This is a genomic window from Metabacillus sp. SLBN-84, assembly GCF_053629595.1.
In genome coordinates, this window is sequence record NZ_JBRJIP010000001.1 from 806,149 (window position 1) to 921,491 (window position 115,343).

113 protein-coding genes and 5 pseudogenes (2 of these 118 only partly in view) are annotated in these 115,343 nt (G+C 43.8%); 79 read left to right on the top strand and 39 right to left on the bottom strand.

The features are described 5' to 3' along the window. A protein-coding gene (locus tag RKD52_RS03905; protein WP_454098750.1) for a YhcN/YlaJ family sporulation lipoprotein crosses the window boundary here: on the bottom strand, positions 1-238 show its 5' end (the start). Its footprint begins 437 nt before the window's first position; only the first 238 of its 675 coding nucleotides appear in the window; its start codon is at positions 236-238; its stop codon lies beyond the left edge, outside the window. 109 nt (positions 239-347) lie between these two features. Between RKD52_RS03905 and RKD52_RS03910 the strand changes: the two genes are divergently transcribed. Next, positions 348-623, top strand: a complete 276-nt coding sequence (locus RKD52_RS03910; protein WP_029284183.1) for a YutD family protein — start codon at positions 348-350, stop codon at positions 621-623. Positions 624-655: 32 nt separating this feature from the next. On the opposite strand, the gene RKD52_RS03915 is transcribed toward RKD52_RS03910, so the two are convergent. Further along, positions 656-943 (bottom strand): cytosolic protein, encoded by a 288-nt coding sequence (locus RKD52_RS03915; protein WP_454098751.1) that lies wholly within the window; start codon positions 941-943, stop codon positions 656-658. Between the two features lie 50 nt (positions 944-993). After that, positions 994-1,260 carry a DUF3055 domain-containing protein gene (locus RKD52_RS03920; RefSeq protein ID WP_029284179.1) on the bottom strand — a complete coding sequence of 89 codons (267 nt, stop codon included), beginning with the start codon at positions 1,258-1,260 and terminating at the stop codon, positions 994-996. A 121-nt stretch (positions 1,261-1,381) separates the two neighbouring features. Here RKD52_RS03920 and RKD52_RS03925 point away from each other — a divergent pair, with 121 nt between their 5' ends. Continuing rightward, the gene (locus tag RKD52_RS03925) at positions 1,382-1,819 is read left to right on the top strand and encodes a DUF86 domain-containing protein (protein ID WP_454098752.1); all 438 of its coding nucleotides are present in this window, start codon (positions 1,382-1,384) and stop codon (positions 1,817-1,819) included. Between the two features lie 76 nt (positions 1,820-1,895). After that, positions 1,896-2,666 (top strand): TIGR01457 family HAD-type hydrolase, encoded by a 771-nt coding sequence (locus RKD52_RS03930; protein ID WP_454098753.1) that lies wholly within the window; start codon positions 1,896-1,898, stop codon positions 2,664-2,666. Positions 2,667-2,722: 56 nt separating this feature from the next. On the opposite strand, the pseudogene RKD52_RS03935 reads toward RKD52_RS03930, so the two are convergent. Continuing rightward, positions 2,723-3,224 (bottom strand): annotated as a pseudogene (locus RKD52_RS03935) (phosphatidylglycerophosphatase A family protein). Positions 3,225-3,387: 163 nt separating this feature from the next. Between RKD52_RS03935 and yutH the strand changes: the two are divergent. The 7 genes from yutH to RKD52_RS03970 all read left to right on the top strand — a co-directional run bounded on the left by yutH (position 3,388) and on the right by RKD52_RS03970 (position 11,262). After that, on the top strand, positions 3,388-4,386 hold the full coding sequence (yutH, locus tag RKD52_RS03940) for a spore coat putative kinase YutH (RefSeq protein ID WP_454101131.1): 999 nt from the start codon (positions 3,388-3,390) through the stop codon (positions 4,384-4,386). A gap of 63 nt (positions 4,387-4,449) precedes the next feature. Beyond that, on the top strand, positions 4,450-5,415 hold the full coding sequence (locus tag RKD52_RS03945) for a 2-hydroxyacid dehydrogenase (protein ID WP_454098754.1): 966 nt from the start codon (positions 4,450-4,452) through the stop codon (positions 5,413-5,415). A gap of 54 nt (positions 5,416-5,469) precedes the next feature. Then, the gene (locus tag RKD52_RS03950; RefSeq protein ID WP_158001668.1) at positions 5,470-5,643 is read left to right on the top strand and encodes a hypothetical protein; all 174 of its coding nucleotides are present in this window, start codon (positions 5,470-5,472) and stop codon (positions 5,641-5,643) included. A 232-nt stretch (positions 5,644-5,875) separates the two neighbouring features. After that, the gene (locus RKD52_RS03955) at positions 5,876-7,174 is read left to right on the top strand and encodes a homoserine dehydrogenase (protein ID WP_369734242.1); all 1,299 of its coding nucleotides are present in this window, start codon (positions 5,876-5,878) and stop codon (positions 7,172-7,174) included. After that, on the top strand, positions 7,174-8,232 hold the full coding sequence (gene thrC, locus RKD52_RS03960; RefSeq protein WP_454101132.1) for a threonine synthase: 1,059 nt from the start codon (positions 7,174-7,176) through the stop codon (positions 8,230-8,232). The genes RKD52_RS03955 and thrC overlap by 1 nt, the downstream gene beginning before the upstream one ends. Further along, positions 8,229-9,164, top strand: a complete 936-nt coding sequence (thrB, locus tag RKD52_RS03965) for a homoserine kinase (RefSeq protein ID WP_454101133.1) — start codon at positions 8,229-8,231, stop codon at positions 9,162-9,164. The genes thrC and thrB overlap by 4 nt, the downstream gene beginning before the upstream one ends. A gap of 124 nt (positions 9,165-9,288) precedes the next feature. After that, a complete protein-coding gene (locus RKD52_RS03970) occupies positions 9,289-11,262 on the top strand; it encodes a S9 family peptidase (protein ID WP_454098755.1) in 1,974 nt (657 codons plus the stop codon). 197 nt (positions 11,263-11,459) lie between these two features. Here RKD52_RS03970 and RKD52_RS03975 read toward each other — a convergent pair. Further along, positions 11,460-11,793, bottom strand: a pseudogene (locus RKD52_RS03975) (NifU family protein). Positions 11,794-11,897: 104 nt separating this feature from the next. On the opposite strand from RKD52_RS03975, the gene RKD52_RS03980 reads away from it, so the two are divergent. Further along, positions 11,898-12,224 (top strand): YuzD family protein, encoded by a 327-nt coding sequence (locus RKD52_RS03980; protein ID WP_454098756.1) that lies wholly within the window; start codon positions 11,898-11,900, stop codon positions 12,222-12,224. 80 nt (positions 12,225-12,304) lie between these two features. Here the strand turns inward: RKD52_RS03980 and RKD52_RS03985 are convergent, their stop codons facing one another. Next, positions 12,305-13,372: an NAD(P)/FAD-dependent oxidoreductase gene (locus tag RKD52_RS03985; RefSeq protein WP_454098757.1), complete on the bottom strand. Its 1,068-nt coding sequence runs from the start codon at positions 13,370-13,372 to the stop codon at positions 12,305-12,307. 236 nt (positions 13,373-13,608) lie between these two features. Between RKD52_RS03985 and RKD52_RS03990 the strand changes: the two genes are divergently transcribed. The 5 genes from RKD52_RS03990 to RKD52_RS04010 all read left to right on the top strand — a co-directional run bounded on the left by RKD52_RS03990 (position 13,609) and on the right by RKD52_RS04010 (position 17,614). Continuing rightward, positions 13,609-13,893 carry a YuzB family protein gene (locus RKD52_RS03990; RefSeq protein ID WP_369734239.1) on the top strand — a complete coding sequence of 95 codons (285 nt, stop codon included), beginning with the start codon at positions 13,609-13,611 and terminating at the stop codon, positions 13,891-13,893. 1,116 nt (positions 13,894-15,009) lie between these two features. After that, complete coding sequence (dapF, locus tag RKD52_RS03995; RefSeq protein ID WP_454098758.1) at positions 15,010-15,870, top strand: diaminopimelate epimerase; 861 nt, start codon at positions 15,010-15,012, stop codon at positions 15,868-15,870. Positions 15,871-15,953: 83 nt separating this feature from the next. Next, a complete protein-coding gene (locus RKD52_RS04000) occupies positions 15,954-16,316 on the top strand; it encodes a HesB/IscA family protein (protein WP_029284144.1) in 363 nt (120 codons plus the stop codon). Positions 16,317-16,458: 142 nt separating this feature from the next. Then, the gene (locus tag RKD52_RS04005) at positions 16,459-17,316 is read left to right on the top strand and encodes a hypothetical protein (protein WP_454098759.1); all 858 of its coding nucleotides are present in this window, start codon (positions 16,459-16,461) and stop codon (positions 17,314-17,316) included. Between the two features lie 25 nt (positions 17,317-17,341). Continuing rightward, on the top strand, positions 17,342-17,614 hold the full coding sequence (locus tag RKD52_RS04010) for a hypothetical protein (RefSeq protein ID WP_454098760.1): 273 nt from the start codon (positions 17,342-17,344) through the stop codon (positions 17,612-17,614). A gap of 60 nt (positions 17,615-17,674) precedes the next feature. Here the strand turns inward: RKD52_RS04010 and yumC are convergent, their stop codons facing one another. Next, positions 17,675-18,670, bottom strand: coding sequence for a ferredoxin--NADP reductase 2 (yumC, locus tag RKD52_RS04015; protein ID WP_454098761.1), 996 nt, complete (start codon positions 18,668-18,670; stop codon positions 17,675-17,677). A 385-nt stretch (positions 18,671-19,055) separates the two neighbouring features. Here yumC and RKD52_RS04020 point away from each other — a divergent pair, with 385 nt between their 5' ends. The 5 genes and pseudogenes from RKD52_RS04020 to RKD52_RS04040 all read left to right on the top strand — a co-directional run bounded on the left by RKD52_RS04020 (position 19,056) and on the right by RKD52_RS04040 (position 22,358). Continuing rightward, positions 19,056-20,279 carry an NAD(P)/FAD-dependent oxidoreductase gene (locus RKD52_RS04020; protein WP_454098762.1) on the top strand — a complete coding sequence of 408 codons (1,224 nt, stop codon included), beginning with the start codon at positions 19,056-19,058 and terminating at the stop codon, positions 20,277-20,279. 103 nt (positions 20,280-20,382) lie between these two features. Next, positions 20,383-20,725 (top strand): annotated as a pseudogene (locus tag RKD52_RS04025) (NUDIX domain-containing protein); the annotation flags it as partial. A 301-nt stretch (positions 20,726-21,026) separates the two neighbouring features. Next, the gene (locus RKD52_RS04030) at positions 21,027-21,155 is read left to right on the top strand and encodes a YuiA family protein (RefSeq protein ID WP_158001666.1); all 129 of its coding nucleotides are present in this window, start codon (positions 21,027-21,029) and stop codon (positions 21,153-21,155) included. Between the two features lie 91 nt (positions 21,156-21,246). Beyond that, on the top strand, positions 21,247-21,537 hold the full coding sequence (locus RKD52_RS04035) for a YuiB family protein (protein WP_454101134.1): 291 nt from the start codon (positions 21,247-21,249) through the stop codon (positions 21,535-21,537). Positions 21,538-21,683: 146 nt separating this feature from the next. After that, on the top strand, positions 21,684-22,358 hold the full coding sequence (locus RKD52_RS04040; protein WP_454098763.1) for a 3D domain-containing protein: 675 nt from the start codon (positions 21,684-21,686) through the stop codon (positions 22,356-22,358). 110 nt (positions 22,359-22,468) lie between these two features. Here RKD52_RS04040 and RKD52_RS04045 read toward each other — a convergent pair whose 3' ends face one another. Both RKD52_RS04045 and RKD52_RS04050 read right to left on the bottom strand, forming a co-directional pair. After that, complete coding sequence (locus tag RKD52_RS04045; protein ID WP_454098764.1) at positions 22,469-23,284, bottom strand: cobalamin-binding protein; 816 nt, start codon at positions 23,282-23,284, stop codon at positions 22,469-22,471. 12 nt (positions 23,285-23,296) lie between these two features. Then, positions 23,297-23,776: a divergent PAP2 family protein gene (locus tag RKD52_RS04050; RefSeq protein ID WP_369734230.1), complete on the bottom strand. Its 480-nt coding sequence runs from the start codon at positions 23,774-23,776 to the stop codon at positions 23,297-23,299. 157 nt (positions 23,777-23,933) lie between these two features. Here RKD52_RS04050 and RKD52_RS04055 point away from each other — a divergent pair, with 157 nt between their 5' ends. From RKD52_RS04055 to RKD52_RS04065, 3 genes and pseudogenes are all read left to right on the top strand, one after another. Further along, entirely contained in the window at positions 23,934-24,317 is a 384-nt protein-coding gene (locus tag RKD52_RS04055; protein ID WP_454098765.1) for a DUF309 domain-containing protein, read from the top strand. Positions 24,318-24,347: 30 nt separating this feature from the next. Next, positions 24,348-25,839: pseudogene (locus RKD52_RS04060) on the top strand (leucyl aminopeptidase). A 682-nt stretch (positions 25,840-26,521) separates the two neighbouring features. Continuing rightward, complete coding sequence (locus RKD52_RS04065) at positions 26,522-27,850, top strand: Na+/H+ antiporter family protein (protein ID WP_454098766.1); 1,329 nt, start codon at positions 26,522-26,524, stop codon at positions 27,848-27,850. Between the two features lie 38 nt (positions 27,851-27,888). On the opposite strand, the gene RKD52_RS04070 is transcribed toward RKD52_RS04065, so the two are convergent. Next, a complete protein-coding gene (locus tag RKD52_RS04070) occupies positions 27,889-28,047 on the bottom strand; it encodes a hypothetical protein (RefSeq protein ID WP_369734226.1) in 159 nt (52 codons plus the stop codon). 184 nt (positions 28,048-28,231) lie between these two features. Between RKD52_RS04070 and RKD52_RS04075 the strand changes: the two genes are divergently transcribed. Together RKD52_RS04075 and RKD52_RS04080 are read left to right on the top strand one after the other, a co-directional pair. Continuing rightward, positions 28,232-28,765 carry a DUF6241 domain-containing protein gene (locus RKD52_RS04075; protein WP_454098767.1) on the top strand — a complete coding sequence of 178 codons (534 nt, stop codon included), beginning with the start codon at positions 28,232-28,234 and terminating at the stop codon, positions 28,763-28,765. A 225-nt stretch (positions 28,766-28,990) separates the two neighbouring features. Beyond that, the gene (locus RKD52_RS04080; protein ID WP_454098768.1) at positions 28,991-29,818 is read left to right on the top strand and encodes a hypothetical protein; all 828 of its coding nucleotides are present in this window, start codon (positions 28,991-28,993) and stop codon (positions 29,816-29,818) included. Positions 29,819-30,014: 196 nt separating this feature from the next. Here the strand turns inward: RKD52_RS04080 and RKD52_RS04085 are convergent, their stop codons facing one another. Both RKD52_RS04085 and RKD52_RS04090 read right to left on the bottom strand, forming a co-directional pair. Further along, positions 30,015-30,569, bottom strand: coding sequence for a restriction endonuclease (locus RKD52_RS04085; protein ID WP_454098769.1), 555 nt, complete (start codon positions 30,567-30,569; stop codon positions 30,015-30,017). A 224-nt stretch (positions 30,570-30,793) separates the two neighbouring features. Continuing rightward, complete coding sequence (locus RKD52_RS04090) at positions 30,794-31,378, bottom strand: biotin transporter BioY (RefSeq protein ID WP_454098770.1); 585 nt, start codon at positions 31,376-31,378, stop codon at positions 30,794-30,796. A gap of 104 nt (positions 31,379-31,482) precedes the next feature. On the opposite strand from RKD52_RS04090, the gene RKD52_RS04095 reads away from it, so the two are divergent. Together RKD52_RS04095 and RKD52_RS04100 are read left to right on the top strand one after the other, a co-directional pair. Continuing rightward, on the top strand, positions 31,483-32,079 hold the full coding sequence (locus RKD52_RS04095) for a sulfite oxidase-like oxidoreductase (protein ID WP_454098771.1): 597 nt from the start codon (positions 31,483-31,485) through the stop codon (positions 32,077-32,079). Positions 32,080-32,205: 126 nt separating this feature from the next. Then, positions 32,206-33,972: an ATP-binding protein gene (locus RKD52_RS04100; RefSeq protein WP_454098772.1), complete on the top strand. Its 1,767-nt coding sequence runs from the start codon at positions 32,206-32,208 to the stop codon at positions 33,970-33,972. Here the strand turns inward: RKD52_RS04100 and RKD52_RS04105 are convergent. Then, entirely contained in the window at positions 33,969-34,898 is a 930-nt protein-coding gene (locus RKD52_RS04105) for a DMT family transporter (protein WP_454098773.1), read from the bottom strand. The two genes, RKD52_RS04100 and RKD52_RS04105, sit on opposite strands and share 4 nt — an antisense overlap. A 148-nt stretch (positions 34,899-35,046) precedes the next feature. On the opposite strand from RKD52_RS04105, the gene RKD52_RS04110 reads away from it, so the two are divergent. Further along, positions 35,047-35,769: a DsbA family oxidoreductase gene (locus tag RKD52_RS04110; RefSeq protein ID WP_454098774.1), complete on the top strand. Its 723-nt coding sequence runs from the start codon at positions 35,047-35,049 to the stop codon at positions 35,767-35,769. Positions 35,770-36,129: 360 nt separating this feature from the next. On the opposite strand, the gene ald is transcribed toward RKD52_RS04110, so the two are convergent. Together ald and RKD52_RS04120 are read right to left on the bottom strand one after the other, a co-directional pair. Then, positions 36,130-37,260, bottom strand: coding sequence for an alanine dehydrogenase (gene ald, locus RKD52_RS04115; RefSeq protein WP_454098775.1), 1,131 nt, complete (start codon positions 37,258-37,260; stop codon positions 36,130-36,132). Positions 37,261-37,400: 140 nt separating this feature from the next. Next, a complete protein-coding gene (locus RKD52_RS04120) occupies positions 37,401-38,630 on the bottom strand; it encodes a PucR family transcriptional regulator (RefSeq protein WP_454098776.1) in 1,230 nt (409 codons plus the stop codon). A 282-nt stretch (positions 38,631-38,912) separates the two neighbouring features. Between RKD52_RS04120 and RKD52_RS04125 the strand changes: the two genes are divergently transcribed. The 4 genes from RKD52_RS04125 (at position 38,913) to RKD52_RS04140 (ending at position 46,721) form a co-directional block, all read left to right on the top strand. After that, positions 38,913-40,316, top strand: coding sequence for an amino acid carrier protein (locus tag RKD52_RS04125; RefSeq protein ID WP_442504691.1), 1,404 nt, complete (start codon positions 38,913-38,915; stop codon positions 40,314-40,316). A 360-nt stretch (positions 40,317-40,676) separates the two neighbouring features. Next, positions 40,677-45,203, top strand: a complete 4,527-nt coding sequence (locus RKD52_RS04130; RefSeq protein WP_454101135.1) for a cell wall-binding repeat-containing protein — start codon at positions 40,677-40,679, stop codon at positions 45,201-45,203. A gap of 71 nt (positions 45,204-45,274) precedes the next feature. Further along, positions 45,275-46,027, top strand: a complete 753-nt coding sequence (locus tag RKD52_RS04135) for a (S)-benzoin forming benzil reductase (RefSeq protein ID WP_454098777.1) — start codon at positions 45,275-45,277, stop codon at positions 46,025-46,027. Between the two features lie 151 nt (positions 46,028-46,178). Further along, positions 46,179-46,721 (top strand): hypothetical protein, encoded by a 543-nt coding sequence (locus RKD52_RS04140; RefSeq protein WP_454098778.1) that lies wholly within the window; start codon positions 46,179-46,181, stop codon positions 46,719-46,721. A 111-nt stretch (positions 46,722-46,832) separates the two neighbouring features. On the opposite strand, the gene RKD52_RS04145 is transcribed toward RKD52_RS04140, so the two are convergent. Beyond that, positions 46,833-47,306: a helix-turn-helix domain-containing protein gene (locus RKD52_RS04145; RefSeq protein WP_454098779.1), complete on the bottom strand. Its 474-nt coding sequence runs from the start codon at positions 47,304-47,306 to the stop codon at positions 46,833-46,835. 186 nt (positions 47,307-47,492) lie between these two features. On the opposite strand from RKD52_RS04145, the gene RKD52_RS04150 reads away from it, so the two are divergent. Then, positions 47,493-48,026 carry an HD domain-containing protein gene (locus tag RKD52_RS04150; RefSeq protein ID WP_454098780.1) on the top strand — a complete coding sequence of 178 codons (534 nt, stop codon included), beginning with the start codon at positions 47,493-47,495 and terminating at the stop codon, positions 48,024-48,026. Positions 48,027-48,094: 68 nt separating this feature from the next. Here the strand turns inward: RKD52_RS04150 and RKD52_RS04155 are convergent, their stop codons facing one another. Then, on the bottom strand, positions 48,095-49,600 hold the full coding sequence (locus RKD52_RS04155; protein WP_454098781.1) for an esterase/lipase family protein: 1,506 nt from the start codon (positions 49,598-49,600) through the stop codon (positions 48,095-48,097). Positions 49,601-49,782: 182 nt separating this feature from the next. On the opposite strand from RKD52_RS04155, the gene RKD52_RS04160 reads away from it, so the two are divergent. Then, positions 49,783-50,004: a YuzF family protein gene (locus RKD52_RS04160; RefSeq protein WP_369734210.1), complete on the top strand. Its 222-nt coding sequence runs from the start codon at positions 49,783-49,785 to the stop codon at positions 50,002-50,004. A 72-nt stretch (positions 50,005-50,076) separates the two neighbouring features. Here the strand turns inward: RKD52_RS04160 and RKD52_RS04165 are convergent, their stop codons facing one another. After that, a complete protein-coding gene (locus RKD52_RS04165; protein WP_454098782.1) occupies positions 50,077-50,631 on the bottom strand; it encodes a TVP38/TMEM64 family protein in 555 nt (184 codons plus the stop codon). A 598-nt stretch (positions 50,632-51,229) separates the two neighbouring features. On the opposite strand from RKD52_RS04165, the gene RKD52_RS04170 reads away from it, so the two are divergent. The 6 genes from RKD52_RS04170 (at position 51,230) to RKD52_RS04195 (ending at position 58,350) form a co-directional block, all read left to right on the top strand. Next, on the top strand, positions 51,230-51,643 hold the full coding sequence (locus RKD52_RS04170) for a MerR family transcriptional regulator (RefSeq protein ID WP_454098783.1): 414 nt from the start codon (positions 51,230-51,232) through the stop codon (positions 51,641-51,643). A gap of 83 nt (positions 51,644-51,726) precedes the next feature. Further along, positions 51,727-53,064, top strand: coding sequence for a hemolysin family protein (locus tag RKD52_RS04175; RefSeq protein ID WP_454098784.1), 1,338 nt, complete (start codon positions 51,727-51,729; stop codon positions 53,062-53,064). 421 nt (positions 53,065-53,485) lie between these two features. Then, the gene (locus RKD52_RS04180) at positions 53,486-54,634 is read left to right on the top strand and encodes an AI-2E family transporter (RefSeq protein ID WP_454101136.1); all 1,149 of its coding nucleotides are present in this window, start codon (positions 53,486-53,488) and stop codon (positions 54,632-54,634) included. A gap of 104 nt (positions 54,635-54,738) precedes the next feature. Further along, positions 54,739-54,960 (top strand): spore germination protein, encoded by a 222-nt coding sequence (locus tag RKD52_RS04185; RefSeq protein WP_454098785.1) that lies wholly within the window; start codon positions 54,739-54,741, stop codon positions 54,958-54,960. Positions 54,961-55,048: 88 nt separating this feature from the next. After that, positions 55,049-56,017, top strand: coding sequence for a LacI family DNA-binding transcriptional regulator (locus tag RKD52_RS04190; RefSeq protein WP_454098786.1), 969 nt, complete (start codon positions 55,049-55,051; stop codon positions 56,015-56,017). A gap of 284 nt (positions 56,018-56,301) precedes the next feature. After that, entirely contained in the window at positions 56,302-58,350 is a 2,049-nt protein-coding gene (locus RKD52_RS04195; RefSeq protein ID WP_454098787.1) for a molybdopterin-dependent oxidoreductase, read from the top strand. Positions 58,351-58,352: 2 nt separating this feature from the next. Here RKD52_RS04195 and hpaB read toward each other — a convergent pair whose 3' ends face one another. Next, positions 58,353-59,807: a 4-hydroxyphenylacetate 3-monooxygenase, oxygenase component gene (gene hpaB, locus RKD52_RS04200; protein ID WP_454098788.1), complete on the bottom strand. Its 1,455-nt coding sequence runs from the start codon at positions 59,805-59,807 to the stop codon at positions 58,353-58,355. A gap of 466 nt (positions 59,808-60,273) precedes the next feature. On the opposite strand from hpaB, the gene RKD52_RS04205 reads away from it, so the two are divergent. Further along, entirely contained in the window at positions 60,274-60,663 is a 390-nt protein-coding gene (locus RKD52_RS04205) for a YueI family protein (protein WP_454098789.1), read from the top strand. Between the two features lie 463 nt (positions 60,664-61,126). After that, positions 61,127-62,377, top strand: a complete 1,251-nt coding sequence (locus tag RKD52_RS04210) for a S8 family peptidase (RefSeq protein WP_454098790.1) — start codon at positions 61,127-61,129, stop codon at positions 62,375-62,377. Positions 62,378-62,575: 198 nt separating this feature from the next. Here RKD52_RS04210 and RKD52_RS04215 read toward each other — a convergent pair whose 3' ends face one another. Beyond that, positions 62,576-62,716, bottom strand: a complete 141-nt coding sequence (locus RKD52_RS04215; RefSeq protein ID WP_282034695.1) for a hypothetical protein — start codon at positions 62,714-62,716, stop codon at positions 62,576-62,578. A gap of 136 nt (positions 62,717-62,852) precedes the next feature. Here RKD52_RS04215 and RKD52_RS04220 point away from each other — a divergent pair, with 136 nt between their 5' ends. From RKD52_RS04220 to RKD52_RS04290, 15 genes are all read left to right on the top strand, one after another. Next, positions 62,853-64,124 (top strand): tetratricopeptide repeat protein, encoded by a 1,272-nt coding sequence (locus tag RKD52_RS04220; RefSeq protein WP_454098791.1) that lies wholly within the window; start codon positions 62,853-62,855, stop codon positions 64,122-64,124. Positions 64,125-64,224: 100 nt separating this feature from the next. Beyond that, entirely contained in the window at positions 64,225-65,457 is a 1,233-nt protein-coding gene (locus tag RKD52_RS04225; protein WP_454098792.1) for an EAL and HDOD domain-containing protein, read from the top strand. A 61-nt stretch (positions 65,458-65,518) separates the two neighbouring features. Then, positions 65,519-66,421: an aldo/keto reductase gene (locus RKD52_RS04230; RefSeq protein WP_454101137.1), complete on the top strand. Its 903-nt coding sequence runs from the start codon at positions 65,519-65,521 to the stop codon at positions 66,419-66,421. 102 nt (positions 66,422-66,523) lie between these two features. Continuing rightward, positions 66,524-67,135 (top strand): pyroglutamyl-peptidase I, encoded by a 612-nt coding sequence (locus RKD52_RS04235; protein WP_454098793.1) that lies wholly within the window; start codon positions 66,524-66,526, stop codon positions 67,133-67,135. An 87-nt stretch (positions 67,136-67,222) separates the two neighbouring features. Then, a complete protein-coding gene (locus RKD52_RS04240) occupies positions 67,223-69,196 on the top strand; it encodes a methyl-accepting chemotaxis protein (RefSeq protein ID WP_454098794.1) in 1,974 nt (657 codons plus the stop codon). A 151-nt stretch (positions 69,197-69,347) separates the two neighbouring features. Next, complete coding sequence (locus RKD52_RS04245) at positions 69,348-69,575, top strand: hypothetical protein (protein WP_369734196.1); 228 nt, start codon at positions 69,348-69,350, stop codon at positions 69,573-69,575. A gap of 227 nt (positions 69,576-69,802) precedes the next feature. Then, positions 69,803-69,943 (top strand): degradation enzyme regulation protein DegQ, encoded by a 141-nt coding sequence (gene degQ / locus RKD52_RS04250; protein WP_029284053.1) that lies wholly within the window; start codon positions 69,803-69,805, stop codon positions 69,941-69,943. A gap of 145 nt (positions 69,944-70,088) precedes the next feature. Then, positions 70,089-71,015, top strand: a complete 927-nt coding sequence (locus tag RKD52_RS04255) for a polyprenyl synthetase family protein (protein WP_454098795.1) — start codon at positions 70,089-70,091, stop codon at positions 71,013-71,015. Between the two features lie 3 nt (positions 71,016-71,018). After that, positions 71,019-71,180, top strand: coding sequence for a competence pheromone ComX (gene comX / locus RKD52_RS04260; protein ID WP_081414235.1), 162 nt, complete (start codon positions 71,019-71,021; stop codon positions 71,178-71,180). 1,054 nt (positions 71,181-72,234) lie between these two features. Continuing rightward, positions 72,235-73,506, top strand: a complete 1,272-nt coding sequence (locus RKD52_RS04265) for a sensor histidine kinase (protein WP_454098796.1) — start codon at positions 72,235-72,237, stop codon at positions 73,504-73,506. Between the two features lie 80 nt (positions 73,507-73,586). Then, on the top strand, positions 73,587-74,228 hold the full coding sequence (locus RKD52_RS04270; RefSeq protein WP_369734192.1) for a response regulator transcription factor: 642 nt from the start codon (positions 73,587-73,589) through the stop codon (positions 74,226-74,228). Positions 74,229-74,320: 92 nt separating this feature from the next. Continuing rightward, positions 74,321-75,019: an SIMPL domain-containing protein gene (locus tag RKD52_RS04275; RefSeq protein ID WP_454098797.1), complete on the top strand. Its 699-nt coding sequence runs from the start codon at positions 74,321-74,323 to the stop codon at positions 75,017-75,019. 260 nt (positions 75,020-75,279) lie between these two features. Continuing rightward, entirely contained in the window at positions 75,280-76,335 is a 1,056-nt protein-coding gene (locus RKD52_RS04280; protein WP_454098798.1) for a PQQ-dependent sugar dehydrogenase, read from the top strand. A gap of 13 nt (positions 76,336-76,348) precedes the next feature. Continuing rightward, complete coding sequence (locus tag RKD52_RS04285) at positions 76,349-76,741, top strand: hotdog fold thioesterase (protein WP_369734189.1); 393 nt, start codon at positions 76,349-76,351, stop codon at positions 76,739-76,741. A gap of 24 nt (positions 76,742-76,765) precedes the next feature. After that, positions 76,766-77,335 carry a GNAT family N-acetyltransferase gene (locus RKD52_RS04290; RefSeq protein ID WP_454098799.1) on the top strand — a complete coding sequence of 190 codons (570 nt, stop codon included), beginning with the start codon at positions 76,766-76,768 and terminating at the stop codon, positions 77,333-77,335. Positions 77,336-77,383: 48 nt separating this feature from the next. On the opposite strand, the gene RKD52_RS04295 is transcribed toward RKD52_RS04290, so the two are convergent. The 8 genes from RKD52_RS04295 to RKD52_RS04330 are packed head-to-tail and all read right to left on the bottom strand — an operon-like array spanning position 77,384 to position 83,828. Next, positions 77,384-78,043, bottom strand: a complete 660-nt coding sequence (locus RKD52_RS04295; protein WP_454098800.1) for a DNA alkylation repair protein — start codon at positions 78,041-78,043, stop codon at positions 77,384-77,386. A gap of 33 nt (positions 78,044-78,076) precedes the next feature. Further along, complete coding sequence (mnhG, locus tag RKD52_RS04300; protein ID WP_029284035.1) at positions 78,077-78,442, bottom strand: monovalent cation/H(+) antiporter subunit G; 366 nt, start codon at positions 78,440-78,442, stop codon at positions 78,077-78,079. Further along, complete coding sequence (locus tag RKD52_RS04305; protein ID WP_369734185.1) at positions 78,420-78,710, bottom strand: Na(+)/H(+) antiporter subunit F1; 291 nt, start codon at positions 78,708-78,710, stop codon at positions 78,420-78,422. The genes mnhG and RKD52_RS04305 overlap by 23 nt, the downstream gene beginning before the upstream one ends. Beyond that, positions 78,710-79,186, bottom strand: a complete 477-nt coding sequence (locus RKD52_RS04310; RefSeq protein ID WP_454098801.1) for a Na+/H+ antiporter subunit E — start codon at positions 79,184-79,186, stop codon at positions 78,710-78,712. Before RKD52_RS04310 ends, RKD52_RS04305 begins: the two co-directional genes overlap by 1 nt. A 5-nt stretch (positions 79,187-79,191) precedes the next feature. Further along, positions 79,192-80,673, bottom strand: coding sequence for a Na+/H+ antiporter subunit D (locus RKD52_RS04315; protein ID WP_454098802.1), 1,482 nt, complete (start codon positions 80,671-80,673; stop codon positions 79,192-79,194). Beyond that, positions 80,666-81,007 carry a Na(+)/H(+) antiporter subunit C gene (locus RKD52_RS04320; protein WP_369734182.1) on the bottom strand — a complete coding sequence of 114 codons (342 nt, stop codon included), beginning with the start codon at positions 81,005-81,007 and terminating at the stop codon, positions 80,666-80,668. Before RKD52_RS04320 ends, RKD52_RS04315 begins: the two co-directional genes overlap by 8 nt. Next, entirely contained in the window at positions 81,007-81,441 is a 435-nt protein-coding gene (locus RKD52_RS04325; RefSeq protein WP_454098803.1) for a Na(+)/H(+) antiporter subunit B, read from the bottom strand. The genes RKD52_RS04320 and RKD52_RS04325 overlap by 1 nt, the downstream gene beginning before the upstream one ends. After that, positions 81,438-83,828, bottom strand: a complete 2,391-nt coding sequence (locus RKD52_RS04330) for a Na+/H+ antiporter subunit A (protein ID WP_454098804.1) — start codon at positions 83,826-83,828, stop codon at positions 81,438-81,440. The genes RKD52_RS04325 and RKD52_RS04330 overlap by 4 nt, the downstream gene beginning before the upstream one ends. A 216-nt stretch (positions 83,829-84,044) precedes the next feature. Between RKD52_RS04330 and RKD52_RS04335 the strand changes: the two genes are divergently transcribed. The 3 genes from RKD52_RS04335 (at position 84,045) to RKD52_RS04345 (ending at position 85,246) form a co-directional block, all read left to right on the top strand. Beyond that, positions 84,045-84,272, top strand: a complete 228-nt coding sequence (locus tag RKD52_RS04335; RefSeq protein WP_454098805.1) for a hypothetical protein — start codon at positions 84,045-84,047, stop codon at positions 84,270-84,272. A gap of 55 nt (positions 84,273-84,327) precedes the next feature. After that, positions 84,328-84,597 (top strand): hypothetical protein, encoded by a 270-nt coding sequence (locus RKD52_RS04340; protein ID WP_454098806.1) that lies wholly within the window; start codon positions 84,328-84,330, stop codon positions 84,595-84,597. 91 nt (positions 84,598-84,688) lie between these two features. After that, positions 84,689-85,246 carry a DUF5366 family protein gene (locus RKD52_RS04345; RefSeq protein WP_454098807.1) on the top strand — a complete coding sequence of 186 codons (558 nt, stop codon included), beginning with the start codon at positions 84,689-84,691 and terminating at the stop codon, positions 85,244-85,246. A gap of 49 nt (positions 85,247-85,295) precedes the next feature. On the opposite strand, the gene RKD52_RS04350 is transcribed toward RKD52_RS04345, so the two are convergent. From RKD52_RS04350 to RKD52_RS04360, 3 genes are all read right to left on the bottom strand, one after another. After that, positions 85,296-85,694, bottom strand: a complete 399-nt coding sequence (locus RKD52_RS04350) for a thiol-disulfide oxidoreductase DCC family protein (RefSeq protein WP_454098808.1) — start codon at positions 85,692-85,694, stop codon at positions 85,296-85,298. Between the two features lie 58 nt (positions 85,695-85,752). Further along, the gene (locus RKD52_RS04355) at positions 85,753-87,579 is read right to left on the bottom strand and encodes a transglycosylase domain-containing protein (protein WP_454101138.1); all 1,827 of its coding nucleotides are present in this window, start codon (positions 87,577-87,579) and stop codon (positions 85,753-85,755) included. Between the two features lie 567 nt (positions 87,580-88,146). Further along, positions 88,147-89,325 (bottom strand): MFS transporter, encoded by a 1,179-nt coding sequence (locus RKD52_RS04360; protein WP_454098809.1) that lies wholly within the window; start codon positions 89,323-89,325, stop codon positions 88,147-88,149. Positions 89,326-89,550: 225 nt separating this feature from the next. On the opposite strand from RKD52_RS04360, the gene kapD reads away from it, so the two are divergent. Then, complete coding sequence (kapD, locus tag RKD52_RS04365) at positions 89,551-90,174, top strand: 3'-5' exonuclease KapD (RefSeq protein ID WP_369734175.1); 624 nt, start codon at positions 89,551-89,553, stop codon at positions 90,172-90,174. A 27-nt stretch (positions 90,175-90,201) separates the two neighbouring features. On the opposite strand, the gene RKD52_RS04370 is transcribed toward kapD, so the two are convergent. After that, positions 90,202-90,591 carry a kinase-associated lipoprotein B gene (locus RKD52_RS04370; protein WP_454098810.1) on the bottom strand — a complete coding sequence of 130 codons (390 nt, stop codon included), beginning with the start codon at positions 90,589-90,591 and terminating at the stop codon, positions 90,202-90,204. A gap of 145 nt (positions 90,592-90,736) precedes the next feature. Between RKD52_RS04370 and RKD52_RS04375 the strand changes: the two genes are divergently transcribed. Further along, positions 90,737-90,946: a hypothetical protein gene (locus RKD52_RS04375; RefSeq protein WP_411333737.1), complete on the top strand. Its 210-nt coding sequence runs from the start codon at positions 90,737-90,739 to the stop codon at positions 90,944-90,946. Between the two features lie 130 nt (positions 90,947-91,076). Here the strand turns inward: RKD52_RS04375 and RKD52_RS04380 are convergent, their stop codons facing one another. The 3 genes from RKD52_RS04380 to RKD52_RS04390 form a co-directional block, all read right to left on the bottom strand. After that, complete coding sequence (locus tag RKD52_RS04380; protein WP_454098811.1) at positions 91,077-91,490, bottom strand: hypothetical protein; 414 nt, start codon at positions 91,488-91,490, stop codon at positions 91,077-91,079. Next, complete coding sequence (locus RKD52_RS04385) at positions 91,487-92,785, bottom strand: ATP-binding protein (RefSeq protein ID WP_454098812.1); 1,299 nt, start codon at positions 92,783-92,785, stop codon at positions 91,487-91,489. Before RKD52_RS04385 ends, RKD52_RS04380 begins: the two co-directional genes overlap by 4 nt. A gap of 305 nt (positions 92,786-93,090) precedes the next feature. Then, the gene (locus RKD52_RS04390) at positions 93,091-94,257 is read right to left on the bottom strand and encodes a MalY/PatB family protein (protein WP_454098813.1); all 1,167 of its coding nucleotides are present in this window, start codon (positions 94,255-94,257) and stop codon (positions 93,091-93,093) included. A 112-nt stretch (positions 94,258-94,369) separates the two neighbouring features. On the opposite strand from RKD52_RS04390, the gene RKD52_RS04395 reads away from it, so the two are divergent. Then, positions 94,370-94,624, top strand: a complete 255-nt coding sequence (locus tag RKD52_RS04395; RefSeq protein WP_369734473.1) for a DUF1871 family protein — start codon at positions 94,370-94,372, stop codon at positions 94,622-94,624. Positions 94,625-94,661: 37 nt separating this feature from the next. Here RKD52_RS04395 and RKD52_RS04400 read toward each other — a convergent pair whose 3' ends face one another. Next, positions 94,662-95,489 carry an alpha/beta fold hydrolase gene (locus tag RKD52_RS04400; protein WP_454098814.1) on the bottom strand — a complete coding sequence of 276 codons (828 nt, stop codon included), beginning with the start codon at positions 95,487-95,489 and terminating at the stop codon, positions 94,662-94,664. 235 nt (positions 95,490-95,724) lie between these two features. On the opposite strand from RKD52_RS04400, the gene RKD52_RS04405 reads away from it, so the two are divergent. The 5 genes from RKD52_RS04405 (at position 95,725) to yugI (ending at position 100,380) form a co-directional block, all read left to right on the top strand. After that, on the top strand, positions 95,725-96,225 hold the full coding sequence (locus RKD52_RS04405; protein WP_454098815.1) for an Lrp/AsnC family transcriptional regulator: 501 nt from the start codon (positions 95,725-95,727) through the stop codon (positions 96,223-96,225). Then, on the top strand, positions 96,222-97,391 hold the full coding sequence (locus tag RKD52_RS04410; RefSeq protein ID WP_454098816.1) for an aminotransferase: 1,170 nt from the start codon (positions 96,222-96,224) through the stop codon (positions 97,389-97,391). Before RKD52_RS04405 ends, RKD52_RS04410 begins: the two co-directional genes overlap by 4 nt. A 196-nt stretch (positions 97,392-97,587) precedes the next feature. Then, positions 97,588-98,145 carry an RNA polymerase sigma factor gene (locus tag RKD52_RS04415; RefSeq protein ID WP_454098817.1) on the top strand — a complete coding sequence of 186 codons (558 nt, stop codon included), beginning with the start codon at positions 97,588-97,590 and terminating at the stop codon, positions 98,143-98,145. Continuing rightward, positions 98,138-99,778: a hypothetical protein gene (locus RKD52_RS04420; RefSeq protein ID WP_454098818.1), complete on the top strand. Its 1,641-nt coding sequence runs from the start codon at positions 98,138-98,140 to the stop codon at positions 99,776-99,778. Before RKD52_RS04415 ends, RKD52_RS04420 begins: the two co-directional genes overlap by 8 nt. Positions 99,779-99,981: 203 nt before the next feature. Continuing rightward, on the top strand, positions 99,982-100,380 hold the full coding sequence (yugI, locus tag RKD52_RS04425; protein WP_369734164.1) for a S1 domain-containing post-transcriptional regulator GSP13: 399 nt from the start codon (positions 99,982-99,984) through the stop codon (positions 100,378-100,380). Positions 100,381-100,639: 259 nt separating this feature from the next. Here the strand turns inward: yugI and RKD52_RS04430 are convergent, their stop codons facing one another. Then, the gene (locus tag RKD52_RS04430) at positions 100,640-100,873 is read right to left on the bottom strand and encodes a DUF378 domain-containing protein (RefSeq protein WP_029566094.1); all 234 of its coding nucleotides are present in this window, start codon (positions 100,871-100,873) and stop codon (positions 100,640-100,642) included. 159 nt (positions 100,874-101,032) lie between these two features. Between RKD52_RS04430 and RKD52_RS04435 the strand changes: the two are divergent. The 3 genes and pseudogenes from RKD52_RS04435 to RKD52_RS04445 all read left to right on the top strand — a co-directional run bounded on the left by RKD52_RS04435 (position 101,033) and on the right by RKD52_RS04445 (position 104,580). Continuing rightward, positions 101,033-102,197, top strand: a pseudogene (locus RKD52_RS04435) (iron-containing alcohol dehydrogenase). Positions 102,198-102,340: 143 nt separating this feature from the next. Then, positions 102,341-103,690 (top strand): glucose-6-phosphate isomerase, encoded by a 1,350-nt coding sequence (locus RKD52_RS04440; protein WP_029566092.1) that lies wholly within the window; start codon positions 102,341-102,343, stop codon positions 103,688-103,690. Positions 103,691-104,175: 485 nt separating this feature from the next. Beyond that, positions 104,176-104,580: a YugN-like family protein gene (locus RKD52_RS04445; RefSeq protein ID WP_454098819.1), complete on the top strand. Its 405-nt coding sequence runs from the start codon at positions 104,176-104,178 to the stop codon at positions 104,578-104,580. Here RKD52_RS04445 and RKD52_RS04450 read toward each other — a convergent pair. Beyond that, positions 104,577-105,569 (bottom strand): potassium channel family protein, encoded by a 993-nt coding sequence (locus tag RKD52_RS04450; protein ID WP_454098820.1) that lies wholly within the window; start codon positions 105,567-105,569, stop codon positions 104,577-104,579. The two genes, RKD52_RS04445 and RKD52_RS04450, sit on opposite strands and share 4 nt — an antisense overlap. Before the next feature lie 14 nt (positions 105,570-105,583). Then, a complete protein-coding gene (locus RKD52_RS04455) occupies positions 105,584-105,826 on the bottom strand; it encodes an atypical membrane-integrating protein (Mistic protein) (protein WP_454098821.1) in 243 nt (80 codons plus the stop codon). Between the two features lie 140 nt (positions 105,827-105,966). On the opposite strand from RKD52_RS04455, the gene RKD52_RS04460 reads away from it, so the two are divergent. The 7 genes from RKD52_RS04460 to RKD52_RS04490 form a co-directional block, all read left to right on the top strand. After that, entirely contained in the window at positions 105,967-107,274 is a 1,308-nt protein-coding gene (locus tag RKD52_RS04460; protein ID WP_454098822.1) for a glycosyltransferase family 2 protein, read from the top strand. Positions 107,275-107,386: 112 nt separating this feature from the next. Then, entirely contained in the window at positions 107,387-108,700 is a 1,314-nt protein-coding gene (locus tag RKD52_RS04465; protein ID WP_454098823.1) for a hemolysin family protein, read from the top strand. Positions 108,701-108,808: 108 nt separating this feature from the next. After that, the gene (locus RKD52_RS04470) at positions 108,809-110,044 is read left to right on the top strand and encodes a dicarboxylate/amino acid:cation symporter (RefSeq protein ID WP_454098824.1); all 1,236 of its coding nucleotides are present in this window, start codon (positions 108,809-108,811) and stop codon (positions 110,042-110,044) included. 245 nt (positions 110,045-110,289) lie between these two features. Next, entirely contained in the window at positions 110,290-111,951 is a 1,662-nt protein-coding gene (locus RKD52_RS04475; protein WP_203288655.1) for a glycoside hydrolase family 13 protein, read from the top strand. Between the two features lie 196 nt (positions 111,952-112,147). After that, a complete protein-coding gene (locus tag RKD52_RS04480; RefSeq protein WP_454098825.1) occupies positions 112,148-113,773 on the top strand; it encodes a GGDEF domain-containing response regulator in 1,626 nt (541 codons plus the stop codon). Then, entirely contained in the window at positions 113,773-114,825 is a 1,053-nt protein-coding gene (locus RKD52_RS04485) for a HEAT repeat domain-containing protein (RefSeq protein WP_454098826.1), read from the top strand. The genes RKD52_RS04480 and RKD52_RS04485 overlap by 1 nt, the downstream gene beginning before the upstream one ends. After that, positions 114,800-115,343 carry the start of a glycosyltransferase family 2 protein gene (locus RKD52_RS04490; RefSeq protein ID WP_454098827.1) on the top strand. It continues 863 nt past the right edge of the window, so 544 of the gene's 1,407 nt are visible here — the first part of the coding sequence; it begins with the start codon at positions 114,800-114,802; the stop codon falls past the right edge of the window. The genes RKD52_RS04485 and RKD52_RS04490 overlap by 26 nt, the downstream gene beginning before the upstream one ends.

The following is a 115,343-nucleotide window of genomic DNA, read 5'->3' on the forward strand; positions in this document are numbered from 1 at the left end:
CTTTATTGTAGTCAATATCTCTGGCGAGGTTGCTTTTTTCGTGACGGACATACCCAAAGTTTGAAGTTGTGTTCTTCTCTCCTTTTTTCATCCCGTCTTCGTTGTACAATTCGTTGCGGTCGTTGACATTGACCGTATTTCCGCTTTCTTCAAAAAGGTCGTTTTCACTAGCTGTATTCTGGCATCCCGTGATGATGGCCATCCCGATTATGGATGCCGTGAACGCGATTTTCTTCATCGCAAACACCTCCGTAACCTTAGGTTTGCCAAAACATATCCAAACTTTCTTAGCAATTGATGGGGAAATCGATTATGATAGTAAATAATGCGGTTGAGAGGTGATAGTTGTGATAACTGTTCAAAATCATACTTTTGAATTGATTAAGGACGAGCGAAACGGCTTTAATGAAGAAGCATTCAAAGCGCGCTACTCTGAGATCCTGAACAAGTACGATTACATCGTGGGGGATTGGGGCTATAATCAGCTCAGGCTGAAAGGCTTTTTTGATGATCAGAACCAAAAAGCTTCCTATGACACGAAAATCAGCACGCTTGACGAGTACATATTTGAGTACTGTAATTTCGGCTGTGCGCATTTCGTTTTGAAACGAATAAAGAAATAAGCCGCTGCGTATAACAGCGGCTTGTATTTTTTCTATTTGGCTGTATAGGGAGGCTCTTCATTTTTCTCCGGATCATCATGAGTCGGATGTGCTCCGGGATACTGCCTTGGCAGATTCTGATGAAGAGATTTGAACTCATAGTTAAACGCGCTGTAATAGCGCTGGCCTTCTTTCCACTCCGTGCTTTTATTCTCTACCGGCGTATTCTTTCCTCTTGGAGCGCCGTAAGGGCCTTCCGGCGTAATTTCCGGCAGGATGAAATTCCGCATGCTTTCCACATTCGAAAAATCCGTATACTCCCGTTTTTCTTTATCATCCATTCAGATCACCTGCTTTTTTTCTTATTGTGCAAAAGCAGGACACATCTTAATCAGACAATTTCATACAAAAATTCTCTAAGTTCATTTGCCTCATTTTCATCAAGGCCGTAAGCATGTTCAATATAACCCGGCTCATTCAAATCATCTTCGCCGATAATGGCAAAGCGGCTGCTGAGCAGGTTGAGGACAAGGTGCTTCCCGTAATAACGGTCGGATCTGACAATCGCCAGGTCAAACCGGCTGTTCTCTCCCATAAAGCTGACAAATCGTGTCTTTGTTTCAACCGTATCATCATATAAAAAAAATCGTTCAGACATCCGTAAATCCCCTCTCATGTATCTTTGTCCCTTAATAATAGCAGACGTCATCCAATCCTGAAACAAAGTGCTGTGAATGTGGTAAAATAAAAGCATTCAACTGTGCTGGGAGTGTAATGGGATGTATTTTGTCGACCGTGAAAAGATAGAAGAAACGCTTGTTTATTATGAAAAAAACCTGACTCTTTTTTCTGAGCAGAAGAACTGGAACACTGACCTTGAATTGAAAGCGCTTGAACGGCTTGCCCACATGCTGATTGAAGCCATTTTGGATACAGGCAATGCCATCATTGACGGATTTATCATGCGTGACCCCGGGAGCTATGAAGATATAATCGACATTATGCTCGATGAAAAAGTAATCGGGGCTGATGAAGCAGACGGTCTCAAAGCAGTGATCGGTTTCCGCAAGCAGCTGGTGCAGGAATACCTGGGGATTAACCATGGGGAATTAACACACTGCCTAAAGGAGCATGCAGACGTGCTAGCTTCGTTTCCGGCCCGCGTAAGAACCTATCTGGAAAATGAACTCGGACCCGTCTCTGCTTTTAGACATTAACAAACGGGCGGATTATAATGAAGAGACGCAATGATGATATTGCGTCTTATTTTTATATACAGGGAGTGCACACACTTTGAAAACATACAACGGCTACTTAATTGACCTCGACGGCACGATGTACCGCGGCAAAGAGCGGATTGAAGAAGCAAGCGACTTTGTCAAATTGCTGATTGAGAAAAAGATTCCCTATCTGTTTGTGACCAACAATTCATCAAGAACACCAAAGCAGGTAGCAGAAAAACTCAATACATTTGATATTCCAGCAAGTGAAGATAAAGTGTTTACAACAAGCCAGGCAACTGCCAATTTTATCTGGGAGAAAAAACCTGATGCATCCGTGTATGTCATAGGCGAAGAGGGGATTCAAAAAGCTCTCATCGAACGCGGTCTGCAGCTTGTAGATGAAAACCCTGATTTTGTAGTATCGGGAATTGACAGGGAAATCACTTATGAGAAACTCGCTCTCGGATGCATTGCCGTCCGCAATGGTGCGACGTTTATCTCTACAAACGGGGACATTGCGATTCCGACAGAACGCGGCCTTTTGCCTGGCAACGGTTCTCTCACGTCTGTCATCGCTGTCAGCACAACTGTAGATCCAATCTTTATCGGCAAGCCTGAAAGCATTATTATGGAGCAGGCTTTGAAAGTGCTCGGCACAAAACCTGAGGAAACGCTGATGGTAGGGGACAACTATGACACAGATATAAAAGCGGGAATGAATACTGGCCTTGATACCCTGCTTGTCCATACTGGCGTAACTCTGCGGGAGCACCTTGTGAACTATGATGAAAAGCCGACCTTTACGGTTGATTCTCTTTCTGAGTGGTTTGATAATATATAAGAAAGCCAATGTTAAAAAGCTGCATCCTATTTCTCTGGATGCAGCTTTTTTCGTGCTCATTCAGTATTCTTTGCCCTATGCGCCAGTCTGCTTGAAGCAGCTGCCGCGATGGCTCCAACGATGTCATCAAGGTAGGTATGGACCATGCCGGATGATTTATCGTTCAGGAATTTAAGGATGCCCGGTTTTTTCTTTATCAATGTATCCGTAGTTGGTGAATCCTATTGACCCGTAGATATTGACGATTGAGAGCGCGATGATTTCATCAACCCCGTACAGGCTTTCGTCACTTTCGATGATGGCTTGGAGGGGTTCTTCAAGCATTTTCTTTTCAGCCAGGATATCTAATTGAATGCCGGTAAGGATGGCATTTTGAACTTCGCGTTTTGCAAGGACTCGATCTATATTTTCCAAACATTGATCGATTGTTAATGAAGGATGATATTTGACTTGCAGGAAATATACGAGTTCTGCGATGTCATTTAATGTTACTCCGCGGTCTGTTAGCCATTGACGTGCTGTTTTTTCGACTATGTCCATCTGTTCTTTATCTTTCATCCATTTCACCCAATCTTTTTTACCATTTTACGCAAATGGCTCTCTTAGTGTGTAACGAAATTGACAATCATTAAAAAGTGTTTAACCGCAGGGCCAAATTATACATAAATCGGCTAAGTTGCGATTACGATAGGATAAGGACTTTTTATACATGGGGGAGAATCTGGTGGAAAAATTGATTCGGGAACAGTACGGGCTTAGAATTGGAGAGACATTCCGGGTAGGTCACTACGATGCGTTTTCGCATCATCAGCATGTGTATTTAATTGTGCCGGTTTCCCACTATGAAGATGAAGAACTTTATGAGCTTTACCATATGAGCCAGTACCTGCTTGAGCGGGGAGATCCGTTCGTGGCCGTCTTTTTGCTGACAAAACAGGGGAATTTGTATATAGAATGGGAAAAACGGAAATTTGGCATTCTGAAGACATCATATGTTCAGGGCGAGCGGGTGTTTCAGGTGGGCAGAGAGCTTGCGCGTTTTCATCAGAAGGCAAGAAGCTATCCGTATCAGGTGTCTAAAATCAGCCGGATCGGGCAGTGGAAAAATCTTTGGGAAAAGCGGACAGATCAGCTGGAAGGCTTCTGGAGGGGAAAGGTGAATTCCCAGCCGCTTGATTCATTTGAGAAGATGTTTGCTGAATCGTTTCCATATTATATGGGGATTGCGGAGAATGCCATTCAGTATTTGGTCGACACAGAGCTTGATGATGAGCCGCAGCCGATTGATTCTGCGACAGTATGCCACAATCGCTTTTATTCCCATACGTGGAGGTCGTCAGGTCTGGTGAAGGTTCCTACAGACTGGGTGTTTGATCATTGCAGCAGGGATATTGCGGAATACTTGAGAAACCAGTTTTTTGAGGAGCCAGAGTTGCTCCGCCAGGATGGTTTTCAGTTTTTAGAGGACTATGACAGGACAACGCCGCTTTCGCCTTTTTCCTGGAGGCTGATCTACAGCAGGCTGCTGCTTCCGATTCATTATTTCGAGTGCATTGAAGATTATTACTTATCTGCTGAAACGGATAAGCCTTATTATGAGGCGAAGCTTGCAGATATGCTGAAAAACTCTTCAAGATACGAAGGATTCCTGAAATCCTATGAACAGCTTCTGTCGATGAGAACGAAAAAAATTTATTTGCCCTCCATTCACTGGCTGTAGGCTTATTTCCTCCCTCTCATCCCTGATATGATAAGATAAAAGAAAATGGTAAAGGGTGAGAGGATGGAAATGCCGGCTGTATTTGTTGCGAGAAAGCTTCCGGAAGAAGTTTTGAAAGCGCTTAGAACGTTCGCTGATGTCGAGATGTGGGATAAAGAAGATGAAGTGTGCCCGAGGGATCTGCTGCTCCAAAAAGCAAAAACCTCTGATGCTCTGCTGACCATGCTTTCCGACCAGGTCGACAAGGAGCTGCTTGATGCGTGTGAAGGGGTAAAAGTAATCGCCAATCTTGCTGTCGGCTATGACAATGTGGATGTGGAATATGCGAAGGAAAAAGGCATCATCATAACCAATACGCCGGATGTTCTGACGGAAACAACAGCTGATTTAACCTTTTTGCTGCTCATGTCTGCTGCTAGAAGAGTGACTGAAGCGGCAGCTTACATAAAAGAAGGAAAATGGACAAGCTGGAGCCCGATGCTGCTTGCTGGGGCAGATGTCCATCATAAAACAATCGGCATTGTCGGGATGGGGAACATCGGACGGGCTGTTGCCAAGAGAGCAAAAGGGTTTGATATGGACATTCTGTATCATAACCGTTCAAGAGACAGGGAGGCCGAAGAAAGTCTCGGAGCAGAATACAGGTCATTTGAGGACCTGCTGCAAGCGTCTGATTTTGTCGTCTGCATGACGCCATTAACGAGCGAAACAAAAGGGATGTTTGATGCCGGCGCTTTCCAAAAAATGAAGCAGGAGGCCATTTTCGTCAACACCTCGCGCGGAGGCACTGTTGTCGAGGAAGACCTGATTGCGGCACTTCAGAACGGTGTGATTGCAGGAGCGGGGCTGGATGTATTCGAAACCGAACCGATCCGTGCAGATCATCCCATTTTGCAGCTGGAAAATGCTGTGGCGCTGCCCCATATCGGAAGTGCTACACGGGAAACGAGATTTGCCATGATGGCATGCTGCATAGAGAATATTAAAAAGGTTCTTGAAGGAAATGAGCCGCTTACACCTGTCCGTTAAGATTAGCCGATAGAGAAAAAGGGTATATGACCTCCAAAACGGGAGGGATCTGACGTGAACAGTTTTTTAGTGCAGTATACGGATAAAGAAACGATGGAGCGGGTTTTTGACGGCCCTGTTTTTCCTACAGAGGAAGAAGCGATGAGGGAAAAAGAAAAACTCGAAATGAAGGGTCACATGGATGTGGTTGTCGAAAGCGAGAACGACATTCAGCTTGACCGCGAATAAAACGGCGTGCGGGAATTTCCCTGCACGCTTTTTTTAATGGAGGACAATCCAACCAGCTTTACAAAAAATATAAACAGCGGTCCAACAGGAAAGAAAGCGATTACAATAAAATTACTGAAAATTCTCTATTGATAAGCAATGGCACACTGTTTATAATGACAATAATAGAAAATGTCTATCATACATAAACAAATGTATTTCTAAGAAAGACATCAAGGGAGTGGAAGAAATCATGAATGCGATTCACGTTGGATTATTGGGACTCGGGACAGTCGGAAGCGGCGTTGTGAAAATTATTGAAGATCACCAGGATAAGCTGATGCATCAGGTAGGCTGCCCTGTTAAAGTGAAAAAAGTTCTTGTTCAGGATATAGATAAGAAACGGCAAATTGAGTTTGGAAAAGATCTTTTGACGAAAAATGCAGATGAGGTCATCCAGGACCCTGACATTGATGTTGTAATAGAAGTCATGGGCGGCGTTGAGCATACGAAAGAATATATCCTTCAGGCTCTGAAGGCGAAAAAGCACGTAGTGACGGCCAACAAAGATCTGATGGCGGTTTACGGCACGGAGCTGCTGGATGCTGCGACTGAGAATGGGTGCGACTTATTCTATGAAGCAAGTGTCGCGGGCGGCATTCCTATTTTAAGAAGTTTAGTAGACGGGCTTGCATCAGACCGGATTACGAAAATGATGGGGATCGTAAACGGCACGACGAACTTTATTTTAACAAAAATGAGCAAGCAGGGCAGTCCGTACGGGGAAGTGCTGAAAGAAGCGCAGGAGCTCGGCTATGCGGAATCTGATCCGACTGCGGATGTGGAAGGGCTTGATGCTGCCCGCAAAATGGCCATTCTGGCACGCCTCGGTTTTTCTATGCACGTAGATTTAGAGGATGTCAGCGTAAAAGGCATCAGCGAAGTGACGGATGAGGATATCAGCTACAGCAAACGCCTCGGCTACACAATGAAGCTGATCGGGATTGCAAACAGAACGCGTGACAAAGTTGAGGTCAGCGTTCAGCCGACACTTCTTCCTGACTTCCATCCGCTTGCATCTGTAAACAATGAATACAATGCTGTATATGTGTACGGTGAGGCAGTCGGCGAAACGATGTTTTACGGTCCGGGGGCAGGCAGCCTGCCGACCGCAACGGCCGTTGTTTCAGATCTTGTCGGTGTAATGAAGAACATGAGACTTGGAGTAAACGGCCGCAGTGCCGTACTTCCTCAATATGAAAAGGCGCTCAAGAAGAGTGATGAAATTTATGCGCAGCATTTCCTGCGCATTCATGTAAAAGACCAGGTCGGAGCTTTTTCAACAATTACATCCCTGTTTTCAGAACGCGGGGTCAGCTTTGAAAAAATTCTTCAGCTGCCGCTTAAAAACAGCAGTCTTGCTGAAATTGTCATTGTGACGCATCAGGCTTCAAATAAAGATTTTGATGAAATTCTCGGAAACCTGCTTGACCTTGAAGTTGTGCAGGGCATTAAGAGTTCATACCGCGTAGAAGGGAACGGATATTCATGATGTGGAAAGGTCTTTTAAATCAATACCGCAATTACCTGCCTGTGAACGACCAGACTCCTTTGCTCACGTTGAACGAGGGCAACACGCCTCTTCTGTTTCTGCCGGTGCTTTCAGAAAAGCTGGGTCTTGAACTCTATGCAAAAACGGAAGGCGCCAATCCGACCGGTTCGTTTAAGGACCGGGGAATGGTCATGGCTGTTGCCAAAGCAAAAGAAGAAGGCAGCGATACAGTCATCTGTGCTTCAACGGGGAATACATCAGCTGCTGCGGCAGCTTATGCAGCGCGTGCGAAGATGCGCTGCATCATCGTTATTCCTGACGGCAAAATTGCGTTCGGCAAGCTTGCCCAGGCGGTTATGTACGGTGCTGAAATTATTGCCATCAAGGGCAACTTTGACCAGGCACTTACAATGGTCCGCAGCATGTCAGAAAAGCTCCCTATTACCCTTGTAAACTCTGTTAACCCTTATAGACTTGAAGGCCAGAAAACAGCGGCATTCGAGCTTTGTGATGCTTTGGGATCAGCTCCAGATGTTCTGGCAATTCCAGTCGGCAATGCAGGCAACATCTCAGCTTACTGGAAAGGTTTCAAAGAATATCACGAGCATCATCAGACAGGTCTTCCCCAGATGCACGGCTTTGAGGCGGAAGGTGCTGCGGCGATCGTACGGAATCAGATCATTGAAGAGCCTGAAACGATTGCAACGGCTATCCGGATCGGAAATCCTGCAAGCTGGGACAAAGCCGTACAGGCAGCGGAGCAGTCAGGCGGTTTTATTGATGAAGTAACAGATGCAGAAATCGTGGAAGCCTACCAGCTTCTTGCCAGAACGGAAGGCATTTTTGCCGAACCGGCATCCTGTGCTTCCATTGCAGGGCTGATTAAAAATGCTAAAAAAGGAGTTTATAAAAAAGGAGCAAAGGCAGTAGCGGTTCTGACCGGAAACGGCTTGAAGGATCCGAATACAGCCATTGATGTATCATCTATAAAGCCTGCCGTACTGCCGAATGACGAGCGTGCTGTCATGGAGCAGCTTAAAGGAGTCGGTGCATGGTGAATGAAGGTGACATGCTTAAAATAAGGGTGCCTGGCAGCACGGCGAACCTCGGCCCCGGCTTTGATTCTGTCGGCCTTGCAGTCAGCAGATATCTTGAACTGAATGTCACAAGGGACCGCAGCTGGACATTTGTTCCCCTGAATGATGAAATGGCGGATATTCCGGAAGGCAAGGAAAATTTGATCTATCAGGTGGCTGAGCAGGTTGCCGGCACCTGTAATGCAAAGCTTCCACCCTGCAGAGTTGAAGTATGGAGCGATATTCCGATGGCAAGGGGGCTCGGCAGCAGCGCCGCGGCCATCGTTGCAGGCGTAGAGCTTGCAAATGAGCTGTGCAGACTGGAGCTTACGATGAAAGAAAAGCTTCATTTTGCAAGCCTGATCGAAGGTCATCCCGATAATGCAGGTGCTTCGCTGTACGGGGGTCTGGTTGTAGGTATTCATCAGGAGCAGGAAACAGAGCTCGTGTCTGTGCAGCAGGTGGATGTTGAACTGGTTGCGGTTGTCCCCCCGTATAAACTTTATACAAAGGATGCGAGGGATGTACTTCCAGGGTACCTTGAGTACAGCGGGGCAGTTGAAGCAAGTGCAGTAAGCAACGTTCTCGTCGCAGCCGTGCTTTCTAACAATTGGACGCTTGCAGGGAAAATGATGCAGAAGGATTTGTTTCATCAGCCTTACAGAGGAACGCTCATTAAAGAACTTTCCCGAGTGCAGGAAGCTGTTCTCGAAGCAGGTGCTTACGGTGCTGCCCTAAGCGGTGCAGGCCCGACCGTTCTTGCGTTTGCTGCAAAAGGCAAAGGGAAGGCCCTTGCAGATGTGCTCAAAATGAAATTTCCCAAATGTGAAGTGGATGTGCTTGAACCCGTTCTTGAAGGAGCAAACGTTTACTATGAAAAAGGTGCGGGACAAGTTCATGACTCGATCGGCTGAAAGCATTCTCAGGATGAGGATGCTTTTTTTAGTTTAAAATCAAAGGCGGAGAAGGAAAACTATTTAGCTTGTCGAAATAAATAGAATAAGAGCAAATTTAAGAGAAAGAATGGTGTGAGTGAAAATGGAAAAAAGGGTCATTGCTGCAGAAGATTTATACAAACTGAAGTCTGTCAACGATCCGCAAATGTCACCCTGCGGAACGAAAGCTGTATACGTTGAGACATCGATTCAGGAAGAAAAACATCACTACATATCAAACCTGTTTTTGCTTGATTTAAAAACAGGCGAGAAGGTTCAATGGACATTTGGTGAACACAGAAACACATCGCCACGATGGTCCCCCGATGGCAGCAGGCTTGCCTTTTTGTCCAACAGAAGCGGGAAAAATCAGCTTTACGTTATGTCAGCAGGAGGTGGAGAAGCAAAAGCACTGACAGAAGAGCATCTTGCCGTTTCCCAGCCTGTGTGGAGCCCGGATAGTGCGAGTATCCTTGTTTCTCTTGCACTTGCTCCTGAAGATACATTGGAAAAAGCGAAAGAAGAGGAAAAGCAGCCGGAACCGCTCGTTGTTGAAGACAAGAGATATAAGTCGGATGCTTCAGGCTTCGTCAGAAACAAAAAAAGACAGCTTGCTGTTGCAGATGCGGAAACCGGAGAACTCAAACTGCTTGGGTTCAGAGAATATGACTGCAGCGATGCAGCTTGGTCGCCTGATGGAAAGGCCGTAGCTTTTACATCAAATATGACGGATGATCCTGACCAAAACCTGATCTCAGATGTCTATATTCTGTCTCTTGACGGGCAGGACCTGACAAAACTGACAAACAGCAATGGATTTTACGGCAATCCATCCTGGTCGCCTGACGGCAGGTATGTAGCCTTTTTAGGACATGAAAAAGAATATCTTGGGGCTACGTTTTCAAAAATATGGCTGTCTAATCGTGAAACTGGGGAGCTTTCCTGCTATTCTGCAGACTGGGATGTTCATATCAGCGATGCGGCGGTGGCAGATTTTATTTCGGGAAGTGTCTATCCGGGACTTATCTGGACGGAAGACAGCCAGGGCTTTTATTTCATTGTGACGGATCAGGGAAATACAGGCGTTTACTACGGTTCGCTTGAAGGCCAGACAGTTCCTGTCCGCTTTGAAAACGAGCACGTCTATGGGTTGTCCGTTCATGTTCAAAGCCATACGGCTGTCCTTGGCATCAGCCGTCCGGATCATCCGAGCGACCTGTACTTTTTCGATTTCAGCACAGGTGAAAACAGGCAGCTGACAAGCATTAATGAAGCTTTTATAAACGAAGTGGAGCTCTCTGTTCCGGAAGCAATTGCATATAAAGCGGAGGACGGACTTGAGATTCACGGATGGATCATGAAACCGGCAGGCTACGCGGAAGGCGTGAAGTACCCGCTTGTTCTTGAAATTCACGGGGGTCCGCACGCGATGTACGCCAACACCTATTTCCATGAATTCCAAATGCTCGCTGCAAGCGGAAAAGCGGTTCTTTATACAAATCCGCGTGGAAGCCACGGATACGGCCAGCATTTCGTTGACCAGGTTCGGGGAGATTATGGCGGAAGCGATTATACCGACTTGATGAGTGCTGTAGATTATGTGCTGAACACATATGATTTTATCGATGAGGACAGGCTCGGTGTAACTGGAGGCAGCTACGGAGGCTTTATGACAAACTGGATTGTCGGCCATACAAACCGGTTTAAAGCAGCAGTGACACAGCGTTCAATCTCCAACTGGATCAGCTTTTACGGAGTGAGCGACATTGGATACTACTTCACTGAATGGGAGCTTGGCGGGAATTTGATTGATGATTTCGAGAAGCTGTGGCACCATTCACCGTTAAAATACGTTAAGAACGTCGAGACTCCTCTTCTTATTCTTCACGGCGAAAAGGACTACCGCTGTCCTGTTGAGCAGGCAGAACAGCTTTACATCGCTCTGAAGCAACTGAAAAAAGAGACTAAGCTCGTCCGTTTCCCTGAAGCGAACCATGAACTGTCAAGAAGCGGGCATCCAAAGCTCAGAATTGACCGCCTGAATCATATTAAGGAATGGTTTGATAAATACCTGTAAATAAAAAAAGATGGTGAGCGGGCTCACCATCTTTTTTGCACTATTATGAAAATTTGTGGACAACATAAGTCATCCACGTCCAGCTCCAGCGCCTAGATCCTCTGTCAGAACAAATCCGCCAAAAAAGTCAAAACCGGACTTTTCTGACGGATTCTTATCTGCCTATCGAATCTAATCAAGGCGCTTCCGCTTTTGCATTAAAATACTTGCTCTACCTCAACAACGCCAGGAACTTCTTCTAAGAGAGCACGTTCGATACCGGCTTTAAGTGTAATAGTTGAACTCGGGCAGCTTCCGCATGCTCCAAGAAGACGCAACTTGACAATACCGTCCTCTACATCAACCAATTCGCAGTCTCCGCCATCGCGAAGAAGGAACGGACGCAGTTTATCTAGTACTTCCTGAACTTGTTCAACCATTTGAGTTTCTGTTGTCATTTGAAATCGACTCCTTCCTTATCTTGCTATTATATTCAAAATACGTGTGAAAATCTATTGTTTTGACTGGTGCAAATTCTGTAATTAGTTTCATTTTATCACATTCTGGCGGGAATAAAAATGGAAAGCAGCCTGTATTTTTCGTGGCAAAAATGAACGCTGTCCCTTACAATGAAAGAAAAGAACAGGGGGAGAACGATGGAAAAACGACTGAAGGTTTTTGTGTACGGTGCTGAAGTGCTCTGTCCGAGCTGTGTAAACCTCCCTTCAACAAAAGATACATGCGAATGGCTCGAAGCGGCTCTTTCACGCAAATTCCCGCAGCAGCCCTTTCATATTGAATATGTGGATATTTATCAGGAGCACGAAGATGCGGAGAAAAAGGAATTTGCAGAAAAGATTGCGAATGATGAATACTTCTATCCGCTTGTCGTCATTAATGGAGAAGTGGTAGGGGAAGGCAGCCCGAAATTAAAAGTGATTTATGCAGAATTGGAAAAGCACGGCTACGTTTCCGCATCGTGAAAAAAACAAAGAAAACGCAAGGCTGCAGACTGCCTTGCGTTTTTTTTAGTTGAGGACAGTCAGGAATTGCATCCTGTCCTTTACCCATTATGATACTTGTACATCCAAAGAATCCCTGATTTTAATAGTCTAGGGACACGTCCAATCAGAGGACGGTCATTTACAAGGCCAAAGCCATGTTTTTTTCCAAGTGATCCGAGCACGCCTTTTAATTTGAAGGCAGGGAAGTTTTGCGGAAGTTCTTCACCATTCCATTTTTTCAGCAGAACCTGAACAATCTGCTCGGCCTGTGCTTCAGCAAGCTGGGCACTTGGAGCATGAGGGAGACTCGCGCAGTCGCCGACAACGAAAGCATCCTCATAATCAGGAAGAAAATGCTGCTTCGTCAGGATGACCCTTCCCTGCGGATCTTTTTCAACCGGAAGGTCTCTGACTACTTTATTTGGCTGAATGCCTGCTGTCCATACGATGGCATCATATGTAAGCGGCTCATCATGATTGTAGAGAACGTTTTGCTCTACTTTTGTCACATTCGCGCTGTTCACGATTGTCACGCCATGGTCTTCAAACCAGCCTTGTACATATTTGCTCAAACGTTCAGGGAAGCTTGAGAGAATATTCTTGCCGCGGTCATATAATGTGATTTTCAAATCTTTGCGGCTTTCTCTGAGCTCACTGGCAAGTTCAACTCCGCTTAGGCCTGCGCCAACGATTGCAACAGATGCTCCGCCGCTCAGGTTGTTAAGCAGCTGATATGTTTCCCGTGACTGGTCAATGGTCTGGATGCTGTGTGTATATTCTTTTGCTCCCGGAACATTGTGATACTTGTCCTCACAGCCCAGGCCGATAATCAGATCATCGTATGAAATCGGTTCCTGATTGGACAGATAAACCTTTTTTTCCTGAAGGTCAATGGAAGTGATTTCCCCGTAAGCTGTGTTCAGACGCTCATGCTCAGGAAAATCGACGCGTATGTGATGGTCTGAAATCGTTCCCGCAGCAAGCGCGTAATATTCCGTTTTTAAGCAGTGATAGGGATTTTTATCTATGAGTGTAATTTGCACATCATCAGGCAGCTGTCCAGGAAGCAGCCTGTGAAGGATGCGCATTCCGCCGTATCCGCCGCCAAGAATAACTAAGTTCTTCATTGCAGATTCCCCTTTTTCTCCTCATTAAGCGAGTATATTCTAATCTATTTTATGGGTGATTCATAAGAAAACCTTTGCAATATGCCATATAAAAGTATAACGAATTTGCAGATAAACCACAATATGTTATGAAAAAGTCATCTAATAATCTGCAAAGTCCGCCAATAGTAAATCACTTTTATAAATATGTGTTGTTATTTACTGAAAAGTATATCATAAAACGTTAAATATTGACGATGGGGCATGAAAAGAGTAGCATTGGTTGCAGGTGCGAGGTGATAAGGTTGAAACCAATAATTGAATTTTGCATAAGCAATCTGGCGAACGGGTCCCAAGCTGCTTTAGAACAGCTCGAAAAAGATCCGAATCTGGATATTATTGAATACGGGTGTTTAGGGTACTGCGGCAAATGCTATTCGTCACTCTATGCCCTTGTCAACGGAGAGATTGTAACAGGGGAGACATCAGACGAACTCGTAAAGAACGTTTATGAGTATCTGGAAGAAAATCCTATGTTTTAATAGATGCATTTTTAAAAAACACGTACTTCGGTGCGTGTTTTTATATGTTTGATGGCACTTATCTGTGGGTTCGGAACCATCAAGCGGATGATATTCTATTTTGATGTCACTTATCTGTGGGTTCGGAACCATTAAGCGGAGGATATTCTATTTTGATGGCACTTATCTGTGAGTTCGGAACCATCCAGCGGAGGATTTTCTATTTTGATGGCACTTATCTGTGAGTTCGGAACCATCAAGCGGAGGATTTTCTATTTTGATGTCACTTATCTGTGGGTTCGGAACCATCAAACGGAGGATTTTCTATTTTGATGGCACTTATCTGTGAGTTCGGAACCATCAAGCGGAGGATTTTCTATTTTGATGGCACTTATCTGTGGGTTCGGAACCATCAAGCGGAGGATTTTCTATTTTGATGGCACTTATCACTGAGTTCAGAACCATCAAGCGGAGGATTTTCTATTTTGATGGCACTTATCTGTGAGTTCGGAACCATCAAGCGGAGGATTTTCTATTTTGATGTCACATATCTCTGAGTTCGGAACCATCAAGCGGAGGATTTTCTATTTTGATGTCACTTATCTCTGGGTTCGGAACCATCAAGCGGAGGATTTTCTATTTTGATGTCACTTATTTCTGGGTTCGGAACCATCAAGCGGAGGATTTTCTATTTTGATGGCACTTATCTCTCAGTTCAGGATCATCAAACGGAGTAGTGCAGGAGATTAAGTATCCTTTCTTGCATAATGGCAACTAATCAGTAGCGCTCTAAAATGTAGCAAGTACTGAATATCGTTTTTTGTCAAAAGTATATGGACACTGCTGAAATCGGCTGTTAATTTAGACACATCAAAGTTTATTGTCTAAGTTTGAAGAAATGACGAATTTTTTATGGGGAATAATGGGGGTTGCCGTGCTTTTTGCGATTGCGGCTTTGCAAACCTGTTGAGTGCTGCAATTGCAGGAATGTTTATGTTTTAAGACTGCCGTAACGAATAAAAGCTCCCTGCATGAAGCAGGGAGCTTTTATTATCTATAACAAACGGGGGATATTTCTATTGTGCTCCGGTTTCCAGCATTTTATACTTATAAAAAGAAAAAAAACGGGAGACTCTTATGAACCAATTTAACTTTACCAAAATGCACGCACTTGGAAATAACTATATATATGTAAATATGTTCGAAGAAAAGATTGAAGAATCACGTATATCCGAAATCGCCGTAAAGGTATCGAATGTCTATACAGGGATAGGATCAGACGGCATGATCCTCATTTGTCCTTCAGATAAAGCAGCCGTAAAGATGAGAATTTTCAACAGTGACGGCTCTGAAGGGAAAAACTGCGGAAACGGACTTCGCTGCGTGGCGAAATACGCGTATGAGAATAAACTGACAGAAGAAAGAGAGTTTTCAATTGAAACCCTCTCAGGCCTTGTCTATGCAAAACTTGAAGGCGAAGGTTCCGTTATCAGCAAAGTGACAATTGACATGGGAGAACCTCTGCTTACCCGCAGCGAAATTCCGATGCAGGGAAATCCGGATGAAAGAGCGGTAAACGCACCTCTTGAATTTAACGGAAAACAGTATATGGGCACTGCTGTTTCAATGGGGAATCCTCATCTGGTCTTTTATGTGGATGATATTGAGACGGCACCTGTTTTAACCCTTGGTCCGGTTGTTGAAAAAGCCCCTCTATTTCCTGAAAGTGTGAATGTCGAATTTGTAGAAGTCGTATCTGAAAACGAGCTTCACTTCAGAGTGTGGGAGCGCGGTTCAGGCGTAACGATGGCTTGCGGTACAGGAGCATGTGCCGCCGTTGTTTCTTCTGTTTTAAATGGGTTCACTAAAAGAGGAGAAGATACGACGGTTCATTTAGCAGGCGGAGATTTGCTTATTAATTGGTCTGAAGAAGGAAATGTTTTTATGACAGGACCAGCTGAGGTAATCTGTACAGGAGTCTATTACTACAGCAGCTGACAGGCTGAATCATTTGAGACTTCTTTCCGGATTGGGTATACTGGTAGCATAGCCTTTGGATAATCGGCAAAGGAGGAATAAAGATGAGCGATTTAGTAACAATTACGGAAGCAGCAGCTTTTCAAATAAAAGACATGATGAAAGAGAACGGCGAGGAGCAGGCTTATCTGCGTGTAGGCGTAAAAGGCGGCGGATGCAGCGGCCTTTCTTACGGGATGGGCTTTGAGCAGGAGCCGGGCGAAGACGACACGCAATTTGAGCTTCACGGCATTAAAGTTGTAGTGGATAAAGAGAGTACGGCTATCCTGAAAGGCACGATTATTGACTTTAAAGAGTCCCTGATGGGCGGCGGCTTTACAATCGACAATCCGAATGCCATTGCTTCATGCGGCTGCGGTTCTTCTTTCAGAACAGCAACAAATACTGGTACTCCTGAGGAGTGCTGATAAAAGGACATTTCCCTGTAACGACAGGGGAATGTTTTTTTTTGCTTGTTTTACATAATAACCCCTGATTCTTTTCTCTGACACTGGACAAAAACCCAGCATATAGTATGGGTGTGAAAACGATAAGGGGGCAGAGCAAAGTATGTATTATCATCCATATACGCCGTATCACGGCTATTATTCTTACCGTCTGAATTCAACAGACGAATTAAATGAAGGTCTGTATAAATGGGGCAAGTTCACATTTTCAAATGATGCTGAAAAAGAGGCCTTTATTTTTTACTTAGACAAAGAGTCGGGAGATGCGTATATCCTGTCTTTTCCTGCTTTAACTACAAGCAGAGTAAACGTTAGCGATATAAAATCATTTAAAGTAATGGAGAAACCTCCGAAGGCTGAAGGCGAAGGGCAAAATGGAGGCGGTCAGTCAGAGCAGGGGCAGCAAGGCGGCTCTTCAGAAGGCGGACAGAACGGCGGACAAGGCGGATCCGGCGGTCAAAATGGCGGATCCGGAGGGCAAGGCGGAACTGAAGGGGGTCAGAACGGCGGAACAGGAGGTCAAAATGGCGGTTCCGGAAGCGGACAGAGCCCATTTGGCGAGATGCCGGGAATGGGTCAGAACGGAGGCTCACAAGGCGGTCAAGGGGGATCGCCTGGACAGATGCCTGGCATGGGTCAGGGCGGAAGCTCACAAGGCGGTCAAGGGGGATCGCCTGGACAGATGCCGGGAATGAGTCAAGGTGGAGGCATGCAGGGAGGCCAGCAGAGTCCGTTCGGCCAAATGCCCGGAATGGGTCAAGGTGGAGGCATGCAGGGAGGTCAGCAGAGTCCGTTCGGCCAGATGCCTGGAATGGGCCAGGGCGGAGGCATGCAGGGAGGCCAGGGAAGTCCGTTTGGCCAGATGCCCGGATCAGATCAGGGGATGATGCAGTTTGACGGCCAGCGGTATCAGCAGCCGCAACCGTATTTTTATAACCCCTACAACCAAAACTGGCAGTAAATAAAGATAGAGAAAAACTAAGTGGTTGGTTGCTAAAAAGGAAGAGTTGGCAGTAAAAAAAGGGAAGTTGGTAGTAAAAAAAGGGAAGTTGGTAGTAAAAAAGAAAGAGTTGGCAGTAAAACAAGGGAAGTTGGCAGTAAAACAGAAAGAGTTGGTAGTAAAGCCGGAAAAGTTGGTTATAAAACGGCAATCCTGGCAGCAAAATTCAAGTGTTGGCAGAAAAACTGACTTATCATGCAGTGAGCATGTAAAACTTGCCGCTCTCATCATTTTTTTCTGGATTAAACCAAAAAATTAACGCAAATAAAAAAAGATTGCAGAGAAATAAAAAATTTCTCTGCAATCTTCATTATTTCCCTTATTTTTCAAACAAGCTTGTGCTGTGAAGAGGCTGCACTCTTGCTTTTGGATCCATATAGGCTTTTGCATTGTTAACGGCAGTTGGAGCTTCTCCAAATCCGCTTGCAATCAGCTTGACTTTTCCTTCGTACGTGCAGATATCTCCTGCAGCATAAATGCCTTCAACATTTGTCTCCATTTTGCTGTTGACGAGGATGGAGTTTTTTTCGATTTCAAGTCCCCAGTTTTTAATTGGGCCGAGAGAGGAAACAAATCCGAAGTTTACGATGACAGCATCAACGTCCAATACTTCTTTGCGGTCACCTTTTACTTCTTCTAATACGACCTGTTCAATCTTGTCTGATCCAGTCAGTTCAGTTGGGATGAAAGGAGTCAGGATTTGAACTTTCGAGTTGTTTAAATTTTCTACACTGTGCTCGTGGGCGCGGAATTTATCTCTTCTGTGGACAAGGGTCACTTTTTCTGCAATCGGTTCAAGCATAAGTGACCAGTCTACTGCTGAGTCTCCGCCTCCGCATACGAGTACGCGCTGTCCTGCAAACTGATTCAGGTCATCGATGAAATAGTGAAGATTTGATTTTTCAAATGAAGCCGCTTCTTCAAGCTCGATTTTACGCGGCTGAAAAGCACCGTTTCCGGCAGTAATGATGATGGTTTTAGAGTAATGGACTTCTTGATCGGTTGTCAGTTTGAAAACGCCGTCTGCCTGTTTTTCAACATCGGCAACTGCCTGTTCAAGACAAACCGTTGGTTCAAATTGAGCCATTTGTTCTTTTAAGTTGTTGACAAGCTCCTGAGCGAGGACTTTTGGGAATCCCGCTACATCATATATGTATTTTTCAGGATAAAGGGCAGAGAGCTGTCCCCCAAGCTGCGGAAGGCTCTCAATAATTTTAACAGATGCCTGGCGCATGCCGCCGTAGAATGCCGTGAACAATCCTACCGGTCCGCCTCCGATAATCGTGATGTCGTATACTTTTGTGTCTTCCTTCACAAAGATAACCCCCAATTGTAATTGATAATGATTCTTAATGTTAACATATTGTCACTCGTTCGTCATTTCAGCCGGCAGCCGCCTGCAGTGCGAAAGAGTCATTCACTGTTTGATTATGATTATTATAGAGAATGTTTTTATTTTTGTAAAATTCTTAACGTTTTTAATCCTTTAATTTGGTCTTGAAAAAATCAGTACAGGTGCTATTATGGAATATAGGCATTATTTCTATCATATTTAATTATTTGCTTCTTTCTGAAAAGTTAAGTGAACATTTTCACAAACTTTTTTGCGGAAAACAAAATAAAAAGCTGTAAAGCGGAGGAAGATAAGGAATATAGACATTATTCTATCCTTCACAGCAAAAAAATCAAAAAAGGTGGATGTGATTCGGTTGAGAAAGCCCAAAATAGTAGTACTAGGTGCAGGTTACGGCGGATTAATGGCAGTTACGCGTCTTCAAAAAATGATCGGTGTAAATGAAGCAGATCTTACACTTGTGAACAAAAATGATTATCATTATGAAACAACATGGCTTCACGAGGCATCAGCTGGTACGCTGCATCATGACAAAGCAAGATACCAAGTAAAAGATGTCATCGATAACAGCCGCGTGAAATTTGTGAAAGATACTGTTGTATCGATCAACAAAGATGAGAAGAAAATCGTCCTTTCAAATGGTGAGCTTGAGTATGACTATCTTGTTATTTCTCTTGGTTCTCATCCTGAGACATTTGGAATTAAAGGTCTTAAAGAATATGCATTCGGCATTACAAATATTAATGCTGCACGTCAATTGCGCGAGCACATCGAATATCAATTTGCTACTTACAACACAGAAGAAGTAAAACGCGACCAGCGTCTTGCAATTGTTGTGGGCGGAGCAGGCTTCACCGGCATCGAGTTCCTTGGAGAGCTTGCAAACCGTGTTCCTGAGCTTTGCCGCGAGTACGATGTTGATCATAAGAAAGTGCGCATCATCTGTGTAGAGGCTGCTCCAACAGCGCTTCCTGGATTTGATCCTGAGCTGGTTGAGTATGCTGTAAATCATCTTGAGCGCAAAGGTGTTGAATTTAAAATCGGCACTGCGATTAAAGAATGTGTTGAAGACGGCATTATCGTTGCAAAAGACGATGTAATGGAAGAAATTAAAGCTGACACAGTTGTTTGGGCAGCAGGCGTACGCGGAAACAGCATTGTAGAAGAAGCCGGATTTGAAAACATGCGCGGCCGCGTAAAAGTTGACTCTTACCTTAGAGCTCCAGGCCATGATGATGTCTTTATCATCGGGGACTGCTCTCTTGTGATCAACGAAGAAATCAACCGTCCATACCCTCCTACAGCTCAAATCGCTATGCAGCAAGGTATCACAGCTGCTAAGAACATTTCAGTTGCAGTCCGTGACCAGGGCGAAATGGAAGAGTTCAAGCCTGACATTAAAGGTACAGTAGCTTCTCTTGGCGAAGACGATGCAGTAGGCATGGTATTCGGCAAAAAAGTAATGGGTACAAAAGCTTCATTCATGAAGAAAATGATTGATAACCGTGCTCTTATGATGGTTGGCGGAGCAGGTCTTGTAGTGAAAAAAGGAAAATTTAAGTTTTTCTGAGAAATCGATTAAACTAAAGACAAGAGCTATATGCTTTTGTCTTTTTTTTTACGCAAAAATTGATATTTACATAAAGGATTTTCAAAAGGAAGGGGAGTTTTAAATGTCATCCAAACGGGGACATGTGTGGATTGCCGTTTCAGGGCTTGTTGAAAATGAGAATGGTGAATGGCTTGTCGTTAAAAAGCGTTATGGAGGTTTAAAGGGCAAATGGTCATTTCCTGCCGGCTTTGTAAACGAGGGAGAAACAGTGGATGAAGCTGTTTCAAGGGAGATCTTAGAAGAGACAGGGATAGAAACGGCTGTACTTGGTGTGATTGGGATCAGGTCAGGTGTCATCCATGAAAAAATCAGCGATAACATGATTATTTTCAGGCTTAAAGCCATCTCTTCAGACATTACCGTTCAGGAAAATGAACTGTTTGAAGCAGCCTTTATGCACCCCAATCTACTAAGGGAGCATAGTGATTCGTCTTTGCTTCTAAAATCATTCGCAGATGAAACGTTTGAAAAAATGCTGAACAAAGTGGACGGGGCGAATCCCGGAAATCAGTTCGGATACACAGCTTACCGTTTATTTTTATAATTTTCAAAATAATAAGAAAAGTTAAGGAAACGAGAGGAAGAAGTTGATGTATTCGCTTACATCAGGAATCTCGTCAGATTTTCTTCCTTTATCCTTTACAAAGAACCTGATATAGTATCTTCAATATCTAAAAAGAGATTTTTACCGGGAGGGAAATATAGATGATCAATGGATCTGTTATCGAAAAGAAAGAGTGTCCTTATTGTTCGGGTAAAGGATATTTCCAGCTGCTTCTTGGAGGTTCCGAAACGTGCGACTGCTGCAACGGAACAGGGAAGAAATCAGCATAGATTTTAAGATTGACGGGTTATCCCTTGTTCAGTACACTAAAAGAGGTGTATTGGAGGGGATAACTTGTTTTTGCCTGTATTAATCATTTCAATGCTTTTATTTTTTGTTTTGTTTTTTGGAATCGGTTTCTTGCTGAACATGCTGCTCAGAATGTCATGGATCATGGCTATTATTTATCCGATTGTCTGCATCTTTATCGTAGATTCAGTTAAATTTACGGCCTACTTCACAGCTCCCGGTTCATCTATATCTTCGCTTGGACAGCGTTTTGCGTCATTGGCCCTTGCAGATATCCTGATATTAGTAAGCGGACTCGCCGGAGCCATCGTGTCCGGAATCGTCATTAACATGCTGCGAAAAAGAGGATATCAAATGTTTTAGTCCTGATCTGTACGATGCGTGCAGGTCTTTTTAGTATGTTTATACTCTTTTTTATAAGATCTAGAAGAAATTGGATTCCTCTTCATTCTGAATATTTCGCTTCCTGATTGGAAACGATTATGAGTGTGAGAGGAGTGACACATAAGATGAAAAAAATGATAAGGCGCCTGCTGATGGCTATTATGCTTCTGCTTGCGCTTGGCACGACGTTCAAGGCTTTTTCAGGTGCAGAAGCGACAGATATAACGGGCTGGACCGGATTAGCAGAAGGTAGATTAAAGGCAGAAAATCACCCCTACAAACTGTCAGGACTTACATTCAAGTCATTAAAAAGCAAAGAAACGGCGCTTGCGATTTCAGCCACAGGTGAAACATCAGAATCGCTGGAAGACCAAATGGCGCACTACCCCAAAAAAGAAGTCACGGCTACCGGATACACTGCAGGCTTCGAATCAACGGGTAAACATCCCGAACATCCGGAATACGGCATCACTTATTCCGGCGTAAAAGTGAAAAGAGATTTATATTCTACAATTGCAGCTGACCTTAACGTCTTTCCTATCGGCACCATTCTTTTTATACCAGACTACGGCTTCGGCGTCGTAGCGGACAAAGGCGGAGCCATCAAGGGAAATGAGCTCGATCTCTACTACGACACCGTAGATGAAGTCTATGAGCTCTGGGGCAAAAAGACATTAGACATATACATCGTCCAGAAAGGAAACGGACGGTTAACTGAAAAACAGCTGACGGAGCTTAATGAAAACAGTTCCATGCAGGCGTTCCGTCAAAAATACATGAAGCCTAAAACAAAGAGTTAGAGACTGGGCAAAAAACAGCATCCGGAGGGCTGCTGTTTTTTTTGCATGATTTTTATATGAAGGAAGCTGAATAAATAAAAAAAGTCCTGGCCGCGGCCAGGGACTAAATGTTATATGCGCAATTGTAAATCATCCATTGCTTTCGGTTTTGGATAAACGCCAGGATGCAAGATGTCAGCAAGCTTCGCAAGCCCGTGCAGCAGGCGGGGGGAAGGACGGCAATAAAGCTGTTCTTCGAGCAGATGTATACGGTTCTCTCTTACAGCTGCAACGCTCTCTGCATGCTGTCTCTTTAAAACATGTGAGATTTTCATCCGGCTTTGTTTCACTCCGACCCAGGCAAGGCAGATATGGTCAGGGTCTCTCTCCGCTACATCGCTCCAGTCCGTTTGAACGCTCGCTAAATCGACATCTTTAAATAGATTCGTACCGCCTGCAAGTTCACACATTTCTGTGAGCCAGTTGACTCCGCCCGGTGTGAAAATCGGATTCGGCCACCATTCAAAATAGACGGTCGGGCGTACGTTCAGCTTCTTTGAAATTTCCCGGTATTCATCCAGGAACTGATGATACCGGGAAACAATGTCTTCAGCTCTTTTTTCCGCTCCTGCTGCTCTTCCGACTGCAAGCAAATCATCGCCAATGTCTTTAAAAGACTGCGGATTAAGAACAAGATGCGGGATGTTTCGCTTTTTTAGCTCTTCAATGTTTTTTTCCATTCCCGGCACACTCAATGAGGCAAGAACCAGGTCTGGCTGATGCTGTTCAACAAGATCCATATTTATGGACAAGTCAGGGCCAAGCTTTGGGAGTTCAGTTACCCGTTTTGGCCAGTCTGAAAAGTCGTCTATAGCTACAAGAGAATCTGCAAGCCCAAGATAGGCAGCAAGTTCTGTATTGCTTGGGCAGATTGAAATCAGGCGCACGCAATCTCTCCTTTATAAGATGATCAGATAATGGAGGAACAGAGTCAGAAGAATACCTGTCAGTCCTCCGAAGAACACCTCGATTGGCTGATGTCCGAGGAGCTCTTTTAATTTTTCCTGCTTTTTTTGTTCTTCCTGTTTTGGCCAGTTTTTGGCTTCGCCTACAAATGTATTAAAGTCGGTGACAAGCTTATTGAGAACGGTTGCCTGTTCACCGGCATGTCTTCGTACTCCAGTTGCATCAAACATCGTAATGATTGCAAAGACGGCTGAAATAGCGAAAAGGGAGGAAGCAAGGCCGTTGTCAATCGCTACCCCTGTTGCAAGGGCCGTTACGGCTGCAGAGTGAGAGCTCGGCATTCCGCCTGTGCTTGTGATAAGCGACCAGTCAATCTTACGGGTGGCTATGTAGGTGATGGGCACTTTTACAAATTGTGCAAAAAAGATGGCTGCAAGTGAAGCCAGTAAAGGGAAGTTAAGAAATGTCTCCATGAAGTCTTACATCCTTTCGGTTTCGTGATGGTATGCTGGTATCGCTCTCAATTATAGTTCCATGTATTCATGCCCTTATCCTTTGTCATTTGTTCAAATAGTATAAAAACTTTTTGTGCTTTGATACAATGGGAACAGAGGGGAGTGTGCCTGCTTCATGACTCTTTATCCGATGGAATATTATCAGTTTTTTATCTCATTTAATGAAGGCGATTATTATACGTGCCATGATCTGCTCGAATGGATCTGGCTGACTGAAAAAGATAACCTTTTTTTAAAAGGGCTGCTTCAGATGACGGTCGCTATTTATCATTACGAATATGGCAATATTAAAGGAGCAAGGCTTATGATGCAAGCAGGGCACTCTTACATACAGCCTTACCGTCCTTCATACTGGGGCGTCGACCTTGAAGAGATAAATGAGTTTATGGAACGTTCGCTTGAGATCATTCCATCTGACGTACAGTCGGTGCCTTTTGAGGAAGCGGGACGGCTCCCAAAACTGCCAGCTCTTTTTCTTTACCTGAAAGAGCAGGAATGAAAACATAATATATGATGGAGGTGTGCTTGGATGTTTCATATTAAATCACATGCATCCTGGGAAGAAGAAACAATCGTAATCGGTCTTTTCCATAAAAACGGTCCGTTTTCAGGCGTTCTTGAAGAACTTGACCGCAAGCTTGACGGACAGCTTGCAGAGCTTAGCAAAGACGGAGATCTGCCAGCGAAAAAGAAAGCCATTACCAAAGTACATACACTTGGAAAACTGGCAGTAAAGCGAATCTACTTTGTCGGGCTCGGCAAGGAAAAAGAATATGATTTTGATGCATCAAGAGAAGCTTTTGCCAAGCTTTTCAGAACGGTTCAGGACGCTAAAATTCAGTCTGTAGCTGTATGCCTTGATACGTTTACAAACGAAAACGTCGACGGGAATGAGGCCGCACATGCGCTTGCCGAGGTGCTGCCGCTTTCTACATATAAAGTTCAGGATTATAAACAGCGTTCAAACGAACCCGAGCGGAACATTCATCAGGTCACAGTCATTTCACAGGCAGATGAAGATGAAATACGTTCAAGTCTGACAGTAGGATCTGCATTTGGAGAAGGAACAAATGCTGCAAGAACGCTGGTCAACATGCCTGGGAACATTTTAACAGCAACAGAGCTTGCCAAGTATTCTGTAGATCTTGCGGGGAAATACGGATTTGAGTATGAAGTGCTTGAAAAGGAAGATATGGAGAAGCTTGGAATGGGAGCGCTTCTTGCTGTAAACAAAGGCTCTGAGGAACCGCCGAAGATGATCGTCCTGAAATATCAGGGAAAAGAAGAATGGAAAGATGTCATTGGCCTGGTCGGCAAGGGCATCACATTTGATACCGGAGGCTACTCGATTAAGCCAAAGGACGGCATTGTCGGCATGAAAACAGATATGGGCGGAGCGGCCGCCGTTCTTGGAGCGATGGAAATCATCGGAAAGCTGAAGCCAGAGCAAAATGTACTGGCAGTGATTCCATCAACAGACAACATGATCAGCGGCAATGCGTTTAAGCCGGACGATGTCATCGTATCACTAAGCGGAAAAAACAATCGAGGTGCTGAATACAGATGCAGAAGGCAGGCTGGTCCTTGCGGATGGCATCACGTATGCCAAGCACCACGGAGCAGACTATTTAGTGGACGTAGCGACTCTTACAGGAGGAGTCATCATCGCACTCGGCACTCATACTACTGGAGCCATGACAAACGATGAAGCCCTGTTTGAGCAGGTTCTTGAGGCTTCGCATGAATGCGGCGAGCCAATCTGGAGACTGCCGATCACAAAGAAGGACATTGAAAAAGTGCGCGGAAGCAAAATGGCAGACTTGAACAATTCTCCGGGACGCGAAGGGCACGCCATTATGGCAGGCACATTCATTGGTGAATTTGCAGAAGGCACGCCTTGGGTTCACCTTGATATCGCAGGAACAGCAACATCATCCAAAGGGGACGAATTTGGTCCTGCAGGCGCTACAGGTGTTATGGCGCGTACACTGGCAGCTTTAGTTGAACGGTTTGAAGCATAATTGATAAGAATGTCCGGCAGAAACAAGCTGCCGGGCATTTTTTTTTGCCTGCCGGACTAATGGTGAAGCTCGCTGGAAATTGAATACAGGAGAAGCGAGCTGGAAGATAGCATAGGGAAGCGGAAGAATCGTACGGTAAAAGCGGGTCCGTGTGTGAAGATGGCGTAAGGAAGCGGAAGAATCGTACGGTAAAAGCGGGTCCGTGTATGAAGATAGCATAGGGAAGCGGAGGAATCGTACGGTAAAATAGGCTCGTGTATGAAGATAGCATAAGGAAGGGATGGAATCGCACGGTAAAAGCGGGTCCGTGTATGAAGATAGCATAAGGAAGCGAAGGAATCGTACGGTAAAAATGGGGTAGTGTATGAAGATAGCATAAGGAAGGGATGGAACCGTACGGTAAAAGCGGGTCCGTGTGTGAATATGGCGTAAGGAAGCGAAGGAATCGTACGTTAAAAACGGGTCCGTGTATAAAGATAGCATAAGAAATCAAGAGAATTGCAATATTGCTCCCCGGAAAATCATGGATCTAAACCCATCTATTCAACAAATCCTTTAGTCTGCTAATATAATAAAATTTTAACATTGACACCAAAATTAAAAGTATGTTATTTTATCTCTATTGAATTTATTTCTCTAATACATTACCAAACTAAAGTGAAAGATTTCGGAGGTTTTATTGATGAATGCAGTGATTTTGGCTGTCGTTGTGATGCTGATTTTGAGCCTGCTGCGGGTAAATGTTGTCTTTGCCCTTGTTACTGGAGCTCTTGTCGGCGGATTGACAGGCGGTCTTGATTTAAAAGCAACAATTGAAACATTTACGGGCGGTCTTGGCAGCAATGCCACAGTTGCCCTGAGCTACGCTTTGCTCGGTGCGTTTGCTGTCGCTCTTTCAAAAACAGGATTGCCTGATGCAATGGTCGACGGAGCGATTAAACTGGTTGGCAAAGAAGGAGAAGAGAGAAAGAAATCTCTATCCAAAGTACTTATTATTTTAGTGATCCTGATTATTTCAATCTTTTCACAAAACGTGGTTCCGGTTCATATCGCGTTTATCCCTGTATTAATTCCACCGCTTCTTAAGGTTCTTAATCAGCTGGAAGTAGACCGCCGCTTAATTGCAGTAGTCATTGCATTCGGATTGATTACACCTTATATGCTGCTTCCGGTGGGATTCGGCGCAATTTTTCATGATATTCTTCAAAAAAACATGGCATCCGGCGGATTAACTGTAAGCCTGAAAGATATTCCTGAGGCGATGCTGATTCCATCTGCAGGTATGGTGGTAGGTCTGATTGCGGGTTTCTTCACGTACAGGAAAAAACGTACCTATCAAACAAAAAACGTTGCTGATCAGCAAATGGCTGTTTACACGAAAAAGAGTGTCGGATTTGCTGTGCTTGCCATTGCAGTTTCGTTAACTGTTCAATTGATCCTGTCTCAAAAACTTGAGGTAGAGGGAATGATCTTCGGTGCGCTAGCAGGAATCATCGTCCTTTATGCAACAGGTTCGATGAAATGGAATGAAGCAGATGAACTGCTTACAACGGGTATGAGAATGATGGCGTTTATCGGATTTGTCATGCTTTCTGCAGGAGGATTTGCAGCTGTTATGCAGGAAACGGGACATATTGAATCTCTTGTAAAAACGTCAGCCGATCTGATTAACGGAAACCAGTCGCTTGCTGCATTGCTGATGCTTCTTGTTGGTCTGCTTGTAACAATGGGGATCGGATCTTCGTTCTCTACTGTTCCGATTATCGCTACCATTTTTGTACCGCTTTGTCTGGAGCTCGGTTTCAGCCCGATGGCGACAATCGCTTTAGTCGGTACCGCGGGAGCATTGGGGGATGCAGGTTCTCCTGCGTCTGACAGCACGCTTGGGCCAACTTCAGGATTAAATGCCGACGGTGAGCATAACCATATTTGGGATACCGTTGTACCTACTTTCCTTCACTATAACATTCCGCTTATTATTTTCGGATGGATTGCGGCAATGGTTTTATAAACATGAAAAAGCCTCCTGCTCATGCAGGAGGCTTTTGACTATTTTTCAGATAAGTTGTTTATCCGCTGAACAAGCTCTTCGTCATCCATTTCAAGAATAACGTCTTCTAGCTCAGGCTTTTCGGCAGCCAGTTTGCTTTCATATGTTTCGCGCTCAAGCTCATTCAAAAAGTAGCGCTTCATTTGAAGAACGGTCATGACGTTCACCTCTTTCATTAAATTTCAATATAATTTTTTCCATAATAGGAATCTACTATACATGAAATCTATGATACTGTAAGATTTTATCGAATTTTGTCTAGTTGTGCAAGGATTCAATCTGCGGCAGGAGATTGAAGAAAAGAAATCGAACTAGACAAGAAAAAATGAGAGGGGTGCTGTCATGAAGTGGACGAAGCAAAAGCGGATATTTGCTGGCGTTCTTTTTATTGTTCTCGTGTGCGGAGGAGCGGCGGCTTATGTTTTTACCGATTTGAATCCAACACCTGTGCAGAGTGCTGAACAGGTAGACAGCAAGATTGATAAACATGCAGACAAGCTTGCAAAAGTAGACTTGAGCAGCAATCCGTTTCCGGTCGGCGGCGAAACGGTAACAGAAGATCAAATTCAGAAGTACCTGCACGGCATGTCCCACCAGAAGGTTGAGGCAAAAGATAAATGGATCCATTTTGAAATAACGGAAGAACGGATTCTCTACTTAATGAAGCAGATTGAAAGCAACAAAACTGCATTCGGCCATGCAGATCTGTATCTTGACATGTTAAGCAGGTGGCTCGAGGGGGATTACTCAGAAGCGGACCGGGACCATAATGCAGTGTGGAATCTTCAGGGAGGAACAATAGGCAAAGCAACTGGTGTGCTGACGGATGCTGAAGAGGCTCAGTATCTGGAGGAGAATAAGGAAGATAGGAAATGATTAGTTCCTAAACGGCAGACTGCGCTCAATTGGCTGACTGGGTCGGTTCAGAAGTCCCAAATATAGCCCACGAACACACCAATCAGTATATGAGGTGTGTTTTATTTTGTGAAATTTAATCGGTATGTTAACTTATTCATCAATCTGGGTATTTAATGGAAGAAGTGATGAGGTGCGCTTCTTTTATATGGTTACATAAAAGGAAATAAGATGTGAAGGAGATGAATGATGTCGGCTGAATTGGCATTTAAAAAGTACAAACGTTTTCTGGAAAAAATCGACACAGCAAAATATGCTGTCCTCTGTGATCAATCCCGCTTCAGGGCATCTGCCTACAACAGACTGGGCAGTACCAAAGGATACCTGATAGTCCGCGAAAACGGAGAAATACCTCCGAGAGAGGAGGCCATTCCTCCTTACCGAATGTTTATAGAATTTAATTCTTTTATGTTTGGGATTGATGAACAAGCTCAAGCCGAAAGCAGGAAACCGACTGCTGTCTTTCAGGATACGATAAACCTTTTGGAACAAATAAAGCCCTTCGTTCAATCAAGCAAACGTGAGGCTGATCTTGCTGCATCCCAAATAAGAGAGCTGGATAGAGGCTTTCAAAGAATAAGAGAGATTCGTCCGGAAGCCTTGAAGATTCACGGAGAAGTAGTTGATACAGGGGTATTAGATGAAAACGTCTTAAAGAATGTCAGAGCTCTTATGAAAGAATTTACAGAGCTTCAATATAAGCATTTACATATTCAAATCGATGCCAGAGAAAATTTTTTAATCATAACGAAAGAACTCACCAACAGTGTAAAAGGTTTATCCGGCAAAGAGAAAAGGGCGGCAAAAAAAGCTGAGGATGTATTTACATTTCTGACTGAAGAGAAATATCAATCCGGTTTGAGAAAAAGTTTAATAGAGTTTGAAAAAGATCCTGACGGAAATCAGAGATCCTTTTATAAACTGGGAGATTGGGAAGAAAAATTAAGTAAAAATTCTGACAAAATAAACGATTTGATATTTCAAAACGAATTACTTGCTCAATTAAGAAATTAATATCAAAGAAGTTAGCGATTGCTGTGCTGCTGTATACAGATACAATACAAACCTTTTGAAAATCAATAAAAAGCATATCGGCAGCTATGCTGTCTGATATGCTTTTTTATGTGCTAAAGTAGATCAATGGTTAAAATGTTTAGAGCAGGATGCCCTTTAATTGGTATGGAGGTCGACTGAGAAGATCAGCCTGCATTCACATTTCAGTAGAGGCTTTTCCCTTATTAACCTTTAATATCCACGAAATAAGCTGATTACGGCCATAAAGCCTGATGTTATTCTCCCTGGCGAATTCCTTTGCCTGTAAAGTGAAATCATTATTGGAAATAATCCAGCACTCCTCCGTTTTAAGTGTGAGGGATTCTTTGGAGGCTTTTTGCACGAGCCTGATTCCGACCAACCGTTTATGGCACTTTACCTTAACAGCAGCTGTTTTTCCTGAAGGTGTACTCAATAAAAAGCTGATTCCCTCATGCTCAGCTGAATTGTCAGCATGATAGCCCTGCTTTACGAGGAGATCAGCGACAAATTGCTCAAGTTCCCCGTCTGACATCTTATCTGTTTTCCAGATTTCAGATTGACTCTGCCTTGTTAAGTCTCTTTTGATTATGAACAGCCCGAATGACATAAAGACTGCCAGTAAAAGAAAAAAAGTGATGAATCCTGCATCAAAGCTTTTAGTCACAGCCCATGCTGCAGCTGGTACTGAAAATTGCACCAGCAGAATCCATTTTAATAATCGTTCTCTCAAATGGCCACATCCCCTTCTGAAAAACGAATTTTTCTTAGTTTAATAATGATGGATTATTAGAAGATTGACAATTTATAATCATGTTCATCATCTCTTCAGTCCATAAGCATTTTTCCTTCTGCCGGATGATATCCGAATCTGTTTATAAGCAGTGTGCAGGGTTATGGGCATGCACGACATAAAAGCAGACGGAATGAATACCGTCTGCTTTTAAAGAGAAAGAATCAGGCCGCACTGTGTCTTCCAGCGCCGGCTTTTCTGTGAACAGCGTAATAGATTCTTGGCGCGATAAGCGCACCAATCAAGGTAAAGATAACATCTTTAACCATAAACCATGTCATGACTGCCCATGCCCCTATGTAGCTCATATCTACATTCAGCCAGTAGTTCAGAGCCGCATACATGTAGGTGGTTCCTATTATATAGATGAGAGCAATGCCTGCAAAGGATGCCAGCATGAAAACTGGCAGAGCAGGTTTTTTGTTTGCCTCCAGAATTTTACCTGCTGCATATGCCGCTGCAATATAGGAAAGAATAAATCCGCCCGTGCTGCCGAACATGACGCCGATCCCGCCGCTGAATTGGGCAAACACAGGTGCGCCGGCAATTCCAATCAGTGCATAAACGATCATGGAGAGTGCCCCAAGCCTGCTTCCAAGAAGCAAACCTGCTAAAATAGCAAAAAAGGGCTGCATGGATAATGGAACGGTTCCCACGGTTAAAAAGGAAGTAAGATTTGCGCCGATGGCCATCAGTGCTGCAAACATCCCGACAAGCGCCAGGTCATAAGCTTTTAATTTTGTTTTCATATTCTCATCCCCCATAGATGCTATGTATGTTCCATTAAAGAGTAACTGAAAAAGCGCAAATATGTCAACTTCATTTTTATTTAGTTAACAAAGGTGGTGTTTAGATGTATTTTGGCAAGGTAAGATCGAAAGGCGACCCGGACCGAGTGCCGCCAAATCAGCATGTCACTACGACATTTCCTGTCCTGCATGCAGGGAATGTACCGTATTATGAAGACATCAGCAAATGGGATCTTCAGATTTTCGGGCTTGTCAAACAGCCGAAGCGGTTTACATATGAAGAGCTCATGAGCCTGCCTCAGTCAGAGCAGGGAAACGATATTCACTGTGTAACCGGCTGGTCGAAGCTTGATAATGTCTGGACAGGAATTAGATTGAAGGAACTTGCTGAAGCTTGCAGCCTGCTGGAAAACGCAAATTACTGTATCCTTCATGCCGAAGAAGGATGGACGACAAACCTCCCAATAGAGGACTTTCTGAAAGAATCGAGTCTGCTTGCCCACTCCCATAACGGTGAACCGCTCACACCAGAGCACGGATATCCGTTCAGAGCCGTTTTTCCTCACCTGTATTTTTGGAAAAGCGCCAAGTGGCTGCGCGCAATCCAGTTTACAGAGCACAATCACCCTGGATTTTGGGAGAAGAATGGGTATCACATGTATGGAGACCCGTGGAAAGAAGAAAGGTTTACATGGGACTGAAAAAGCACCTGCTGCAGGTGTTTTTTGTTTTCTTAAATAAGACAATGATAAATTGAATGAGCGCACCGGCAGATTATCGTCTATAATGGGGATTGCTTACACAATTAAACCGGAGTGAACGCCATTATGTATTTCACCATTCTTGGACTAGTGTCCCTCATTCCAATGCTTCTTGGGATGATTATTTATATAAACGAAAAAACCATTCTCTCAAAGGCGATCGTTTCCTTTTTAATGATGCTGTTTATTTGGCAGATTGATGTTGCGGTTCTCTACGGAACGGACATATTTTCAGCCGGAACAGCCGAATGGTTATTTAAAATCGGGCGCTTTGGCTCCATTTTTATCCTGCCTGTGGTTTTTTATTTCATGTACCTGCTTTTAAAAGACGAGAACTTTGTTTCCAAAAAAAACTGGTTCAGTGTCATTAACGTAAAAACATTCCGTATCTTTATGCTTTGGAGCACCCTTGTTTTTACTGTCAACCTTACGTCTTACGGAATCTCAGGCATGAGAATGATTCAGGATGATTTTTTCCCTGACCACTACTATCCTGTGTTCGGAGGGCTGAACTGGACGTTTTTTCTGAACATTGCGGCTGTTTTTTTCACCATCCTCATGCTGATCAGGGTTTCCATGCACCTTGCTGACAGAGACGTGCGTTTCTTCAGTATCTTTTTCTGCACATCAATTTTGTTTGTTTTCATGAATGGGATGCTTGCAGGCTACCATGTTCTTCCCTTGTTTTTATCAAGCTTTGGTTCAGTTCTGTCGACGCTTATCATTTTTATGGCATATTTTATTATGCACTCCAGGCGGATTCAGCGGATGAACAGGGATTTAAACGATCAGAAGGACTTTCTCATGAAAGTAATGGACTTGAATCCAAGCTACATTTACGTGAAAAATCAGCAGCTGAAGTTCGTATTGGCCAATAAAGCGATGTCTGAGCTTTACGGCAGGGAAGTAAGTGATCTGATCGGAAAAGAAGACTCCGATTTAAATGACCAGCCGGATCAAATAAAAAAAATCCGGGATGAGGAGCTTCGCATCCTGTCGTGGGAAACCGAAAAATGGGCAGAGCCTGAGCTTGCAATTGACTCGACCGGAGGCACGAGATGGATCGAAGTCACGAAAATACCGGTAAGGCTTGAAGGCGAAACGTACATACTCTGCATAGGGAACGATGTCACTCAAAAGAAGCGGGATGCCGAGCTTATTTTAAAATCAGAAAAGATGAGTGTCATAGGAGAACTTGCGGCAAGCATTGCCCATGAAATCCGAAATCCCCTTACTTCTATTAAAGGTTTTGTCCAGATTCTTCAGGAGGATGAGAGTCTGCGTGCAAGGCGGGATCATTTAAGAGTCATGTCAGAAGAAATCGACAGAATCAATGAAGTTGTCGGAGAATTGCTGCTGATTGCAAAGCCGCAAATGCAGACGATGACTTCTGTTGAGATGAAGACGGTGATTGAAGATGTCATGATGCTTATGAGAGGCAGTGCCGAAACAAAGGATATTCGCTTTAAGCTTGCTGCAAGCGAACCTTTCTGGATACAAGGCTACAAAAATCACTTAAAACAAGTGTTCATTAATCTGATTAAAAATGCAATCGAATCCATGCCGGGCGGAGGCACAGTCTCTGCATCTATTAAAAGACTGCCTGACGGCCGGATTCAACTATCTATAGCAGACGAAGGCACCGGTTTAAGCAGAGCGCGGCTCGAAAAGCTTGGCGAGCCTTTTTATACGACTAAGGAGAAGGGCACAGGGCTCGGGCTGACAGTGTGCTATAAGATTATCAGGGAAGAGCATCAGGGAGACATTCAGTTTGAAAGTGAGGAAGGGCAGGGAACCGTGGTTCATGTTACCCTTCCGGAAAAACAGGATTAAAGGCTGCGGCTTTTTGATCCTGTTTTTTTACTGGCATTTGTGCCGATTACTCCTGCAATAATAAGGAAAGCGCCGATCCAATGGTACAGGTAAATCGTTTCATTCAGCACAATTGCCCCGGCTGCAATGGAAATAACAGTAGAAAGATTCACAAATACACTCATTTGGGAAGCAGGCAGCTTCGAAAGAATATAGTTAGACAGAAAAGAGGTCAAAAAAGTAGCAAAAACCCCTAAAAAGCAGGTGTACAGCAAGAATGGAACATTTGTCCACAGAGATGCATAGCTCATCAAATCACCTGCTGCGGCATGCTGAATAATGGCATAGGCATTAAAAAAGATAAAGCCGAACGTAACCATAATAAAGCTCAGCTGCAGGGGAGAATAAGAGACTGAAAGAAACCTTGCGAGCACCGTATAACCGGCAATAGAAAGGCAGGCTATAAACAGCAGCAGATAGCCGAGATAGCTGCCCATATCAATGCTCGCGCCTTTCATGTAAAAAATGGAGACAACCCCGGAAATGGACATAAAAATAAACAGTACCTGAACGAAGTTTGTACGTTCTTTTAAAAATAAGGCAGCAAGAAGAGCAGTTAAAATTGGAGCAAACGCCATCAGAATACCGCCTTCAGCTGAAGTGGTATAAAGAAGGCCAAAAGCTTGAAAACTAAAAAACATTGTTGGGTAAAACAGGGCAAGCAGCAATAAATAGCCTAGGGATTTTTTGCTTTTGATTGCCGGAAGCTTCACTTTAAAGATGATCTGGATCAGAATAAGAACAATAAAACCAAGGGTAAAACGGTAAGACAGCGTATCGGACGGGGAGGCATCCTCGAGCGCAAGTTTTGTAAATAGGAAGGTCAGCCCCACAATGGAGGCATTCAGAATTGCCGCCAAATAAGGCAGGAGTATTTTTTTGTTCATCTTTTGCACCCCTTTCATTCTTCACCATACCATGTTTCCGGACAGTTTGGGTAAGATATCCAATGGAAGGATAAAAGTCAATGCTTCTGTTCTGCTCTTTTCTGATGATTATGCTACTATAGGACTATCTTTGAAATGAGGTGCTGTGATGAAAATCGAGATTTGGTCTGACTACGTCTGCCCATTCTGCTATATAGGAAAAAGAAGGCTGGAAGAGGCTCTTGAATCTTTTCCGCATAAAGAACACGTGGATGTCGAGTTTAAAGCATTTGAACTTGATCCGAATACTCCGCTGAAAACGGATCAGACGATTCACGAACAGCTTGCTGCCAAATACGGCATGACGGTTGAACAGGCAAAAGAGGCAAGTGCCAATGTCGCCCTGCAGGCGAAAAGTGCAGGCCTGAATTTCCGGTTTGAGAATATGAAGCCTGCAAACACATTCGATGCCCATCGCCTGGCGAAGTACGCTGCTTCAGAAGGAAAAGAGAAAATGATCTCAGAGAAGCTGCTCCAAGCTTACTTCACGGAATCAAAGGACATTTCCGACCACGGAGTGCTCGCAGATCTCGCTGAGGCATCGGGAATGGAGCGGACGAAAGTTCTTGAAATTCTGAGCGATAAAGCAGCTTTTGGCGGTGAAGTCCGCGGAGATGAAGCGGCTGCGCGCCAGTACGGCATAAGCGGGGTCCCGTATTTTATCATTAACAATAAATATGCGATTTCAGGTGCACAGCGAACAGAAACCTTCTCAGGCGCCCTTGAAAAGGTGTGGGCCGAAGAACAGGCTGCTTCAAAGCTGCAGGACCTTTCCGGCGGAGAGGGCGATGTATGCGGCGATGATGGCTGTGACATTGCAGGAGAAAAATAAGAGGTGGACGACTCGCAGAGGAAGCGGGTCGTTTTTTTGTTATCTAAATGCATCCTTATTAAAATGGAATGCGGAAATATAGGGGAAATGCTGCCCCATAAAAACGGACACCTGAAATATGGGGCAGTAAAACCCGAAAATGCTGCCCTGTAAAAGTGGACACCTGAAATATGGGGTAGTAAAACCCGAAAATACATCCCTATAAAAGTGGACTCCGGAAATATGGGGCAGCAAAACCCGAAAATGCTGCCCTATAAAAAAGAACACCAAGAATATATGATCCCAACGCATACCCGAAAATATGGAACAACGAAAAAACCGGCCCAAAAGGCCGGTTTCATCTTTATCATTTATAAACCATTACTTAACCGCAATCTCTTTATCAAGAGCTACGTCAACTGGCACATATGTGTATCCAAGGTCGCGTGCTACGGCTTCATACGTGATGTCGCCTTTCGCAGCGTTCACGCCGGCTTTCAAAGCTGTGTTTTCTGCAATCGCTTTGTTGACGCCTTTGTTTGCAATTTGCAGCGCGTAAGGCACGGTTACGTTTGTAAGAGCTAGCGTAGATGTTCTTGGCACAGCACCTGGCATGTTAGCAACTGCATAGTGCACAACACCGTGTTTTACGTATGTTGGATTGTCATGAGTTGTGATGTGGTCAACAGTTTCTACGATACCGCCCTGGTCGATGGCAACATCAACGATGACTGAGCCTGGTTTCATGGATTGAACCATCGCTTCAGATACTAGAGTAGGAGCTTTTGCACCAGGGATCAGCACCGCGCAGATTAGTAGATCAGCTTCTGCAACTGCGTTTGCGATGTTCACAGGGTTTGACATCAGGGTTTTGATCTGGTTTCCGAAGATGTCGTCAAGTTCACGCAGTCTGTCTGCGCTAAGGTCGATGATTGTTACGTCTGCGCCAAGGCCGATTGCCATTTTCGCAGCGTTTGTTCCTACAACTCCGCCGCCGATGATTGTTACTTTTCCGCGGCTAACGCCAGGGACGCCGGCAAGCAGAATGCCTTTTCCGCCTTTAGGTTTTTCAAGGAACTGCGCACCGATTTGTGCAGCCATTCGTCCAGCCACTTCACTCATTGGTGTAAGAAGAGGCAGTGTGCGTCCTGCTGATACCGTTTCGTACGCAATAGCTGTAACCCCTTTGTTTTTAAGCGCTTCTGCAAGAGCAGGCTCAGCAGCTAAATGCAAGTATGTGAAAAGAATAAGTCCCTCGCGGAAGAAGCCGTATTCAGATGGCAGCGGCTCTTTTACTTTCATCACCATTTCAGCAGCCCAGACGTCTTTCACGTCTTCTGCAATGACTGCACCGGCAGCCGCATAGTCAACGTCAGTGAAACCGCTTCCAATTCCAGCGTCCTTTTGTACAATCACTTTATGTCCAGCAGCTGTAAATTGTGTAACCCCGCCAGGAGTTAACGCTACTCGGTTTTCGTTGTTTTTAATTTCTCCGGGAACTCCAATAATCATTGAAATCCTTCCTCCTTTTGAAGAAGCCTTAAACTGGCTTTTCTCTCAAATGTGTTGATTTCCTGACATCAGTATAAAGCGTTTTCTCACACATTTGTTTGTTTAAAAAAGAGAAAGGATTTCAGATCATTTGTGAAATTTCACAAATTCATTTTATCGAGCTTCAGGCTGAGATAAATCGTGATTTTCTGATTTGGATTCCGCAGATCAAGCTCTGCGATTTGAGAAATCCGCTTCATTCTGTAGCCAAGTGTATTGACATGAACATTCAAGGCTTTTGCTGCTTCATTCACATTGCTGTCTTTATCCAAATAGGTTTCAAGCGTCTCAACCAGATCCGTGTGATGAACCTGATCATATTCCTTCAGCCTTCTCAGGGAATAGTGAACAAACCCCTCTTTTTGCTGTTTTTCATGAAGCAGATCTAAATACTGATAGATGCCAAGCTCTGAAAAACTGTTCAAGCCGTCTGTTTCTTCAGTAAACCGCTTTTTTATGTTTTGGACAGAAAGGGCCTCTTTGTAGCTGAGTTCAATTTGATCAATTTCGCGGTAAATGCTTCCGATCGCTGCTTTCACACGGTCAATTTTGAACCGTTCGCTTAGCTGAAGAATGGTCCAGTCGACAAACTGCTTGATGTCATAGAGAGGCTGATCGCTTTTTGGCGAAAGCAAAACAATCAGCTCGTTTTGGTCAAGGGTAGAAAGCAGCACGTGTACCTGCTGAGTCGTCTGAAGCAGATAGTTGATCTGTTTTTCGGTCGGCTCTTTGATCTCCTCGCTGAAGCGGAAAAGAACGACAGAATGCTGTGAAGGAGGCGTGACGCCAATTTCATGAAAGCCATTAAGGATCTCATCTTTTTGCTGAATATGCCCCGTCAGCAGTTTCCAGAAGAACTCCTGGTTTCTTTCTTCTTTTTTGGATGTGCGGTTATGAAAGTTCAGCAGCTTCCCTTTTACAACCTGAGCTGCCTTTTTTAAAAGGCCAAGTTCTTCGTCCGTAAGCTTTTTATCAATTTCAAGCGCCCAAATAAACCCAAGCACTTCTTCGTTTTTCCAGATGGAAATGGCTATCCGGTTCCCGAGTCCTACTTCATCAATGTTTTTGACGCGGATTGGATCATCAGTCTGGAGAAGCATAGGGATCGTGCCGTCCTTCCAGAGGCTGTTGATGACCTTCTCCGGAACCCGTCTGCCGATAATGGTGGAGATCCGGGCCTGGTCTGTGCAGTCATCATGTGTACTGTAGGCTAAAAGCCTGTGGTTCACATCTTCTATTGTAATCGGGCACTGCAGAACCTCACTGATGCGGTCCGCTACATCTTCAAGTCTGTCTGAATGGTGGTGAAAAGGATCTATTGAACGGTTCATCTGAAAATCACCTGCTTTTTTTACGTTTATAAAATGAACAATGAAATATTATTCTATCTTATCTTTCTGAAGAGTTTAATTTAAGCGAAAAAAATTGGTACTTTTTTAGTTTTGACAACGGAGACCCTTATGGATATTATGTAACTAGCCTTTGTAAAAATCAACAAAAAGGATGTACTTGTTTTATGGAATTCAACAATTACATAGTAGTATCTTAAAATTTATTATAGTGATATGGTGTGAAAGCGTTAACAAAATGACACAGCACAGGGGTGACGGCACATGATGGATATACTTTCAAAGATTAACGGGATCCTTTGGGGAACTCCAAGTTTAATTCTATTATTTGGGACAGGCTTATTTTTAACATTTGTGTTAAAAGGTTTGCAGTTTAGAAGACTGATTTATGCGTTTCAGCTTGGCTTCTCAAAAAAACATCAGGAAGATGATGGGGCCGAAGGGGATGTCAGCAACTTTAAAGCGCTGATGACAGCTCTTGCCGCTACCATCGGAAACGGAAATATAGCCGGGGTAGCAACAGCCATTACGCTTGGAGGACCCGGTGCAATTTTCTGGATGTGGGTTGTCGGACTGCTCGGAATGGCGACGAAATATTCAGAGGCGCTTCTTGCCATGAAATACCGGGTTAAAAATGATAACGGAGAATATTCCGGAGGACCGATGTACTATGTAGAAAAAGGACTCGGGAAAAAATGGAAATTCCTTGCACTTGCATTTGCCCTGTTCGGAGCATTCGCAGCTCTGGGCATTGGAAACAGTGTGCAATCCAATACCATTGCACAGGTCATGGATGACAGCTTTGGAATTGGCGGATTGACAACAGGCATCATTCTGGCAGCTCTCACAAGCTTGATTATTTTCGGCGGTATTCAGAGAATCAGTACAGTTGCAAGTTTCTTTGTTCCGATTATGGCATTTCTGTACATCGGAGGTGCCCTGATGATTCTTGCTGTAAATTACGATCAGATCCTTCCTGCTTTCGGAACCATTTTCCACTATGCCTTTAACCCTGTTGCCGCTGCCGGCGGATTTGTCGGGGTTGCAGTGGTGGAAGCGATTCGAAGCGGAGTTTCCAGAGGAATCTTCTCAAACGAAGCTGGTCTTGGTACGGCAGCATTGATTGCCGGTAATGCTAAATCAGATCATCCGGTTAAACAGGCGCTTGTGGCTATGACCGGCACATTTATTGTGACGATCATTGTTTGTACAATGACTGGTCTTGTCCTTGTTATCACAGGCTTCTGGGATCCATCAGGCGGTTTGATTTCAGGTGTGGAACACAATGCAGCACTTGACGGCGGCGCGCTGACATCAGCAGCTTTTGCATCTGCACTTGGGGCAGTTGGAGAATATATCGTAGCATTTTCTGTTATCTTCTTTGGATTTTCAACAATCGTCGGCTGGTATGTTTACGGTGAAAAATGCTTTGAATACCTGGTTGGCACAAAGGGTATTCTCGGCTACAGGCTGATCTACATCTTTGCCTGCGGATACGGAGCTGTTGCGCAGCTTACAGTAGTATGGGCATTTGCTGATATGGCGAATGCGCTTATGATGATTCCTAACTTAATTGCCTTAATCTTACTATGGAAAGTAATCGTAAATGAAACAAATGATTATTTTGAAAATCACTATAAAATGGCAGAATACAAGAAAGCCAGTTAAGAAAAAAAAACGCGGACAATTGGGTCCGCGTTTTTTTTTAGGTCAATTTGTTCATTCATTTGAATGTAACAGGTAAAAATTATTTACATTGTGTAAATGAATTGTGGTTTTTTTGCAAATCATCTGTAAATTCCTTAATATTTGACAAAAAAGTGATATATTAAAAGGGTGCTAAATTACATGATTCGACCGGAGGTGTATGTGAAGACAATAATTCCAAAGGGGATAACATTTAGTTGCTTATTAAACATGTCTATGTAAGTAAACGCTTACATTATTGTGGTTAAAATAAGCCGGCCAAGGTTACATACGCTTATTTCATTATTTTAGTTATTTTGAGGGGGAACCAGTTTGAAGATCATGAAAAAACAGCTGATCGCTCTGACAACGATTTTTGCTTTGCTTGTTTCGCTGATGGTGCCGTTTGGTGCACCCGCGCAGGCAGAAGGCAATATGACTGTTGCGGAAGCCATCGCGAATAATACCGGAAACGGGACAGTTGAAGGTTATATTGTAGGATATACAAGCAGTACATCAAGTGTTGATTTTGAAGCGCCTTTTTCAGCTGATACAAACTTTGCAATTGCTGACAGCGCAGATGAAAAAGATGTATCAAAACTTCTTCCTGTGCAGCTTCCAACAACTTTCCGCAGCAAATTCGGGCTGTTAACAAATCCCGATAATGTTGGCAAGAAAGTAGTCGTTACAGGCTCACTTGAAGCATATTTTTCAAAGCCGGGCCTTAGAAATCCTACAGCCATGGTATTTGACGGCGAAACACCTGAAGAGCCAAAACCATTTGAAGGTGTTGAAGGACTGCGTATCCATGATATTCAAGGCGCAGGCCATAAATCTCCTTATGACACTCAAAACGTGAAAGCAGTTGAAGGAATTGTTACTCACGTCAAGGATGCAAGCAATTTCTACATGCAGGATGCTTCTCCCGATGACAACCCGAATACGTCCGAAGCTGTTCTTGTTTACAAACCTTCCCATGGCGCTAAAGAAGGCGACCTCGTCTCTGTGGACGGTCAGGTAAAAGAATGGGTGCTTGACGGTTACTCCGAAAAACTTCAGACAGACCTTGCCATGACTGAAATCAATGCCCAAAACGGCAATGTAACAGTCAAGTCAGGCGGACAGGCACTTCCTGCTGCTGTTGTGATCGGCAAAGATGCCATCCCTCCGACTGAAGTCATCGATAACGACCAGTTCAGCAAATTTGACCCTGAGGAAGACGGAATCGATTTTTACGAAAGTCTTGAAGGCATGCGTGTTTCTCTTGAAAGCCCTACAGTAACAGGACCCCAGAACTACGGTGAGGTAACGGTTATTACAGGCAAAACAGAAGGAAAAGCGTATACGAAAGAGGGAGCTCCGCTTCTGACAAAGGAAAACCAGAATCCTGAAAGAATGTTCCTGCTTCTTGATAACCGCAATTATGTTGCGAAAGCGGGAGATAAGTTTGACGGCACAGTAACAGGCGTTGTCAGCTATGGTTTCAGCAACTTTAAAATTCTTGTAAAAGAAGCAAATCTTCCAGCATTGAATGAGCGTGCATTTACACCGGAAGTTACGACAATTGAAAAGGCTGAGGACAAGCTTACGGTTGCAGGCTATAACATTGAAAACTTTGCAGCTTCAGATGCTGAAAAGCGCGACAAACTTTCTAGATCGATTGTTGATAACCTGAAGTCTCCGGATATTATCGGACTTGTAGAAGTACTTGACGAAAGCGGAACGACAGATGACGGAACGGTTAAAGCAGATGCAAACTATAAAGCATTAAGCGATGCTGTTAAAGGCTTCGGCGGTCCTGCTTACGCATGGACAGAAATCGCTCCTGAAGATAAAAAGGACGGCGGAGTTCCTGGCGGAAACATCCGTGTCGGATTCCTTTACAACCCTGAAAGAGTCACTTTGAAAGAAGGCACAAAAGGAACGGCAACAGAAGCAGCCGGCTATGAAAATGGCTCTTTGACACTTAACCCGGGACGCATTGCTCCTCAGGATCCTGCGTTCACAGACAGTCGCAAGCCTCTTGCTGCAGAGTTTACTTTTAAAGGCGAAGATGTTGTTGTCATCAATAATCACTTCAACTCTAAAGGCGGAGACGAGCCGTTATTCGGCAAAAAACAGCCTCCGGTTCTTGGCAGTGAAGCTCAGCGCATGGAAATTGCCAAAATTGTTAATGAGTTTGTAGCTGATATTCATGCTAAAAACGAAAATGCAAATGTCATCGTAACAGGTGACTTGAACGACTTTGAATTCTCAGCTCCTCTTCAGACATTAAAGGGCACTGAGCTTACAAACCTTGTAGAAACACTTCCTTTATCTGAGCGCTATACGTACTCTTATCAAGGAAACGCACAGGTTCTTGATCACATGCTCGTGTCAAACCGCTTAGCTTCAAAAGCTGAATTTGACATTGTGAACTTCAACTCTCCATATATGGAAGAGCATGGCCGTGCAAGCGACCACGATGCACTTGTTGGACAATTTGATTTAGCAGCAGAAACGAAAGATGAATACAATCTTTCTATTATGCACACGAACGATACTCATGCACATGTAGAGAAATACCCACAGCTTTTCACAGCTGTGAACAAGTTCCGCGGAGAAAAGGACAACAGCCTTCTTGTTGATGCGGGAGATGTTTTCTCAGGTACATTGTATTTCCGTCAATACCTTGGTTTAGCGGATCTTCATTTTATGAATCAGCTGAACTTTGATGCGATGACTCTTGGAAACCATGAGTTTGACAAAGACTCAAAAACGCTTGCAAACTTTATTAAAGTCATGGAATTCCCAATGGTTTCATCTAACGTAAACGTTAAAGATGATGCAGATCTTGGACCTCTTTTCAAAGATGAAGTGGCAGCATCTGGTGAAGGCGGCAACATCTACCCTGCCATTATTAAAGAAATCGGCGGGGAAAAAGTAGGGATTTACGGTTTAACGACTCCGGATACGGCTTTCCTTGCAAGTCCTGGAGAAAATGTTGTATTTGAAGACGTTGTCCAAAAATCAAATGAAACAATCAGCAGACTGAAAGAGGAAGGCGTTAATAAGATTGTTGTTCTTTCTCACTTAGGATACGCACCAGACCTTAAACTTGCTGAGGAAGTGGACGGAATTGACGTGATTGTCGGCGGACACTCCCACACGAAGCTTGAAGCTCCTGTTTTAATTGAAAAAGAAGAACCGACGGTCATCGTACAGGCTGGTGAATACCTGAATTTCCTTGGAATGCTTGATGTTACCTTCAATAATGAAGGTGTTGTGACAGGACACAACGGTCACTTAGAAACGCTTGCAAACTATGAAAAGGATGCAGCAGCTGAAGCGAAAGTCTTGGAATACAAAGCACCTCTTGAAGAAATTAAGAATGAAGTCGTAGGAAATACATCGGTTGCCCTTAACGGACTTCGCGCTGATGTCCGCACGAAAGAAACAAACCTTGGAAACCTGATTGCTGACGGCATGGCTGCTAAAGCAAATGAATCTATTAAGACGCATATTGCCCTTCAAAACGGCGGCGGTGTACGTGATTCAATCAACGAAGGTGAAATTACTCTTGGCGAAGTTCTTACAGTACTTCCTTTCGGAAATAACCTAGTAACACTTGATCTGACAGGACAGGAACTCCTTGATGCACTTGAGCACAGCGTCAGCGGAGTGGAAACAGGAGAAGGACGTTTCCTTCAAGTTTCAGGCCTGAACTTCAAGTACGACATAAACAAGCCTGTCGGAGACAGAGTCTGGTTTGCAGAAGCAAAAACAGACAGCGGTTTTGAATCAATTGATCCGGAGGGAACATACCGCGTGGCTACAAATGCATTTACAGCTGACGGCGGAGACGGATACACAATGTTCAAGAAAGCAAAAGATGACGGCCGCATGACTGAGCTGTTTGTAGTCGATTACGAAGTATTCACTTCTTACCTTGCTAAGAACAATCCTGTATCTCCTAAAGTAGAAGGAAGAATTGTTCAGGCAGAAGAAGTAAAAGAAACTCCGGTAACACGCATTGAAGGCAAAGACCGTTACAAAACGGCTGTTGAAATCTCGAAAAAAGGATGGGAAACAGCAAAAACAGTCGTTATTGCACGCGGAGATTCTTTCCCTGATGCACTAGCTGGAGCACCGCTTGCCAAAAAATTTGATGCACCAATTCTTTTAACACAAAAAGATGGACTGAATGCTGCAGCTAAAGCTGAGATTAAGCGTTTAGGAGCTGAAAAAGTCATCATTCTCGGCGGCAAAGAAGCAATCAGCAATTACGTTAAAAACCAGCTTCAAGGTATTGATAACGTTGAAAAAGTTCAGCGCATCGGAGGAGAAAACCGCTTTGAAACAGCTGCCAACATTGCAGCGAATCTTGGCGGAGACCCAGAAAAGGCGGTAGTGGTTAACGGAAGAAACTTCCCTGACGCTTTGGCTGTTTCCTCTTACGCAGCGAAAATGAAGTATCCGATCCTTTTGACAGATGCTGAAAATCTTCCAGCAGCATCCACTAAAGCATTAAAAGAGATTGACAGTGCCATTGTTGCCGGCGGAGAGAATGCAGTTTCAGAAAATGTATTCAAGAAGCTGAAAAATGCTGAGCGTGTTGCAGGGAAGGACCGCTATGCGACAGCAGCTGAAGTTGCCAAGAAACTGAACCCTTCAAACAAAGTGTTCATTGCAACCGGCACAACTTTTGCAGATGCTCTTACAGGCTCTGTTCTTGCTTCAAAACATGAAGCTTCTATGCTTTTAGTGAAGAAAACAGCTGTTCCATCTGCAACTAAAAATGCAATTGAAGCATTGAAAGCAGATGACTTTACAATCCTTGGCGGCAAAGAAGCTGTAGGAGAAGAAGTTGTAAACGAACTGAAAAAATAAGATCCATGCTGCCGGGAGGTGTTCCCGGCAGTTTTTTGATAGAATGTAAGTAGAAAGAAAGGAGCGGGAAAATGAACACTACGATTATTACAGGAGCTTCAAGAGGACTCGGGGAAGCAATTGTCAAACAGCTTCTATCACCCGGCCATCACATCATTTATCTCTCGCGTTCAGAAAACCATTCCCTGCGGCAGCTTGCATTTGAAAAAGACGCTGTTCTTCAATTCGTTCCGTGCGATCTGTCTAATGCTCATCAAACTGAAGCAGCGATTACGGAAGTATTTGAAAAAATCAATTGGGATGCTGCCGAACAGCTGACGCTTATTAACAATGCGGGAACGGTTCATCCAATGAAGCCTGTAGGAAAAGCGGAAGTGTCTGAAATTGAAACGCACATTCAGCTTAATTTGACAGCTCCGATGGTTTTAAGCCATGCTTTCGCAGCGAAAACAAAAGATCTTCGCGTGAAAAAAACAGTTGTAAACATATCTTCCGGTGCAGCGAATTATTCATTGTTCGGATGGAGTGCCTACTCCAGCTCAAAAGCGGGCCTTGACATGTTTACAAAATCTTTCGGTCTTGAACAGAAGCAGGAGAACCATCCTATTACCGTTCTATCCTTCTCGCCGGGCATCATGGATACAGAGATGCAGGGGAATATTCGAAGCACAAAGCCTGAGGATTTTGCGGATGTGGCAAGGTTTCAGGAGTATCATAAAACAGGAAAGCTCAGGTCAGCGGATTTTGTTGCAGGCGTCCTCCTGAATCTGCTTGGAGAAGAGCCTGAAAACGGCAGAATTTATGATATCAAAGAATTTCTATAAGAAGCTTCGGCACTCATTCATTGAGTGCTTTTTTTTTATGTTGAACTCTTGCAGGACACCATATTTTCACATGATTTCACACAATTCTTTTCTTATGGTTTTCCTTCTGTCGGACAAGATAAGACTAATCAGCAAAAAGGAGTGGTAAACCATGGGAAAAAGAAAATGGCTTTTTATCTTCTCGGCCGCAGGGCTGCTCTTGTCAGCAGCGCCAAATGTTCAGGCAGAAAAAGCAGAAAGCCGTCATCACGAAAAGGAAGAGTGGATTGCGGAAAGAGAAAAACTGGATCAGCAGCTGCTGGAGCTTGCGGATAAATACTCTCCCGAAACAAAGAAAGAGTGGGAGGATGTACTCAGTGAAAGAAAGCGATTATTAGATAGGATGGGAAAGCAGGGTCTGCACAAAAGACATCATCACTTCAAAGCTCATAGGCAAAAAGAAATCACTGAAATGAAAGAGAAAGTAAAGAACGGTGAAATGACAGAAGCGCAAATGAAGGAAAAAATAAATTCGTTCAAAGCGAAAAGAGAACAATTCAAACTCAAAAGAGCTCAAGCCCGAAAACAATGGGAGGCTGCCGTCAGAAGCAATGATGGGGCAAAAATAAAAGAACTGCTCGATGCCAGACTTCAGTACATGAAAAAGCATAATGATAAAATGAAGCAGGTGCTAGACAGCGAACCTGCCCGTTAAATGGAAAGAGGGAGGCTTTTTGGCAACCCTCTTTTTTCTTCAAAAATAGTGATTATTTCTATGCCAAAATGTTTGCAGCCGCATATACTTAATAAAACGCCGGCCTTGTACTTATTGGCGCGTTTTTCCGGGAGAATCACCCGTCAATTCGGCCCATTTTCTGTCCAATTCGTCTTTATCGAAAGAGGAAAACCAGCGGTAATCATCATGGTCAATGATTCTGTAGTGAAAACTGATAATGTTTTGCTGCATTTTATACTTGCTGCTGCTTGCAATATCCCTCCACCAGACTTTCCCTCCCATCGTCTTCTCTTTGCGGGAATGAATTTTCTGGTGGGCAACCAGCTGAACGACATCCAGAGGATCCCCGCCGATTGCGGAATGAAGTGCGGCATTGTCTCTGAAAAGGGTGCAGAGAACGACGATTGTTGCCCAGGATGCTTCCTGCCGCCCTTTTTCAATTTGCACAAGTGTTTTTTTGGATAGGCCGAGCACTTCAGCCATTTCTTCTTGTGTATAACCGCTTTCTGTACGGATGGAAAGAATTTTGCCTGATAGTGCGGAAATCAGTTCATGCTTTTTCATAGATCCTCCCCAGCTCATCTTTTAGTGTAATTCTACACGAAGAGTCAGCCTAAATCTATCAGGAAGAGGAAGATTATGTTATGCCATGTAACAGGATTGTTGCGGCTGCATGAGTAATATGATAATGTATATAGAAATATTTTTAACGGTTCCGTTATTATCATTATTTTTCAGGGAGGAGATTACATGCGAAATGTCACTTTGACAGAGGTTTATTCCCATCCGATTGCTCAAAAATATCTGCAGCGTTCAGGCTTAGCGCATGCAATTGCAGTAACCTGTCATGCATATAAATTAGCGGTAAAATACGGGGTGAATCCTGATTTAGCGACGAAAGCAGCCCTTCTCCATGATATTGGACATTATGAATGGTATACAGACGGAGAATGGGATTTTGAAAAGTACAAAGAAAACGATATTCATGCCATTAAAGGGGCAGAACGCGCCCATAAATTGTTAATTCGCCTGGGAGAAAATCCCCAGTCTGCAAAAGAGATTGCCCTTGCGATCCTGCTTCATACAGATTCCTATCTTCCTGAAGGTTCATTGAACCAAAGCACGCTTCAGAAAGTTGTCAGATTAGCGGATGAAATGGATGAAGAGCCGGGCGGAGGGCATCACTACCGTAAAATAAATGAAGTGACAGCGCTCAAGACCATTCAAAAGCTGGATGAAAAAATAGACCGGCTGCCGAATTCTTCATTAAAAGAATCCGTTTAATGTGTATTTATCCTGCTGTCTTCATCAGCAGAAAAAATCCACCAATGAAACTGGTGGATTTCAGCTGCTTACTGAACAAACCATTTGCCGTCAGTGTCAACATACACCGATTTAATAAACGTCCGTTCAATGATTTCTCCTTTTTGTATTTTCCCTCGAGCTTCTACTGTAATGTTATAGAGACCTTCCTGCACTAAATGAATTCCTGCTGAAGTTTGCTGTTTTGTTTTCGTTAGTTTCTGTGAACGGATTTTCATTTTATTTTTATAATGATCAATCGTAATAGTTGCTTCTGTTTCTTTTAGAGCCTTTGCGGAATTTGTTTTAAAAGAAATTTTCTGGTTTTGCTTTGAGAGCGGCAGCATGGAAATGGCGTCATGATTGTCAGAGCTGTAAGAGACGTGCAACAAATAGGCTTCTTTATCCTGATTCTGTGCAGTGAGCTGCCATTTTCCGCTTACAGGAAGCGTCAAGACAGCCTGATGATGATAGGCTCCACTGAAAATCCCATCAGCTGCCGCTGTTTTAAATGATGTGATGACCTTCTTTCCGTCAGGTGAGTGAAGAGAGAGGTTTGTTTGTTGTGAGCTGCTCAGCCAGTCAACGGTTACTTTCTTTACACCGTCTTCTGCATAGAATGACTCCTGCTTGACTCCAGAGAACTCGCCGCCTCTAATGTAGAAGGCAGAAGAGGCATCTGAAGCAGATACATCTTCGCCTTTGCTTGTTGTGAAGGATGCTGTTCCTGCCGTTCTTAAATACGGTTCAAATAGAAGAAACGTGGAGCTTCCTTTATTTACAGAGTAGTGATCCCAGCTGCCGATTTTAATCTCCCTGCCGTACCCGAGGCGTGAAGATTGTACCGTCACAGCTCCGTCATTGCTTCCATAAGAACTTAAATACAACCCTCCCCAGTATAGCGAAGATCCGAAGCTTCCCCATTTGGTGCCGCCGAACGTATATATCGGATTTTTTCTTGCATTCGCATGTGCATCTGTCTGGGTTCTGAACTGACTCATATATCCTGTCTGAAGGGAATAGACAGCATCGTTTTTACTGCCGAGAATGCCTGAGAGCCATCCCGCCCAGCTGCTGTATGCAAGATCTGCAAGCTGTGAACCTGAGTGAGGGGTGGACAAAGTGATCAAATTGCTCACATATTGATGGGCGCCGTAATGAACCAGAGCTGATTGCGCATCAATTCCGCCTTTGCTGTGAGTGACCAGGACAAGTTTTTTACCCCCAAAATACTGGTAGATTTCGCTCAGCTTCTGTGAAAGAAGTGCGCCATTGTCCCACATGTTCTTAGTGGGATATAAATCAACAAAGGCTGTCTGATAGCCATTTGCTAAGGCAGTGCTGTACATATCATTTCCGTTCCACCACGTATTTGAAGAGCTGTTGAGTCCGTGCACAAAAACGACCGGTGATTTAGAAGTGCTTTGTGATGCCGGTGCATCGCCAACATACCACTGGCCAGGCGTACCTGTATAATCTCCTCCAAAAGAGCCGGCATATGTACTTCCAGGCAAAATGAGCAGAAAAACAGCAAACAGCAGAATCCACTTTTTCAAGTTCCATCTCCTCCTTCTTTATGAAAACCTTTACAAATATATGGATGCTGTTTTCAAAAAAGAAGAAGGCCATTCAGCCTATTTTGATGCAAGTCCCGATTATTAATTGGGGAAGGTTTTTGTATTAAATGGGTAAATGCCTTCATATAGTGACAATGAACTTCAGAAGAGGATGTGACACGATGCAAAACCAATCACAGGTACCGCAAATGATTACAATAGTGGATCCTTATGTTTTCCAGACTCTCCAAAGCGTGCTCGGAAAAACCCTCGTCATTCAAACGGTCAGAGACAGCATCCGCGGCGTGCTGAAAGATGTAAAGCCGGATCATATCGTGCTTCAGGCCGGAGATTCAACATTCTTTATCCGCACCCAGCAAATCGTCACAATTATGCCGGATTAAGCTTGGGTCCTTTAAGGGCCTTTTTTATTTTTCATAAAAAACAAAAGCTGCAGGAAATTCCCGCAGCTTTACTTAATCGTGCATTCTTTTCTTCATCCAAATTCCAGCAAGGATCAGCAGAGAGCAGATCACAAGAAAGAGCTGCACGCGCCATCCTGCATTCAAAACCTGATGCACTGCGAAGCCCTCTATCAGAATTGCCGGTATTTTCCCAAGAAAGCTGGCTGCCAGAAACGTTCCTGCGCTGACACTGCTGCAGGCAGCTGCGAGTGTGATTGCGCCTGAAGGAACAAAAGGAAAAATCCGCAGGGAAAGGATAACAAAAAAAGCGTCTTTCTCAGTTATGCCGGATAGCTTTTTTAATACGGAGCTGCTGTGAACAGACGTTTTCTTGCTTAAGAAGCGAAAACCTTTCCTGTAGACATAAAAGCTTACCATGACACCAATGACTTCACCCGAGAAGGAAAGTATCAGTCCGTTGATCAGCCCGAAGAAAGAAAGGTTTGCCGCCGTAACAAATACACTTGGCACAAAGGCCAGGAGGCTGATTGCTGTATTGGCAAGAAGGCTGATAAGAAAGGCGAAAGGACCGCTTTCCTCAAGCCAGGCAAGTAAAGTATCTTTCATGATTTCACCGCTGTCTTTTAAGGTTATAAAGAATAAGTGTAATGGAAATGGGCTGGTTTTTAAAGGGATTGCGGGTAATTCGGTTTTATCCAGTTTTTGGTGATTTTTCATCTACCTGTCGGAGCTAAACGGCTGATTCCGCATTTCGTGTTGTCCAGCTCCGCCTCCCAGTCCTTCCGTCAGAACAAAATCCCCGAAAAAGTCAAAACCGGACTTTTCCGGTGATTTCTTTTCTGCCTGTCAGGCCTAAACGGTCGGCTCCGCTTTTCGTGGTGTCCAGCTCCATCGCCTAACTCCTCGGTCAGAACGGATCCGCCGTAAAAAGCAAACCCGGCTTTTTACGGCGGATCCTTTTCTGCCCTTCGGAGCTGACCAAGGCGATTCCGCTTTTCGTGGTGTCCAGCTCCATCGCCTAACTCCTCGGTCAGAACGGATCCGCCGTAAAAAGCAAACCCGGCTTTTTACGGCGGATCCTTTTCTGCCCTTCGGAGCTGACCAAGGCGATTCCGCTTTTCTGATAACCAGAACGTTTGACTGTACACTTAGATTAAAAGTATAATAGATGTAACTATTTAGATTGGGGTGATAAGATGGGGCATTGTATCGAATTGGCGAGGTAGCAAGGCTTGCGAATGTTTCTAAGAGAACGATAGATTACTACACTCAAATTGGACTGCTCCATGCGGACCGTACGTCTGGGTCCAATTATCGCCTCTATTCGGAACAGGCGCTGGATGATATTCACTTCATTGAAGAATGCAAGCTCTTCAATATGTGCCTTCAGGATATTAAAGATAGACTGGAGCTGAAACGAAGCCAGACAAATGAAGAAGATAAGCTTTTGAAACAAGCTGAAATTCTTGCTTCTCATATGAAGCAGCTGGACCATGAAATAAAAGAATTAAAGCCGATATTTGATAAATTAAACGGCGAAAACCAGGAGATGATCGCGAGCCGTATTTCTCCGCAGAGAATGGCACTCATACAGTCTTTAATGGTTTTGCTTCATTAATAGTTAAAGAATTCGGCTGAACATGCATGAACTTACTATTTTAGGAGGTGACTCCTTATTCTCCACCGGGGGGTAAGGGTGTTTTGGACATAGTTAACTTGATATTCGTGGCGATTTTAATTGCTTTAACAGCTTTTTTCGTTGCATCAGAATTTGCGATTGTTAAAATTCGCAGTTCACGATTGGATCAATTGATTGCAGAAGGCAAAAAAGGGGCAGTTGCTGCCAAAAAGGTAACGACTCATCTGGATGAGTACCTTTCAGCCTGTCAGCTTGGTATTACGGTTACAGCTTTAGGACTTGGTTGGCTTGGTGAACCTACGGTAGAACGTCTTTTGAGACCGGTTTTTGATAATTTCAGCATTAACGAATCACTCTCGCACGTTCTAACGTTTGGTATTGCTTTTGCTTCCGTTACGTTTCTTCACGTTGTCATTGGAGAACTTGCTCCTAAAACGGTAGCCATTCAGAAAGCTGAAGCTGTCACATTGCTGTTTGCAGTTCCTTTAATCTGGTTTTACCGTATTATGTTCCCGTTTATCTGGGTATTGAACGGATCGGCTCGTGTCATTACGGGACTTTTTGGATTAAAGCCTGCTTCTGAGCATGAGCTTGCCCATACTGAGGAAGAACTGCGCATCATTCTTTCCGAAAGTTATGAGAGCGGGGAAATCAACCAATCTGAACTGAAGTACATGAATAAAATTTTCGAATTTGACGATCGTGTCGCAAAAGAAATTATGGTGCCGCGTACAGAAATTGTAGCTGCTTCAGTAGAAAAATCGTTCCAAGAAAACCTGGAGACGATGAGTATGGAAAAATACACTCGTTATCCGGTCGTTAACGGAGACAAAGATCACGTCCTTGGCATGATTAACCTTAAGGAGATCTTTACCGATATTTTTTCACTTTCTGAAGAGGAACGGAAGAAAAGCACGATCGAGAAATATATCCGCCCTGTCATTCAGGTCATTGAGTCGATTCCGATTCATGATTTGCTTATAAAGATGCAGAAAGAACGTGTTCATATGGCAATCCTTGTCGATGAATACGGCGGAACGGCAGGTCTTGTAACGGTTGAGGACATCATTGAAGAAATCGTTGGAGAAATCCGTGATGAGTTCGACCAGGATGAAGTCCCTGAAGTGCAGAAAAAAGGCGAGGGACATTACCTTCTTGACGGCAAAGTTCTTATTTATGAAGTTAATAATCTTCTTGGCCTTGAAATTGATGATGCAGATGTTGATACAATCGGCGGCTGGATGCTCACTGAAAATATCGATATTAAACAGGGTGAAAGCATCATACTCGATGGCTATGAATTCTTCACAAAAGAAATGGATGGCCACTTGATCCGTGTCATCGAAATCTTTAAGCTTGAAGAGGCAGAAGAAGAAGAACTGCTTGCAAAAGAGAGCTGATACAGCCATAGAAAATCCGGACTAAGATTCAATTAGTTCGGATTTTTTTCTGTTTAAAAGGGCTTTTTTAGCTGGAACTATCCGTTATCGGTGCCACTTTTGCCTGTGATGAACGTTCATATGTGGCGCCACTCTCCAACTGCTGTCAATTTACCCAATCTTTCATTGACCTTCCGGCTTCTAAATACAGGTTTTGTCCCAGCCAATTTTATTAGAACAGACGACCGGAGAATCTTTTGAGAGGTTACCACTCAACCTCTGTATCATGAGAAAATGATACAAAAAATACATCGAGCAACTTCAAAATTCATCAAACTAATTGTAACTCATAATCTTTATAAATCTTTATTTGACACCCAGTACATCACGTAGTACGTTTGAATCAAATAGGGTCTTTTTATGAGTAAAAGGAGGATGCAAACTGAACAGGTCAAAGGTTCATTTCTGGACCATCGAAATACTATTGCTGCTGCTGATCATTTATGTAAGTACAAAGGTTTCCTTTTTGTTTCAGCCGCTGATTATTTTTGCATCTACACTGTTTTTTCCCATTTTGATTGCGGGCTTTCTCTTTTTTATTTTCAGTCCGGTTGTCAGGCTGCTTGAGAAAAACAAAGTGCCCCGGGGCCTTGCGATTCTGATCCTGTACCTCATGTTTATCGGGCTCATCATGCTGGTCATGTCGACAGCGGGACCGGTTGTATCTCAGCAGATCACAGATTTATTTAAAAATTTCCCCCGGTATATTGTTGAATTCCGGCAGTTTATCATGAATCTGTCTGAATCCAGATGGTTCACCTGGATCATGACTCAGGAGTATGTCTCCATTGAGGAGACGATCTCTAAAGTAGAGAAATGGCTCGGCGATTTAACAACGTCGCTTCCTGAGAGCATTACCTCATCAGTTACAAAGGTGCTGGGGGTTGTCACGAATATCACACTTACTGTGATTACCGTCCCGTTTATTTTGTTTTATATGCTGAAGGACGGGCACAAGTTTCCCGTTACGGCTGTGAAGATCCTTCCGGTTGCCTACAGGCGGGAAGGAATGAAGATTTTCGAAGATCTCTATGACACTCTTGCTGCATACATACAGGGTCAGGTGCTCGTTTCTCTTTTTGTCGGGACAGGCTGTTTTATAGGCTATACGCTGATTGGGCTCGACTATGCACTTATTCTCGGGATTGTTGTAGCAATTGCCAATATTATTCCATATCTCGGACCGTTTATTGGTGCTGCCCCTGCTGTTATCATTGCGCTGCTTGATTCCCCGACAAAAGCGCTGCTTGCCGCGGTTGTTGTAACAGCAGTTCAGCAAATCGATGGAAACATTCTTTCTCCGCTGATCATTGGAAAGAGGCTGAATACACATCCGCTTACGATTATTCTTCTGCTGATCGGTGCAGGAAGCTTTGGCGGCATACTGGGGATGATTCTTGCGGTTCCGACGTATGCTGTTTTGAAAGCCGTGCTGTTAAATGTCATCAGGCTGATAAAGCTTAGAAACCGGTACAAACGGGAAACGGCGAGTACCGTGCCGAAAGACGATGAAACCAGACCTCCGAAATAACGAAAAGCGGAATCGCTCGTTTAGCTCCGGGTGTCAATACAAATTATCCCTGCATACATTGGCATAGGCAGATAAGAGTTATATACAGTAAAGGTGGAGATGTCATGCCGGCATTTGTGGGACCGATTTTAATTCACGATGTAAGAAGCAGCGGGGCTGTCAGTGTGGGAGATGTTTTTGCTTTGTCGCCAAAGCATACGGATAAAGTGTTTTTCGGGGCAGGCGGTTTGAATACCGGAGACTTCAATGTGATAACGAGTGATAAAAATGCAACAAATCTTTTTGATTTTGATTTAATCGATCAGACAAAGGCAATTAACGGATAAGGAAACACCCTCTTTCATGCAGAAAGAGGGTTTTCATAGTTGATGGAATTGGGTATTAATCCGTATGAACAGTGGAAGAGGTGCTTACATGAATCGGTTAAATGAAATTGCAAAGCTTGCCGGTGTTTCAGTGCAGGAAGCAGAAGAAGTGCTGCATGAGTATGAATCAAACGTATCTGAGATCAGCAAAGCGAGAATTATGCAGGCTGCTGAAACTCTTCAGTATAGAGTTCCCAAGCTTTCCTCAAAACCTTCGGAAAAAGAATACTCCATTGCCTTGGCTGTTTTAGATGATTCATCTGATGAACTTGAAAATCCTTTCTTTTCAGCGCTGCGAAAGTATGCGGAAGTTTATTGTCTCAAGCAGGGCATACATATTCGAGAGATTATACGCAGAGAAAATATATCTGACAGTAAAAGAATGGCAGATGTTGATGGGGTTCTTGTGATTGGCAGGGTACAAAATGGCGACAGTGGCGCTATTGAAAATGTGTCCCGCCAGTCAGTTGTTTTAACTGACTGGGATGGAGGGGCTGACGGTGATGTTGTCAGCATTGACCTGCATCAAATGACTGAACTGGTGATTGCCCATCTGAAGGAGATGGGGCATGAAAAAATCGGGTACATTGGTGCACCGAACTGGGGAGAGACCTTAAAAGATGAGCTTATGAAAGCAGGCCTGCTCTCTGAGGAACATTTGTATTTGACAGACCCGCACGGAACAGAAGGGTACCGGATTATGAAAGAGGCATCTCAGAGCGGAAACCTGGCCGACGCCTATATTGTTCAAAGCAGCGTCATGTCGCTTGCAGCCATCACGGCACTGAGAGAAGAGGGAAAAAGGATACCTGATGAAGTGTCGATTGTCAGCTTTTATGATGTGCCTGAAGCTCATTATTTTGCCCCATCCCTGACAACGCTTCACGTTTCTGCTGAGGAAATGGCGAAAGCTGCCTTGTCACTTCTAACGGAAAAAATGACAAATCACAGGGATACTCCGTTAAAAGTGCTTGTTCCGGCAACGATGAAAATGAGAGAATCTACTGCATCAAAATGAAAATCAGGAAGGCTGCGGACGAAATCCCGGCCTTCTTTTTTCTTGATGTTTACGAAATTCTAAAGAATAATAGGCTGTGGATAACATAACAAAGATATCAACAGCAAGCGGAAGCGCCTAGATCCTCTGTCAGAACAAATCCGTCAAAAAAGGCGGGAACCGGACTTTTCCGCCGGATTCTTATCTGCCTATCGGATCTGAGCAAGGCGCTTGCACTTTTGTTCATGGAAATTCAAATCTGTTTTATTCTAAATGCAATCATTTTCCAAAAAAGAGGTGTTCGAATGCATCCCTATCTCGAAAAAAAGGATGGCGTTTTTCCAAGTGTGTGTTCGCTTGACTGCCCTGATCAGTGCGGGCTCCTGGTGCACAAAAAGAACGGTAAAATTACGAAAATTGACGGTGATCCAAATCATCCTGTCACAAAGGGCAGCATCTGCAATAAAGTGAGGCACATGGCTGAACGAATTTATGATGTGAAACGTCTCGAGTATCCCCTTAAACGAACAGGAAAAAAAGGCGAAAAGCAATTTGAGCGCATTTCATGGGAAGAAGCATTGAACACCATTTCATCTAAATGGAAAAGTCTGATCGAAACGGATGGTCCTGAGAGTATTCTCCCATACAGCTTCTACGGCAATATGGGGAATTTAAGCGCTGAGGGGATGGACCGGCGCTTTTTTAACAGGCTTGGGGCGAGCAGGCTTGACCGGACAATCTGCCAGGCGGCGGGTTCTGAAGGGTATAAATACACCATGGGAGGAAGCTTCGGCATTGACCCGGAAGACACGATTCATACGAAGCTGTTTATTTTCTGGGGGATCAATGCGGTGAGCACGAACATGCACCAGATGACCCTGGCTCAGAAAGCCAGGAAACAAGGCGCGAAAATCGTTGTCATCGATGTTCATAAGAACCAGACAGGCAGAATGGCAGACTGGTTTATTCCCATTTTGCCGGGAACGGACAGCGCGCTGGCACTGGGGATGATGCATATTCTCTTTAAAGAGGGGCTGACAGATGAAGATTTTCTGAGAAAATATACGGTCGGCAATGAAGCTCTGCTGGAACATGTTAAACAATACGATCCGCACACGGTTTCTGAACTGACAGGCGTTCCTGCTGAGGACCTCATAAAACTGGCGAGAATGTACGGGGAAGTGTCCCCGTCCTGTATCCGCATCGGAAACGGGCTGCAGCATCACGATAATGGCGGTATGTGTATTCGGACCATCGCCTGTTTGCCGGCGCTGACCGGCCAGTGGATGCACAGGGGCGGAGGCGCCATTAAGGGCAATTCCGGCTTTCTGGCATTTAATACAAATGCCCTCCAAAGACCGGATCTTCTTAAAAATAAACAGACAAGAATCATTAATATGAATCTTATAGGCGAAGAGCTTCTTAGCGCCGATCCGCCCATTCAATCAATGTTTGTCTACGGAAGCAACCCTGCGGTTGTGGCGCCGGAATCGGGAAAAGTGAAAAAGGGACTCATGCGGGAAAACTTGTTTCTTGTCGTCCACGATCTTTTTCTCACAGAGACTGCTGCTTATGCAGACATTGTGCTGCCGGCTTCATCCGCTTTTGAAAATACGGATTTCTATACCTCCTACTGGCATCACTATATTCATTTGCAGGAACCGGTTATTGAGAAATTCGGAGAGTCAAAGTCAAATACGGAAGTGTTCCGTCTTCTTGCAGAAAAAATGGGATTCACTGAACAGGCGTTTAAAGATACAGATGCAGAGATGATCAATCAGGCGCTAAACCATACTCATAACCCCTATTTGGAAAACGTGACATTTGATGAACTGGCTGAAAAGAAATGGATAAAGGCCGGCGTAAAACCTTTATTTCCAGGGAAGCTGAATACGCCAAGCGGGAAAATTGAGCTCTATTCAGACGCAATGGAAAAAGCCGGCTACCCGCCGCTGCCTGTGTATACTCCGCTTGTAAAAGAGAGTGAACTTCCCTTTCTTTTTGTGCCCGGACCGAATCATAATTTTCTGAATTCCACATTCTCCAATAATCAAAAACACGTGTCGCTCGAAAAAACGCCAGTAGTCCATATAAATAAAAAGGATGCAGAAGAGGCGGGGCTTTCTGATGGAGATACGGCCGTTATCTGGAACGGGCGGGGAGAGTGCGAGCTGACAGTTGCTGCCGGAGAGAATGTCCTCCCGGGCGTTTTAGTCACACAAGGGCTGTGGGCAGAGGACCCGGTAAAAAAACAGCTTGTGAATGTCCTGACGCCAGACAGGCTGTCTGATATGGGAAAAGGAGCTGTCTTCTTCTCTGGAAGAGTCGGCATAAAAAAGAAAGAACGTCCTTAGTCTTAAGGGCGTTCTTCCGCTTTTTCCAGAAAGTCTTTTACTCTGTCCATATACTTTTCTCTCGAATAGCTGCTGTAGATATTTTTAGCAAGCCTTATAGGATCTCCGAAAAAATACCGTTCATAATGGGTTTGCCTCGTTCCAAATGAACTCATCGTCAGCTCCCATGCAAGGCGGAACAGCTTTGTTTTCGTTTTTGCATCAACTGCTGCCCCCTGAAGATACTGCTCAATATCCTTTCCGATAGGAGATGCAAAATCTTCTTCTGAAGGCAGCACCATCAGTCCGCCGGCGCCAATCTGCTGAAGGAGGCTGATATAGTGCGGATAGAGCTTTGAGAAAAGAGTAACGGCAGCGTAGAGTGAATGTGAACTTGGCGTCATCGTTCCGAAAGTGTCCACTTTTGCTTCGGCTTCAGAACGGAGAAGAAGTGCCTCCATGCTCTCTAGCCCAAGAATCATTTCAGACATTTTCAGCTGAATATGTTCATAGGCAGTCACTTCAAGAGAATTGATCATCACCTGGGCAAGCCCAATAAGAAACTGCAGCTTCACGATCTGTCTTGTGACGACTTGATGAAGCGCGTGCGGTGCAAAACCGCTCTGAGTGAAAAGTTTAAATGCAATGTCCTGTCTATGATAGAAAAAGACCCGTTCCCACGGCACGAGAACATCCTCAAACACAAGCAGAGTATCCATTTCATCAAACCGGGATGAAAGAGGATAATTAAAGGAGGATTCTCCTGAGTGAAATGGCTCGCGGCAAATAAACTTCAGTCCGGGTGTATTGGCAGGAATACTGAAGGCAAACGCATAATCATCGCTTAAATTGTTTCCGCCTGAAGGGAATATCAGCACCTCATCCGTCATTCCGCCTTCAGTTGCAAGCAGTCTTGCCCCTTTTATGACAAGGCCGTCAGCCGTTTTTTTGACGATTTTAGCTGCAATCGGCTGTCGTGTTTCTTCTGTATAATACAAAGAGCGGTTCACTTGCGGATTAATAAAGCTGTGGGTAAAAGATAAGTCCTGCTCAAGCGCCTTGCGGTACATGTTCCTTAAATTCTCAGCAAACTCCTCATCTTGAGAGCCGGCAATGGAAGCAGCAGCTGAAAGCGACATTAAGGCGGTATTCATATAGTCGGGACTTCTTCCCATCATGCCGCAGGTAGCTTTTGCCCAAGTCTCAATCATCCGCCGTCTTTTTTTTAAGTCTTTAGCCGTTTTCGGCTCCAGGTAGGACATCCCTGCCGGCTCTCCAGTAAACGGAGAAGGAAATGTCATAAAGCCGAGGTTTTCCTTCTGCACCTGTAAATCATATAGAGAAGCCTTTGTCTGCATGGCACCTTTATATACAGGGTGCATAAATAGAGGCTTCTCAATCGGCTGTCCTTTTAGCCATACATTTGGTTTTAATGCCGCCATACGCTGCAAATAATCTTTCCCTGATATCGCAGACATCCTATTCCTCCCAGCGGTTTGAAGTAGTGTGTGTGTTTGTGAAATATATCCGAATAATTGAAACACTGATACAGATACTATATGCCGGCCCCGTGCTGCGGGTGTTTTTGGAAAAGGAAAGAGGCTGGTGCATGATGAAATGAAGAATTTGACCCAGAGGAAACGAAGAAAAAAAGAAGAATAGTATTTGAAAGCGTTTTCTTTGATGCGGGAGTTTTAAAAAGGCAAGAGTAAGGAAAAAATGAATAACAGAATGAATTAGAGGGGGAACTACTCATGCAAGAAGCAGATTTTTTTAAAGGGATGATCTGGGCTGCCGTTTTGAGTATACCGCTGTGGCTGTCTTTCTTCGGATGGATGAAAATTCTTCTGGCCTATTCATGGTAACCGGATCGCATGATTTCACGTTTACACGATACTCTGCTAAAGTAAAATGTATAACCCAGCATAAAAGGAGTCGTTCATCATGTCAGACGAGCAGATTGACCTCTACTTAAAGCAGGGGATCTACGGTACCCCTGAGACGAAACCTGAAGAAAGAAACAAATTTCTGGGCACTCTGAGAGAAAGAATTGAAGTAGCTCTTACGAATGGCCAGGTTAGACAGAAAAAAGTTTACAGCGAAGCCGCAGCCGCCATCAGGCTCGGAAAAGGATATCAGCTGCTTTTAAACGGAACCATTGCTTATTCAGACCTTTCAAAATATATTAAGCTTGCAAATGAAGCAGAACAGCCATTTACCATTGTAAGTGATCAGAAGGATACAAAAATAGGCCTGATTGTTGCTGCTGAACATGCCATCGACAAAGAAGCCATTTTTGTTGAAGACTCTATTTATAAAAAATCTTTTTCATAAAGAATGAAAAGCCGCTGGATGCCGTCTCCAGCGGCTTTTAAAATACCCTATAAAGAATGTAAAAAAGAAACAGCCATATAGGAATAGAAAGAATAATCCCGTAGAAACATCCTTTTGCAAAAGATTGATCATTCCTCATAAATTACTCCTTGATGATGCGTCATATCCCTACTATATCTTTGGAACAGAAAAAAATTCAACAAAAAATGTCTTATTTTGTCGATTAAACTCTTCAATCTCCTTATACGAATAGAGATTCGTAAAACCGGGAAATGAAATTTTACAATATTATAAAAATTAGGAAAAAGATACTCTTTAAAGCTTAAAAGACAGACTATTCTCACAGTTTAAAACTTGTACTTATTAGTAAATTAAGATTATTGTGAAAATTGTTAACGTATTATATATTTAATTTACTTCGAAGTACAAAGTTATAAAAAACTAACATTTTGAGAGGGGAAATATGATGAAGTTTTCAAAAACGCTTGGAGCCGCTGCACTTAGTCTGTCTTTAAGTCTTTCATCCTTTGGAGCTGCTGCTTTTGCCGAGGCTCAGGTTTTGCAGGAGGCGCAGCAGGAGCAATTCCGTGTTGTCATTAAAGGAACAGATGCACAAAAGGTAAAGAAGAATCATAAAGTCCGCAGAGATTTTGGAGCTGCCGGCTATACTGCAACGGTCACTCAGGAGCAGCTTGATAAACTTCAGAAAAACAGCAAGCTGAAGGTTGAAAAGGTGGCAACATTTAAAGTGGCTGCAGGCAAGCCTATTGGAACGATGGCAGTGCCGAGCACACGGACTCCGTGGGGAATTAAGGCCATTTACAACAACAGCTCGCTTACTCAGACTTCAGGCGGTGACGGCATTAAAATTGCTGTTCTGGACACTGGAGTACAGACAAGCCATATTGACCTGTCTCAAAACGCCGAGCAGTGCAAAGATTTCACTGTAGGCACAACGTATACGAACAACTCTTGTACAGACCGTAACGGACATGGAACTCACGTGGCAGGTTCAGCTCTTGCTAACGGCGGTTCAGACGGACAAGGCATTTACGGTGTAGCACCTCAGGCTGAGCTTTGGGCATACAAAGTGCTGACTGACAGCGGATCAGGCTACTCTGATGATATTGCAGCGGCAATCAGACATGCTGCTGATGAAGGAACAAGAACTGGTTCAAAAGTTATTATTTCAATGTCACTTGGTTCAAGCGGAAAAGACAGCCTTATTACAAGTGCAGTTGATTACGCATACAGCAAAGGCGCTTTAGTGATTGCAGCTGCAGGAAACTCAGGTTATGCAAATAACACAATCGGCTATCCGGGTGCTTTGACAAATGCAGTTGCAGTTGCAGCTCTTGAAAATGTACAGCAAAACGGGACATACCGTGTAGCAAACTTCTCATCCCGCGGAAATTCAGCGACAGACGGAGACTATGTGATTCAGGAAAGAGATGTTGAAATCTCTGCCCCTGGTGCTGCTATCGAGTCTACTTGGATTAACGGAGGCTACAACACAATCAGCGGAACTTCTATGGCTACGCCTCACGTTTCAGGTCTTGCAGCGAAAATCTGGTCTTCAAATAAAGGCCAAAGCAATGCACAAGTCCGTGCGGAACTTCAGCGACGTGCAAAACTATATGACATCAAAGGCGGATATGGAGCGGCAACTGGTGACGATCATGCATCAGGCTTCGGATTTGCAAGAGTTCAATAATACTATGAAAAGAGCTTCCGGATGTTAGATCCGTGAAGCTCTTTTTATACAGAAAAAACCGCTGAAACAGGACGCTTGAAGGCCTGTTTTAGCGGTTTTTCAGTTTCTATAAAGCTTTCTTGTTTAAAGAATTTTCCAAAATTGATTGGTTCACGTTCTGAAAAATATGGTTTAATAGATAAATATAAAACAATCTGCTCAGCTGTATTTTTCAGACTTGATGATTCTCGGCCATTCTTCGTCAGCCGTATGGACTTTATCATCTAATGCAGAAAAGCCTGCTGTAAGGATGGCTGCACCAAGTGCGAGATACAATAAATATTTTTTCCCTTTTTTCATGTTACGACCTCCAATGATTTATTTATTTAACATTTTAAAAAAACTAACATTTTGTTATAATTAACTGACAATTCAAATATATACAACTATTCAATTTCTTGTCAAGACATAATCGACTTTTTTCAGGAGGGTAAGAATGAATACCGTTGGCTTAAAACTCAGGCATTTGAGAAAAAAACAAAAACTGACCCAAAGTGAGCTTGCAGCAGGCATTGTGAACAGAAGCTATATCAGCCAGCTTGAAAAAGGCATGGTGCAGCCATCGTATAAGCTGCTTTTAAAGTTCAGTGAACGGCTGCAGTGTGACATTCATGATTTCTTTGAAGAGGAAAATAAAGCACTTCTTTCATTTGATATTAAAAAGGCGCTGTCAAATCTGGAATTTGCTGTTATAAACGATGATTTTGCGGATGCCGAGGAACATTTGAATGATATCGAAAAAAATCTTTCTGCCCTAAATCAGAGGGACCTTGCTCTTTATTATTTCTGTCAGGGGCGTATCCTGCAGAGTGTCAGACAGGACAATGATGGAGCAGTCACTGCTTTTGAAAAAAGCTATGAACTGTACTGTAATCTGCCGTATTGCGAAGAACGGCTGAGAACAAGCAATGAGCTCTCCTCTCTGCTGATTAATGAAGACCGATTTTCCCAAGCATTTACATATTTGAATGAAGCGTATGATGATTCCATTGCATTCAAAGCATCGGGAGTAGAAAAAATATCCCTGCTGAACAACCTTGGACTTGCCCATGCTAAAAAGGGGGAGTATTACTCCGCCATCCGCTTTATTAAGCAGGCTCTTTCAATCAGCAGCAAAACAGCCATATATTATCAGACAGGCATCGTCTATATGGTTCTTGGCTTATGCTACAGAAGGATGAGCCAGTATGAAGATGCGAAAGGGGCCTATTCAAAGGCACTTTTGTTTTTTGAGGGAACAGACGATCAGCTGAATCTGGCAGGAACTTATACAAATCTGGGTATATTAAGCAGATACACAGCAGATGCGGAAAGTGCCGTCTCGTATTTAAAATCAGCTCATGACCTTTACAATCAGCTTGAAGACAGCAAAGGGATCTTAAATACATTATTTGAACTTGCTGTTACGTATCAGGAGTCCGGGAAAGAGGAGCACGTTCTAAGCCTGTACAAATCATTTAAAGAAGCCTATTCAGAGCCTTTTACCGATTATAAATTTAAATTTCTTCATCTTCTTGGAGATATGCATCAAACACGCGGGGAACTGACGGATGCTTTAAAATGCTATCATGAGATCCTTGATGAATCGGGAGCTGTAAAAGACCGCTATGTCATAAAGGATGCACTGAAAAAAGTGGCTGCGATTGCCTGCGGCAGGCGCGACGAAAAAATGCTGTTTTACGTCACGGAAAAATACTTGGCACTTTAAAAATCAATCTACATAATTCGACAGCCCTGAATGCTGCTTTTGTGTACAATTGATATAGGTCAATTGTACTGATTGGTAAAAGGGCAAAGGGGTTGAACATATGAAGGTATTCGTGGCCAGGCAGCCGATTTTTGACAGGAACGGTCAAAATATTGCCTACGAATTACTTTACCGCAATGGAGATAAAAGTAACGCATTCCCTAATATAGACGGGGACGAAGCAACGACAGACGTGATTGTGAACAGTTTTATTAATATTGGTCTTGAGGAACTGTCACAGGGGAAAAAATGTTTTATTAACTTTACAGAGAGCCTGCTTAAAATGAAGCTCCCAAGCTACTTCAATCCTAGTTCGATTGTAGTGGAGATCCTGGAAGATGTTCCTGTGACAGAAGAACTTGTCAGCATCTGCAGAGACTTGAAGAAGCAGGGGTATACAATCGCCCTGGATGATTTTAATGTTGTGCAGAATAACCTTCTGCTGAACAGACTGCTTGCGTATATCGACATCATTAAAGTTGACCTGCTGCAGACAAGTTTGGAAGCCAGGAAAGAAATTATAGAGAGATACAAGCCATTCGGCGTTTCATTTCTGGCTGAAAAAGTGGAAACACATGATGAATATGACCAGGCTGTCCGCGACGGCTATGACTATTTCCAAGGGTACTTCTTCAGCAAGCCTGTTGTTTTGTCAAGCTATGATATACCGATTTATATTCAGGCCTATCTGCAGATTCTTCATGAGCTGTCAAAAACAGAGCCTGACATCGACACCATAACAGAACAAATTGAGCAGGATCTGTCTTTGTCATACAAACTGCTTAAACTCATTAACTCTCCTGCATTCAGGCCAAGAAACAAAATAAAGTCCATAAAGCAGGCGATCGTTCTACTCGGGCTGAATGAAATAAAAAAATGGATTTACATACTATCCATCAAAAATCTTAAAGGAAGTCAAGATCCCATTCAGGAAGAGGTTATCCGCCTTTCTCTGCAGAGAGCAAAATTATGCGAAAAGCTTTCTGTTAAAATGGGCAAATCAGAACCATCTCTTTATATGCTGACAGGCATGTTTTCGCTTGTTGATGCACTCTTGCACCGCAGTCTTGATAAAGTTCTTGATGAACTCCCTTTATCTGACGACATACGTGATGCCATTCGGGGAAAACAGAATGAAATCCGGATTGTTTTGGATGCGGCTGTTAAAATCGAAACATTCAATTGGGAGGACCTGCCGCTGTCTCTTGATGAAATTGATGAATGCTACAGAGAAGCAATTGCCTGGTCAGCCCACCTGCTGGATGCAGACAGGGAAACGGCGAAAAGCGGCTGAGTGCCAATCGCTTTAAATTTATGCGAATGAAAGATACAATACGATAGAAAGGAGAATGATGATGCAGCGTATACAACTGACAGAAAACTTATCATTTTCAAGAATTATTCATGGACTTTGGAGACTCTCTGACTGGAACATGTCAAATGAGGAAGTGCTTCAGCTGATCGAAGATTGCCTTGCAGCAGGAATTACAACATTCGACCATGCTGATATTTATGGGAATTACACATGTGAAAAGCTCTTTGGCGACGCGCTCGCTCTTAAACCGGAGCTGCGGGAAAAAATGGAGATTGTCACGAAGTGCGGAATTAAACTTGTCTCTGACAACCGCCCGGATCATGGGATTAAATCATACGACACAAGTAAAGAGCATATCCTTGCATCAGTGGACAAATCCCTGGAAAACTTCCGGACAGACTACATAGATGTTCTGCTGATTCACCGCCCTGATCCATATATGAACCCTGCTGAAGTGGCAGAAGCGTTTAAACAATTGAAAGAAGAAGGCAAAGTCCGTCATTTTGGCGTGTCTAATTTTAAGCGCTCTCAGCTGAAGATGCTTCAGTCTTATCTCGATTTTCCTCTTGTGACAAACCAGATCGAGCTTTCGGCTTATCAGCTTGAAAACTTCGAAGACGGCACTCTCGATCTTTGCCAGGAAGAGAGAATGGCGCCAATGGCGTGGTCGCCTCTTGCAGGGGGCAGCATTTTCTCTGCAGAAAATGAAAGAGCTGAAAACCTCCGCAGCACCCTTGAACGGATTGCCGGAGAAATTGGTGCAGACGGAATCGATGAAGTCCTTTATGCGTGGCTGGTCAGCCACCCTGCAGGAATTATGCCGATTGTCGGCTCCGGTAAAATGAACAGAATTCAATCCGCGATCCGCGCTCTTGATCTCAAATTGACGCGCGAGCAATGGTTTGACATTCTTCAGGTTTCGATGGGACATGAAGTAGCGTAATCTAATAGAAAACAAAACCTCTGCCTGAAAGGCGGGGGTTTTTTCATATGGAAATATCTCCTTTTGTGACGGAATTTTCTGATATAATACGCAGGTAAGGAGATGATCAAGTTGAAAAAACTATTGCTGACAGGATTTGAACCATTCTTGGATTATTCGCTTAATCCGACAGCTGAAATTGCAAAGCAGCTTGACGGCGAGATTATAGGCAGCTGGAAAGTTGCAGGGACTGTTCTGCCTGTAGCATTTTCAAACACGTGGGAACAATGCCTCCTGCAGATCGAAAAGGAAAAGCCGGATGCTGTCATGCTGCTCGGTTTAGCTGCCGGAAGAGATAAAATCACACCTGAAAGAGTGGCCATCAACTGTGCGGATGGAGATAAAGACAACGACGGAATTGTAAAGCAGGACGAACAGATAGAGAAGGAGGGCCCTGCTGCTTACTTCAGCACACTCCCAATCAGAAAATTTGTGAATGCACTTGAAAAAGACGGCATACCTGCCGGGATATCCAACACAGCAGGAACATATCTTTGCAACTACCTTATGTACCGTGTGTGCCGCCACTTTGAACTGGCAGAGCAAAAGGTTCCGGCAGGATTTATACATATTCCTGCATCAGAAGAGCTTGCCTCGGAACTTGGCAATGTTCCGGGGATGCCTCAGGAGCAATTGGCAGATGCGGTCAGAAAAATGATTGGCTGTTTGGACTGAGCGACTTTTTTTTACTTGAAAACCCTCACTTGAATGCAGCAATAGCCGATATTACCCATGATAGACAGAGTCTGGGGGAATAACATTATGTTCAAAAAACTTCAAGTGAGAATTACCTTTTTTATTGCTGCTATTCTGCTGGCAGCCCTTTCATCCGTTCAAGTATTTTCCTACTTTTATCTTCAGGAAAAAATAGGAGAAGATGCGAAAAGAAACGGTGAAGGCATTATTCAGCAGCTGAAAAGCAATATAGAATTAAGTTTAAGAGATTACGAAAAAAATCTCATTCGTTTTGGAGAAAATAATCAGATTGCAGGTTTAGTATCCGCCGGAGAAAACAAAGCAAACATTGATGAAGAGTTCCAAACGTTTCTTGAAACCAACAAAAGAGTTCATTTAATTTACGCCGGCAGTGAAGACAAGTCTCTTTATATTCAGCCAAAAACAGACCTTCCTGATGGATTTGATCCTACTGAAAGGCCGTGGTATAAGGCTGCTAAAGCAAATCCCGACAAGGTGATTTGGACGGAGCCTTATGAGGATGCAACAAACGGAACCTATACCGTAACAGGTGCCAAGGCAGTTCTACAGAACGGCAAGATTACAGGTGTTGTTGCATTTGACTTATCTTTGGAAGCAATTAATGACATTGTCGGGGCAGTAGATGTCGGTTTTGGCGGTTATTCCTTTTTGCTTGATCAAAAAGGTATGGCTCTGTCTCATCCTACTGAACAGGGAAAAGATCTGTCAAAGCTTGATTTTATGAAAGACGTATTAGAAAAAGAGAGAGGACTTGTTGACTATACCTTTGAGTCTGACAAACGGATACTGTACTTTGAAACCATACCTGCACTGAATTGGAAGATAGGGGCAGTCTACAAACTCGATGACCTGATGGAAACAGCAGATGCGGTTTCTCTTACAAGTACAATCATAACTGCAGGGGCCCTGCTTGCTGCAGTTGTTTGCGGGTTTTTTGTATCCAGATCAATTGCCCGTCCGATAAAGATGATTGGACAAAGTGCTGAAGCAGTGGCAGGCGGGGATTTGACGAAAGAAGTTTCCATATCAGGCAAAGATGAGGTTGCTGTACTTGCAGAACACTTTAACCGAATGATCAGCCATATGCGCAGAATGATTGGCGAAGTATCAAATTCTGCTTCAGCTATGACCGCATCAGCCGAGAATTTAAGCGCAGTATCACAAGAGACGATGGCTGCAAGTGAACAAGTAGCCGGTGCTATAGAGGATGTTGCAAGAGGTGCATCTGCACAGACAGCAGATGCTGAAAAGATGAATGAACGCATGAGTGATCTTGCCGAGAAAATAAACCTGGTCAATGAAACAGTGACCATTATTCAGTCTCTGAATTCCAAATCGGAAGAAGCGAGTTTTGCAGGTATTGAAAAACTGAACGTCCTGCAATTAAAATCAGCAGAGTCGACCGCAGAGCTTTCCGCTGTAGAAGAAGTGCTTTCAGATCTGACTGAGAAAGTAAAACAGATTGAAGAAGTGGTTACGGTCATATCTGCTATTTCAGACCAGACCAATCTGCTTGCTTTAAACGCAAGCATAGAAGCCGCAAGAGCGGGAGAGAGCGGCAGGGGATTTGCGGTTGTCGCTGAAGAAGTAAGAAAGCTTGCAGAACAGTCAGCTGCTGCAACTGACAAAATCTCCATTACAATTGCTGGCATTCAAAATGAGTCTAAGCGAGCGGTAGATGCCATGGGCAGAACGAAAGAAATGAATCTGGAACAGCAGCAAGCGGTTCATCAATCGGGAGAGGCTTTTCAGAATATCGTTGTTTTGATGAGTGAGTTATCACAGTCCATTTCGGCTGTCGCCGGAGAAATGGAAAGCATGACTATACAGAAAAACCAAGCCGCAGCTGCTATTGAGAGTATTGCTGCCGTTACAGAAGAATCTGCGGCCGCATCAGAAGAGGTCAGTGCTTCTACAGATGAACAGTTAAGAGCGATTTCAACAGTGGCGAGTTCAGCTGAAGAATTGAGTGAAGCGGCAAATCATCTGCAGGAGCTTGTGAAAAAATTCAAAATCTGATTTGCGGACAGCAGCGTTTATATCACATTCCTTGGGATAAGTGCTGCAGAGAAATATGAACCGACTTTTTAAATGGAAAATGAAGGATTTACCAAGTAAATGTCGAAATAAGGTAATGTTCATTTTATTTTAAAGGAGGTTCTGCTCTCTCATGCGTGTGCAGCCATCCGTATATGTGCTGGATGATAAAACGGTTGCGGTGTTTTCGGTGGTTATCGGTGACAGTAAGGTTAAAATGGAGTGTTTGCTCTCAGAACAGGGAATTCTTGATTACACCTTGGAATTTAGCGGACCAATCGAAAAGAGAGAAGAACTGACAAAAATGGCCCTTCGGGAAGCAGAGTCCTATCATCTGCAGTCAATAAATACTGTAAAATAAATCACCCCATTCATATGGGGCTTTTTTCTGCCCTTTTTTACGAATTAGATTGGACCATGAACAAAAAAGACTACCAAAGCAAGTTGCGGTATCACGCACTGATTCTTTCGCATTATTTTCGGTGAAAATCCTTTTCACATCCTTTAAAATTTAAAGTAAGGAAAGATCAAAACACGTGTTTCGTTCACCATGCAGAATTTGATCTTTTACAGAGGAGTGTGGAAACGATGAAAAAGCACAACATTGAAGAGATTACTCAATTATTGAAACGTCTTGAAAAAGAAATTCAAGAAACGAAGCAGTCGCTGAGAATGATCAATAAAAGCATTGATAAGTATGATAAATACTCCTTTATAAACGTGTCATAAGACTTGGCTGAATGCAGCCGGGTCTTTTTTTTACCCATTAAATGGAATTTAATGTTAAATGTTTTATATTTATGTAAAAAGATTGTTTTTAAGCTACTCAATTTGTCGCGAATATTGTAATATAATTTCGAAGGGGTGATTACATTTGGACTATAAATCTCTGATTCACCGTTTAAACACTGCAGTAACATCTCATATTGAGAACAAAACTTTGCTGCACCTTCTCCTTTCGTTCATAGAAGCGAAAAAGACCTTCCCTTTTGCCCAATTGACAAACCTGCACTATACAGCTTTTGGAGGGAAAGAGGACGAAATTGTTCAGCTGTCGGGTGCAGTTGAGCTTTTAGCTCTTTCATTTGACATTCTGGATGATCTCGAAGACCTAGACAATTTTGAAGAACCATGGATGAAGATTGATTCTTCGGTTGCGCTTAACGCTGCCACCGCCCTCTATACGGTAAGTCTGAAAATGGCTGATGAACTAAAAAGCCCTTATAAAGGAACGATCATCAGCGCGTTTCACCGATTAGCCCTTCAGGCAATGGAAGGACAGCACGCTGATTTGGAGAATACGATTGAAACCGAAGAAGAATGCACCTCCATGATCGAGAAAAAGTCGGGTTCCCTCGTTGCTCTCGCATCTGTAAGCGGAGCTATGCTCGCAACTGGAGAAGAGCAGGCAATTGTCGAAAAATATTCCTATCAAATAGGACTGGCTGCCCAAATTGAGAACGATTACCGTGACTTATTTCATCTGCACAAAAATGATTTGTCATCAAAGAAAAAATCTTTGGCTCTCCTTTACATAAACAGGGAGTTTAATGAGCATTCAAAAGAACTGAGCCGTTTTATCGCAGAAGGCAAGTCATATGAGGAGCAATACGGGGATGCAGCAGCATTCAAATCGAAATTGTTTCAATCCGGCGTCGTCCACTACCTCAATGTCATCAAACAAATTGCTCTTCAAAAAGCTTCAACTTTACTTGCCGAACTGCCCTTGCCGCAGCATCAAATTGAGCTTCTTAAGTCTCATTTGATCATAAATCAATCAGAAAATAAAAGGAGAGATTAATTTATGCAGGAAATCGTCAATTTTTTAGTGGAAAACCCTGAAATCGTTGAAAAAGTAGTAAACGGAGAAGCAAGCTTACTGGGTGTGAAAAATGTAGATGAAGTGTTAGGATTAGTTGAGGGGCTTTTAGGAACTGACAGAATTACTAACATGTACTGGTGGTAAAAAGCTCTATTTCAATAAATAGGTGAAAAAGATGAAATTGAATTTAAACCGAGCATACTTGCTTATTGTAATCTTTAGCTTTATTCTCACAATTTATTTTGCATATATTAATGTCAAATTCCCATATACAGGGGCTACTGTCAGGGATATTGAAAAGCAGCTCGTAGTAACAGCTGTAGAACCAAATACTTGGTCTAGTCAATCACATTTAATTCCTGGAGATATTGTAACTGAAGTGAATGGTTATGACGCTCTTGATCACTTCCCTGCAACCAATTATGGTGTGCTCGAACAAGTAGATGAGATTACTATCGACCGTAATGGGAGCGAAATTTCATTTAAGGTATCGGATACTATCATTAATAATCAGAGTCTTTTTATGCTTATTATTCCTCTAACCTTATATGTACTTTGCCTTTTCTGCAGCTATTTTGTTTTCAAAAGTAATAAAGACTTAAATTTAAAATCTGCCTATTTATTGAATTTGTTTTTGCTGACTATTGCTATGGCTTACTTTAGTGCAAGTGGTTCATCAAGGGGAGATTTATTAAGCAGGTATATAAATCTTTCCCTTTTTCTTTTGGTACCGGTGTTATACCTGAATTTTATCTATAAATATTTTCAAGAGCTTGGTAAAAAACTTTTTTCAAGAAATTTTATTATAGCAGGCTACATTGCCGTGTTTGTAAATATATTAATGGAATATATTTTAGACACGCTGCTTTTTGCTTATAACATAACTAAAAGTTTAAACCTTATTACATTCTTTGTCCTAATTATTCTTACCTTTGTTTTGAAACTTTACGGATTAAGACAAGTACGTTATTCAGATCAAAAATATTTAGTGAAAGTATTAATTATAACAAATGTTATAGCTTTTTCACCTTTTGTATTTTTATATATACTTCCTTATATTTTTTTAAATAAATATATATTTCCTCCAACCATCCTTTCTTCTTTCTTATTATTAGTACCATTCTCGTTAGTTTATCAATTTATGGCTACTAAAATTTATGATATTGAGTTTATTTTGGGAAGGGTTAGATATTATTCTTTGTTAGCAGTCCTGCCGACAATTGTATTAGTAGCAATTACGACTATAATTAAAGAAAACAACCCTACCTTCTATCCTGTTAAACTTTCAATCTTCATATATATAACGATGCTTGTTGTCTTCTACATCAAAGAAATTCTCGATTTCCGCTTCCGGTTTAAGCGTTTTTCGGAGAAGTACAACTATCAGGACAGTATCTTTAAATATACGCAGAGCATCCGTAAAGCGAGCAAGCTGGATCAGGTCATCAGCGAGCTGAAAGAGGTTATTACAGATGTCCTTCTTGTCAGCAGGGCAAGCTATGTGGAAGTAAATAAAGATGGGGATATTGTTTCGGTTGATATTCAGATGAAAGGGTCTGATTATCTCCTGTATGAAAAAGAGATAAGGAAAGCATCTCATGAGATCGGGAAAATCGTTGAAGTGGACAGGGGTTTTGTGATTAATGTGGGGGAGACAGACGAGCGCAGTTTTGTGATGGTCTGCCTGTCCATGCTCAATACGCCAAAGCTCAACAGGGATGAAATTTCATGGCTGAAGACACTTTCTTTCTATACGAATATATCTCTTGAAAACTTCCTTAAGATTGAAGAACTGATGAGCCATCTCCAGAAGATTAAAAGTGAAGGCAGCAATCCGGCCTGGCTGACAAAGGTGCTCTTTTCCATCGAGGAAAAGCAGCGCTCTAATCTCGCTAAGGATCTGCATGATTCTGTTCTTCAGGATTTGATTTCACTGAAGCGCCAGTGTGAGCTGGCTCTGGCTGAGCTCGAAGCCGCCCCGACTGTTTTTACTGACCAGCTTCAGGATATGAACAGTTCGATGACGAATATCATTAAAACAACCCGTGAAACCTGCCAGGAGCTCCGGCCGCAGCTGCTGTATGATCTGGGCCTCGTTAAGGCGCTTCAGAAGCTTGCTGCCCAGTACAATGAAACGGCTCCGTTTGATGTCAGGCTCAATGCAGGCAACTTCACAAAATCGATTGATATTGATACCCAGCTGAACTTGTACCGCATTGTCCAGGAGCTTCTTACCAATGCCGGCAAGCATTCTAATGCCATGCATGTGCTGATTATGCTTGTCTGCATCAAGGATAAAATTGTTCTGCATTATGAGGATGATGGAATTGGCTTTGATCAGAACGAATTGTACACCAATCATCAGAGTATGGGGCTCTCTGGAATTGCTGAACGGGTTAAAGCGCTGAATGGAACCCACTCTATTGAGACGTCTAAGGGCAATGGGTTTAAAGTTGTCGTAGAGATTTAAGTTGCATCTTTAGACTTGGCACATGCCAGGTCTTTTTTATAGAATAGTAAGCAGAGGCAGTGGACAGAGAGGTTGATACGATGTTGCATATTTTAGTTGTGGACGATCATCCGGCAGTGCGTGAAGGAACAAAGGCCATACTTGAAACCGATTCAGAAGTGAAGGTTTCGTACCTGAATCCCCCTTATTCCAAAGATGTGATTCAGCACCTGAATTTTCAGGAGTATGATGTAATTCTTATGGATATGAATCTGGGAGATATAAACGGCATGGAGCTTTCCACTGAGATTATTAAACACTCAGAGGATTGCAAAATTATTTTATATACAGGCTATGATGTAGAGGATTATTTTGAAGAAGCCATCCGGCTTGGAATTCACGGGGCAATCAGCAAAACAGAAACGAAAGAGAAAATTCTTTCTTCCATCCGGCATGCCCTTTCAGGGGATATTGTTGTCCCGTATTCCTATTTGAAATCCCTCATTCTTCAGCAAAAAAATAAAAGCAGTTCGTCTCATTCAGAGACTGAGACGCTGAATGAAAGGGAAAAAGCCATTCTCCAGGAGGTTGAACGCGGTTTAACGAACCAGGAAATTGCCGATAAGCTGCACTTGAGCAAGCGCTCAATCGAATATAGTCTCACCTCCATTTTTAATAAATTAAATGTCGGGTCAAGAACAGAAGCCGTTCTGATTTCCAAATCCGAAGGCATTATTGATTAGTGTGCAGATTGAATCTGCACACTTTTTGCTTATCTCGTTTTTTCTCAGCATATAGTTTAACAGAATAAGAGCATGCTGAGAGGAGAATCAATATGTATCCAATGTACGGACAGCCTTACAATCCTGCATATCGTCATGCCTTAAAGGCGGGTGAAAGAAAAGCAAAAGGCGGAAACACCCTGTCTGTAAGAGGGATGGGGAAGGTGGAAGCGGCGCCTGATACAGCAGTGCTGCAGCTTGCCGTTGTAACAATGGATAAGGATGTAACGGCCGCACAAGAAGAAAACAAACGGCGGTTCAATCAGCTTATCAGGGCACTTGCGGCTATGGGAATTGATGAAAAACAAATTGAAACGATTTCCTATACCGTGTTCCCGCAATACGACTACACTGCAGGATCTGAGCCCGTCCTGAAGGGCTATGAAGCGGTTAACACACTCTCTGTCAGAACAAGGGACTTAGACACAATCGGCAGCATTTATGATGCAGCCTTCGCAAATGGAGCCAACCGGTCTGATTCGCTGCAGTTTTTTCTTTCTGATCAGCAGAAATGGATCAATCAGGCTCTTGATCTTGCAGCAAAGCAGGCTTTAGAAAAGGCAGAAGCTATCGCACTGTCGTATCGGCTGAATTTAAACCGCACACCTGTAAAAATAACAGAAGAATCAAGAGGGTTTTCGCCTCTTTCCAAAGAATTAAGTCTGGGAGTGCAATCTGCCGGGCAGACACCCATTTTTGCCAGACAAATTGAGGTAACTGCAGAACTCGAGGTTGTTTTCTCCTATCAGTAGCAAGTTTACAAACTTTATACTTTTTCTCAATATTTCCATCACATCCATCCGCTATGATTGACCTTAATTACGAATACGAGCGACAGTAAGCGCTTTCAATTAGGGGGATTGCAGCATGGATGTGGCGGCGGTTTTACCGATTCTTGGTTTAATGGCGATTTATTTTTGCTTTGCTTTGGCAGCTCTTCGCAAATAAAACAAGGGTGACGCGTGAATGATTGTTTCTTTTCAGTTAAACTAGAGGTAAATGGAAATCAGAGGTGATCGTTCTGAGAAAATGGTTTGCAGTTGGTGCGCTGATTTTTCTTGCCGGATGTCAGTCAGATCAGGAAAGTCCAGAGTCAGAAGCTGTTGTTCAGCAAGAGGGAACAGAAAGTGTGTTGAAAGAGATGGATGTTCCGTGGTCAATTAATGAACACAGCGGGACTTTTTATTTGAGCGAACGAAAAGGGAAGATTGTCAAATGGGACAGTACAGCCGGCAAAAAAGACGTTCAGGATGTTTCTTTTGAGAAAAAAGTACACCTTGAAGGGGAAGGCGGATTTCTCGGGCTGCAGCTTGCCCCGGACTTCGAACAAAGCAGACAAGCCTATGCGTATCATACATATAAGGATGGCGGAAGCATTAAGAACAGGATTGTTGTCGTTGAGGAGCGAAATGGGGGATGGGAAGAGGTGCGTGTCCTGCTCGAAGACATTCCCGGTGCCCGCTTTCACAATGGAGGCCGGCTGAAGATCGGCCCGGACGACAAGCTGTACGCAACAGCTGGTGATGCTTTAACTCCCGAGCTTGCACAGGACAGAAAATCACTTGCAGGGAAGATTTTAAGACTCGAGCTGGACGGCGCAATACCTGCTGATAATCCGTTCCCGGACTCCTATGTGTACTCATATGGACACAGAAATCCGCAGGGGCTCGCATGGAGCGATGACGGGGAGATGTTCAGCACAGAGCACGGGCAGTCTGCCCACGATGAAATTAACCGCATTATGCCAGGCAGAAACTATGGATGGCCCGTGATTGAAGGGGACGAGCAGCAGGAGGGAATGGAAACACCGTTTTTCCATACCGGAAACGAGACATGGGCACCTTCCGGCATCGCCTATAAAGATGGCCGCTTGTACGTGGCCGCATTATCCGGAAATGCTGTAAAAAGAGTGGATATAAATTCCCGTAAAGCAGCAAATGAAATAGAAGGATTCGGAAGGATGCGTGATGTGCTGGCTGCAGGCAACGATATGTATGCCATAACAAACAACCGCGATGGCAGAGGCAATCCGCGCCCTGGCGACGATCAGCTTCTGGTGAAGAAATAGAGGAGGAATCAGAATGGAATACAATGTTGAAAACACGTTACTTAACTCACTTGGAATCGACATTAAAAGCATTACAAACGACGGAGTTGTGGCAACCATGCCGGTGGATGAACGGACAAGACAGCCATTTGGTATCTTGCATGGCGGGGCTTCTGTTGCGCTTGCAGAAACCGTTGCAAGCATTGGAGCTTATCACTTGATCGATCAGGAAACGGAAATGTGTGTAGGACTTGAGATTAATGCAAACCACATCAGAGGCAAGCAGGACGGCACAGTGACTGCACACGCTATTCCTGTTCACAGAGGGAAAACAACGATGGTGTGGGAAATTAAAATAGTCGATGAAAGAGAAAGCCTGATCTGCATTTCGAGATGTACGATGGCTGTTCTAAAAAAGAAAGCATAAGCGGCAGGCAAAGGGGAAAAAGAGATGAAAACACTGGCGGAGTTTCCGGTTTTGTTCACGGACCGTTTTACATTAAGAAAACTTGAAGAACGGGATGCTGAAGCTGTATTTTCGTATTTTTCCAAGGACGAAGTCACAAGGTATTACGATTTGGAAAGCTTTACAGATCTTGATCAGGCGCTGGAAATCATCAGCCGCTGGGCTGAAAGATACGGTAAAAATGAGGGGTACAGATGGGGTATTGCAGAAACAGCAACCGATAAAATTATAGGAAGCTGCGGCTTTCACAACTGGGACAAAGAACATTATAAAGCTGAAATCGGCTTTGAGCTGCATCCGGCCTGGTGGAGAAAGGGCGTGATGAGCGAAGTGCTCAAGCCTGTCATTGCCTTTGGATTTAACGAAATGAATGTAAACCGCATTGAAGCATTTTATGATCCTGACAATCTCGCATCAAAGTCCTGCCTTGAAAAAGCCGGCTTCATTTTTGAAGGAGTTTTGAGGCAGGCCGCCTATGAAAAAGGAGTATTCTGTGATGCGGCAGTGTGCTCCATGCTGAGGGATGAATATATGAAAAAACAGAGCCTTTTGTAAAAGGGCTCTGTTTTTTTGTGTGTTATGCTGCTGAGTACTCATTTTATATTACTGCACATATTTCAGTCCTTCGCGCCTGCTGAGCGGGGCAAGAGGATGGTTCTCCGCAAAAGCCTTTACGGATTCGGGAGCTGTTTTTGAATATTCTCTGAGCGCCCATCCGATTGCTTTTTGAATGAAAAATTCTTTCGAAGATGCGTTTTGTGCAATCACATGATAGAGCCAGGTTTCGTCTGTATTTGTTTTATATTTCAGCTGATGCAGAATAGCGGTTCTGACCAGCCAGATGTTTTCCGATTCGGCCCATTCATCTAAGTATCTTGCACGTAAGGAAGGCTCTTTCTTTACAAGGGGACCGATGATGTTTGATGCAATCAAATCCACAGTATCCCACCATGGTTCAGTCGTGATTGCCGTTTTAAGCCACAGCATGTCTCTTTCGCATAGGTGCTTTTTATTGCGCTCCAGAATATCCACCGCTGCATACTGGAGTTCTCTCTCTTCAAATGCCCAAAGCTTTAAAATGGCATCTTCAAGAGAGGCTGGGTTTCCGTGTTTTTTAAGAAACTGTTTCGTCAGTTCTTTCCTCTCAGGAGACCTGATTCCAAAAAATTGAAATTGGCCGCGCATATAAGCTGACATTATGAGAGCTTTTTCCGCGTCGGCATGCTCCTGGAAGAGTTTCCGCAGGTCTTCAGCATACTTCATCGTGTATCCCTATAGAAAAAGGATGAGAGTTTCTCATCCTTTAACCCCTTCTTTTTTTCTGTCTGCTTCAAGGTCATCCTGAACGCTTTTTTCCCAAAGCGGCACCTTCGTATTGTAGGCAGCCCGCATAATGAGATGGCCTGCAACAGGTGCTGTCATAAAGACAAAGATAATCCCGAGAATGATCCGGGCATTCATATGGCCTTCAATCAGCCAGAAGTAGAAAAACACGCCAAGCAGAATGCTGATTACTCCAAGTGTGGCGCTTTTGGAAGCGGCATGATTGCGTGTATAGGCATCAGGCAGGCGCACAACACCGTATGCAGCTACCAGGCTTAATAGAGCACCCTGCAGCACAAAATAGCCTGTAATGAACTTAGCGATGACGATTGCGGTCATTTTCGATGATCTCTCCCTTCTCAAGGAACTTGGCAAAAGCCACAGTGCCTATGAAGGTCAAAATGCCGAGCAGCAGAATGACTTCCAGGAAGGCATTTGTACGCAGCATGACAGAGATGATGGCCGTAATGCCGATCAGGTTAATGCCGATTGCATCAAGGGCGATGACCCTGTCAGGCACAGACGGCCCTTTAATCAGCCTGTACAAATACAGGATGGTTGAAACGGCAATGATGAGCAGGGATATTCTGAGCACCATATCAAGCATCAGCGGCTCACCTCCTGTATCGCTTTTTCAAACGTATTCTTAATATCGTTTCTTGCTTCTTCCGCATCTCCAAGATCCATTGCATGGATATAAAGGAAGCGGTTATCATCTGAAATCTCTACAACGAGTGTTCCGGGAGTCAGCGTAATTAAATTTGCAAGAATGGTAATTTCCCAGTCCTTTTTCAGCTCTGTTTCAAGCTTGAAAATGCCGGGACGGGCATTTATTTTCGGTGCCAGCACCACTTTTAAAACAGCAAGGTTGGACATAATCAGCTCACGGTTGAAAATGTAGATCAGCTTTAAAACCGCACCGACGTTCCATAAGTAGAAACGGCGGGAAAAAAAGCGCCGCAGCGCAAAAATCATAAGCAGACCGAAGAAATAGCCGTTGAAAAAGTCCTGTGCTGCATATTGCCCTTTTAAAAACATCCAGAGAAACGCTACGAAAAAATTCAGCAAAATTTGAAAGGCCATATCATCTACTCCTTCAGCACGGCTTGAATATAGATTGACGGATCAAGCAGCGTTTCTGCAGCTTGAGTGATATAAGGTGCAGCAGCTTCTGTACCGAGTCCGAATGCAGCGGACAGAGCGATCAGGATGGCAATTGGATAGAGGAGTCCTTTTGTGGACCCTTTCTCTTCTTCTTTGGAAAGCTTTACTTCACCCCAGAATCCATGAATGAAAATCTTCATGACGGAGTAGAGGACAAGCAGACTCGACAGAAGAACAAATAAAGCGAAGACATATTCTCCGGCCTCAAATCCGCCCTGGACAATTTTCAGCTTTCCGACAAATCCGCTCAGCGGAGGAATGCCTGCCAGGGAAATAGCCCCGATGAAGAACAGCCATCCAAGGAGGGGATGATGTTTCAGCAGTCCGCCCATCTTCCTCAGATCGCTCGTGCCGGTAATAACAATCATGACACCTGCAAGCATAAAGAGTGCGCCTTTGATAATCATGTCGTGAATAAGATAATAGACGGCCCCTTCGATTCCTGGAGAATTGAAGACAGCTACACCGAACAGGATAACGCCGACGGCAACGATAATATTGTAAATGACAATTTTATCTACGTCCCAATAGGCAATGGCTCCTATTACGCCAAACAGAATCGTAAGGATGGAAAGCCAGGCCAGGATTTGGTGTGTATAGCCTGTATCGTGAATAAAGATCAGGGTATAGACTCTTGTAATGGAATATACGCCAACCTTCGTCAAAAGCGCTCCAAACAGAGCGGTAACGGCAGCCGGAGGTGCTTTATAGGACCCAGGCATCCAGAAGTAGAGCGGGAAGATGGCGCCTTTTATTCCGAAAACGACTAAAAATAGAATCGCAATGACTGTCAGCAGCCCTGTCTGCCCGTTCTCTGCAATTTTCTGCCCGAGGTCCGCCATATTAAGCGTTCCTGTCACCGCATAAAGGTAAGCCACTGTAATGACAAACAAAGCAGATGAAACAATGTTAACCAGAATATATTTAATTGATTCTCTAAGCTGCGGCTTTGTTCCTCCGAGCACAATCAGAACATAAGAACTCATCAGCATCACTTCAAAGAAAACGAACAGATTGAAAATGTCGCCAGTCAAAAAGGCGCCTGTAACTCCGGTTAAAAGAAACTGCACCGCCGAGTAAAAATAGAAGCGTTCTCTCTCAGGTCCAATTGAGCGGAATGCAAACAGAATGGAAGTGAGTCCAATAATGCTTGTCGCAAGTACCAGCAGGCTTGCGAACATGTCCGCAACAAAAACAATTCCGTAAGGCGGAGCCCAGCTTCCAATCTCAACTGTGAGGATTCCGTTCGTTCTGACTTCCTGAACAAGCAGAGCGGATATGACTACTGCCAAAACGGAAGCAATTACGCTCAGCCACTTTTGTATGGTGATATATTTGTTGAAAAAGATTAAAAGAATGCCTGCCAATAATGGAACAATCAGAGGCAGCATCACGATATTATTCATTATGATCATTTCCCCTTAACTGATCCATATTATCGCTTCCAAGCTCCTGATAGGCTCTGTACGCCATTGTAAGGAAAAAGGAAGTAACACCAAAACTGATGACAATTGCAGTCAATATCAATGCCTGCGGCAGCGGATCGACATAGGAGGATGCCTCTTCGCCGAGCAAAGGAGCTGCTCCTTTTTTCAGCCCGCCCATGGTCAGGATCAGAAGGTGGGCGCCGTGGCTTAACAGCCCTGTGCCGATAATGATCCGCAGCAGACTTTTTGAAAGCATTAAATACGTTGCAGCCATAAACAATATGCCAGCGACGATCGACATTAAAATTTCCATTATTCCGTCTCTCCAATCGTCTGAATAATGGTCAGAGTCACTCCGATAACAACGAGGTACACTCCAAGGTCAAACAGAACGGCAGTGGCAAGCTCTGTATCGCCGAGCAGCGGGAGGTGAACATGCCCGAACGTATGGGACAAAAACGGCACTCCGAAAAAGAAAGAGCCGACACCTGTCAGAACAGCAATCAGAAGTCCTGCTGCCGCCATGTGAATATAGTTGACCGGCAGTATGCCTAAAACGGTTTTAACATCATACGCAAGCAGAAGGAGAACAATCGCGGAGGACGTCATGAGTCCTCCGACGAAACCTCCTCCCGGCGTATAGTGACCTGCAAAAAAGAGGTAAATCGCAAAGATGACAATGATGAAAAACACGACTTTTGTGATGGTCTGAAGGATCACATCATTTGTTTTTGGCTTTGAATTCATCCTTCTTCCCCCTTTGCCATCCGAAGTTTGACCATTCCATAAATGCCAAGTGCAGCAATACAAAGAACGGTTATTTCAAACAGCGTATCGAATCCGCGGAAATCCACCAGGATAACATTGACCATGTTTTTTCCGCCGGCAAGCTTGTAGCTGTTTTCAATAAAGTAGGTTGAAATCGTTTCTCCTGCTCTGCTGCTGTTTGCAGAAATAGCTACCAGTGTGACAGTAAGGCCTACCCCAAGCGAAATCAGGAAATTAACCAGTCTGAAGCTGAGCTTTTTCTCCTGCTTTTTAAATTTCGGAAGGAAATAGAAGCAAAGCAGGAAGAGAGCAACAGAAACCGTTTCAATGACAAGCTGAGTCAGTGCGAGATCAGGTGCGCGGAACAGCACAAAGAATAACGCCAGACTGTATCCGACAGAACCGAGTGCAATAATCGCTGTAAGTCTTGATTTTGAAAATAGGATGGTCACGGTTCCAAGCACCATGGCAAGCGCAAGAACAACTTCGTAGATTCCGATTTCAGCAGTGCCGTCAAGCGTAAACGCAAATCCGTCTTTAACAGCCATCGTTCCAAGTGTAATCGCAATCAGGAACACAAAGATGTACGCAAGGTAGTCGCGGATAAACCCGGTCATATAAAAGCGGGTGAAACGGTTTGAAAAGCGTTCCATTCCGTTTAAAGACGCGTCATACAATTTGTTGAGTGCAAGCTTCTTCGGGAACAGATCATAGACTTTTCTCCATTTTCCAAGAGTTAAATAGAGAAGGGTTCCAATCACAATCACGCCGATAGTCATGAACAGCTCGGGCGTAGGACCGTGCCAGAAGTAAATATGCACTTTAAACTGTTTTCCCTCCGGAAGAAGCGAAGGCAGAATGGATTCCACTGCCGGCTCAATTAACGTGTAGGAAAGCAGGTTCGGGAAAAAACCGAAGATAACAACGAGTGAAGCTAGAATAATCGGCGGTATCAGCATGCCGATCGGCGCTTCATGCGGTTTTCGCTCAAGTTTTTCAAGCTGAACAGGACCGGTAAACGTCTTAAATACAAGCACCATGCTGTACAGGAATGTAAAGACGCTTGCAACCCAGGCGAGGACAGGGAATAGCAGGCCCCATGTGTCCACATTGAAAAGATCCATCTTCGTCACATGAATCATGCCCGTAAAGAACATTTCTTTGCTCAGGAACCCGTTAAACGGCGGCAGGCCGGCCATCGAGAAGGCACCAATAACCGCAATTGTAAATGTAATCGGCATAAAGCTCATCAAGCCGCCGAGTTTCCGGATGTCGCGGGTGCCTGTTTCATGGTCAACAATACCTGCGACCATGAACAAACTGCCTTTAAACGTGGCATGGTTGATTAAGTGGAAAATGGCCGCAACCGTTGCAATTGTAAAGTAATTATCATCAAGCGAGTCATAATGCAGCGCCGCTGCACCGACTCCAAGCAGAGACATAATTAATCCAAGCTGACTGACCGTTGAAAACGCAAGAATGGCCTTTAAATCTGTCTGCTTGACCGCGTTCAGCGATCCCCAGAAAAGTGTCACGATTCCAAACAGGGAAACAAGCCAGAACCATTCGGGGGTAAGCGCAAAAACAGGGCTGAACCTTGCGACAAGATAAATACCCGCTTTTACCATCGTGGCTGAGTGCAGATAAGCACTGACCGGAGTCGGCGCTTCCATCGCATCAGGCAGCCAGATGTAAAACGGGAATTGTGCCGATTTTGTAAACGCCCCGAGAAGCACAAGAACCAGTGCCAGAATGAAAAGCGGATTCTCCATCATTTGAGGAACAGCATCAATCATTCCGCGAATACTGAATGTGCCGGACATTAAGTAGAGCAGCACAAAGCCTCCAAGCATGGCAAGACCGCCGAATACCGTGATCAGCATCGACTTCAGTGCACCATACCTTGATTTTTCTCTGTGGTACCAATAGCCGATCAAAAGGAAAGAAGAAAGGCTCGTAAATTCCCAGAACGTATAAAGAACGATGACATTATCAGATAGAACCACACCGAGCATGGCCCCCATAAACATCAGCAAATATACGTAAAAATGATTTAATTTTTCTTTTTCTTTAGATAAATAATAAATGGAGTACAGGACAACGAGCGCTCCGATTCCTGTAATCAGCAAAGCAAAAAGCAATCCAAGCCCGTCCACATACGCCGTAAAATTAATTCCAAGAGACGGAATCCATTTCACGGTTGATGTCACTGTCTCACCGATAAAGCTTAGAAAATAGCCAAATAAAACAACAGGCAGAATAAGGACGAACCAGCCTGTATGTATGTTTCTGAAATATTTATAAAGGAAGGGTATCAGAATGGCCAGAAGAAATGGTGAGATGATAGCCGCATGCAATAACGTCATTTTTGAACCTCCTTACAATAAAATTTCACGGTCATAAGACCCTAAATGCAATTATAACGTAAAAATTTCGATCGTGCATTTCTCACACATCTAGTATTAACCAGCTTTTATCGTTCTATTAAATAAGAAGAGAAAGCTAAAATCAGGCAAAAAAAAACGGGATTTTTTTGTATAGCATGGGGAGAGAATGAGAAACCTATTGCTGAGGTGATCCATATGCTGAAAAAGAAGATCATCACGGCATCCGCATTGTTTTCCGTTCTTTTTGCCGCCGCATGGGCTGCAAACGAATCAGCAGAACAGCCTTTTTACAATCCAGGATACCAATCCGAGAGCGATTCTGAATGGTCTGAAAAACAGGAGCCGTTCTATTTATCCAACGAAGAAAAATGGATGCTTGAAAAATTCAAACCAAGAGAATATATCAGAATCGTAAATAAGTAAACGAAACCGTCTGGATCAGGCGGTTTCGTTTGCGTGTGTAGGGCGGATTTGGCTCATGGGTGAATCAATTCATCTGCTCTGGCCAACATTCGTGGTATTGCTGCCCCCTATTTTGGGATACCTGGCAGCAAGCAATCATAGTTTTACAACCAACAATCGTGAGATTACAACCAACTATTACAGTTTTACAGCCAACATTGTTTTTATTACAACCAACTATCGCGAAATTACAACCAACTGTCATGATTCTGCTCCCAACAGCCGAAATATGACTCCAGCCCCGTATTCCGCTGTTGACCTATGTATCAATCAGACACCAAAATGACGCCTCTTCTCTTTTTTCCATTTCCTTCTTGTCACCCGGACCTCATTCGTTCATACTAAATGAGTATTCTGACGGATTAGGAGATTATGGAATGAAAAATACGTATTTCACCAGCTACTTCCCCCTTATCGCTATTCTTCTGTTCAGCACATCGCTTTCAATTTCGACTGTTTCTGAAATTGTAGGACTTCTAAAGAGGCTTGGCGTATACGGCGGGATGCTGGAATTCTTTTCAGAGAGCGGCATCAAGCTAGCTCTTTTCACGGTTTTTGCCCTTATTTATTTTATGGTTTTTTCTGCACTTAAGCTGATTTCTGATACCGTGACAGAGCTTTCACTTCTGTTTTTCTCAAAGGATGCTGAGGGGGAAAGCCTGAAGAAAATCAGGCTCGGTTCTGCCTTTTACCTTGCAGGAGGCGGGGTATCCCTGCTGCTTGTTCAATTTGGAGCAGCGATTATTGCGGTTTTTCTATTGGCAACGATCTGCTACTTCATTTTTGCCGTGTATCAGTTCAGTTTTTTCCTGACATCCTTTTCGCTGATTGGCCTTGTTCTGTTTCACGTACTGTTCTGGTCGGTTTTTTTGTTCGGTATTCTTTATATTTGCATGAAGCTGTATAACAGCCTTTTGGCGAGTCTGCCGATATAAAGCGAAAGCCCCTCAGTTTTGAGGGGCTTTCGTTTGCTTCGGGCAAATTTTACAGAAATCTTTTTCTGACTTCTTTAGACGGCAATGTGCAGGCGTCTTTTTTTCCGAACCATTTGTATCTGTTTTTTGCGATCATCATGTAGACGGCATCTCTTATCGGTTTTGGAACGGCAATCAAAAAATAAAGCGCTCTGTATATTCCGCCGAGCTCTTTGAGAACGCGCAGAGCTGCAGTGGATTTTGTATGAACCTTCTCTTCATCCAGATAGACAAAGCTGTCGTAATCTTCAAGTGGGAGTCCGTGTTTCCTGAGCAGGCTCTGGCCGGCTTCCGATTGGAGGGAAGCAAAGGAGAAGGCTTCTTTCTTGTCGTGTTTTAAGACGAATTGAACGGTTCCGTCACAAAAATTGCAGACACCGTCAAATAAAAGAATTTTGCTGTGTGTCATGTCACTCACCTGCTTTTAGCTGTTTCTTTTTCTATTCCCCAATCATAAAACGAAAAAACTAGCGGTTCTTTGTGATATCTCTCCAAATCAGCTGATGCGGTGCTGCTGTTGAAAGGCTCTCAATGCTTTCTGCTTTGTCTTTTCCAATCCAGACAGCAGCTGTATAGGCATCCGTTAATCCGGCGAACCATAAATCATTGTAATCATTCGTCGTGCCGGTTTTGCCTCCTGTATAGGCAGCTGAATGGTTTGCTTTCGTTCCAGTTCCGCTCTCGGTCACTGAAGTCAAAAGCGCCCGCATTTTCGTGTTCGTTGCGCTTTGCCAAACACGAACCGGCTCGTCCTTCCATTCATATAACAGGTTTCCCTCAAGGTCCGTCACACTTTTAATAGCACGGCTTTTAGAAAAAACACCGTCATTTCCAAAAGCAGAATAGGCCTGTGTGAGTTCAAGAGGGGAGAAGCCGTATGTGAATCCTCCGATTGAAACAGGAAGTCTGTAATCCTCTTTGACAATTCGGCTGAATTTGAAAGGCTCTAAGTATGAAAAGGCCTTTTCAACCCCGACTTCATTCATCATTCTTACGGCCGGTGTATTATAGGAGCGCTTAAAGGCTGTCTCTAGCGTTACCCGGCCGTACGTTTTTTCATCGTAATTCTTTGGACAATACTCCTTGTCGCAAAATGGTTCTGCGCTGATCATGGAATCCGGGCCTGCCCCTGTGGTTTCAAGATACGGCACATAGTCAAGCAGAGGCTTTATGGCCGATCCGGGCTGGCGGTATGCCTGATAGGCGCGGTTAAAGTCGAACTTTTTATAGTCCTTTCCTCCGTACATCGCTTTAATTTCATGAGACCGGTGGTCAATAACCACACTTGCCCCCTGTACAGACGGATCTGTCAGATGATTTTTAAAAGCATCCGAAACCTGTATCTGAAGAGTAGGATCGAGAGCAGTTTGGATGCGCACTCCGCTCTTCAGCACATCCTGCAAGCGGGTTTTAAGCTGCTCGTTCAAACGCTCTTTTTCTGCACTGTCCGCTTTTGAAAGCTTGATGGTGTACCCTTCTTCTTCAGCGATCAGCTGCTTCAGTTCATCATGAACATACGTGATGTAATCCGGATAGCGGTCTTTTCTCATCTGGGTATTTAACCGGATTTTTTCCTCTGCAGCAGCGAGGTATTGTTCGTCCGTTATGTACTTTCCTTCAAGAAGCTCGTTAAGGAGCCGTTCCTGCCGCTTTTTCGTATTTTCAAAATTGGTAATGGGATCATACAGGGCAGGGTTGTTCGGGATGGCACTCATAAAGGCTGTCTGGGCAAGAGTCAATTTCCCGATTGGCTTGCTGAAATAATACTGGCTTGCCATTTCTACGCCGTAAACACCATTGTGAAAATAAACAGCATTCAAATACCCTTCAAGGATATCTTCTTTTGAAAAGGTCCGCTCAAGGTGGTACGAGTATAAGAGTTCACTCAGTTTGCGGTTATATGATTTTTCATGAGTTAAAAAGACATTCCTTGCAAGCTGCTGTGTAATGGTGCTTCCGCCCTGATCGGCTGACTGGTTTTTGGCATTCACAAGGACTGCCCTCGTCATGCCGGCCGGGTCAAATCCGATATGCTCATAAAAACGCTGATCCTCTGAAACAATGAAAATCGTTTTTACTGCTTCAGGTATCTCTTCTAAAGGAACAAATCTTCTGTTTTCCCGTGAGTTGACAATTTCTGAAGCGATGCTTCCATTTTGGTCAAGAATGTAGCTGTTTTGAATCATGGGAATGTCTGTTAAAGGAATCCGTTCATCTAAAACAGTCGAAACGGCTTTTACTTGTTTTACTTCTTCCCCTGAGAGCATAAATAAGAAAATGAGGAGAGGGGACATTGCCAGAAGGCATATCCAGCCTGTAATTGAACGCAATGATGTCACACGCCTTTAAGGTTTATTGGTATGATGAATGGCCCGAATCTTTCTGCCTGTCAGGGCTAAACGGTCGGCTCCGCTTTTCACGTTGTCCAGCTCCGCCTCCCAGCCCTTCCGTCAGAACAAAATCCCCCAAAAAGTCAAACCCAGACTTTTTCGGTGATTTCTTATCTGCCTATCGGAGCTAAACGGCTGATTCCGCTTTTCACGTTGTCCAGCTCCGCCTCCCAGCCCTTCCGTCAGAACAAAATCCCCCAAAAAGTCAAAACCGGACTTTTCGGGTGATTTCTTTTCTGCCTGTCAGGGCTAAACGGTCGGCTCCGCTTTTCACGTTGTCCAGCTCCGCCTCCCAGCCCTTCCGTCAGAACAAAATCCCCCAAAAAGTCAAAACCGGACTTTTCGTGTGATTTCTTTTCTGCCTGTCAGGGCTAAACGGTCGGCTCCGCTTTTCTTTTCATATTACCATTTCCCCTCTTATATTAGAATATTTTTCCTGCGAAAAAGCACGCTGTCATGGACAGCGTGCTGTCAGCTGGCTTCTGCCAGCTGCTTTTGTTCTGTGCGGACACTTTTCCATAAGAGGATCGCTCCGGATAAAAAGAGTCCTGCTGTTACGTAAAAAACGGCTGAAATGCCGAATCCGCCTGCAATGGTTCCTCCTAATACAGGACCGGCGACATTCCCGAGGAATTTGAAGCTTGTGTTGTAGCCGAGCACTTCTCCCTGCATAGAAACGGGCGCGGTCTGCCTGATAAAGGCTGTGATACAGGGAATGATGCCGCCCATCACCAGGCCGAAAAGGAAGCGGAAAATCATCAGCTGCCAAAGTGTGGTTACAAGGGCTTGGGGAATAAAGCAAAAAACAGATGCAATCAGCAGGCCGATCAATACTTTTTCATGTCCGATGCGGTCTCCGAGAGCGCCCCATTTTCGGGAAGCCAGCAAATTGCCTGCTCCTGTTGCGGAAAAAGCCAGGCCTGAGAAAAACGCTAGATTGACAGGGCCGTGAAGTTCGCTTACATAAAGGGCAAGGAGGGGCTGAATGCTGAAGTTTCCAATTTGGATCAGCAGCGTCAGAAACATAATGGTCAAAAGCAGCGGAGATTTGAAAATATGCTGCAGAACCTGTTTGCGCGAGTAGGATTTTCTTCCTTCTTCTTTTGTTCTGAGCGGTTTTTCTTTGATGCCGAAGGCTACAAGCAAAACAGATATGTAAATGACGGCGGATGTAATGAAGAATGTGTAGGTAAAGCCAAATTGATCAGCGAGGAGACCTCCAATCAGCGGTCCGAACAGTCCCCCTGACACGGTTCCCATCTGCAGAGTGCCGAGGGTGCGGCCGGCTTCTTCCTTTTTGGTTTGGGCGGATATGAGGGCAAGAGATGTAGGAATAAACCCGGTCACTGCCCCCATCACCAGACGGAGAACAAACAGCTGATGCACGGATTGAACAAACCCCATCAGAAAGATGCTTGTGGCAATTCCTGCTCCGGTCATGATCAGGATCTTTTTATAACCGTATTTATCGCCGAATCTGCCCCACAGCGGGGAAACAAGGAAGGCCATTAAAAAGGAAATACCAAACACATATCCTGACCATCTGCGAATATAGTCATCTGAAAAATCACCGAATGTACTCAAAAACAAAGACAAAAATGGCATAATCATTGTCGCGCTTGCTGCAACAAAGAAATTAGCCGTCCACATGATGAGAAAATTGCGTTTCTGAATAGAAATAAAAACACCTTCTCTGGTAGAATACCCATATTTATTTCGTGTCCCTTAATATTATAAATCAATCCTTTCGTTTTTTGAAATATTTATGGAGGCATATTCATTATTTTTCGAAAAATGAAGCTATATTTTCGCGTAAGGTGATATAATAGTAATAAAAAGGAAATGATGAATTTTTGGAGAAAGGAGGGGGGAGAAATGGAAGCTCCTCAGCAATTAATTTTCGTTGATTTTGAATTTACTATGCCCGAAGGAAAAGCCAACCCGCGCGGATTTTATCCTGAAATAATCGAAGTAGGAATCGTTTCCGTCATCAATCAAACTGCTCACAGACAATTTTCCTCTTATGTAAGACCCGTACAGTTTCCCTTTTTAACAAACCGCTGCAAATCCTTTTTAAACATATCCCAGTCTCAAGTCAACTCAGGCATTTCGTTTCTTGACCTGATCGCCATTTTAAAAGATTTTGGAAATTATCCCAACACCACAGTCATTACATGGGGAAATATGGACATGAAGGTACTGCGCCAAAACTGCCTTAAGAACAATGTGGAATTCCCGTTTCATGCGAAGTTCAGAGACTTATCCATGGAATACAAAAAGTTTTTTGGTGACAGAAACCAGACAGGTCTGTGGAAGGCTGTTGAAGAATACGGCAAAAAAGGAACAGGAAGACATCATTGTGCACTCGATGATGCTCTTACAACCTGCAATATTTACAACCTGGTAGAAAATGACAAGCGATATTTGCAAAAACCTGCCCCGCCAACCATTGGAGACAGAATTGATTTTTCAAAAGTTATGAACAAGTTTGCAACTTAGAGCCAAATCACTAGCAAGTGATTTGGCTCATTTGATTTTAAAATAATCCGCTTTAAGAAGCTGTATTTTCTCAAGAGACTTGACTGCCCAGGGACGAGCATCCTCTTTTAGTTCGTTTTCGATCGCAGCCACTGCGGAAACAAGGGAATCTTTGTATGCAGGTACGGGCTCGTCATATTTGCGCACCATGTTTTTCGGGATATTGGTTTGTTCGTTTTCTGCAAGAGCTCTGCGTTCATGAAAAAGAGGAACGTCCGCTTCTTTTGGCATGTGCAGGTCGCCTTGAGCGGGGTGCCGAAGAACGGCTTTTACTTTCACTAAGTAATGTTCAGGACGCACGTTTGTAATCACGCCGATATATTTGCCGGTTTTATAGATGCCTGTCACGATCTCTCCGGTACTAAGTTCTTCTTTCAAGTTTATGCCTCCCATAAAAAATGGTGCAAATCCCCATTTTTTCTTTTTTAACGTTCTTACGTCCATTATAGCAAAGTCCTTGAGAAAAATTTTTATCAAAAGTAGAGGAAGCCATGAATTCTTGCTATAGTAAAGGGGACAAGGAGTGATTAAATTGTTAAACGCTTTCATTATGGGGCTTTTTTTATATTTTCCGGAAGACAAGTCTGAGTACCTTCCTGCCGGCATCACAATGTTCATCTTCTTCCTTTTGGCCATTGCAGCCTTTATGCTGATTAAAAAGGTATCCAGAAAAGAGGAATTGAAAGCAGAAGAGTTTGAAAGAAGCCTAAAAGCAGCTGATAAGAACAAGTAATTTCAGAATCCAATTCCGCTGCTTCGGGATTGGTTTTTTTATTAGCAGGCTTTGGCATTGCGGGTTACAATGTGAGACTCCGGCATTTCCTGAAAATGAAAAACGGCCGAGCTGGCCGTTTTTGGTCGTACTAATTTACTTCTTCAATCTCATTGCAGTCAGCCTTCACTTTTGACAGGGGCAGTCCAAAAAATGTATAGAACTGAATGGTTGTTTCATAGCACTTTTGCCCGCTGTCTTTAACAGGCTTAATGCTCAAAACTTCTTCATTCAGCGTCAGCGCCCTCTGAAAAGAGTTGAAATGGATGGTCAAAACCGTATCAATTGCAAGGGAAGCTTCCTGCTGCATGGTTTCGTTTGGAATGGCGCTTGCACCATTGCCCATTTGTTTTGGGATGGAAAAAGCTGCAGTCAACAGGCACAGGGTCAGCAGAAAAATCAGCATAAATCGGTTTTTCAGGAGTACCCCCTCCTTACGTTCATTTGGTCCATGTCCTATAAACAGTTTATTAACAAAATAAGAGAAACATTCGATTTTATTCATTTGAGAGCTTCGATAGGGAGAGAGACGGTCACAGCTGTTCCTCCGCCTAATGTGCTCTGATAGCGGATCGTCCCGCCATGATGCTGAATGATTGAAAACGTCACCGTAAGTCCGAGACCTGTTCCTTTCTCTTTTAAAGTAAAATAGGGTTCACCAAGCCTCTGAAGCTGGTCTGCACTCATTCCGCAGCCATTATCCGTCAGTTTGATTCTCACAAATTCATGGGACGAATAAGCCCTGATTTCCACTTGTCCCTCTAAATCAGGAACGGCTTCAATTGCATTTTTAAGCAGATTAATAAATACCTGTTTCAGTCTTGAGCGGTCCCCCACAATCATCAGCCCGTCCTGAATGCTCGTTTCAATCGCAACTGTTTTATAATTGGCATAGGAGCGCATCAGCTGATCCACTTCATAAAGCAAAGAAGTCAGGGACACATTCTCTTTTTCGATATAGTGCTGTTTTGCAAGACTCAAATAATCGGTAATAATATCCTGAGCCCGGTCAAGCTCTGATAATACTAATTCGTGATAATCCTTGTTTTTTTGTTCATTGTCGCGTATTTCCTGCCCCATCAGCTGGATGAATCCCCTTACAACCGTCAGCGGATTTCTGACTTCGTGGGCAACACTCGCAGCAAGCTCGCTCAGTATGGACAGCTTTTCATTTCGGATAATCTGATATCTCATGATGGCATTTTCACGAATGTATTCGGTGGCATAGTAGGTTAAAAACAAAGCGAAGTTCAAAAAAATCCAGCCGATAATTAAATACTTCCGGCCCTCCCCTGAAAAAACATCAGGGACCCATCCAAAGGAATGAAAAAGATACAGGGAAGCATAGGTAATAGCTGTTTTGGCATTGCCGATTAAAAGAATAACCATCATTTTTCTTCGTTTATTAAAGGAAAACCAGGATCGCTGAAAGTAGAAGGATAAAAGGGTGTAAAAAGGAATGGTCACGAGACTGAGAAGAAGCCAGTGTCCTCCGGCATAAAACCGGTAGGCAAGAACGGAGGCAATGACCGCAGCACCTGAAAAGGGTCCTCCATAAAGGATGCTTACTATAACAGGTATGGCGTGCAGGTCAAAGCTTACACTTTCAATTGTGTAAAGCGGATAAGTCAGGCAAAGCAGGGCAGAAGGGATGCACAGAAGGGAAATAAGAATTTTGTTCCTGCTTGGAGGGGACTTGAACGGCCTGCTGAGCCAAACGGTCTGATAGAGAAAAACAGGAAACAAAAGAAAGGTTATATGAAGTATCAGTTCTTTTACAGACTCTATAGGAATAATCAACGGATTCTCACCTTTGCTATATTCTGAGTCCATTATACCATCAGAACATTCAAAAAACTCCTGTAATGACAAATTTTGTTTGCGTGCAAGAACATAAGCGCAAGCGCCAAGGCCCGCTCCGATAGGCAGATAAGAATCAGGCTGAAGAGTCCGGTTCCCGCCTTTTTTGACGGATTTGTTCTGACAGAGAGTTTAGGCGCTTACGCTTGCCGAGGATAACTTTGTTATGTTATCCACAGCCTTTTACTTTTAAAATTTTCTAAACAATAAAAAAATCCGCAGCTGTGAACCGCGGATTTTTCAGATTATGAGAACGCCTTTCTTAAACGTTCCAGTCCCTCAAGGACTAGTGTGCGGGGACATCCGATATTCATGCGGACAAAACCCTCTCCGCCGGGGCCGTATTTGGTCCCATCCTCAAGCGCAAGCTTTCCTTTTTGAAGCAGCAATTCCTTTATTTCAGCATCTGTTTTCTGCAGTTGCGTACAGTCAATCCAGATTAAGTAAGTCGAGTCAGGCCGGATCGCGTTAAGCTTGGGCAAATGCTCTTGAATATATGAAATCACTGTGTTCACGTTCTCTTCAAGGTAGCTGTTTAACTCATCCAGCCAATTTTCACCATGTGTGTAGGCTGCAGTTAAGCCGGCTATGCCAAAGGTATTAAGGGTAAAGAACCCCTGCCGCTTTTGATATTCCTCATATTTTGTCCGGATTTCTTTATTCGGAATGATAATGGCTGAAGACTGCAGCCCTGCAAGATTGAATGTCTTGCTTGGTGCCATGCATATTATAGAGTTTCGGGCATGCTCTTTGGAAAGGGAAGCAAAAGGGACATGCTTATGGCCGAACAGCATCAAGTCTGAATGGATTTCGTCCGAAACAACAATGACATGATGCTTTGCGCATATTTCTCCGATTCTCTCGAGTTCTTCTTTTGTCCACACTCTGCCGCCCGGGTTCTGCGGGTTGCAAAGCAGCATGAGCTTCACTTTTTGATGTGCTGCTTTCTTTTCAAGATCTTCAAAATCAATTTGATAGGTGCCATTTTCAAGTTTCAATTGATTGTTCACAAGTGTGCGTCCGTTTTTCTCTGTCATGTCGAAAAAAGGGTGGTAAACAGGAGACTGAATCAGCACTGCGTCTCCAGGGTCTGTTAGGGACTGAATGGCCATACTCAGCGCAGTAACTACTCCTGAGCTAAAAATGATGGATTCCTGGGTTACATCCCAGCCGTGCCGCGCTTTCATCCATGACTGAACGGCTTTCTTCGCTTCTGGACCTGCTGAAGTATAGCCGAAAATACCGTGCGATGCTCGTTCCTGCAGGGCGGAAATTACTTCATCAGGTGCACGGAAATCCATATCTGCCACCCACATGGGGAGGACATCTTTCACGCCGAAAATCTCCTCGGAATAATCCCATTTTACTGAGTGAGTCCTGTATCTGTTGATTTCCTGATCAAACATGCTCATGATTATCACTCTCCAGTTTGATTTCTCCGGATGTTGCTCCTTTAAAACCTTATGATAAAATATGTATGGAACGTTATGCAAAAGAAAAAGGTTTGGGTGATGCGCAGTGGAAATGAGAGAAGCGAATGAGCAGATGCTCGGGCTGTTATATAAATGGGATCCGCTGAAGTACGGCGCGGAAGCATATGAAACGGAAGTATTTGATGTCCTTCAGGCGGTGCACGTCTCTGAAACACCGGCACAGCTTTCCCGAAAAATACAGGCTGTTTATGAGTTCTCTTTTGAGGAGATTATTCCTTTAAAAGAGTGTGAAAAAATGGCTGTACAGCTTTTGCTGATCAAAAACAATGCAGCTTGTGAACGATGATGCGCCGTTCTAAGCTGCATTTTTTCTGTTCCTTCACTTACACGCAAAATTCAAAAATGCGTTCAGATACAAAATCAGGGCGTTCTTCAGGAACTAAATGACCCGTGTTCTTTAATGAGAAAAAATGAGAATTTGGAAGATCCCTGTTCATTCTCTCTCCGATATGGACGGGTACAACCCGGTCTTCCTGTCCCCAAATAAGAAGGCTTGGTGTTTCGATTTTCCGCAGATCTTCTGCAGGCAAATCACCTTCTCTGTCCCTGATCATCCGCGAGAGCGCCATGAAGATACGGTCGTCGTAAAATGGCTGAATATAGCCATCCATCATCTCCTGATCAATCATCGAGCGGTCATGTACGACGTTGCATAAGTTTTTCCAGACTCCCTGTCTGCTCATGATGTGCTTGATGCAGAGGTAAAAGTAAGGAAAATAAGAGCCGAATATGAGCGAAGGATGCGACCTTTTCATATAGCCTGAGCTGCATAGAAGCACCACTTTTTTAACCATCTCAGGCATTTCTTTTGATGCGTACAGGGAAATTTGCCCTCCCATGGAATGCCCTACAAGGATTGCTTGTTCCACTTGCAGGTTTTTCAAAAGCTCAATCACAACTTTAGCCATGTTCCGGTATGAGTAAACGAACGCGATCGATTTTTCCGACCGGCCGAACGGCGGAAGATCAACAGCAATGAGATGATACTCATGGCGGAGAAATGGAATCAGCCGGCGGTAGCTGAATGTGGAAGAAAGAAAGCCGTGTATTAAAACCATCACAGGTTTGCCGGGATTTTCATACACCTCATAGTGGACCCCTATCCCCTGAACATGCATCTTAAACTCCTGCTTGTTATCCAATATCACCATAATCATTCACTCCAGCATTTATTCTTAATTCCTTGAAAAAGACATGATTTGCAAAAGCTGACGGCGATGGAGTGCCGGCAGCGAAAGTTTTTACTATTTTAACCTGCCGTCCGAAAATAACTCTTGTAAAATCTACCCGGTTTTTCCCGAAAAAAAACGGAACAATGCGTGTTTGTTTTCAGATGTTCATGCTATAATTATCAGAACATTCTTAATGAAAAGGGAGGAAAAGAACATGAAGCTTACCCAAAAAGAAACAGAAATTCTTGAGCTCCTTGAAGAAAACAGCAGGCTCACTCCGCAGGACATCTCAAAAATGGTTCAGCTAAGCGTTGAAGAAACCATCCTCACAATTAAACGCCTGGAAGAGCAGAAGGTCATTATCGACTACTCGACAACTGTCAACTGGCGGAAAGTGGATGGGCATGAGGGAGTCACGGCGATGATTGACGTAAAAGTCGCGCCAAAAAGAGGGACAGGATTTGATGCGATTGCTGAAAGAATCTACAGGTTCAATGAGGTGAAATCGGTTTATCTCATGTCAGGGGCATATGATCTGTCCGTTGTTATAGAAGGAAGATCGATGTCAGAGGTTGCACACTTTGTTTCAGACAAGCTGTCAACTCTTGACTCCGTCCTTTCAACAACGACACACTTCATCTTAAAAAAATATAAACATGACGGGAAGATTTACGAACAGGACGATGAAGACAAACGGATTGTGGTGTCTCCATGACACAATCCAAGTATTTATCACATACGGTTTCAGCCCTGAAGCCTTCCGGCATCCGCAAGTTCTTTGATCTTGCGGCAAGCATGGAAGGTGTTATTTCGCTTGGAGTCGGGGAACCGGATTTTGTTACATCCTGGAATGTAAGAGAAGCATGCATCCTGTCGCTTGAACAGGGGTTTACATCATACACCGCCAATGCCGGTCTTTTGGAATTGCGCCAGGAAATTTCCCGATATCTTCACGAGAAATTTGATGTATCTTACCGTCATGAAGATGAAATCATTGTGACGGTGGGGGCGAGCCAGGCGCTGGATATCGCATTAAGAGCCATTGTGAATCCGCTTGATGAGGTGCTCATTCCTGAACCTTGCTTTGTTTCCTATGCACCGCTTGTATCGCTCGCGGGAGGAGTGCCGGTGCCTTTGCATACGCGGGCAGATGATCAGTTTAAACTTCGGCCTGAGTTAATTGAAGAAGCATTGACGGAGCGGACAAAAGCACTTCTGTTATGCTCGCCTAGCAATCCGACAGGAGCGGTCTTATCAAAGCATGAACTTGAGTTGATCGCCGAGCAGGCTGAATTGCACGACCTGTTGGTGCTGGCTGATGAGATTTATGCGGAACTTACATATGATGAAGCTTATACGAGCTTTCCAAGCTTGAGCGGAATGCGCGAACGCACCCTTTTGATTTCCGGCTTTTCAAAAGGGTTTGCCATGACAGGTTGGAGACTCGGCTTTATCGCTGCGCCCGCTGAGCTTTCAGGAGCCATGCTGAAAATCCATCAGTACGCTATGATGTGCGCACCGACGATGGCTCAATATGGGGCCATTGAAGCTTTGAAAAACGGCATGCAGGATGTTGAGCAAATGAAAAAAAGCTATCGCCGCAGACGAAACTTTTTTGTAGAAACACTGAATGAAATCGGTTTGTCCTGCCATCTGCCCGGGGGCGCATTTTACGCCTTCCCCTCAATAAAAGAAACAGGACTCAGTTCAGAAGAGTTTGCTGAAAAGCTGCTGATTGAACAAAAAGTGGCTGTGGTTCCGGGGAATGTATTCGGTGAAAGTGGTGAAGGATTTGTACGCTGTTCGTATGCCTCATCTCTTGAGCAGCTTCAGGAAGCGCTTAGAAGAATGGCTGTATTTATGGAAAACTTCAGAAAATAAAAAATGGACAAAACCTCAGAAGGTCTTGTCCTAAAAACAAAAGGGGGGAATACTAGAAAGCTTATACGCTGATAGTATTCCCCCCTTAAATTTGAGTTAAACCTGTTTTTTTGAAAAAATTTGTATTTTGCGTCCATCAGTGTGAAACAAACTGCATGCATCTCCCGTTTCACAGGTGTAAGAAGGAGGGCAGATTATGAACGATGATGAATTAGTGCGGCGGGCAAAGAAGGGGAATATGAGTGCATTCAGGGAACTGGTTGAAAAATATACGCCGACAGTCGAGCGGTTTGCGTATCAGCTTGGAAACCGGCGTGATGATATAGATGACATTACCCAGGAAGTATTTATCCGGGTATACCGGTTTTTGGACCAATTTTCAAAGGCGAAATTTTCTACATGGCTTTATAAAATTACTCTCAATGTGACAAGGGATGCAGCCAGAAAGCGCATGTCAAACATGCAGAAAGTGTTCAAAATTCAAAATGAACCTCCGATGGATTATCCTGAGGTGGAATCGAGTGTTATTCAAAATGAGGAAGATAGGGTTCTTCACATGTGCCTTCAGAAACTGGATGAAAAATACCGGATCCCGATTGTTCTGTATTTTTTCCACGAAATGAAATATGAAGAAATCGCTGAAATTATGTCAATAACGCTTTCTGCTGTTAAAACACGCATCCTCAGAGGGAAAACGATGCTGAAAAAAATTGTGAAGGAGCACGAAAAGAAAGAAGGTGAAACACATGGATGATCAGCTTTTTGAGAAACGGCTATCGAGCTTAAAGCAATCCTATGAAAAGCTTCCAGTGCAAACATCGGCTGATCATATAATGGACCGCATCAAGCTTGAAAAGCAGAAGAATAATCCTTTCTTCAAAGCCAAAACGCTATATGCTGCAAGCTTTGCGGGTGTCATGCTGATAGCGGGGCTGCTTGGTGCACAGCTGCTTGTGCAGAATAATGAGAGAAATGGCGGAACAGGTGAACAGCCTCCTGCTGTGCAGGTGCCGCCTTCTGCTGAAGAAATTGAAGCTAAACGAAGCGAGCTTGACCTCCTGTTTAAGGAAAGACTTGCTGCTTTCAAGGCAGAGATTCAGATGCCTGACGCAGAGCTGTATCCATTTATTCAGGAAGCAGAAGATGCAGTCCGGGAATTTGACGGCAGAAATTCCTATCAGTCCATTCAGGAACTTGACAACTATTTTAAGACAGTCAAGCTGACAGTTGAACAGAACGTCTCATCTCCTGCAGCACAGCTCTCTGCTTTAAGAACAAAGGCAGAAGAAGGAGAAGAGATAAGGGATGCAGAGATCATCAGCCTTCTTGAAAAACAGAGGATGATGGAGGAGTATTTCTTTGAAAAGTGGCTGACTGTTTCAAGCACTCTTCAGTATACGGATGTAATTGCCTTCGCTGAACAATTGAACCAAAAAGGCTCCGATCATCCTGAAGCAGGGCCGGTTATTGAGGAGATCAGAAACAGCGGCTACCGTTTTTATCACGAAGGGGAAGGCATGATCAATTTCCAGCCGGATCTAGAACTCCTTGAAAACGAACTTGACCCTAGCCCGCAAATGAAGAAGTATTTTGAAACGGAAAACCAGGCACAGGTTGCCATGGATGCAGCTCTCGCTGTTCCCGTTAATGAACTGGCAGAGCGGACTGCTGCTCTTGAAGAGTTCATTCTGCAGAACCCAAACTTTAAATACCGTGAAAAATTAAAAGAGCGCTATGAGTTCTGGCTCACCGTCCTGCTTAAAGGCCTCAACAATACTATGGCTGTGGATGAGCAGCTCAGACTGAAAGAGGAATGGAAATCCGCCTTCGAACAGCTCATGAAAGACTATCCGAATCGTGAGACGACATCAGCTGTATCGGCATACTATGAGTTTTTGAAAGCGCAGAATTTCGCCTTCAAATCACAGGAGGAATATTGGCAGTATAAGGTGAACGTGCCCGAGAGCCTGAAGCCTGAGGTATCTTTCTTCAGGGGAAGAGAGATTCAGCTCCTGCCAGTATCAAGCAGCATCCAAACTGCCTATCGCGCCTATACTGACGGGGACAGCACAGCATTGAACGAGCTGCAGCCGGCTGACGTGCTCCGCCTTTATTTGTACGCCACAGTTACCGGAGATGAGGGGACTGCTTATGATCTTATGGCAAAAGACGAATCTGCACCTTCAGAAGAAGAATTTAAAGCAGGTCTAGAAGAGAAAGCCAAACAGTTCCGGGCTCTTTCTGCAAATACGGTTAAACTGAATGAAACATACAGCGAAGATGGCAGCTCAGCCGTATTTGAACTGATTCACAGGGATGGTTCGTCAATGAAGATGACCGTAAAGATAAATATAAGTGACTATACATCTAAGGTTGTGTATAACTAATGAGAAACCGGGCGGGATTCTGCCCGGTTTTTTTGGGGGTTTTTGGCGTTTTTAAGTAAACGGTGATTTTGTTAACATCATGAAAGCCAACAGCTTATTACTTGACAGTAACTAAATTGTTATTGTAAAAACAGGCCGGATATGATATAGTTTTAAATTGCGTATATTAAACGAGAAAAATCAACTTATATAGGAGTGTTACCATGAGTACAAAATTCGAAACAGGTTCTGTTTACACAGGCAAAGTAACAGGAATCCAGCGCTACGGTGCGTTTGTTGCATTAGATGAGTCTACACAAGGACTAGTTCACATTTCTGAGATCGCACACGGTTTTGTTAAAGACATTAACGAACAGCTGAAAGTAGGAGACGAAGTACAAGTAAAAGTACTTTCTGTTGACGAAGCAGCAGGCAAAATCAGCCTTTCTATCCGCGCAACTCAAGAAGCTCCTGCACAAACAGAAGCTCCAAAGAAGCCTAAAAAGCGCCAGGCTACAGTAAAAGCTACTCCAGCTTACACAAACGAAACTCCACAAGGCTTCAACACGCTTAAAGAGAAGCTTGAAGAGTGGATCGAGCAATCAAAACAAACAAACAAATAAGCACGTGAAAAGAATGCATCCGGCTGGATGGATTCTTTTTTTTGCATGAAAAAAGCACCGGATCAGGATCCGGTGCTATTTCTGTGCTTAAAAATATAATTTGTTCAAGGTTGCGGAAAACATGATAAAGGTATCTTCGGTAAGCGGAAGCGCCTAAATCCTCAGTCATAACAAATCCGACGGAAAAATCAAAACCGGACTTTTCCGTCGGATCCTTATCTGCTGATCGGATTTAACCAAGGCCCTTCCGCTTTTGATCTTAGCGTGCTTCCGGTTTTGGTTCTGTACGGCCGAGCTCAGCTGCCGGCTTGAAGAGAATGGCAAGGTTGATTAAACCTGCGATTCCGACAAGTCCATAAATAATTCTTGAAAGGGCAGCATCCTGGCCGCCAAAAATAGCTGCCACTAAATCAAATTGAAAGAAGCCGATTAGCCCCCAGTTGATTGCTCCGATAATCGTAAGTACAAGTGCAATACGCTGTAATGCGCTCATGCTGATAACCTCCTTGGATGTAAGAATTCACTAATAGAATGCGGAGATGTCATCGAAATTATTCACATGCTAAAAAAAAGCTTTTACAAGCGCATTTCTTGCAAAAAACATTCCAAACAGGTCATACTTATTTTATAAAAAGTAAGGAGGCGATTGATTGTGGAAAACTTTACATACCATAATCCAACGAAATTAATTTTTGGAAAAGACCAGCTACAGCAGCTTCAGACCGAGGTGCCAAGGTACGGCAAAAATGTTCTCCTGGTTTATGGCGGAGGAAGCATTAAACGAAACGGACTGTACGACAAAGTACTTGCTGAACTTGAGAAAACCGGATCAAACGTCTTTGAACTTTCCGGTGTAGAACCGAATCCAAGACTTTCAACCGTTCACCGCGGCGTAAATATCTGCAAAAGCGAAAACATTGACTTCCTGCTTGCTGTAGGCGGCGGAAGTGTCATTGACTGTACAAAAGCCATTGCGGGCCGGAGCTAAATATGACGGAGATGCGTGGGACATCGTGACCAAAAAGCATACTCCTTCAGAGGCTCTTCCGTTTGGAACTGTTCTGACGCTTGCTGCGACAGGTTCAGAAATGAACGCAGGTTCCGTTATTACAAACTGGGAAACTCAGGAGAAATACGGCTGGGGAAGTCCGCTGACATTCCCGAAATTCTCAATCCTTGATCCTGTCAACACGTACACAGTTCCTCAGGATCAAACCGTGTACGGCATGGTTGACATGATGTCTCACGTATTTGAGCAATATTTCCATCATACAAAAAACACGCCGCTTCAGGACCGTTTCTGTGAATCGACTCTGAAAACAGTCATCGAAACAGCACCAAAATTGATGAAAGACCTTGAAAATTATGAGCTCCGCGAAACGATCCTTTATTCAGGAACGATCGCATTGAACGGATCTCTTCAGATGGGCTACCGCGGCGACTGGGCAACACACAATATCGAGCACGCTGTCTCAGCTGTTTATGATATTCCTCATGCCGGAGGCCTTGCCATCCTGTTCCCTAACTGGATGAGACATACGCTTGATGAGAACCTTGAATGCTTCAAACAGCTTGCTGTCCGCGTGTTTGAAGTGGATACAGAAGGCAAATCAGACCGCGATGTTGCGCTTGAAGGAATCGACAAGCTCAGCGCATTCTGGAGCAGCCTTGGAGCACCAAGCCGCCTGGCTGACTACGACATCACAGACGAGAAACTTGATCTAATTGCAGATAAAGCAATGGCGAACGGCGAGTTCGGCAACTTTAAAAAGCTGAACAAAGAAGATGTTCTTGCCATCTTGAAAGCTTCACTTTAATGGCACAGGCACCCTGCATCTGCAGGGTGTTTTCATTTATTTTTAAATGATCGCGTTTTCATTTTTTGGTCCGCTTGATTTACAAACACAGTTTCGTTAAAGTGAAAGAGGATTAAAATTTTAGGAACGATGGAGGAACTGCAATGACACATGTTCGTTTTGATTACTCAAAAGCGCTGTCATTTTTTGGTGAGCATGAGCTTACATACCTGCGCGATTTCGTAAAAGTTGCGCATCACTCAATTCATGAAAAAACAGGAGCGGGAAGCGACTTCCTTGGCTGGGTTGACCTTCCTGAGGCATACGATAAAGAGGAATTTGCACGCATTCAAAAAAGTGCAGAAAAAATCAAATCTGATTCAGATGTTCTTTTAGTCGTTGGAATCGGTGGATCTTATCTTGGCGCGCGTGCTGCCCTTGAAATGCTGAACCACTCTTTCTACAATGCATTGTCTAAAGAACAGCGCAAAACGCCGCAAATCATTTTTGTCGGCAACAACATCAGCTCTACTTACATGAAAGACCTGATGGACCTGATTGAAGGACGCGACTTCTCAATCAACGTCATTTCAAAATCAGGCACAACAACTGAGCCTGCTCTTGCTTTCCGTATTTTCCGCAAGCTGCTTGAAGAAAAGTACGGAAAAGAAGAAGCAAAAACACGCATCTATGCGACAACAGACAAAGCCCGCGGTGCTTTAAAAACACTTGCTTCAGAAGAAGGGTACGAGTCCTTCATCATCCCTGATGATGTTGGCGGACGCTACTCTGTTCTCACTGCTGTCGGCTTGCTTCCAATCGCTGCTGCAGGAGCGGATATTGAAGAAATGATGAAAGGCGCAGCCGCTGCCATGAACGATTTCTCAACATCTGAGCTTGAAGAAAATGCTGCTTACCAATATGCAGCCGTTCGCAACGCGCTGTATAACCGCGGCAAAACGATTGAAATGCTCATTAACTACGAGCCGGGTCTTCAATATTTCTCAGAGTGGTGGAAACAGCTGTTTGGCGAAAGTGAAGGAAAAGACCAAAAAGGCATTTTCCCTGCTTCAGCAAACTTCTCAACAGACCTGCACTCAATGGGCCAATACGTGCAGGAGGGACGCCGTGATCTTTTTGAAACCGTCCTTAACGTTGAAAAACCGCGTCACGAGATTACAATCGAATCAGAAGAAAACGATCTTGACGGCTTGAACTACCTTGCAGGCGAAACAGTTGACTTCGTCAACAAGAAAGCTTTCCAGGGTACGATGCTTGCTCACACAGACGGAGGCGTTCCAAACCTGATTGTGAACCTTCCGGAAATGAACGAGTACACATTCGGCTATCTTGTCTATTTCTTCGAAAAAGCCTGTGCGATGAGCGGATACCTGCTTGGCGTGAATCCATTCGACCAGCCGGGTGTTGAAGCTTACAAAGTAAACATGTTTGCTTTGCTTGGTAAACCAGGATTTGAAGAGGTTAAAGCTGAGCTTGAAAAGCGTTTGAAATAAAAGTAACTGGCAGCCCGGAGTAATTTAACCGGGCTGCTTTTTTTGCGGGGAAATACGGGGAAATAAAAGCAGGGCCTGTGAAGCCAAAAATTGATTTCGGTGGGTAAGCTTGGGCAGGACAGGGTAAGCAAAAGGATGAATCGTACCCAGCAAGAGCGCAAAATAGCATGGACAGGGTAAGCAAAGGGAAGAATCGTACCCAGCAAGAGCGAAAAACGGCATGGTCAGGGTAAGCAAAGGGAAGAATCGTACCCAGCAAGAGCGAAAAACGGCATGGGCAGGGTAAGCAAAGGGAAGAATCGTACCCAGCAAGAGCGAAAAACGGCATGGACAGGGTAAGCAAAGGGAAGAATCGTACCCCGCTAAAAGCAAAAAACGGCATGAGAGGGTAAGCAAACCTTCCGAAATATGTCATTCCCTCCGCTTCCCTTCCTCATAAAAAACAGTTATCAGGAGAACCTACTTTAAAAAGGAGGTCGAATCTCATGATTGAAATTCCATCCAAACTGCAAGGGAAATCGTTCAAGCTGTACCATCTTGAAACACAATTAAAGCCGCTTGGCTATGCAATCGGCGGGGGCTGGGACTATGATCACGGTTCGTTTGATTATAAGATTGATGATGAGGTGGGCTATCAGTTTTTGCGTGTTCCGTTTACGGCAGCTGACGGCCAGCTGGATTCGCAGAATACAACCGTCACGCTCTCAAGTCCCTACTTGCTTTCGCACAAATATCAGATAGGTCTTGATGACAATGTTCATATTGGAAATGTAAAGGCATCGTTTGACCAGTTTCAGGAGCCGCAGGACAAAGATGCCGATTTTCCGGAGAAATATATAGATGCAGGCAGGGAGTTGGTTAAAGAGCTTGAGGATCTGCTGCTTGATTAATGAGTAATCATAATCAGAAGATCCTCTTCTTTAAGAATCTGGGAGATCGGCGGATTAAGTTTCGTCTGATCTCCTTTTTTGATGCCAATTAGCAAGTATTCTTTTTCAAGCATAGAGTGGCTAGCATCGTGAAAGGTTTTTCCCACTAGCTCAGGAGGAATCGGAATGATTTTAAAGTAGTTTCCGTTGGCGGGATTCAGTTCTGAATATACACTCGACAACCCGTACTTGGCCAGGTAGCTGTTCATCATCAAGTGGCTTGAAAGCTGATAGGATTTGATTATTTCATCAGCTCCCGCTCTTTTGGCATTATTCACATGCATCCCGGTAACAAGCTCGACAACCGTATAAAGGTCAGGGTTCATGCCTTTTAAGGCAAGCAGGATTAAAATCGACTGCATGTCGGCATCCGTTTCACTTTTATACTGATCGGCCGTAATGATGGCAGCATCAGCTTTTTCAATGTTTGCTTTGATCAGTGTCCGGTCAATAGTGGGATTGCCTTTAATGAAATGCAGATTTTCAATTAATGGAGACTCCTCGAGCGTGTCATCAATCAGCACGATGTTTTTATAGGGCTTTACCTTCTGCAGAGTCTCAATAAGCTCATTTGATTTTTCATTCCATCCAATAATCACGACATGATTACCATATTTGTAGGCCGTTTCTCCCTTTAGGTAAGAATGCTGCTTCTGAAAAGCTGCCGCCGACAATGTGGCAAAGTAGGTCGTAACAAATCCGGCACCAATAAGGATGAGTACAATGCCTACTGATCTTCCGGCAACCGTTTCTGGAACATAATCGCCGAACCCGACGGTGGATACGGTGACAAGTGCCCACCAGATTCCATCAAAAACGGTCGGGAATACGTCTGGTTCTATTAGGGCTATCACTTGTCCAAAGAGAAGGACAATCAGCATCACGATTAAAATAATGCGCACATATAGAGGCCATCTCAGCCAGTCTACAAGCAGTTTATTTGATCTCAAAGCTCACACCTGCCTTATTTTTTGTTTGGTAAAAATGATAGGACCTCACGGATAATGGCATTTATTTTCTCCGAAACAGTCTCTGTTCCATAGACTTCGATTGCTTTTTCAATGGCAGCAACTGTATCTTCTTTAAATTCGATCACCGGCTTTTCTTCTTCAGCATCATTGTAGAATTGAATGAATACATCAAGCCCCTCATTCATTTTGTCGATGGCCTCGCTAAGTGCAGTCTTTTCCTCATCAGACAGTTTCATCTCATCACTTCCTTGATTTCAAACATGCTTTTATGTAGTATGTGCAAGTTTCTCCCGTTTTTTCTACTTGTTTCGTTTATGTATGCATAGTCAGGGATTGCGGAAGATAAAAGAAAAAACTCGAGTGAAAAGGTTGAGACATGGTGCTAAAGCGATACGTGAGCGTAAAAAAGAAATTTTGGATCAGCCAGACCGCGGCTTTTATGTGGATGCTCTTCTCTGTCTTCCTTTCTCTTCCATGGCTGAGGGAGCTTGCTGAGCTGACGGGGCTGCCGCTAGCCATCTTCATTATTGGCGGCATTGCCTACATACCGGGATTTTTGAATGCCTTTTTGATTACCAGCCTGCTGATTGACAGGCAGCCTCCATATAAAAACAGCAGTCCTGCGATTCCGGTCACCATTTTGATTGCGGCTAAGAATGAAGAGAAGAATATCGGGACGACAATCAGGTATTTGGCCAATCAGGATTACATGGGAAGTCTTGAAGTGATTGTAGTGGATAACGGATCTGAGGACTCCACCACATCAGAAGCCATGGAAGCAGGGACTTCCTATGACATTCCTGTGCGTCTCCTCCATGAAGAAAATCCGGGCAAATATCATGCGCTGAACAAAGGCATCAATGAAACAATGACGGATTTCGTCCTTACTCTTGATGCAGATACGCTTCTGCACAAAAGTGCTGTCCGGCGCATTGTTTCAAGGATGATCAGTTCCCCGGAGGATGTCTGTGCGGTAGCTGGAACCATTCTTGTCAGAAACAGCAGGGAAAATCTTCTGACAAAAATGCAGGAGTGGGATTACTTCCTCGGCATTGCAGCAATCAAAAGGCTTCAGGGTTTATATCAGGGAACGCTCGTTGCACAGGGGGCATTCAGTTTGTACAAAACGTCTGCTGTAAGGAAAATCGGCGGGTGGCCGGAAGCAATCGGGGAGGACATTGTTCTGACATGGCGATTTCTCCATCACGGGTACAGAGTGTATTTTGAGCCTTTGTCTGTTGCGTTTACAGAAGTTCCGGCTTCCTTCCGTCACTTTGCCAGGCAGCGGTCGAGGTGGGCAAGGGGGATGATTGAAGCGCTGAAGGAAATGAAGCCGTGGCATCAGCCGGCCATTTTTGCGAAATTCCTGACGGGCATTAATTTCATCATGCCGTATCTTGATTTTACGTATACCGTTTTCTGGATTCCCGGCCTGATTCTCGCTTTTTTCGGTCATTACTGGATTGTCGGGCCGATGACCCTTTTTGTTCTGCCTCTTACCCTGATCAGCTATTTGAGCATCTATACCTATCAGAAAAAAGTGTTCAGAGAACTTGATTTAAAAGTAAGAAAAAATATCACAGGCTTCTTTTTCTTCGTTTTAAGCTACCAGCTGATCATGGCTCCTGTTTCCGTCTGGGGATACTTTCAGGAGGTTTTCAGGCTGAAAAGAACCTGGAAATAAATAAAATGCTAAAGTAATGCGAAAAAGCAAATAATAGAAGCAAATAAAACGGAATCCGGGTTGCACCTTATGAAAGGAGGTGACCCTTGTCCATGCAGGATGAGGGAACTCTTTGATCGCCACAAATCTAATTCTAGTCGCCCTTTTAATTGCAGCTACAGGCTTTTTTGTCGCTGCAGAATTTGCCATTGTAAAGGTAAGAAGCTCAAGAATTGATCAGCTCGTAGGAGAAGGAAATAAAAAAGCGATTGCTGCCAAAAAAGTAACGGGAAGTCTTGATGAATATCTTTCAGCCTGCCAGCTTGGGATTACAATTACAGCTCTCGGTCTGGGGTGGCTCGGGGAGCCGACCATTGAAAGGCTTCTTCATCCACTGTTTGATTCATGGGGAGTCAATCCGTCGCTGTCAGGAATTTTATCGTTCGTCCTGGCGTTTGTGACGATCACGTATCTTCATGTGGTTATTGGGGAGCTTGCCCCAAAGACCCTTGCCATTCAGAAAGCGGAATGGGTCACGATGAATCTTTCGAGGCCGCTTATTCTTTTTTATAAAATCATGTTTCCCTTTATTAAAACGCTGAATGGGTCTGCCCAGATGATTGTCAAAATGTTTGGCCTGCATCCGGCATCTGAACACGAGATGGCCCATACGGAAGAAGAGCTCCGTATCATCTTGTCAGAAAGCTTGAAAAGCGGGGAGATCAATCAGTCCGAGTATAAGTATGTAAATAAAATATTTGAATTTGATAACCGGATTGCGAAAGAAATCATGGTCCCAAGAACAGAAATGGTTACTGTTGCACTGGAAGATTCATTCGAAGAAAACCTTGAAATCATGAGAAGCGAAAGATACACCAGGTATCCGCTTGAACACGAAGACAAAGACAACATCATCGGTCTTGTGAACATTAAGGAAGTGCTTGATGCGCTTTATATGTCAAAAGACGGCGTGCTCCTTAAAAATTACATCCGGCCGGTGATTAAAGTTATTGAGACCATTCCGATTCAGGATCTGCTCCTGAGAATGCAAAAGGACCGGATCCATATGGCCATTCTTGTTGATGAATACGGCGGAACAGCCGGACTTGTGACAGTTGAGGATATTCTTGAAGAAATTGTCGGCGAGATCCGCGATGAATTTGACATCGATGAACTCCCGAATGTGCAGAAGAAAAGCGAAACCCACTATATTTTTGACGGAAAAGCGCTTATTGAGGAAGTGAATGATCTTCTTCAGACAAACATTGATTCCGAAGATGTGGATACAATCGGCGGATGGGTGCTTACTGAAATGATTGACGTCCAAAAAGGAGATAAAATCACCGCAGAAGGCTATGAATTTACTGTAACGGATATGGAAGGCCATCACATCATATCACTTGAAGCCAAAAAGAAAATAGAAGCAGCCGCAGGCGATCCTGAGTGATTGCCTGTTTTTTGTGCCGCTGAAAATTCCAGTAAACCTTTCTTGAAAAAAGTCCATTCCTCTGATAGCATTAGTTGGTTCTTATTGATATGAAAGAGGGATTTTAACATGAAAGCTTACCGTTTTCCGCTTATTTTGCTTTCATCAGTCGTGATTGGCGGTATTATCGGACTGATGTTTGGCGAAAAAGCTGTGTTTTTAAAGCCGTTCGGCGATTTGTTTTTAAATGCCATGTTTACGGTTGTTGTACCGCTTGTCTTCTTTACGATTGCTTCATCCATTGCAAATATGGGAGGAACGAAGCGGCTTGGAAAGATTATGGGCAGCATGCTCGCTGTGTTCCTGTTTACAGGATTGATTGCAGCCATTTACATGACGGCTGTCGTAAAAATCATCCCTCCTGCACAAGGTGTGACGCTGCAGCTTGAAAAGCCGGAGGCGATGGAGGATGTAACACTGGCTGATCAGATTGTCAGCACGTTTACGGTTCCTGATTTTGTCGAACTGTTCTCAAGAAACAACATGCTTGCGATGATCGTTTTCTCCGTATTGGTCGGGCTGTCTGTTTCCATGATCGGGGAAAAAGGAAAGCCGTTTGCAAGCTTTCTCGCGTCCGGTTCTGAAGTGCTGATGAAACTTGTCTCCATCATTATGTACTATGCACCGATCGGACTTGGCGCTTATTTTGCAACTCTTGTCGGAGAATACGGGCCGATGCTTCTCGGCACCTATTTCAGAGCAGGTGTGATGTATTATGCAGCAGCCTCTATTTACTTTATCATTGCGTTTACGGTTTACGCATTTATTGCGGGCAGAAAACAGGGAGTGACAGTCTTCTGGAAAAACATGCTGTCTCCGACAATCACTTCTCTTGCAACGTGCAGCAGTGCAGCATCCATCCCGGTTAACCTTGAGGCGACGAAAAAGATGGGTGTCAGCGCAGATATCAGAGAAACGACCGTACCTTTGGGAGCCGCTCTTCATAAAGATGGTTCTGTTCTTGGCGGCGTCCTGAAAATTGTCTTCTTATTCGGTATTTTTGACATGAGCTTTTCAGGATTCGGGACGATTACAAGCGTGATCTTAGTAGCCATCCTTGTCGGAACGGTCATGGGAGCGATCCCGAGCGGGGGAATGATCGGCGAAATGCTCATTCTGACGCTTTACGGGTTCCCGCCTGAAGCGCTGCCTATTATAGCGGCGATCTCAACGATCATTGATCCTCCTGCAACCATGCTGAATGCTACAGGCGATAACGTCAGCAGCATGATGGTGTCCCGCATGGTCGAAGGGAAGAACTGGCTGAAGAAGAAAACAGCTGAAGTCAGCTCTAAAATTGCGTGATTAGAGGAGAAAGCTATCCAGAGAGGATAGCTTTTTTCTTTTGATGCGGTAATACAGGCAGTTTCTCCTCTGCACTCAGCGTTTTTTAAGGAATTCAAAGGAAATTGTTCAATCTTTAACACAATTAGAGTATAATACTTTTTAGTAATGAAAACTTAGCATAAATGTAAGCGAATACTTTTTACTTGAAACACTTCCCCGTTCGTCTTACTGGACGTTAAGGTTGAAATAAAGGAGTGCTGTATATGAAAAAAATGTGGTGGAAAGAAGCGGTTGCCTACCAGATCTATCCAAGAAGCTTTATGGATTCGAATGGGGACGGTATCGGCGATATCCGCGGAATTATTTCTAAACTCGATTATTTGAAGGACTTTGGAATCGATGTCATCTGGATTTGTCCGATTTTCTCTTCTCCAAATGCAGATAATGGGTACGATATCAGCGATTATCAGGATATCATGGCTGATTTTGGAACAATGGAAGACTTCGATGAACTCCTGGCAGAGGTCCATAAAAGAGACATGAAGCTGATTTTGGATCTTGTTGTTAATCATACAAGTGATGAGCATCCATGGTTCATTGAATCACGCGAGTCAAAAGACAATGAAAAGCGCGACTGGTACATCTGGCGCGACGGCAAAAACGGCAAAGAGCCAAACAACTGGGAAAGTATTTTCAGCGGTTCTGCCTGGGAGTATGATGAAAAAACAGATCAGTACTACATGCACGTTTTTGCAACAAAGCAGCCGGATTTAAACTGGAAAAACCAGGACATGAGACAGGCTGTTTATGAAATGATCAACTGGTGGCTTGATAAAGGAATCGACGGCTTCCGTGTAGATGCGATTTCCCACATCAACAAAAAAGAAGGGTTCCCGGATCTTCCAAATCCAAACGGTCTTGATTTTGTTTCATCATTCGATTACCACATGAATGTTGAGGGCATTATGGAGCATTTGAGCGAGCTGAAAGCGCAAACGTTTGCACGTTATGACATCATGACAGTCGGCGAAGCGAACGGCGTTAAGCTTGAACAGGCAGAGGACTGGGTCGGCGATACAAACGGAATCTTCAACATGATCTTCCAGTTTGAGCACCTTGGCCTTTGGGACAATGGACTTGAAGGATCAGTTGATCTTGTCAAACTGAAAGAAACTCTTACTAAATGGCAGAAGGGCCTTGATGGAAACGGCTGGAATGCTCTTTTCCTTGAAAATCATGATCAGCCGCGTTCTGTTTCAACATGGGGCGATGACAAAGAGTATCTTGTAGAAAGCGCAAAAGCACTTGGCGCTATGTACTTTATGATGCAGGGTACACCGTTCATTTACCAGGGACAGGAGCTCGGCATGAAAAATGTTCACCTTCCATCCATCGATGATTACGACGATGTAGCCATGAAAAACCTTTACCGCATTGAAACGGCAAAAGGACGCTCACACGAAGAAATCATGGAAATCATCTGGCATAAAGGCCGTGACAATTCACGTACGCCAATGCAATGGAATGATGAGAAAAACGGCGGCTTCTCAACAGGAACTCCTTGGTTCGGCGCCAATGAAAACTACAAGGAAACAAACGTTGAAAAGCAGCTGAAAGATGAAAACTCTGTCTACCATTTCTACAAAAAGATGATTGATCTGCGAAAAGAAAATGATGTCCTTGTTTATGGAACATATGACTTAATCCTTCCAAAGGATAAACAAATTTACGCTTATACCCGTACGTTTGAAGGTAAAACAGCGTTGATTATTTCGAATATCAGCAACAAGAACGCATTTTATCAGTACAGCGGTCTGCCGCTTTCAAGCGATAACCTAGTGCTTCAAAACTATGAAACAGATAAGCACAACCACACAACTTCATTTACATTAAAACCGTTTGAGACACGTGTATATATCTTTTAATGTTAAAAACTGCCTATAAGGATGATTCCTTTAGGCAGTTTTTTTTAGGATGAAAAAGGAGGAATCCGGGCTTTTCGGGTGCTTTCTGATCTGTTGTGCCTGCGCTTTTCTTAACGGGGACTTCTGGATGTTTCCAAATGTTTCTTGCAATAGTAAAATGATGAAGTTGAACTTATAAGTGTCAGGAGAGGTCTAATTGAAGAAGTACAAACAGCGCCTGCTGAAAAAAATAAGAGAGCAGATTGACAGATGGTATGGATACCAGCACGCAGTTGAACAGGATGAGGTCATACGTTTTCTGCACTCGCTTGCAGGAACAGCTCCAACGATCGGAATGGAGCAGGTGGGAAAGGCTGCAGCGGCACAGCTGCTTCTGACGGAAAAGCGGAAGAGAGACACATGGAGGCTGTCCGAACTGCAAAACCTTCTTTTTCCGCTGATATCAGCATGCTATGAAGCAGAAATGGACATTGAGGAAGGGACTGTGCCAAACAGGGAAAAACGCATTTCTTCAGGAGACGAACTTATTCTGCTCATAGATGATGACATTACCCTCTTAATGTATTTAAAGGAAGAACTGGAACTGCATGGATTTACGGCGGCTATATTTACAGACTCAGACCGTGCCATGAAAGCCTATTACGATCTCGCTCCTGACTGTGTGGTGATTGACAGACATATGAAACAGGAAAACGGGTTTGAGGTTGTTGTGCAGCTGAAAGAACTGATGCAGAAAAAGTATGTACCTGCCATTATGATCAGCGCAGATGCATCAAGGGAAACGAGACTTGACAGCTATAGATACGGTGCTGACGATTTCATCCTAAAGCCATTTGATCTGGAAGAATTTTTAGTCAGGGTCAGACGCCAGATCGAACGGAAAAAGCAGCTGGAAGAATTGATTGTCGTTGATGAACTGACAAAGGTGTATAACAGAAAATTTCTGAATCCAGCCTACACAAGGCTTGCAGCGCGCATGAAGCGGGAGGGGAGCTTCTTCACGCTTGCTATGCTTGATCTTGATTATTTTAAAAAAATCAATGATACATACGGTCACCTTGAAGGCGACGAAGTATTAAGAGAATTCTCCCAGTGCCTGAGAGACAACTTGAGAAACAGTGATACGGTCATCCGGTACGGCGGGGAGGAATTTATTATCCTGCTTCCCAATGCCGGTCAAAAAGAAGCAATGGAAGTCATCGGGAGAATTAAGGAATCGTTCTCAGCCCACGTTTTTAAGCGTCCGGATCATACCTCATACTCCTGCACATTTTCGGCAGGGTTAATGGCCGTCCCGCCTGAACAGGCTATGAGTGTCGAACATGCAATTGAATGTGCGGATGCCGCGCTCTATCAGGCAAAAGAAAATGGAAGAAACGCAATCGCGGTTTACCGGTCAACTGTGACAGAGCCAGTTGAAAAAGTGCTGAATGTTGCTGTTGTTGATGATGATCCGATTATAAGAACCATTCTTGAAGATGTGTTCCGGAAGAGTCCTCTGCTTGATCAGTACTGTCTGAATATCGGATTGTATGCAGACGGCATGGAATTTCTTGAAGCGCACCCTTTCAGCAAAAGGGAAAATCACTTTGTCGTTCTGGATGGAATGATGCCCAAAATGGATGGCACAGAGGTCCTGCAGAAAATAAGATCTCTGCCCAACCAGCATTTGTTCACGGTCATGATGCTGACATCCCGCAAAAGCGGAAGAGATGCGGCGAGAGCCCTGCAGCTTGGCGCGGATGATTATATGACAAAACCGTTCAGACTTGAAGAGCTTGAAACCCGTCTTTATCATCTTGCAAAAAGGATGACGAAATAATGGATGTCCTGACGCCCCGTCAGCTTTTTTGGCTTCTGGTCTGGTCGTTTCTTCTGCTGACAGTTCTGCTTGTCTATTTATCTGCAGCGAAAACCATCAGAAAAAGAAAACAAAAACGCCTGATCGAATCTAAAGAAGCGTGCAGACTTGCCCTTTTCAATTATCTAAGAGATGATTCAGCCGAATTTCAGTATCCGGGCAGGCATGCGCTGAGTGACCTGCTGCTTGAATACAGCAATGTTCTTCAGGATGAAAACATGCAAATAAGAATGACAGCTCTTGCAAAAAAACATTTGACAGGATGGCTGAAAAAAGAATTGAAGTCTTTTAGCTGGAGCTCAAGAATGAATGCACTCTATATCATTGAAAATATAAGACTCTATCATTTGCTTGAAGAAGTAAAGCAGCTTGCCGGAAAACGTCATTTGACGACTGAGGAAGAAGCGGTGATTTCAAGAATTCTTGCCTCGTCCGGGGATGAGGGCTTTCTTGAACAAATGATAAACAGCAGCAGGCATTTATCGGATTTTACCATCGTGAGCATCCTGCAGAACTGCGGGCCTGATCATCTCCGCATCTTTTATCAAACATACGGGGACCTTCCTGAACGCTTAAGGTACAATCTGATTACTCTAATAGGCGATATGCAGCTGTTTGAACAGAAAAGCCTGATTGAACAGCTGCTTATGAAAGGTGACGAGGAAGAAAAATTGAGGTCTTTAAAAGCAGCTGCTGATATGGTCCTTCCAGTAAAACCGGCCATCATTGCACCTTTTATCTATTCGCCTAACTGGCTTGAAAGAATGATGGCGCTGAAAGTGATTGGCTCATTGAGAGCGGAAGTCTTTTTAGAAGCTGCGAAGGATCTCCTTTCTGATAAAGAATATATGGTCAGGCTGGAAGCAGCCAAAACCATCTTTACATTTAAAAACGGAAAACAGCTGCTTGAGGAAGTCATTCATCATTCGGATGATCTTTTTGCAAGAGACATGGCCCTTGAGTGGATTACAAAAGGAGGCGGCAGAAATGAGTCTGTTCGATACAATTCTTGAGACGTCAGCCTGGGTTCTGCTCGGCTATATGTGCTTTGTCGTTGCTGTATATGGCGGAATGCTCATCGTCTCGCTTTTAACGGTGAGAAAACAGTTCAACCTGAATAAAACCGAACCATATGAGGAGCTTCTGCATTCGGTTTATACAAAGCCCGTTTCCATTCTTGTCCCTGCCTATAATGAGTCAGCGGGAATATACGGAACGATCCGGTCTCTTATCAGTATTGAATATCCTGAATATGAAATGCTTGTCATTAACGACGGATCAACAGATGACACACTCGAGAAATTAATTGTGCGTTTTCAGTTAAAGAAAATAAGCCGGGTTGTGAGAAAACAGCTGAGTACAAAGGAAATCAAAGCAGTATATCAATCAGATCTTTATCCCAATCTGTATGTAATTGATAAGGAGAACGGCGGAAAAGCAGACGCTCTGAATGCAGGGATTAACTTTTCCCGTTTCCCTTACTTCTGTTCCCTTGATGGTGACTCCGTCATTGAAAGAAATGCGTTTCTGA

Bases quoted from the DNA above. Each gene is read 5' to 3' on its own strand.
- RKD52_RS03915 (WP_454098751.1), bottom strand. From the start codon at position 943: ATGGATGATAAAGAAAAACGGGAGTATACGGATTTTTCGAATGTGGAA.
- RKD52_RS03920 (WP_029284179.1), bottom strand. From the start codon at position 1,260: ATGTCTGAACGATTTTTTTTATATGATGATACGGTTGAAACAAAGACA.
- RKD52_RS03925 (WP_454098752.1), top strand. From the start codon at position 1,382: ATGTATTTTGTCGACCGTGAAAAGATAGAAGAAACGCTTGTTTATTAT.
- RKD52_RS03945 (WP_454098754.1), top strand. From the start codon at position 4,450: ATGGAAATGCCGGCTGTATTTGTTGCGAGAAAGCTTCCGGAAGAAGTT.
- RKD52_RS03955 (WP_369734242.1), top strand. From the start codon at position 5,876: ATGAATGCGATTCACGTTGGATTATTGGGACTCGGGACAGTCGGAAGC.
- thrC (WP_454101132.1), top strand. From the start codon at position 7,174: ATGTGGAAAGGTCTTTTAAATCAATACCGCAATTACCTGCCTGTGAAC.
- RKD52_RS03970 (WP_454098755.1), top strand. From the start codon at position 9,289: ATGGAAAAAAGGGTCATTGCTGCAGAAGATTTATACAAACTGAAGTCT.
- RKD52_RS03980 (WP_454098756.1), top strand. From the start codon at position 11,898: ATGGAAAAACGACTGAAGGTTTTTGTGTACGGTGCTGAAGTGCTCTGT.
- RKD52_RS03985 (WP_454098757.1), bottom strand. From the start codon at position 13,372: ATGAAGAACTTAGTTATTCTTGGCGGCGGATACGGCGGAATGCGCATC.
- RKD52_RS03990 (WP_369734239.1), top strand. From the start codon at position 13,609: ATGGGGCATGAAAAGAGTAGCATTGGTTGCAGGTGCGAGGTGATAAGG.
- dapF (WP_454098758.1), top strand. From the start codon at position 15,010: ATGAACCAATTTAACTTTACCAAAATGCACGCACTTGGAAATAACTAT.
- RKD52_RS04000 (WP_029284144.1), top strand. From the start codon at position 15,954: ATGAGCGATTTAGTAACAATTACGGAAGCAGCAGCTTTTCAAATAAAA.
- RKD52_RS04005 (WP_454098759.1), top strand. From the start codon at position 16,459: ATGTATTATCATCCATATACGCCGTATCACGGCTATTATTCTTACCGT.
- RKD52_RS04030 (WP_158001666.1), top strand. From the start codon at position 21,027: ATGATCAATGGATCTGTTATCGAAAAGAAAGAGTGTCCTTATTGTTCG.
- RKD52_RS04035 (WP_454101134.1), top strand. From the start codon at position 21,247: ATGCTTTTATTTTTTGTTTTGTTTTTTGGAATCGGTTTCTTGCTGAAC.
- RKD52_RS04040 (WP_454098763.1), top strand. From the start codon at position 21,684: ATGAAAAAAATGATAAGGCGCCTGCTGATGGCTATTATGCTTCTGCTT.
- RKD52_RS04050 (WP_369734230.1), bottom strand. From the start codon at position 23,776: ATGGAGACATTTCTTAACTTCCCTTTACTGGCTTCACTTGCAGCCATC.
- RKD52_RS04055 (WP_454098765.1), top strand. From the start codon at position 23,934: ATGACTCTTTATCCGATGGAATATTATCAGTTTTTTATCTCATTTAAT.
- RKD52_RS04065 (WP_454098766.1), top strand. From the start codon at position 26,522: ATGAATGCAGTGATTTTGGCTGTCGTTGTGATGCTGATTTTGAGCCTG.
- RKD52_RS04070 (WP_369734226.1), bottom strand. From the start codon at position 28,047: ATGACCGTTCTTCAAATGAAGCGCTACTTTTTGAATGAGCTTGAGCGC.
- RKD52_RS04075 (WP_454098767.1), top strand. From the start codon at position 28,232: ATGAAGTGGACGAAGCAAAAGCGGATATTTGCTGGCGTTCTTTTTATT.
- RKD52_RS04080 (WP_454098768.1), top strand. From the start codon at position 28,991: ATGATGTCGGCTGAATTGGCATTTAAAAAGTACAAACGTTTTCTGGAA.
- RKD52_RS04090 (WP_454098770.1), bottom strand. From the start codon at position 31,378: ATGAAAACAAAATTAAAAGCTTATGACCTGGCGCTTGTCGGGATGTTT.
- RKD52_RS04095 (WP_454098771.1), top strand. From the start codon at position 31,483: ATGTATTTTGGCAAGGTAAGATCGAAAGGCGACCCGGACCGAGTGCCG.
- RKD52_RS04100 (WP_454098772.1), top strand. From the start codon at position 32,206: ATGTATTTCACCATTCTTGGACTAGTGTCCCTCATTCCAATGCTTCTT.
- RKD52_RS04105 (WP_454098773.1), bottom strand. From the start codon at position 34,898: ATGAACAAAAAAATACTCCTGCCTTATTTGGCGGCAATTCTGAATGCC.
- RKD52_RS04110 (WP_454098774.1), top strand. From the start codon at position 35,047: ATGAAAATCGAGATTTGGTCTGACTACGTCTGCCCATTCTGCTATATA.
- ald (WP_454098775.1), bottom strand. From the start codon at position 37,260: ATGATTATTGGAGTTCCCGGAGAAATTAAAAACAACGAAAACCGAGTA.
- RKD52_RS04120 (WP_454098776.1), bottom strand. From the start codon at position 38,630: ATGAACCGTTCAATAGATCCTTTTCACCACCATTCAGACAGACTTGAA.
- RKD52_RS04125 (WP_442504691.1), top strand. From the start codon at position 38,913: ATGATGGATATACTTTCAAAGATTAACGGGATCCTTTGGGGAACTCCA.
- RKD52_RS04130 (WP_454101135.1), top strand. From the start codon at position 40,677: ATGAAAAAACAGCTGATCGCTCTGACAACGATTTTTGCTTTGCTTGTT.
- RKD52_RS04135 (WP_454098777.1), top strand. From the start codon at position 45,275: ATGAACACTACGATTATTACAGGAGCTTCAAGAGGACTCGGGGAAGCA.
- RKD52_RS04140 (WP_454098778.1), top strand. From the start codon at position 46,179: ATGGGAAAAAGAAAATGGCTTTTTATCTTCTCGGCCGCAGGGCTGCTC.
- RKD52_RS04145 (WP_454098779.1), bottom strand. From the start codon at position 47,306: ATGAAAAAGCATGAACTGATTTCCGCACTATCAGGCAAAATTCTTTCC.
- RKD52_RS04150 (WP_454098780.1), top strand. From the start codon at position 47,493: ATGCGAAATGTCACTTTGACAGAGGTTTATTCCCATCCGATTGCTCAA.
- RKD52_RS04160 (WP_369734210.1), top strand. From the start codon at position 49,783: ATGCAAAACCAATCACAGGTACCGCAAATGATTACAATAGTGGATCCT.
- RKD52_RS04165 (WP_454098782.1), bottom strand. From the start codon at position 50,631: ATGAAAGATACTTTACTTGCCTGGCTTGAGGAAAGCGGTCCTTTCGCC.
- RKD52_RS04185 (WP_454098785.1), top strand. From the start codon at position 54,739: ATGCCGGCATTTGTGGGACCGATTTTAATTCACGATGTAAGAAGCAGC.
- RKD52_RS04190 (WP_454098786.1), top strand. From the start codon at position 55,049: ATGAATCGGTTAAATGAAATTGCAAAGCTTGCCGGTGTTTCAGTGCAG.
- RKD52_RS04195 (WP_454098787.1), top strand. From the start codon at position 56,302: ATGCATCCCTATCTCGAAAAAAAGGATGGCGTTTTTCCAAGTGTGTGT.
- hpaB (WP_454098788.1), bottom strand. From the start codon at position 59,807: ATGTCTGCGATATCAGGGAAAGATTATTTGCAGCGTATGGCGGCATTA.
- RKD52_RS04205 (WP_454098789.1), top strand. From the start codon at position 60,274: ATGTCAGACGAGCAGATTGACCTCTACTTAAAGCAGGGGATCTACGGT.
- RKD52_RS04210 (WP_454098790.1), top strand. From the start codon at position 61,127: ATGATGAAGTTTTCAAAAACGCTTGGAGCCGCTGCACTTAGTCTGTCT.
- RKD52_RS04215 (WP_282034695.1), bottom strand. From the start codon at position 62,716: ATGAAAAAAGGGAAAAAATATTTATTGTATCTCGCACTTGGTGCAGCC.
- RKD52_RS04220 (WP_454098791.1), top strand. From the start codon at position 62,853: ATGAATACCGTTGGCTTAAAACTCAGGCATTTGAGAAAAAAACAAAAA.
- RKD52_RS04225 (WP_454098792.1), top strand. From the start codon at position 64,225: ATGAAGGTATTCGTGGCCAGGCAGCCGATTTTTGACAGGAACGGTCAA.
- RKD52_RS04230 (WP_454101137.1), top strand. From the start codon at position 65,519: ATGCAGCGTATACAACTGACAGAAAACTTATCATTTTCAAGAATTATT.
- RKD52_RS04235 (WP_454098793.1), top strand. From the start codon at position 66,524: ATGATCAAGTTGAAAAAACTATTGCTGACAGGATTTGAACCATTCTTG.
- RKD52_RS04240 (WP_454098794.1), top strand. From the start codon at position 67,223: ATGTTCAAAAAACTTCAAGTGAGAATTACCTTTTTTATTGCTGCTATT.
- RKD52_RS04245 (WP_369734196.1), top strand. From the start codon at position 69,348: ATGCGTGTGCAGCCATCCGTATATGTGCTGGATGATAAAACGGTTGCG.
- degQ (WP_029284053.1), top strand. From the start codon at position 69,803: ATGAAAAAGCACAACATTGAAGAGATTACTCAATTATTGAAACGTCTT.
- comX (WP_081414235.1), top strand. From the start codon at position 71,019: ATGCAGGAAATCGTCAATTTTTTAGTGGAAAACCCTGAAATCGTTGAA.
- RKD52_RS04270 (WP_369734192.1), top strand. From the start codon at position 73,587: ATGTTGCATATTTTAGTTGTGGACGATCATCCGGCAGTGCGTGAAGGA.
- RKD52_RS04275 (WP_454098797.1), top strand. From the start codon at position 74,321: ATGTATCCAATGTACGGACAGCCTTACAATCCTGCATATCGTCATGCC.
- RKD52_RS04285 (WP_369734189.1), top strand. From the start codon at position 76,349: ATGGAATACAATGTTGAAAACACGTTACTTAACTCACTTGGAATCGAC.
- RKD52_RS04290 (WP_454098799.1), top strand. From the start codon at position 76,766: ATGAAAACACTGGCGGAGTTTCCGGTTTTGTTCACGGACCGTTTTACA.
- RKD52_RS04295 (WP_454098800.1), bottom strand. From the start codon at position 78,043: ATGAAGTATGCTGAAGACCTGCGGAAACTCTTCCAGGAGCATGCCGAC.
- mnhG (WP_029284035.1), bottom strand. From the start codon at position 78,442: ATGACCGCAATCGTCATCGCTAAGTTCATTACAGGCTATTTTGTGCTG.
- RKD52_RS04305 (WP_369734185.1), bottom strand. From the start codon at position 78,710: ATGCTTGATATGGTGCTCAGAATATCCCTGCTCATCATTGCCGTTTCA.
- RKD52_RS04310 (WP_454098801.1), bottom strand. From the start codon at position 79,186: ATGGCCTTTCAAATTTTGCTGAATTTTTTCGTAGCGTTTCTCTGGATG.
- RKD52_RS04315 (WP_454098802.1), bottom strand. From the start codon at position 80,673: ATGAATAATATCGTGATGCTGCCTCTGATTGTTCCATTATTGGCAGGC.
- RKD52_RS04320 (WP_369734182.1), bottom strand. From the start codon at position 81,007: ATGGAAATTTTAATGTCGATCGTCGCTGGCATATTGTTTATGGCTGCA.
- RKD52_RS04325 (WP_454098803.1), bottom strand. From the start codon at position 81,441: ATGAATTCAAAGCCAAAAACAAATGATGTGATCCTTCAGACCATCACA.
- RKD52_RS04330 (WP_454098804.1), bottom strand. From the start codon at position 83,828: ATGACGTTATTGCATGCGGCTATCATCTCACCATTTCTTCTGGCCATT.
- RKD52_RS04335 (WP_454098805.1), top strand. From the start codon at position 84,045: ATGCTGAAAAAGAAGATCATCACGGCATCCGCATTGTTTTCCGTTCTT.
- RKD52_RS04340 (WP_454098806.1), top strand. From the start codon at position 84,328: ATGGGTGAATCAATTCATCTGCTCTGGCCAACATTCGTGGTATTGCTG.
- RKD52_RS04345 (WP_454098807.1), top strand. From the start codon at position 84,689: ATGAAAAATACGTATTTCACCAGCTACTTCCCCCTTATCGCTATTCTT.
- RKD52_RS04350 (WP_454098808.1), bottom strand. From the start codon at position 85,694: ATGACACACAGCAAAATTCTTTTATTTGACGGTGTCTGCAATTTTTGT.
- RKD52_RS04355 (WP_454101138.1), bottom strand. From the start codon at position 87,579: ATGTCCCCTCTCCTCATTTTCTTATTTATGCTCTCAGGGGAAGAAGTA.
- RKD52_RS04360 (WP_454098809.1), bottom strand. From the start codon at position 89,325: ATGTGGACGGCTAATTTCTTTGTTGCAGCAAGCGCGACAATGATTATG.
- kapD (WP_369734175.1), top strand. From the start codon at position 89,551: ATGGAAGCTCCTCAGCAATTAATTTTCGTTGATTTTGAATTTACTATG.
- RKD52_RS04380 (WP_454098811.1), bottom strand. From the start codon at position 91,490: ATGAATAAAATCGAATGTTTCTCTTATTTTGTTAATAAACTGTTTATA.
- RKD52_RS04390 (WP_454098813.1), bottom strand. From the start codon at position 94,257: ATGAGCATGTTTGATCAGGAAATCAACAGATACAGGACTCACTCAGTA.
- RKD52_RS04395 (WP_369734473.1), top strand. From the start codon at position 94,370: ATGAGAGAAGCGAATGAGCAGATGCTCGGGCTGTTATATAAATGGGAT.
- RKD52_RS04400 (WP_454098814.1), bottom strand. From the start codon at position 95,489: ATGGTGATATTGGATAACAAGCAGGAGTTTAAGATGCATGTTCAGGGG.
- RKD52_RS04405 (WP_454098815.1), top strand. From the start codon at position 95,725: ATGAAGCTTACCCAAAAAGAAACAGAAATTCTTGAGCTCCTTGAAGAA.
- RKD52_RS04410 (WP_454098816.1), top strand. From the start codon at position 96,222: ATGACACAATCCAAGTATTTATCACATACGGTTTCAGCCCTGAAGCCT.
- RKD52_RS04415 (WP_454098817.1), top strand. From the start codon at position 97,588: ATGAACGATGATGAATTAGTGCGGCGGGCAAAGAAGGGGAATATGAGT.
- RKD52_RS04420 (WP_454098818.1), top strand. From the start codon at position 98,138: ATGGATGATCAGCTTTTTGAGAAACGGCTATCGAGCTTAAAGCAATCC.
- yugI (WP_369734164.1), top strand. From the start codon at position 99,982: ATGAGTACAAAATTCGAAACAGGTTCTGTTTACACAGGCAAAGTAACA.
- RKD52_RS04430 (WP_029566094.1), bottom strand. From the start codon at position 100,873: ATGAGCGCATTACAGCGTATTGCACTTGTACTTACGATTATCGGAGCA.
- RKD52_RS04440 (WP_029566092.1), top strand. From the start codon at position 102,341: ATGACACATGTTCGTTTTGATTACTCAAAAGCGCTGTCATTTTTTGGT.
- RKD52_RS04445 (WP_454098819.1), top strand. From the start codon at position 104,176: ATGATTGAAATTCCATCCAAACTGCAAGGGAAATCGTTCAAGCTGTAC.
- RKD52_RS04455 (WP_454098821.1), bottom strand. From the start codon at position 105,826: ATGAAACTGTCTGATGAGGAAAAGACTGCACTTAGCGAGGCCATCGAC.
- RKD52_RS04460 (WP_454098822.1), top strand. From the start codon at position 105,967: ATGGTGCTAAAGCGATACGTGAGCGTAAAAAAGAAATTTTGGATCAGC.
- RKD52_RS04470 (WP_454098824.1), top strand. From the start codon at position 108,809: ATGAAAGCTTACCGTTTTCCGCTTATTTTGCTTTCATCAGTCGTGATT.
- RKD52_RS04475 (WP_203288655.1), top strand. From the start codon at position 110,290: ATGAAAAAAATGTGGTGGAAAGAAGCGGTTGCCTACCAGATCTATCCA.
- RKD52_RS04485 (WP_454098826.1), top strand. From the start codon at position 113,773: ATGGATGTCCTGACGCCCCGTCAGCTTTTTTGGCTTCTGGTCTGGTCG.